The organism is Microbacterium sp. SCN 69-37 (assembly GCF_001724435.1).
GTDB lineage: Bacteria > Actinomycetota > Actinomycetes > Actinomycetales > Microbacteriaceae > Microbacterium > Microbacterium laevaniformans.
The window spans coordinates 1-111,892 of sequence record NZ_MEEL01000030.1; the positions used below are offsets into that span (position 1 = coordinate 1).

Consider the following 111,892-nt stretch of genomic DNA (forward strand, 5'->3'; position numbering starts at 1 on the left):
CTTGCGGATCACCGGGTCGTACTTCTTCAGCACGATGCGGTCGGGGTTGTTGCGGCGGTTCTTGCGCGTCACGTAGGTGTACCCCGTGCCGGCGGTCGACCGGAGCTTGATGATCGGACGAACGTCCTGAGCCTTCTTCGCCATTAGAGCTTCACACCCTTCGCGATGAGGTCCTTGACGACCGACTCGATGCCGCGGGCGTCAATGACCTTGATGCCCTTGGCCGACACGTTCAGCGTGATCTTGCGACCGAGCGAAGGAACGTAGTAGGTCTTCTTCTGCACGTTCGGGTCGAAGCGGCGCTTCGTCCGGCGGTGCGAGTGCGAGATGTTGTGACCGAAGCCGGGAACAGCTCCGGTCACCTGGCACACTGCTGCCATAGTGATTCTCCTTAGTACCGTGACACCGGACGGTGCCACCCAAGATCCCTTGTCTGCATCCCAGGTGGGATCGGACTCCTCCGCCGGTCGTTGAGCGAGCCGGAGGCGAGTCGAAACGTGGTGGGATACGAACTGCGTGCTGGAGTGCGCGCAGACAAAGAGTCAGTCTAGCACGGCCGGGCGTGTCGGCTTGACGTCGCGCCGTCGCCGATCACGCCGCGAGGCGGCGCACCATGCGAGGTGTCGCCACCGAGATCAGGACGAGCATCAAACCGGCGAAGACCCCGAGGACGACGGGTAGGGCGAGCCACGCGAGGGCGGCTCCGATCAGCAGGGTCGGCACGGCGAGTCCGACATAGGCGATCAGGAAGATCGCCGCGAGCTCCTCGCCGCGGATCACGAAAGCGGCCAGGGCGCCGAGCGCGACGGCGACACCGACGGCATAGGCGGCGAAGATGACGGTCACCACGATCGGCGAGAAGCCGTCGCGCTGCTGATAGAGCGCGCAGATCGGGGTGGGAATGGTCGAGAACGCCATCGCGATGGCGAAGGCGAGCACGGCCGTCCAGAAGCCGGCGGAGTGCGCCGCGCGGGAGCGTCGCGGTGTGCGGGCGGATGCCGAGGCGGGCGCCCCGGCGGCGGGGAGGCTGGTGGTGGTCATGACCTCAGGATGCGCGCTCGGAGGAATCGAGCTTCACGCGAGCCGCGGCTCGGCTGTACGTCGTGCAGTCGACGGTGTCGGCCGGCATCCAGACTCTCGAGCAGCGCATGGGAACCCGGCTTATCGAACGCTCCGGCCGCCGCGTCGCGCTCACCGCCGCCGGCGAGCAGCTGCTGGAGCCCGCTCGGGAGATCGTCGACGCGACGAGCCGATTGCAGAGCGCGGCGACCGGTCGCGTCGAGGGGCTGCTGCGGGTCGGCATCTTCGTCAACCTCCCGACGCTGCGCATGCCGGAGCTGTTCGCCGCCTTCCGCGCCGAGCACCCGCTCGTCCGCCTGCGCCTGATCTCCTCTCCCTCCGGCTCCACCGGCCTCGCCGACGAGCTGCGGCGGGGACGGATCGACCTCGCCTTCATGGGGCTGCCGTCCGCGGAGCTGCCCGACCTCGAGACCGTCGAGCTGGTGCGCTCCGCCTTCGTCGCACTGCTGCCAGACGACCATCCGCTCAGCGGGTCGCCGGAGATCACCCTCGAGAGCCTGGCGCCGCAGCCGTGGATCGACGCGCCGCACGGCTTCGGCCATCGCGTCCTCATCGAGCGCGCGCTCGCCCGCGCCGGGCTGGTGCGCGAGGTGGCGACCGAGGTCTCCGCCGTCGGCGACATCCCCGCGTTCGTCGCGGCCGGATGACGCGGCTCAGCCGGTCGGCCCCGCCCCGCGCCCCCAGCGAAACGCGGACACCGTCGGGTCGCCGTCCACCCAGAACCGCCAGGGGAACGCGGCCGTACCGGCGACACCCGCGACTCCGACGCGCGGACCGGTCACGACGTCCGCGCGCTTCGCCGTCGGCAGCCAGAGCCGGGCGACGGCCCCCGCGTGCGGCCGGCCGTCGATCGCGTCGATGCCGTCGTGGACGGGGTGGCGCAGGCCCACGGCATCCCCGAGCCGGCCGGGGCCGCGCGCGAGATCGCGGGCCACGCGCGCCGTGGGCCGACGCGCGAAGGCGATCTGCTCGCCGTCGATCACCTCGCCGGCGCGCAGCAGGATTCCGCCGGCCTGTCCCTGCGGCCCGCACACGACGTTGACGCAGGAATGGATGCCGTGGCTCAGGTAGACGTAGAGATGACCCGGTGGGCCCCACATCGTCGCGTTGCGGGCCGTCCGCCCCATCCGCGCGTGCGATCCGGGGTCGGCCTCCGGTCCGGTCCCGGCGCCGTGATAGGCCTCCACCTCGGTCAGACGCACCGCCACGCGTGCGTCGCCGATCGTCACCTCCAGCACACCGCCGAGCAGGCGCGGCGCCACCTCCACCGGCAGCGCCGTGAGCGCTGCCCGGGTCGCGGGAATCAGGCCCGAGCGCTCGCTCATGTGCGCGGCGGCGTCTGGCACCACGAGATGTCGAAGCCCGCGAGCGCGCCGACCTCGGTTCCCGCCTCCGGGCCGGAGAGGGCCACGACGTGGGTGCGCAGGTGCGTCGGCATCGGCAGCTTGTACCCGTCGTACGGGTTCGACACGGCATCCGGGGCCACGAGGAACGCGGCGTACCTCCCGCTCGGCGACACGCACGACTGGATGAGGATGTCCTTCGGGTCGACGGAGAAGACCGGTGTCGCCTTTCCCGCGGTGTCGACGACGTTGACGGTGGTGGAGCGCACCGTGAAGCCGTCGACGACGGCGAGCACCCGCAGCGTGTCGCCGTTGCTCATCGGCACCATCTTGTTGGTCTGCCCCAGCGCTTTGTCGGTCGGCGGCAGGTCGACCTGCTTGGCCGTGGCCAGATCGATGGCCGCGGGTCCTTCCACACGCTCGACGATCGCGGTGGTCGTGCCGCGCGCGATGCCGTCGATCGACACGGCGTTGCCGAGGGTGACCGGGTCGCCGCCGGACGGGGAGATGAGAGTGAGGGCGCCGTCGTAGGTGAGCATGAGGATGCTGTCGGTGCCGGGCACGAACCGCCAGTCGTCGACGCGGGACTCGCCGCCGCTGCGCTGGATCATCGTCGGCTGCGCATCGCTCTGCGCGGAGGCGAGCGAGGCCGTGAACAGCCGGGCTTCGCGAGCGCCCGGCATGCCGACGGTGGCATCCGTGTAGGTGTAGCCGATGAGATCGCCCCGATCGGCGCTCTGCAGGTCGGTGACCGTGCCGTCGCCGGGGAGGGCGAGCTCGCGCACGTTGCCGCCGTCGAGATCGGTGACCACGAGGTGCGACTTCTTGTCGTCGTCGAGCGTCGACATGACGAGATGGCCGGCGGTGGCACGGAAGTCTTCGATGTGCGCGTTGGTGTAGATCGGTTCGGGGTCTTGACCGGCGAGGCCGGTGCGCAGGATCCGATCGCCGCCGTCGCCGCGCTGCAGGACGAAGGCCTGCAGCGCGGGCGTGGTGAAGCTCTGCGAGACGGATGCCGTCGGGCCGCCGCCGATGCCGCTGACCCCATCGATCGTCACGGTGTACGAGGTGTCGTCCCACAGCGGCTGGGTGAAGCGGATGCCCACGCTGCGTCCGGACGTGTCCACGGTGAAAGGCGCGGCGGGCGAGACGGTGACCTGGGTCGGCGTGACCTTGGCGAGGGACTGGGTGGTCGTGATGATCAGCCGCGAGCCGGCCGCGCTGACCGCGGCATCCGGGTCGACACTCACGTTCGTGACGCGCGGCCCCTGCGCGACCGTCACCGCGGCGCCGGCGAGTCCGACGACGGCCAGCGCGGCGACGACGATCGCGAACCCCGCGAGGAAGGCGCGGGAGCGGCGGCGGCGTGTGCGCTCACGACGCGTCGCGCGCTCAGTACTCATACGGATCCTTGGGTTGATCGACCGTCTGCACGGAGGCCGGCTGGATCTGCAGTCGTCCCCCCGCATCGCGGATCGTGCCCGTCACGGTGACCCACGTGCCGGTGGCCGGGATGTCGCCGGAGGCAACCGGCACACTCGCCGGCTGCGCATCGATGACGCAGTGCGTGATGACCAGGCGCGTCAGTCCGAATCCGCCGTCGGTGGGGGTCACGAACCCGGTGAGCGTGATGGTGTCGCCGTCGAACGCCTCGGGGTTCGTCGCCGTCGCGAACACGCTCGCCCACTCCCCGACGCCGAACTTCGAGGTGTCGCCCGTGGAGGCCAGCGCCACGGTGTCGGAGCCTTGGAACAGCGGTGGGGCACCCGTGTCGCGCTGCATCGCGAGCTCGGCGGACAGCGTCGCCGGAGGCGTCAGCATGATCGCCGCGACGACGCCGACCGACAGCACACCACCGGTCACGGTCGCGGCGGTACCCCAGCCGCCGCGGCGCTCGTGGCCGTGGTCGTGATCGTGCCCGTGGTCGGATTCGGCGCCCTTCGGCAGGGCGAAGCTGATCACCGCACCGACGAGGGCGATGATCGCCATCGGCACCGCGAACCAGTTCGACGAGGGGTTGATGTACAGCGCCAGCTGGCCGTTCAGCCACAGCACCACCGTGACCGCGGCCAGGCCCGCGGCCAGTCCCACCCCGAGCAGGCGCGATCCGATCAGTTCACGCAAGGAGGTTCACCACCGATCCGACGGCCACGGCGAACAGCACGACGATCACGACGAGCCCGACCAGCACCTTCGAGCGGAAGGTGGTGCGCAGCAGCGCGAGCATCTTGACGTCGACGAGCGGACCCACGAGCAGGAACGCGACGATCGAGCCGGGCGTGAAGGTCGAGGCGAACGAGAGCGCGAAGAAGGCGTCGACGTTCGAGCAGATCGACACGATCATCGCGAGCGTGATCATGGCCACGATCGACAGCGCGGGGTTCGATCCGATCGCCAGCAGCGCCGAGCGCGGCACGAGCACCTGCACGGCGCCGGCCAGGGCAGAGCCGATCACGAGCGCGGGCATGACGGCGCGCAGTTCGACGACGAACTGGGCGAGGCTCTGCTGCGCCTTGCCCGGCCCGCGGCCGTGCGCCGCGTTCTCGAGCGAGATCTCGCAGCTGGCCCGGAAGCGGTCGGTGATGAGTCCATCGGGGTCGGGATGCCGGCTGTAGAGCCACCCGATGAGGTTCGCGACCGCATAGCCGCCGACGAGGCGCGCGATGAGGATGCCGTCGTCGAAGCCGAAGGCCTGGTGCGTGGTGATGATCACGATCGGGTTCACGATCGGCGCGGCGATCAGGAACGTGAGCGTCTCGGCGACGCCCAGTCCGCGCATCATCAGACCGCGGGCGAAGGGGACGTTGCCGCACTCGCAGACGGGGATGAGCATGCCCAGCAGCGACAGCACCGCACGCCGCGCCCACGGTGCCCGCGGCATCCATCGTTCGATCGCACCGGCCGGCACCCACACCTGCACCACGATCGACAGCAGCACGCCGAGGATCACGAAGGGGAGCGACTCGATCAGGACGCTGATGGAGAGGGTGAGACCGTCCTGCAGCCGGGTCGGCAAAGCGGGCCCCGGGGCGAGGAAAGCGACCGCGATGAGAGCGGCCACGACCAACGCGCCGATGCCGACGGCCACCAGGGGACGGGCCGGCGCGACGCGCACCTCAGTCGACACGCTCTCCGACCGGATCGGCGGCGCGCAGCGCGGAGCAGGAGGCGCAGAGACCGAAGATGTCGACGACGTGCTCGGCGGCGGTGAACCCGTGCGCGGCGGCGGTGCGCTGCGCCCACGCCTCGACCTCGTGGGCCTCGATCTCGACGGCGAGACCGCACGAGCGGCAGATCAGGTGGTGATGGTGACCGGTCGTCGAGCACGCGCGATAGATCGCCTCGCCGTCGGGGCTCTGCAGCTGATCGGCCTCGCCGCTGGCGGCGAGCGTCGCGAGCGCCCGGTAGACGGTGGCCAGTCCGATGCCCGTGTTCTCGTCGCGCAGGGTCGCGTGCAGCGCCTGGGCGCTGACGAAACCGGGAGCGTCGGTCAACGCCTCGCGCACGCGATCGCGCTGCCAGGTGTTGCGCTGGGCCATGCCGGGAGTCTACCCGCGAGGGCTAGGAGCGGGCTGGATGCCTTCGCGGGGGGATATCACGCCTCGACGGACCCGCGTCGGCGCGCCCCGTCGATGACGCGGCAGACGAGGTAGATGAGGAACGACAGCGTCGTGATGTACGGGCTCACCGGCAGCGTTCCCGCGATGGCGAGCAGAATGCCGCCCACCGCCGCGGTGACGCCGAAGCCGGCGGCCAGCAGCGGCACGGCGATGGGGCCGGTGGAGACCCGCATCGCCGCCGCCGCCGGCGTCACCAGCAGCGAGAGCACCAGGAGGGCACCGATGATGTGCACCGCCACCGCCACGACGATGCCCAACAGGATCATGAACGCGAACGAGACGACCGTCGTCGGCACGCCGCGCGCGGCGGCCGACTGCGGGTCGAGCGAGTCGAAGTTCAGCGGTCTCCAGATGAGCAGCAGTCCCACGAGCACGATCGCGCTCAAGACGATCAGCACCGTCAGCTGATCGCTCTGCACCGACACGATCTGACCGGTCAGCAGGCTGAAGCGGTTGGCGCTGCGGCCGTTGTAGAGCGAGATGCACAGGATGCCGATACCCAGCCCGAACGGCATGAGCACGCCGATGATCGAGTTGCGGTCGCGGGCGCGCGCGCCCAGCCAGCCGATGAGACCCGCCGCGATGAGCGAGCCCACGATCGACCCCGTGACGACGTCGACGCCGAGAAGGAGCGCCGCCGCCGCGCCGGCGAAGGACAGCTCGCTGATGCCGTGCACGGCGAAGGCCATGTCGCGCTGCATGACGAACACGCCGATGAGTCCGCCGACGATTCCGAGCACCGCGCCGGCCCAGACGGAGTTCTGCACCAGGGCGAGGATGTCGCCGTAGCGCGCCATCCCGCCGAACAGCGCGTTGCCGATGTCTCCCCAGCTCACGCGACACCTCCCGCGGGTGCGGCGACGGCGTCGCCGTGATGGTGGTGATCGGCATCCGAGTCGGGAGCGCCGACCACGACCAGACGCCCGCCGACACGGGCGACATGCACCGGGGTGCCGTACAGGGCGGTGAGGGTCTCGGAGGTCAGGACCTCGTCCGGGCTGCCGAGGGTGAAACGGCCGCCGGTGAGGTAGAGGATGCGATCGACCTTCTCCAGCACGGGGTTGATGTCGTGCGTGACCAGCAGCACGCCGGCGCCGCTGGCGGTGCGGTAGCGGTCGATGAGGTCGATGACGTCACGCTGATTGGCCAGGTCGAGACTGGTCAACGGCTCATCGCACAGCAGCAGACCGGGCTCGTCGGCGAGCGCCTGTCCCACGCGCAGCCGCTGCTGCTCGCCCCCGGAGAGCAGGCCCACGGGGCGATCGGCGAAGGCCGTGGCTCCGACGGCGTCGATCAGTGTCTGCACGCGCTCGCGGTCGCCGCGGCGGCGCACCGGGAAGCCGAAGCGGTGGCCGTCGACACCGAGACGGACGAGATCGCGGCCGCGCATCGCCGTGTGCCGGGGCAGCGGGCGCTGCTGCGGAATGTAGCCGATGCGACGATTCCCGGCCCGGCGCACGGGCTCTCCGAGCGCCTCGATCGAGCCCGCACTGAGGCGCTCGAGGCCGAGGACGGCGCGAAGAAGCGTGGTCTTGCCGGCACCACTGGGCCCGAGCACCGCGACCAGTTCGCCCGGCTGCAACTCGAGGTCGAGGCCGCGCCACAGCTCATGGCCGCTGCGCGAGAGCGCAGCGGCCATGATGCGAAGGGGAAGAGCGGAGGCGGGGGTCACGAACCCAGCGCGGTCTTGATCTGCGTAGCCATGTCAGTCATCCACGATACGTAGTTCTGGCCCTCCGGGAGCAGCTCCGAGGCTTTGATGACGGGCACGTTCGCCGCCGCGGCCTTCGCCTCGGCCTGCGTGGTCTCGGCACCCGCGGCCTGGCCGTTCACGAAGAGGATCTTCACCGATCCCCCACCGATGAGCGTGAGCGCGTCGAGAAGTGTCGCCGGCGGGACGTCCTGGCCCTCTTCGACGGCTTCGCTGAAGGCGGGCGGGGTCACGTTCTTCAGTCCGGCGGCCTCGGCGAGGTACAGCGGCACGGGCTCGGTGACGAAGATCTCGGCGCCGCTGTGGGCTTTGGAGATATCGCCCAGGATCGGCGTGACCTTCGCATCGATGTCGCTGCGGAACGCCGTGGCGTTGGCGGTGAACGCGCTCGCGGCGGCGGGATCGAGCGTGCCGAGCTGCTTCGCGATCTCGTCGGCGACGGCGGCGATGGTCTGCGGGTCGTAGAAGACGTGCTCGTTGAAGCCGTCGACGGCCGCGGTGGGGTCGGAGCCCGTCCACTCGGGAGAGAAGGTGACGGCGCTGATCAGCGGGGCGGTCGACTTCGCGGCATCCTTCAGAGACGCCATGAACGGGTCGTAGCCGCCGCCGTTCTCGATGAGCAGCTGCGCGTTCTGGACGTCGAGCTGATCGGCCGCGGTCGCCTCGAACTCGTGCGGATCCTTGCTCTCGTCGGCGATGAGCGAGGTGACCTCGACGTGGTCACCACCGATCGTCTTGACGATGTCGCCGTAGACGTTGGTGGAGGCGACGACCGAGATCGTGCCGCCCGCCGACGCGGAGCCGCTGGGCGACGAGGTAGCGGAGCTGGAACAGCCGGCGAGGGCGAGGGCGGATGCCGCGACGAGCGCGGACAGGAGGACGACGGGACGCTTCATGTCCTCAACTCTAGGACTACTGATAATCGTTATCAAAACCAGGGCGGCAGAAATGCTGTCAGTTCATAGCTTCCGCTTGAAGTCGAGACCGCGCCGCCGACAGGCTGTTCTTCGGTCCTCGCGTCCGACGGCGCTCGCGAACGACCGTGTCACGTTCTCTGCGACCCCTCCGCTGTCGCCTTCGCCTCTCGAGGAGCCGTCATCTCCCCCTGGACTCTGCTGCTGCTCGCGCTCGGCGTCTCCGCCGATGCCTTCGCCGTCGCCCTCGGAAAGGGCCTGCAACTGCGCGCGCACGTGCTGCGCACGGCGCTCGTGTTCGCGACCGCATTCGGGGTGTCGCAGGCGATCATGCCGCTGCTCGGCTGGCTGCTCGGTTCGACGTTCGCCGACGCGATCGCACCGTGGGACCACTGGATCTCGTTCGGCCTGCTCGCGCTGGTCGGCGGGAAGATGCTGTGGGAGGCGCTGAGCCCCGACGCCCCGGTGGACGCGGAGCACCCCGAGCACGTGCACGACATCGAGGCCTTCAGCGTGCGCGAGGTGGTGCTCCTGTCGGTCGCGACGAGCATCGACGCGCTCGCCGTCGGGGTGTCCTTCGCCTTCTTGAACGTGGACGTCGCGATCGCCGTCACCACGATCGGACTCGTCACGTTCGCACTGTCGTTTCTCGCCGTCTTCATCGGCTACCGCATCGGCACGCGCTTTCGCCGCCCGGCGGAGATCGTCGGTGGGCTGGTGCTGATCGGGATCGGTACGCAGATCCTCATCGAGCACCTCACCGCCTGACGGCCCCCTCCTTGCCCGCGACGCGGCGAGGACCTACCGTGAACAGGAGGAGGGTGTCATGACGCGACTGATCGATCGGTTCCGCACGTGGCGCGCGAACCGCAAGGCGAACCCGTACATTCCGCCGGAGGGCCGCTTCACCGGCAGTGTGCTCACGCAGCTTCCCGGTGTGCGCGGCCCGTCGCTCTGGACGGGCAAGCGCGGCGGCCTCGGCGACGTGCTGCAGCCGGCGAACCTGTCGGGAAACTTCCACCCCGTCGTCGATCCCGTCGACGACCCGCGGGCGCGCTGACCCGCGGTCGCGCGGACCAGGCGCCGTCCGCTCAGGCGAGGCCCGGCAGCGCGGCGGTCAGGCCGTGCACGAGGATCTCGGCGCCGATGGCCAGGATGAGAAACCCCATCACGCGGGTGATCGCGCCGACACCGGTCGGACCGAGCTTCTCGGCCAGCGGCGTGCCGTAGCGCAGGAGCACCGCGATCACCGCCGCGATGACGAGGACGGCGAGCACGATCCCGACGCGGTCCAGGATGCCGGGATTGCGCGCCGCGAGTCCCACGACCACGCCGATCGCGCCGGGGCCGGCGATGAGCGGCAGCGCCATCGGCGAGAAGCTGACGTCCGTCTTCGTGGCGGCATGCTCCTTCTCGGCATCCGAGGCCCCCGCGCCGAGCGCGCGCGGCACGACCATGCCGAACCCGGAGTGCATCACGACGAGGCCGCCGGCGATCTGCAGCGCGCCCAGCGAGATGCCGAAGAACTGCAGGATCAGGGTTCCGAGCAGCGCGAAGACGGTCAGGATGGCGGCGACGTAGATGCCCGTGAGCCACGACTGCCGGCGCCGGTCGGCCTCGTCGAGGTGGGCGGACAGCCCGGCGTAGGCCGCAACCGCCCCGATCGGATTCGTGATCGGGACGAGCGCCGCGAGGGCGGCGACGAAGACGGTCAGCATGCCTTCATTGTGGCGCAGCGGATGCCGGGGGTCAGTCCAGCAGCAGCGCCGGCTCCTCCAGGACCGATGCGACATCGGCGATGAAGCGACTCATCCCGTCGCCGTCGATCACGCGGTGGTCGAACGAGCCCGAGACCGTGGTGACGAAGCGGGGACGCACCTCGCCGTCGACGACCCACGGCTTCTGGCGGATCGTGCCCATCGCGACGATGCCCGACTCGCCCGGGTTGATGATCGGGGTGCCGGCATCCATCCCGAAGACGCCGATGTTCGTGATCGTGATCGTGCCGCCCTGCTGATCGGCCGGCGTGGTCTTTCCCTCTCGGGCCGTCAGTGTCAGCTTCTCGAGCGCCTTGGCGAGCTCGCGGAGGTTCAGGTCCTGGGCGTCCTTGATGTTCGGCACGAGCAGGCCCCGCGGCGTCGCGGCGGCGATGCCGAGGTTGACGTAGTTGCGCACCCGGATCTCGGCCGAGCCGTCTTCCTTGTCGATCCACGCGGCGCCGATCAACGGCGTGCGTCGCACCGCCCAGATCACCGCGCGCGCCATGATCAGCAGCGGCGAGACCTTGATGTCGGCGAAGTCGGGCGACGCCTTCAGCCGCTTGACGAGCTCCATCGTGCGCGTCGCGTCGACGTCGGTCCACACCGACACGTGCGGCGCGGTGTAGGCGGAGCGCACCATGCCCGAGGCCGTGGCCTTGCGCACGCCCTTGACCGGAATCGCCTCTTCGCGCTCGCCGACCGGCGGTGCGGGGACGGGCGCGGCGGAGACCGGGATCGTCTGCTCCCGCTCGGCGGGCGCGGTGGGCGTCGCGATGTTGCGGAAGACGCTCGCCTGCTCGGCGTGGCGCACGACGTCGTCGCGGGTGACCTCACCGGCGGGACCCGTGGGGGTGACCTCGGCGAGGGTGACGCCCAGGTCGCGCGCGAGCTTTCGCACCGGCGGCTTGGCGACGACCCCGACGGAGGCCCGCACGGTCTCGGCGCGCTCGGCCGGGCGCTTGCGGCGCGAGGTCGCTCCGGCGCCCGTGCCGTAGCCGACCAGCACGGCGCCGCCGTCGTCGGATGCCGCGGCGGCCTCGGGCTGCGCGGGTGCCGGGGTCTCGGCATCCGCCGCCGCGCCGCCGATCGTGATGATGGGGGCCCCGACCGTGACGGTCTCACCTTCGGGGGCGAGGAGCTCGCCGACGGTGCCGGAGAAGGGCGAGGGCAGCTCGACCAGCGACTTGGCCGTCTCGATCTCGACGAGCACGTCGTTGACCTCGACGGTGTCGCCGGGCGCGACGCGCCACTGGACGATCTCGGCCTCGGTGAGGCCTTCGCCGACGTCCGGCAGGTGGAAGATCTGCTCGCTCATGTCGTTCTCCTTCAGGGCGTGAGTCCGCGAGACACGTGATGCGCACCGAGACACGGGGCTACGACGCGTGTCTCGGTGCGGGGCTGGTGTCTCGCGGTCATGGGCGGGGCGGGGCGGTCAGTAGGCCAGGGCGCGGTCGACGGCCTCGAGGATGCGGTCGGCATCCGGGAGGTAGGTGCCCTCGAGCTTGGCGGGCGGGAACGGCACGTCGAAGCCCGACACGCGCAGCACCGGCGCCTCCAGGGCGAAGAACGCCCGTTCCATGACGGTCGCGGCCACCTCGGAACCCACCGACGTGAAGCCGGGCGCCTCCTGCGCGTAGACCATGCGGCCCGTGCGGCGCACCGAGTCGAGGATGGGGCCGTAGTCGATCGGCGAGAGCGAGCGCAGGTCGATCACCTCGCACGAGGTGCCCTCGCTCTCGGCGAGCGCGGCCGCCTGCAGCAGCGTCGTGACCATCGCGCCGTGGCCGACGAGCGTGACGTCGGTGCCGCGGCGCACGAGCCGCGACGCGTGGAGGGGCAGGGGGCGCTCGGCGCTGTCGACGTCGCCCTTCATCCAGTACTTGGCCTTGGGCTCGAGGAAGATCACCGGGTCGGGCGAGCGCACGGCATCCTGGATCATCCAGTACGCATCGTTCGCGGTCGAGGGAGAGACGACTCGCAACCCCGCGGTGTGGGTGAAGTACGCCTCCGGGCTCTCCTGGTGGTGCTCGACGGCCCCGATGTGGCCGCCGTACGGGATGCGGATGACGACCGGCATCTGCAGCGCACCCTCGTGCCGGTTGGTGAGCTTCGCGAGCTGCGTCGTGATCTGGTCGAAGGCGGGGAAGACGAAGCCGTCGAACTGGATCTCGACGATCGGACGGAACCCGGCCATCGCCAGACCGATCGCGGTGCCGACGATGCCCGACTCCGCGAGCGGGGTGTCGAGCACCCGCTGCTCGCCGAACTCGGCCTGCAGGCCTTCCGTCACGCGGAACACGCCGCCGAGGCGGCCGATGTCCTCGCCCATGAGCAGGACGTGGTCGTCGGCGGCCATCGCGGCGCGAAGACCCGCGTTGAGCGCCTTCGCGAGGGGCATGGACTCCACCATCAGACTCCTCCCTCCAGCGACGCTTCGTAATCGGCGAGCCAGCGACGCTGCTCCACCATCAACGGGTGGTCCTCGCTGTAGACGTGCGCGAACATCGACTCCGGCTCGATCGTGCCCAGCGCGTTGGTGCGTACGCGCACATCGTCCGCGTAGGCCTGCGCCGCGGCATCCACCTCGTCGAAGAAGGATGCCGCCGCCCCCCGCGCCTCGAGGTAAGTACGCATGCGGGCGATCGGATCGCGCCGCGCCCACGACTGCTCCTCGTCGGACGTGCGGTACTTGGTGGGGTCGTCGCTCGTCGTATGCGCGCCCATGCGATAGGTCATCGCCTCGATCGCGCGGGGCCCCTCGCCGGCGCGCGCCTCGTCGAGCGCGAGCTTGGAGACCGCGTAGCTGGCCAGCACGTCATTGCCGTCCACGAGGATCGAAGGCATGCCGTAGCCCGCCCCACGGCGGTAGAGAGGCGCCCGCGACTGCGTGGCGACCGGGACCGAGATCGCCCAGTGGTTGTTCTGCAGGAAAAAGACCTGCGGCGTCCGGTAGGTGTTGGCGAACACCATCGCCTCGTGCACGTCGCCCTGGCTGGATGCGCCGTCGCCGTAGTAGACCACGACGGCCTCGTCGCGGTTCGCATCGCCCGTGCCGCACCGCTTGTCGAAGACGAGGCCCATGCCGAAGCCGGTCGCGTGCAGGGTCTGCGAGCCGAGCACCAGCGTGTAGATGCGGACGTTGCCGTTCTTCGGGTCGGTCGGGTCCCAGCCGCCGTGCGTGAGGCCGCGCATCACGCGGATGATGTCGATCGGGTCGACACCGCGGGCGGTGGCCACGACGTGCTCGCGATAGGACGGGAACAGGTGATCCTGCGGCCGGGCGGCACGCACCGATCCGACCTGGGCGGCCTCCTGCCCGAGCGACGGCGGCCACAGCGCGAGCTGGCCCTGCCGCTGCAGGTTGGTGGCCTGCCGGTCGAAGGCGCGCACGAGAACCATGTCGCGGTAGAAGGTCTCGAGCTCGGCGTCGGAGAGCGCGTCGATGAGGGGCAGATACCGCTCGGCTTCGGGCGTGGGGGCGAACGTCCCGTCCGCCGCCAGAACGCGCACGAGGGCCGGGTCGTCAGGCGGGGTCATGTTCCCACGCTAACGCCCCGCGCATGCGTCCGACTGCATGGGATCGACAACGGGAATCGCGATCCGCCGTGCGCCGACCACAACGCGCAGGAACTATGGACGCGGAGCGACGGATGCCGCGACCCGAACGATCGGCTCGATCGCCTCGTGCTCGCCGATGGAGATACGCACACCGTCGCCGGCGAAGGGACGGATGATCAGACCGGCCTCCTCGAACGCCGCCGCGACTTCGAGCGCACGCGCGCCGGCCGGCAGCCAGACGAAGTTGCCCTGCGCTTCGGGCACATCCCACCCCGCCGCGCGCAGCCGTGCGGCCAGGTCGTCGCGGTGCGCGGCGAGGGTGCGCACGCGCTCGAGCAGCTCCTCCTCGGCATCCAAGCTGGCCAGGGCCGCTTCCTCGGCGGCGGCGGTGACCGACAGCGGGATGCCTGTGCTGCGCGCGGCCGCGAGGATGCGCGGGTCGCCGACCGCGTAGCCGACGCGCAGCCCGGCGAGCCCGTAGGCCTTCGAGAAGGTCCGCAGCACGACGACGTTCGCGTGCCCGGCGGCGATGACGTCGGCGCCGGCCACGGCATCCGGATCGGTGACGAACTCGGCGTACGCCTCGTCGAGGATGACGAGCACGTCGTTCGGGACACGGCCGAGGAACGCGTCGAAGTCCGCCTGGGTCACTACCGGGCCCGTCGGGTTGTTCGGGCTGCAGACGATGATCATGCGCGTGCGCTCGGTGACGGCAGCGGCCATCGCGTCCAGGTCGTGGCCGCCGGCCGCATCGTTCGCCACGGTGACGGCCGTCGCGCCGGCCACCGTCGCCAGGCTCGGATAGGCCTCGAACGAACGCCAGGAGAAGAGGATCTCATCGCCCGGTCCGCTCGTGGCCTGGGCGAGCTGGAAGAGGATCGACACCGAGCCGGCCGCGATGTGCACGGCGTCGTCACCGACGCCGAAGCGCTCCGCGAGGCGGGCCCGCAGACGCGGTGATGAGGCGTCGGGATAGCGGTTGACGGCGACGGCCGCCTGCACCGCGGCCACGACGCTCGGCAGCGGGGCGAAGGGGTTCTCGTTGCTGGACAGCTTGAACGCTTCGGCGCCGGCCTGCTTTCCCTGCTTGTAGGCGGGAAGGACGGCGATCTCGGGGCGGATGCGCACGGGCAGATCGGTCACGCGTCGAGTCTACGAGGGGCGCTGCGACCTGGAGTGAAGCCTTTCGAGCGCGGCGTCCGCGTGGAAGACTGTGAGGACCATGCGCTTCATCGTCCGCGTCGTCGTCAACGCCTTCGCCATCTGGGTCGTGACGCTCATCCCCGCCCTCCAGGTCGGGGTGACGCCGTTCGCGCCCGGCGAGACCCTGCAGCTCGTACTGACGCTGCTCGCCGTCGCCGCGATCTTCGCGCTGGTCAACACGATCATCGGCACCGTGATCAAGATCGTCGCGATCCCGCTGTACATCCTCACGCTCGGGCTCATCTCGTTCGTCATCAACGGGCTGCTGCTGTGGATCACGGCGTGGGTCACCAGTTCGTGGGGCTGGGGCCTGACCGTCGAGAGCTTCTGGCTTGGCGTCGTCGCCGCGATCCTCATCTCGCTCATCAACTGGGTGTTCGGCATTCTGCTGCGCCCGCAGGAGAAGAAGCGCCGCAGCTGACGGTCGCGCCTCCTCGTCAGAGCCCTCCTCCTCCCGAGCGCCGTCGTCGATCCGCCGAGCGGGCCTGCTCTCGGTGGGCGCCGTAGACCGTCGAGGTGACGACGGCCGCGCCCGCCAGAGGTGCGAGCCGCTCGCGGAGCACCGCGATGCGCGGATCGGCCGAAGCGTCGACCATCGCCGCCGTCTCGCGGTAGGCGTCGAGCTGGTGCACCGCGAACGTCGCATCGCTCCACCGCGGCATGGGATCGGCCTCGCGTTCGACGACGACACTGTCGCCAGAGCCCGAGACACCCGGAAAGCCGCCGACCGCGAGCGCCGCGACCGGATCGTCCGTGTGCCGGACGGCGACCGAGAGCACACCGTCGGCCTGTTCGGCCTGGACGGGGCTGCCGAAGCTGACCTCGGTCACGACGTCGAAGTCGCCGTCCCGCGCCAGGTAGGCCGCGATCATGCCACCCTGCGAGTGACTGAACACGTGCACGCGATCTCCCGCGACCGCCCCCGCCGCCGTCAGCGCGCGCTCCACCGCGAGGTACGACGACGACTGGGCACCGAAGTACAGCTGGAGGTTGGAGGTCATGTCCCACGGCTCGTCCGCCGCGAACGCGGCGCGGGTTCCCGCGATGTAGGCCACGAACTCGCGCTCGCCGGACGCGTAGCGGTACTCCTCCACGCGCACGCGCGCATCGTCGAGGCCGTCCTGTCCCGGCATCCGATCGATGACGTCGACCAGTCCGCGCGGCGCGGCGTCGGCACCGGTCGCGTGATGCGTGCTGATCTCCTCGACGGATGCCGTCTCTGCCCCGGGCCGCAACGGGGGCGCCGCGGCGGGCACCGTGCCCCGACCGGCGCGGCGGACGGCGGCGGTCAGCTGCGTCAGGGCGGGTCCGAGCGGGCCGTACACCCCGAGCATGAGGGCGCTGTCTCGCATCTGGTCTTCGATGTCGCGGTGACGGCCCTCGATCCACTCGGCCGCGAGCCGCTTCGCCGCCGCCGCGACATCCCCCTCGGCCTGCATCCGTGCCGCCGCGAGCTGCATGACGTCGACGTCGCGTGTGCCGTGGAGCGCGTGCAGCGCCTCCTTCTCGGCGAGGTCGTACGTCTGGGCGAGCGTGTCGAGCGTGCGCGAGAGGTCGGTGGCGATCGCGTGCGCCTCCCGCGCCCGCCCGGCGGGATCGGGAACCCAGAGCCCGGCAGCCAGCGACGCGGTCCCGGCGCCGGCGAGCGCTTCTGCGACCTCATCGAGACGAGCCGAGATCGGCCCGAGGGCGCCGGACAGCTCTCGCAGCGCATCGGTGTCGACCGCGACGAGCCCGCCGGAGCGGATGTCGACGTCGTCGCTCATCCCGCCGCCTCGATGAGCGCCCGCTCGGCAGCCTGAGCCAGGTCACGGTCCCAGGTGTCGATGTCATCGATCGCGACCGCGCTCAGGTGCGCGCAGGCGTCGAGACGCTCCCGGATGGGTTCTGCCGCCGTGGTCGCCCACTGCGCGTCGGCCCGCAGCCCGAGCATCCGCCGATTCGACTCCACGAGAGTCTCACGCGCCTGACGCAGGAGGGCCCGGGCATCGGCGATATCCGCGAGTCGGTCCACAGGACGATCGTCGGCCCGGGCTGCGCAGCGCCGTGCGACGGTCTCGACATCCGTGGACAGGCGCGGCGCGCCGCCCGCGTGGGGAGGAGGTCTTTCGTGCGGCCGTCGACCTGCACCACAATGGGGAGGTGACTGCCCACGCCGCACCGTTTCGCGTCGTGTTCGTCTGCACCGGCAATATCTGCCGCTCCCCCATGGCCGAGATCGTCTTCCGCGACATCGCCGACCGCGCCGGCCTCGGCGCTCGCGTCGTGTCGACCAGCTCAGGGACGGGCGACTGGCACGTGGGCGAACGCGCCGACAGCCGCACCCTCGATGCGCTCGCGCGACGCGGCTACGACGGCGCACGCCACCGCGCCCGTCAGTTCACGCTCGACGACTTCGAGCGCAATGACCTCGTGGTCGCCCTCGATCGCTCGCACGAGCGCATCCTCGCGAGCTGGGCGCGCGCGACGACGGATGCCGACAAGCTCGCGCTCCTGCTCTCTTTCGACCCCGAGGCGCACGGCAACCTGGACGTCCCCGACCCGTACTACGCCGGCCCGGAGATGTTCGACGACGTGCTCGGTATGATCGAGAGCGCGAGTCGGGCGCTCTTCCGGCAGCTCGAACCGGCCATCCGTCCGTTGTGAGCCTGTCGTCGTGCGCACCGGCCGCGCGTCGACAGACACCGTGATCGGAGCCCGCGTCGTGACCACCGCGAACACCCTCGCCCACCAGCCCCTCAGCCCGCTTGACGGCCGTTACCGCGGCGCCGTCGCCGACCTGTCGGCGTACCTGTCGGAGGCCGGCCTCAACCGTGCGCGCGTCGAGGTCGAGGTGGAGTGGATCATCACGCTCACCGACCGCGGCCTGTTCGGCTCGACGGCGCTCACGGCCGACCAGAAGGACGCCCTCCGCGAGCTCTACCGGGCGTTCGGCGCGGCAGAGATCGAGTGGCTCGCCTCCACCGAGTCGGTGACCCGCCACGACGTGAAGGCCGTCGAGTATCTCGTGCGCGACCGCCTGCAGACACTCGGCCTGGACGCCGTCGCCGAGCTCACGCACTTCGCGTGCACCAGCGAGGACATCAACTCGGCGTCATACGCCCTGACGGTCAAGCGTGCCGTCGAGAACGTCTGGCTGCCGAAGCTGCGCGCCGTGATCGACGCTCTGGCGGCGCTCTCGCACGAGCACCGGGATGCCGCGATGCTCTCGCGCACGCACGGTCAGCCCGCCACTCCGTCGACGATGGGCAAGGAGCTCGCCGTCTTCGCCTGGCGGCTGGAGCGCGTGGCCGCCCAGATCGCCGACGGCGAGTACCTGGCGAAGTTCTCCGGCGCCACCGGCACCTGGTCGGCCCATCTGGCCGCCGCGCCCGACGTCGACTGGCCCGAACTGTCCCGCGCGTTCATCGAGGGCCTCGGCATCGACTTCAACGTGCTGACGACGCAGATCGAGTCGCACGACTGGCAGGTGGAGCTGTACGACCGGGTGCGTCACGCCGGCGGCATCCTGCACAACCTCGCGACCGACATCTGGACCTACATCGCGATGGGCTTCTTCGCGCAGATCCCGGTCGCCGGCGCCACGGGCTCGTCGACCATGCCGCACAAGATCAACCCGATCCGTTTCGAGAACGCCGAAGCGAACTTCGAGATCTCCGGCGGTCTGTTCACGACGCTGGCGTCCACCCTCGTCACCAGCCGCATGCAGCGCGACCTCACCGACTCCACGACGCAGCGCAACATCGGCGTCGCGTTCGGCCACTCCCTGCTCGCTCTCGACAACCTGCAGCGCGGGCTCACCGAGATCTCGCTCTCCCGCGACGTGCTCCTCGCCGACCTCGACGCGAACTGGGAGGTGCTCGCCGAGGCGATCCAGACGGTGGTGCGCGCGGAGATCGTCGCGGGACGGTCGCAGATCACCGACCCCTACGCGCTGCTGAAGGAGCTCACGCGCGGACGCCGCGTCGGCGGCCCCGAGCTGGCGGAGTTCGTGCGCACCCTCGACATCGGGGATGCCGCCAAGGAGCGCCTGCTGGCTCTCACGCCGGCCGGATACACCGGCCTGGCGGACGAGCTCGTCGACCGGGTCTGAGCGGCGTCTGGGCGCGTCTCTCGACGTGCTCAGCGGCGCGGCGCGGCGCCGTCGTCCGTGGCGTCGGGGGATGCCTCGGCATCCGTGTCGTCCATGAGCACGCCGTGGTCGATCTCGCCGCCCATCTTGGCCGGATCGACCGCGAGCATGCACAGCGCGATGATGACCAGCGTCGCGATGAAGGCGACGCCGGCGACGACCAACGAGACCACGACGACGTGCACCCGCTCGTCGCCGGTGAGGTCCTGGAAGAACCCCATCGAGACGAGCGTGACGAGGCCGGAGAACAGGGCGGCGGCGAAGGCGAAGCCCAGCAGCTGCACCGGCTTGAGCAGATCACGACGGGTGGGACGCGGCTCGCTCATGCGGAACCTCCTGAACGGGTGCCGTCCTCGGCGGCGGGGCGTCGCGGCGAGAAGCCGGCGATGCCGAGGAAGACGGCGATGATGGCGGCATAGCCGCCGAAGAGGCCGACACCGATGGTGATGCCGGTCAGGGTGAAGGAACGCCCGGCCTCGGAGATGAAGTACTCCAGGCTGTACGCGGGGTTCACCAGAAGCAGACCGATGCCGAGCGCGATGGTGAGCGCACCCGCGAGCACGCCGTCGCGCCCCTCGTCGCGGCGCTCGCTGCGAAGGACGCCCTCGAGGGACGCGGCGCTGCGGCGCAGCCGCACGCCCCCGATGAGCTCGGCGACACCCGCGATGAGCGCCCACGCGATGACGACGACGAAGAACAGCGCCGTCGAACGCAGCCCCGGAATGCCGGTGGCCATCCCCGCGAGCAGGGTCAGCACCCCGAGCAGGATCGGAACAGAACGGCGCTCGCGCGGGAAGGCGAGCCACGCACCGATCAGGAGCACGAGCGCGGTGGCGATCGCCCACCCGCTGAAGACGGCGAGACCGACGGATGCCGAGTGGTCGGGCGAGAAGGTCACCATCACAGCGGCGAGGGCCGCGAGGAGGGCGCGACCGATCTGCACATGACGCACATCGAAGGTGCGGGTCGCTCCTGCGCCGTGGGTACGGGTGGGAGCGGGGGCGTCGTCGGACACGTCGGACTCATCGGATCGGGGACGGTGGAACCCCACCAGTCTAGGTCGTCGCCCGCGCCGACCCGGCGCGATCCGGCGCCGACCTTCGCCGGATGCCGGCGGTGCGCGCTCAGCCCACCGAGCGGGCGACGAGCTCCCGCAGCGTCTTTTCCACGGCCGGTGTCACGGCGACGACGGCGAAGGACGTCGCCCACATGTCCCCGTCATCCAGCAGCGCGTCCTCCTGGAAGCCCACCGTGCCGTATCGCGTGTCGAACTTCGATGCCGGCTGGTAGAAGACGACCACCTTCCCCTCGCGGGCGTAGGACGGGAAGCCGTACCAGGTCTTCGGCGCGAGCTGCGGCGCTTCCTCGGTGACGACGCGGTGCAGCAGTGTGGCCACCTCCCTGTCGGTGCCGGTCAACGCGTCGATCGCCGCGATGCACGCCTCGAGCTCCGCGGCCTGTTTGGCGGCGCCCTTCAGCCCCTTCGTGGATCGCAGCTCTTCGGCGCGCTGCGCCATCGCCGCACGCTCATCGGCGCTGAAGCCGCTCTTGGTGTCACTCATGGGTGTCTCCTCTCAGTGGGACTGCTGGATGCGCAGGAGGTTGCCGGCGGGATCGCGCACCGCGGCATCCCGCAGCCCGTAGTCCTGATCGGTCGGGTACTGCACGATGTCGGCGCCCGCCGCCGCCAGGCGGGCGATGTCGCCGTCGAGGTCGTCGGAAGCCAGGTTGACCCCGAAGTAGCTGCCCTTCGCGACGAGCTCGGCGAGCGTCCGCCGTTCGTCGTCGCTGATGTCGCGTCCCACACCGACCGGGTGCAGCACGATCGCGGTGTCGGGCTGGCCGGCGGGGCCGACCGTGATCCACCGCAGGTGCTCGTAGCCCACATCCAGGCGCACCTCGAATCCCAGCACGTCGCGGTAGAACGCGAGCGACGCCTCGGCGTCGATGTGCGGCAGGAAGGAGGAGTGGATGCTGATGCTCATGGGCCTCACGATAGGCCGGTCTCGCGCGGGAGCGCTTCTCGATTCCTGACCGGTCGGGTCAGCCGACGGGCGATGCAGGGGAGCATGCCGACGCGGAAGGGCGCGCCGCGGGTGCGATAGCGTCCCGGAGACACGCCCACCAGCTCGGTGAAGCGTGTGGTGAAGGTACCCAGAGACGGGCAGCCGACGGCGAGCGCGATGTCGGTGACGGCGAGCTGCGTCGTCCGCAGGAGGGTCATGGCGCGTTCGACACGACGCGTCATCAGGTACGAGTAGGGCGTTTCGCCGTAGGCCCGCCGGAACTGTCGCGATAGGTGACCCGGCGAGACGTGCACGGCCCGCGCAAGGGTGGGCAGGTCGAGGGGCTGGGCGAAATCGCGGTCCATCATGTCGCGCACGCGTCGCATCCGCACCAGCGTGTCGAGCTCGACCCCGGCGCTCACCGCGCGGCGCGTCCCGATCCGGCGCGCAGCTTCTCGGCACCGGCACGGATCGCCTCGACGGCGCGCAGCACCTCGAGGCTGCGCCGCTGGTCGGCAGATGCCTCGTCATCTCCACGGACGAGCTGGGCGAAGCGGGCCACCTCGAAGCGCATGTTGTTGTCGGGGCCGTCGATCTCGATCTCCTCGTGCACGCCGGAGAACAGGTCGAGCGTGATCCGGCGCGGCGCGGTGATCTCATCGATCTCGATCGTGCCGAGCTCGCCCTGGATCTCGTTCGGTCGACGCGAGGCGCCGATCTTGGAGAAGGCAATCTGCACGACGAAGCCGTCGTAGGAGAGCACGGCGGCACCCGCGCCGTCGGCACCGGTCGCGATCGTCGCCGTCGCCCCGACCACCGCACCCGGTGCGCCGAACAGCTCGATCGCGGCGCTGAGCGGATAGACACCCAGATCGAACAGCGCTCCGCCCGCGAGAGCCGGGTCGAAGATGTTCGGCGTCTCGCCGGCCAGGACGAGGTCATACCGCGCCGACCGCTGGCTCTGCCCGAACGACACCAGCCGCACCGTTCCCACCTGGGGCAGCAGGGCACGCAGACGGGTCATGCCCGGGTCGTACGCGTTGCGCATGCCCTCGAACACGACGACCCCACGGGCCCGGGCCGCCTCGACGAGGCGCGCGAACTCGTCCGCCGTCGGTGTCGCCGGCTTCTCGAGGAACACGTGCACACCCGCCGCGATGGCCGCTTCGGCCTGCGCGGCGTGGGCTCCGTTCGGCGACCCCACGTAGACGGCATCCACCTCGCCTGAGGCCAGCAGCGCCTCGAGGTCGGTGCTCACGCCGTCGATGCCGAGCCGATCGGCGAACGCGCGACCGCGCGCCGCGTCGCGGGAGAACACCACGTCGATGCGGATGCCGGGCGTCTGCGCGACGGCATCCGCGAACTTCTCGGTGATGGTGCTGGTGCCGATCGTGGCGAGTCTGATCACGCCCCCAGAATAGGCGCGGCGCCTGCCCCGAGGAATGGATGGTGTCCGCCGACGGTTGGAACTCAGCATGAAGGCACTCGTCTATTCGGATTTCGGCGGCAACGACCGCTTCGAGCTCACCGACCGTGAGGAGCCCCATATCGGCCCCGACACCCTGGTGGTGAGGGTCGTCGCCGCCGGGATCAACCCCGTCGACTACAAGATCCGCGAGGGCTACCTGCGCGGCCTCATCGACACCCGCCTTCCGGTCGTGCCCGGCTGGGACGTCGCCGGCATCGTCGAGAAGACGGGACTGGACACCCCCGAGTTCGCCGTCGGTGACGCGGTGCTCGCCTACGCCCGCGCCGACATCGTCGAGAACGGCTCGGTCGCCGAGTTCATGCCGGTGCCGGTGCGCACCGCCACCCTCAAGCCGGAAGGTCTGTCGTTCGAGGATGCCGCCGCGCTGCCGCTGGCCGGGCTGACGGCGCTGCAGACGCTGGAGCGCGCCGGTGTCGGCGCGGGTCAGACCGTGCTGATCCACGGCGCCGCCGGCGGGGTGGGCTCGTTCGGCGTGCAGCTCGCACGCCGGCTCGGGGCTCGTGTCGTCGGCACGGCGTCGGAGCGCAACCACGCGTACCTCCGCGATCTGGGCGCCGAGCCCGTCGTCTACGGCGAGGGCCTCGTCCCTGCGGCCCGCGAGATCGCCCCCGAGGGGTTCGATGTCATCATCGACTTCGTCGGCGGCTCGACGCTCGACTCGACGCCCGATCTGCTCGCCGACGGCGGCGTCGTCGCCTCGATCGCCGACGCCCGCGCACGCACCGAGTTCGGCGGCCACTACGTGTGGGTGCGCCCGAACGCGTCGCAGCTGGGCGAGCTGGCTGAACTGGTCGCGTCGGGTGAGCTGCGCGTCGAGATCGCCGCGACCTATCCGCTCGACGAGGCCGCCGCCGCGTACGCCGCTCTCGAAGAGGGCCACACCCGCGGCAAGATCGTCGTCACCGTCTGACCGCGCCCGCCCCGCGGCGGCGGTCTCACGGACGCAGCGGCAGCAGGGGTGCGAGGTCGGCCCGGGTGCCGGACGCGAGAATGCGTCCGGCACCCAGGGCATCGGCCCACGACTCGGCACCGGTCGCGAGCGCGATCCAGGTGGTCGCGTCTGTCTCGACGACATTCGGCGGGGTACCGCGGGTGTGCCGCGGGCCCTCGACCACCTGCACCGCGCCGAACGGCGGCACGCGCACCTCGACGGTGTTGCCGGGGGCCTTCTCTGCCAGCAGCTGGAGCAGGTAGCGCACGGCGGTCGCCATCGCCGTGCGCGGGGGTGTCACGTCGGCATCCCTCGCCGCGGTGACAGCGGCGAGGGCTTCACGACCGTCGGCGGTGGAGATCTTGCGGGCCATGCCTCCACGCTAGCCCGCACTCACGACGCGGCGGCCCGTCGGTAGGCTGGCCGGGTGCGCATTCTCGTCCTCGGTTCCGGTGCCCGCGAGCACGCCATCCTCCTCGCTCTGAAGGGGGAGAACGCGGGCCACGACCTGTTCGCGGCCCCCGGCAACGCCGGCATCGCCGCCGACGCCACGATCGTCGCCGCCCTCGATGCCAACAGCCCCGCCGCGGTGACCGAGTATGCCAACGACCACGACATCGACCTCGTGATCATCGGCCCCGAGGCGCCGCTGGTCGCGGGAGTCGCCGACGCCCTGCGGGAGCACGGCATCCCGGTGTTCGGCCCCGGAAAGGCCGCGGCGCAGCTGGAGGGCTCGAAGGCGTTCGCGAAGCGGATCATGGATGCCGCCCACGTGCCCACCGGTCGGGCGACGCGGGCCACGACCCGCGCCGAGGTCGAAGCCGCCCTCGACGCCTACGGCGCGCCGCACGTCGTGAAGGCCGACGGGCTGGCCGCCGGGAAGGGCGTCGTCGTCACCGACGACCGCGACGCGGCGCTCGCGCACGCCGATACGTACCTTCCCACCGGTCCCGTGCTGGTGGAGGAGTTCCTCTCCGGCCCGGAGGTGTCGCTCTTCTTCGTCAGCGACGGCGACACGGTGCGCGCGCTCAGCCCCGCGCAGGACTTCAAGCGCGCGTATGACGGTGACACGGGCCCCAACACGGGCGGCATGGGCGCGTACTCGCCGCTGCCCTGGCTGAGCGACGACTTCGGCAGCGAGGAGGCGTTCGTCGCCGAGGTGACCCGCACGGTCGCCGAGCCGGTCATCCGCACGCTGGATGCCGAGGGCACTCCTTTCATCGGTCTGCTCTACGCGGGACTCATCCTGACCGCCGACGGCATCAAGGTCATCGAGTTCAACGCCCGCTTCGGCGACCCCGAGACCCAGGTCGTGCTCGCCCGTCTGACCAGCCCTCTGTCGCGACTGCTGATGGCGGCGGCATCCGGCACGCTCGAGGACGAGCCGGCACCGGAGTTCGCCGACACCGCCGCGATCACCGTGGTGCTCGCGAGCGAGGGCTACCCCGAGGCGCCGCGTACCGGGCGGGTCATCACGGGGCTGGATGCCGCGGCATCCGTCCCGGGAGTGCACCTCGCCCACGCCGCGACGGCGGTGAGCGGCGACGAGCTGGTGGCGACGGGGGGACGCGTGCTCAATGTCGTGGCGACCGGTTCCTCGTTCGGCGCCGCGCGCGACCAGGCGTATGCCGCTCTCGAGCGGATCGGCCTGGAGGGCTCGCACTACCGGCGCGACATCGCCGCCCGGGTGGCGCTCGACTGACGAGTCGTGTCGTCGTCGGGCCTCACCGGGCGGCGATGGGCGATGCCGCGCGCGCTCAGCGCTTGACGAGGTGCGGCGGGCGCTGCATGAACAGCACGGCGACGACGCCGATCAGCAGCACGATCGCCGGCAGCAGGATCGTCTGCGCCATGGCGTTCGAGAAGCCGTCGACGACGAACGCGGGCAGCTGGCCCGCACCGAAGTCGCCGCCGGCGTTCGAGGCGCCCGGCAGGTTCGCCTCGAGACGCGACTGCATGAACGCGGCGATCGCCGCCGAGCCGAGCACCGAACCGATCGTGCGCGTCGTGTTGTAGATGCCCGCGCCGGCGCCGGCCTGGCGCGGCTCGAGGTTGCGGGTCGCCGTGGTGGCCAGCGGCCCCCACATGCCGGAGTTTCCGACGCCCATCAGGAACGAGGGCAGCAGGAACATCCAGATCGGAGTGTCGGCGTGCATCAGCGAGGAGTACCAGAAGAGCGATCCGGCGACCAGCAGCAGCCCCGGCGCCAGCAGGACGCGGGCGTCGACCCGGTCGAGCAGCCGGCCGGTCAGCGGCGAGAGCACACCCGCGGCGACGGCCATCGGCACGAGCAGGAGCGCCGATTCGGTGGGCGTGAGACCGCGCGCCAGCTGCACGAAGAACATGAGCGGCAGCGACATGCTCGTCACCGTGAAGCCGACCGTGGCGATCGTGAAGTTCGACACGGAGAAGTTGCGGTCGCGGAACAGTCCGAGCGGCACGAGCGGCTCGCTGCGGGTCTTCGCCTGCTGCCAGATGAAGAGCGCCATGACCACGACGCCGCCCGCGATCATCGTCCAGACCCAGGCGGCCCAGTCGAAGTGCTCACCCTCCTGCAGACCGAAGACGATGAGGAACAGGCCGACCGCGCTCAGGACGACCCCGACCAGATCGAAGCGGTGGGGGTGCGTCTCGAGGTTCGGGACGAGCATCCACGCGAGGACGAAGCCGATCACGCCGACGGGCAGGTTGACGAAGAAGATCCACTCCCAGCCGAGGCCGTCCACGAGCAGGCCTCCGGCGAGCGGCCCGACGAGCATGGCGACCCCGGAGGTCGCTCCCCACAGGCCCATCGCGGCGCCGCGGCGCTGGGGCGGGAAGGTGCGGGTGATGACGGCCATCGTCTGCGGGGTCATGAGTGCGGCACCCAGGCCCTGGATCGCGCGGAAGACGATCAGCATCTCGAGGGATCCCGACAGGCCACAGCCCAGGGATGCGAGCGTGAAGATCGCGAGGCCGATGAGGTAGATGCGCTTCGGTCCGAATCGATCACCCAGACGGCCGGTGATCAGCAGGGGCACGGCATACGCCAGGAGGTAGGCCGACGTGACCCACACGACATTGTCGAGGTTGTTGGTGGACGGGTCGAGGGCCGCCTTGATGGCGGGGTTGGCCACCGAGACGATGGTGGTGTCGACCAGGATCATGAAGAACCCGATGACGAGCGCCCAGAGGGCGGGCCACGGGTTGCGTTCGGGGGTGGGTGCGGGCGCGGTCACATCGCGCGTGCGTTGTTCGGTCATGAGCGTGCGGCTTCTCTCTGTGCCAGATAGCGATCGGTTTTCTCGTGTGATCCCCACACGAAGTCGGGGTGGGCGAGCCGTTCCAGCAGGTCGGCGAGCCAGTCGTGGTCGGCGGCGAGCAGGGCGCGCTCGCGATCGATCTCGATGAGGTACTGCTCGATGACGGATGCCGGCCCGGTCTTGCTCTCGCGCGCATGGGCGATGCCGTCGGCGAGCTCGTCGCGCGCACGGGCGAGATGCTCCCGACGGGTCGACAGCAACGCCACGACGTCCTCGCGGGGGAGATTGTGCGCCTCGGCCAGCGCCACGCGGAACTCGACGTGCCGGTCCAGGAGCGGAAGCTCCCGGCGCACCCAGTCCTGGACGACCTCGTGGCCGGCATCGGTGAGGGTGTACGTCGTGCGCTCCGGCCGGTTGCCGTCCCGATCGACGCCGACCTCGGCGAGCAGACCGGACTTCTCCAGACGTGCGACGGTGTGGTACATCGTGCCGTTGGTCACCGACACGATGCGATCGTCGTGACGGTGCCGCATCAGCCGGATCATCTCGTAGGGGTGCATGTCGTCCTCGCGCAGCAGCGCGAGCACCATCACTCCCAACGGTGTGAGCCGGTCCACGGCGCTCTTCACGACTGTTCTCCTCCGCCGCTTGTTATTCCATCTTGATTAGTCCACATGGACTATATGCTGATTTGTCACGGCGCGCTACGGTCTGCTCATGACGACCGAGGCGCGCGCGGCGTTCGACGACATCGCCGCCGAGTACATGGTGCTCCCGGGCGTCGACATCGGCCCGATGTTCGGCAGCGAGGGCCTGCGCATCCGCGGGAAGGTGTTCGCGTTCATGGGCTATCGGTCGGGACTGATCGCGAAGCTGCCCGAAGAGAGGGTCACCGCGCTCGAGCAGACCGGCAGGGCGGAACGGATGACCATGCGCGGCCGCGCGATGCGCGAGTGGGTCTTCGTCGGACCGGATGCCGTGGAGCTCTGGCCCGACGTCGTGGCGGAGGCCTACGCGTTCGTCGACCGCATCACCCCGCGATAATGGACGCGTGACCGACGCCTCCTCGCCTTCCGCCGCGCCCGCCGATCTGCCCGGCTGGACCCACGTCTACTCGGGCAAGGTGCGCGACCTGTACCGCCCCGCGGAGGGTGGCCCCGCGCCGGCGGAGCGCATGCTCGTCGTCGCGAGCGACCGGGTCAGCGCCTTCGATCACGTGCTGAGTCCCGGCATCCCGGGCAAGGGTGAGCTGCTCACGACTCTCAGTCTGTGGTGGTTCGATCAGCTCTCCGGCGCCGACGGCGGACGGCGCATCCCGAACCACCTCGCCGCGACCCACGCGCTCGTAGCCGAGTCGGACGATGCGGTGGATCTGGTTCCGGCCGCCGTCGTGGGGCGGGCGATGATCGTGCGCACCCTCGACATGCTGCCCATCGAGTGCGTCGTGCGCGGCTACCTCACCGGATCGGGGTGGAAGGAGTACGTCGCCGAGGGGACGGTGTGCGGCATCCCCTTGCCCGCCGGCCTGCAGGACGGCGACCGCCTGCCCGAGCCGCTGTTCACTCCGGCGTACAAGGCGCCGATGGGAGAGCACGACGAGAACATCTCGTTCGCGCGCGCCGAAGAACTGGTCGGCGCCGAGCGGGCCGCGCAGCTGCGCGACCTGTCCCTCGGGATCTACCGCCGCGCGGCGGCGACCGCGGAGGCGAAGGGCGTGATCCTCGCGGACACGAAGTTCGAGTTCGGGGTGGATGCCGACGGCGTGCTCACCCTGGCCGACGAGGTGCTCACGAGCGACTCGTCGCGGTACTGGGATGCCGCCGCCTGGGCGCGCGGGACGACCCCCGCCGAGCGGATGGCGAGCTTCGACAAGCAGATCGTCCGCGACTGGCTCGCCGCGGCTTGGAACGGGCAGGGGACGCCGCCCGAGCTGCCCGCCGAGATCGTCGAGCGCACGGCCGCCAAGTACCGCGAACTGCTCGAGAAGCTGACCGACTGACGGGGAAGCGCGTTTCGACTCGCTGCGCTCGCGGGGCGACCGGAGAGGTGAGCGCGCGGCGTAGCCGCGCGTCGAAACGCCCGGACGTGGTGGCGGCGTCGGTCGCCTCGGTGCTCGATGCCACGCGGCAGGCCGTGACACCTCAGCATCTGCCGCGGGGCGAGCGCAACTGAGACGGGAGCGCTCTTTCACGGCGCGCGTGCGCGGCTCACAGCCCGCTCCCAGGTAGCCTGACCTGGGCATCCGCCGCCCGCCCCACCGCCGACCGCACGGCCGACCGCCCCGCCGAAGAAGGAGCACGAGCATGCCCATCTGGACCACCCACGGAGACGGCCGCACCGTCGAGCCCGGCGCCGTCGTCAAGCCGCACGAGCGGCTCGGATGGCCGGCGACGATCGCCATCGGCGCCCAGCACGTGGTGGCGATGTTCGGCGCGACCTTCCTCGTGCCGCTGCTGACGGGCTTCCCCGTGTCGACGACGCTGCTGTTCTCCGGCATCGGGACGCTGCTGTTCCTGCTGCTGACCGGCAACCGTCTGCCCAGTTACCTCGGCAGCTCGTTCGCGTTCATCGCCCCGATCCTGGCGCTCGGTCCGGGCGGCGGGAAGGCGCTCGAGACCGGCGAGCAGATCAGTCAGGCCCTGCTCGGCGTGTTCGTGGCCGGCGTGCTGCTGGCCGGCATCGGTTCGCTCGTGCAGGCCACCGGCACCGGCTGGATCGAGAAGCTCATGCCGCCGGTCGTCTCGGGCGCGATCGTCGCGCTCATCGGCCTGAACCTCGCCCCCGTGGCGTGGACGAACTTCCAGCAGGACGCGCTGCTCGGCGGCATCACGCTGGCCGCGTGCATCCTCTTCGCGGTGTTCTTCCGTGGCTTCCTCGGCCGCATCTCGATCTTCCTCGGTGTCGTCGTCGGCTATGTCGTGGCCGCGCTGATGGGCCGCGTGAAATGGGACGGCGTCGCGGATGCCGCGTGGATCGGCCTTCCCCAGTTCCACCTGCCGGCGTTCGGCGACGCGCACGCGTGGGCGATGCTGCCGATGTTCCTGCCGGTGATCCTCGTGCTGATCGCCGAGAACGTGGGCCACGTGCGTGGCGTCGCCACCATGACCGGCGATCCCTCGATCAACAAGCGCACCGGTCGCGCGCTGATCGCCGACGGCCTGGCGACCACCATCGCGGGCTTGGGCGGAGGCTCGGGAACGACCACCTACGGCGAGAACATCGGCGTCATGGCCGCAACCCGTGTGTACTCGACGGCCGCCTACTGGGTCGCCGGCACCGTGGCGATCCTGCTGGCCTTCTCCCCGAAGATCGGCGCAGTGATCTTCGCGATGCCCGCGGGCGTGCTCGGCGGCGTGACGACCGCGCTCTACGGCCTCATCGGCGTCATCGGCATCAAGATCTGGGTCGACAACCAGGTGGACTTCTCCCGCCCGGTCAACCAGTACACGGTCGCCGTGGCCTTCGTCATCGCGATCGCGGGCTTCACGATGAACCTCGGAACGCTCAGCTTCGGCGCCATCGTTCTGGGCACCGTGGCCGCTCTCGTCATCTACCACCTCGGCAACGCCATCGCCCGAGCGCGCAAGACCGGCGCCGACGACGGCGGCCCCATCGTTCCCATCGGCCCGCTCGGCGGCGATCCCGAGAACGTCGGCTGACGCTCGGCGCCGGATCCACGGACGCGGGGCGGCGCCGACCGACGCGGCGCCCCGCGGATGCCGAGGTCAGGCGGAGTCGCGGACGATGAGCTCCGTGGGCAGGATCGTCACACGGTCGGGCGTGCCGCCGGAGAGGATCGACAGCAGCATGTCGGCCATGCGCTCCCCCTGCTCGTGGGAGGGCTGGCGCATCGTCGTGAGCTGCGGGTTGACCGTGCAGGCAACGGGCGAGTCGTCGAAGCCCACGATCGCGACATCCTCGGGCACGCGGATGCCCGCGCGGCCGAGCGCCGCGAGCGCACCGCGGGCCATGAGATCGCTCGCGACGAAGAGCGCGTCGAACTCGACGCCCGCATCGAGGATCCGCTGCATCGCGGCGGATCCGCCGTCGGCCGTGAAGTTGCCGTCCTCCTCGGCGACCGGCTCGAGCGCCGCGGCGGAGAGCGCATCGCGAAAGCCCACGAGACGGTCGACGCCGGCGGGCATGGTGACGGGGCCGGCGATCGTCGCGATCCGGCGGAAGCCGCGACCGATCAGATACTCCGTGGCCTCGCGTCCCCCCGCCACGTTGTCGACGTCGACGTAGTAGTCGCGTTCGCGCTCCCGCACCGGGCGACCGCCGTAGACGACGGGGACGACGTTCGCGATGCGGTCGATGAACGTGTCGCTCGTGTGGTGCGAGACGACGATGGCGCCGTCGACGGCGCCGCTGCGCACGTACGCCGAGGTCTTGTCGCCCGGATCGTCGCTCGCGATGATCAGGTTGAGCACGTACTCAGACCGGCTGAGCCGCGTGTTGATGCCCGACACCACCGATGCGAAGAACGGGTCGCCGAAGAAGCGCGTGGTGTCTTCGGGCACGACGAGGGCGATCGCCATCGTGGCACGACTCGCGAGAGAGCGCGCGGCCCGATTGGGCACGTAGTTCAGCTCCGCGATGGCGCGCCGCACCGCTTCCAGCGCCGCCGGGCTCACGGCCGTGGAGCCGTTGACGACGCGGGAGACGGTCGACCGCGACACTCCCGCGGCGGTCGCGACTTCTTCGATCGTCGGGGCGACTCGCGGAGTGTCGATGGTCACGGGCTACCTCTGAAGAGTCGAGATCGGAGCACCGGGATGCGAGACGGCCCCGGAGACCGGACCCGCCGCGTCATCGAGTGCGCGGGCGGCGATGACCCGACGATACTCCAGCGCGCTGTCTTTCGCGGTGCGCACCTGGGTGTCGTAGTCGACGTGGACGATCCCGAAGCGCTTGGCATATCCCCAGGCCCACTCGAAGTTGTCCAGCAGCGACCAGTAGAAGTAGCCCCGGACGTCCACGCCCGCATCGGCGGCGTCGAGGATCGCCTCCAGATGGGCCAGCAGGAACTGCGTGCGCGGGAGGTCGTGCACGCGCGCGACACCGTCTTCGACGACGAGCTCGTCGTCGTACGACGCGCCGTTCTCGGTGACGTACAGGGCGGTGCCGGCCGGCTGGGCGTACTCGGCCCAGACGCGCTGCAGCAGACGCGTCAGCCCCTCGGGCTGCACCTCCCAGTGCATGTTGGTGCGCGGCAGACCACGATCGTGCCAGTAGATGCCCTCGTGCGACGGGAAGGGGGATGCCGCGGGCCGGTCGGTCGGCGCATCGCCCGGCAGCGGTGGCTGCGGGTCGGGTGCGCCACCCACGAACTCGCCGTGGTAATAGTTCACCCCGAGCGCGTCCAGCGGCTGCGAGATGGTGTTCAGGTCGCCCGGCTGATTCGCCGCCTCGAGCGCGTCGATGGCCTCGGGCGCGACGGCGCGGATGTCCTCGATCACATCGGCGGGGTACGCGCCGCGGAAGATCGGGTCGAGGAACCACCGGTTGAACTGCCCGTCGATACGGCGGGCGGCATCGGCATCCGCGGCATCCGCGGGGTCGACCGCGTCGGCCACCGTGAGGTTCAGCGTGATGCCGAGGCGCAGATCGGCGTCCCGCTCGCGGAGCTCCCGCACGACCGCGCCATGGCCGAGCATGAGGTGGTGCGCGGCCAGCACGCCATCGGTCGCGCTGTAGCGACCCGGCGCGTGGATGCCGGCGGTGTAGCTGAGGAAGGACGAGCACCACGGCTCGTTGAGCGTCGTCCAGTTCTGCACCCGGTCGCCCAGCGCGTCGTGAACGCTCAGCGCGTACTCGAGGAACTGCTCGCTCGTGGAACGGACGGTCCAGCCGCCCTTCTCCTCGATCGCCTGCGGCAGGTCCCAGTGGTAGAGGGTGAGCCACGGCAGGATGTCATTCGCCCGCAGTTCGTCGACCAGGCGCTCGTAGAAGTCGAGCCCCTTGCGGTTGACGGGGCCGCCGTCGGGGCGCACGCGCGACCAGGAGACCGAGAAGCGGTAGGTGTCGAGTCCGAGGTCCTTCATCAGGGCCACATCGCCGCGGAAGCGGTGGTAGTGATCGCACGCGACGTCACCGTTGTCGGCGCCGATCACCGCGCCGGGCACGCGGCTGAAGGCGTCCCAGATGGATGCCGTGCGGCCGTCTTCGAAGGCGGCGCCTTCGATCTGGTAGGCGGCAGTGGCCGCGCCGAAGAGGAAGCCCTCCGGGAAGGAGCGGGAGAACTCTGTCATGAGTCGACCTTTCTGAAGCGGTCGGGCGCTCAGCCCTTGACCGCGCCTTGCATAATGCCACTGACCAGCTGCTTGCCGGCGAAGACGAACAGGATCAGCAGCGGAATCGTGGCCAGAAGCACGCCCGCGAGCACGATCGAGTAGTCGATGAAGTAGTTGGACTGCAGCAGCGACAGCGCCACGGGCAGCGTCGGGTTCTGCCGGTCGAGAACGATGAACGGCCAGAAGAAGTTGTTCCACGCCGACACGAAGGTGAACAGCGCAAGCATGGCAGCGGCGGGCCGCGCGGCCGGCAGGCCGACGGTGAGGAAGGTGCGGAACGAGCTCGCCCCGTCCACGCGGGCCGCCTCGATCAGCTCGTCGGGCACCGCCTGGCGCAGGTACTGCGTCATCCAGAACACGCCGAACGCGCTCACGAGGGCGGGCACGATGATCGCGCCGAGCTGACCGGTCCAGCCCATGTCGCTGAACAGGATGTACAGCGGCACGACGCCGAGCTGGGTGGGCACGGCCATCGTCGCGATGACGAAGACGAGCAGCCAGCTCGATCCCTTGAACGTGAGCTTGGCGAACGCCCAGCCCGCAAGCGTGGAGAAGAACACGACCGAGATGGCGATCAGGCCGGAGCTGATGATCGAGTTCCATAGGGCCATCCAGAAGTTCACGGCCGGATCGTTCATGACCTTCGCGGCGTTGGCGAAGAAGTTGCCGCCCGGGATCCACGACATGTTCGGGTCGCGGATCGTGTACGAGTCGCCGGAGCCGATCAGCAGCGACCAGTAGAAGGGGAAGAGGCTGCCGACGAGCACGGCGGCGAGGCAGGCGTAGACGATCCAGCCCGGGCGGGTGCCCTTGACGTGGCGCGGACGACGCTTCTTCTCGCCCCGACCCGGGGTCGGCAGCGCGTCGTCGACGACGGGGACGGCCTGTTCGTTGAGGACGCTCATCGCGTCACCTCCGCTGATTCGTTCGTGCGACGGGGTTCGGATGCCGCCGCGCGATCGGCGGCGACCGCGGCACGGGCTGCGCGTCGGGCGGCGCGCATCTGTGCCCGGGTGAGGGTGTTGCGGCTTCCTTCGTCGCGCACCAGGTTGCGGGTGATGAAGAGGTTGATGACGCCGATCACCAGGATGATGATGAAGAGGATCCAGGCCAGCGCGGCGGCGCGGCCCAGGTTCCACTGGCCCCAGCCGAGGTCGTAGAGCCAGAGCGAGATCGTCAGCCACTGGTTGTTCGCGCCGCCGGTGCCGGTCTGGTCGTACATGCGCGGCTCGTCGAAGATCTGCAGGCCACCGATGGTGGACGTGATGATCACGAAGATCAGGGTGGGGCGCAGGCTCGGCAGGGTGATCGCGAAGAACTGGCGCACCTTTCCGGCACCGTCGACCGTCGCGGCCTCGTAGTAGTCGCGCGGGATGGCCTGCATCGCCGCCAGCAGGATGAGGGTGTTGTAGCCGGTCCAGCGGAAGTTCACCATCGTGGCGATCGCGATGTGGCTGGCGAAGGTGTCGGAATGCCACATGACGGGAGGCAGCCCGATGCTGCTCAGCCAGGTGTTGATGATGCCGTACTGGTCACCGAACATGTTCGAGAAGATCAGGGCCACGGCGACCGGGGCCATGACGTAGGGGACGAGCACGCCCATGCGCCAGAAGGTCTTGGCGCGGATGTTCTGATCCAGCAACGCCGCGATGAACACGGCGGCGATGAGCTGCGGCACCGACGACAGCAGGAAGATGCTGAAGGTGTTGCGCAGCGCCGCCCAGAACTTCGGGTCGGAGATCACGGTGGCGTACTGGTCGAACCCGACGAACGTGCCGGAGTTTCGCACCAGGTCCCAGTCCATGAAGGAGATCACCGCGGTGTACCCGATCGGGAAGAGCCCGACGACGAGGAACAGGATGAAGAACGGGGAGATGTACAGGTACGGCGAGAGCTTGAGGTCCCACGAGCTCAGCCGGCTGCCGAAGCCGATCCGTTTCGGCTGACGCGCGGCGATGGCGGCGGCGCCGCGCACGCGCGTGGAGGTTCTGGTCGTGTCCACTCTTCAGTCCTTTGATCTCGTGGTTGAGGCAGGGAGCGGGCCCGGGAGGGTCCCCCGGGCCCGCTGTCACATGTCTGCCGTCGTCCTTACTTGATGGCGGCGACTTCCGTCTGCCACTGCGCCCACGAGGCGGCCTTGTCCTGCGTTCCCTCTTCGACGCGGGTCAGAGCCTTCTGCATCGCGTCGTTGATCTGGAAGTAGAACTGGCCCTTGAAGGGCGACACGGTGACCGCGTTGGCGCGGTCGGTGAGGATCTGGCCCACCGGGGCGTTGTTGAAGAACTCGTTCTTCGAGCTCAGCAGCGTGTCGGACTTCATCGCGTCGACCTGGCTCGGGAACGTGCCGGCCGCCTCGAACGCCTTGAGCTGCGTGTCGGGGCTGGTCAGCCAGTCGGCGAGCTGCTGGGCAGCCGCGACGTTCTTGCCGTTGGCGGGGACGGTCAGGTACGAACCGCCCCAGTTGCCGCCGCCGCCGGGGAAGACGTTGGCGATGTCCCAGCCCTTGACGTCCTTGGCGTTACCGGAGATGACACCGAGCATCCAGCCCGGGCAGAGCATCGTCGCGAACGAGCCGTTGGACAGGCCGGCCATCCAGTCGTCGGACCACTGGCTGAGGTGGGCGGACTGCGTCTTGGCGGCGTCGAGCACCTGGTTGTAGATCGTCTCGACCTGCGGGTCGATGGTGATCTTGCCGTCCGAGGGGTTCTCGTACGCGGCCTCGACCTGGTTGATCATGCCCTGGTAGGTGCCGCCGGCGGAGTCGAAGAACGCCTTGCCGGTCGCGGCGGTGTACTTGGCACCGGTGTCGAAGTAGGTCTTCCAGTCGCCGGTGAGCAGCTTCGCGACCGAATCGCGGTCGGTCGGCAGGCCCGCCGCGGCGAACAGGTCGGAGCGGTAGCAGACGCCCTCGGGACCGATGTCGGTGCCGTAGCCGATGAGGTTGCCCTTGGGGTCGGTGGCGGCCTTGGTCTTCCAGTCCAGCCAGCGGCTCTTCAGGTCGGCGGGGACCGGGGCGAGCAGGTCGGAGTACTTCATGACCTCGGGCAGCCAGTCGACCTCGATGGCCTCGATGTCGGCGAGACCCGTCTTGCCGAGCTTCTGGAAGTAGTTGGCGCGCGCGTCGTTGCTCGTGGCCGCCTTGTTGTGCACGATCGTGACGTTGGGGTGCTCCTTCGTGTACTCGGCGAACAGGGCGTCCGAGTATCCGAAGTCGTTGAAGGTCGCAACGGTCAGGGTGACCTTCTCGTTGGGGTCGGCCGTGGCTGCTCCGCCGCCGCCACCGGCGCAGCCGGCGAGGACGAGGGCGGAGGTGGTCGCGACGCCGGCCACGAGGCCGATGCGCCGCAGTGCGCGTGTGTTCACGTGTCACTCCTTTGTGGATGTGTTTCAGGTGCGTGGGTTGCGTTCCCGTCTCCCCGCGTTACCGCGTCGCTATCGGAATGGGAGCGCTCTCACCGGACACCGACGACGTTATGGGATCGCTCCCAGGAAGGCAAGGGAGCGCTCCCACGAGCGGATCACAGTTGCGTAACGGCGGCCGTGGCAAGTCGACGGCATCGGCTCCGCTCGGCGCCGCCGAGCCAACGGATGCCGAGGGCGGGATGCCCGTAGACTGAGGGCGACCCCTTCCCTCCCGCGGCGCACCGGCTCCGGCATCCGTCGGCGGGACGACCCCGCGGCCGTCAGGCGGCCCTCAGGAGGACCGAATGCCCACCATCGTCGTCGATGTCATGCCCAAGGCCGAGCTGCTGGACCCGCAGGGCAAGGCCGTCGCCGGCGCCCTCGGCCGCCTCGGCGTGGAGGGCTTCTCGGCCGTCCGCATCGGCAAGCGGTTCGAACTCACCGTGGACGTCGCCGACGAGAAGACGCTCGAGACGGTGCGCACTCTGGCCGACGAGGTGCTCTCGAACTCGGTGATCGAGGACGTCGTGGGCATCGAGGTCGTCGAATGACCGCACGCATCGGCGTCATCACCTTTCCGGGCTCGCTCGACGACGGCGACGCCCAGCGCGCGATCCGCCTCGCGGGCGCCGAGCCCGTGGCCCTCTGGCACGGATCGCACGATCTCGAGGATGTCGACGCGCTCGTGCTGCCGGGCGGCTTCAGCTACGGCGACTACCTGCGCGCCGGCGCGATCGCCGCGCTCGCCCCGATCATGACCGAGGTGAAGGATGCCGCCGCCAAGGGCATGCCCGTGCTCGGCATCTGCAACGGCTTCCAGATGCTCGTGGAGGCTCATCTGCTGCCGGGCGGTCTGATCCGCAACGCCCACCAGCAGTTCATCCGGCGCGACCAGCGCCTGCGCGTCGAGAACGCGTCGACCGCCTGGACGTCGGCGTTCGAGACCGGCCAGGAGATCACCATCCCCCTCAAGAACGCGGACGGCGGCTACATCTGCTCGGCCGAGACGCTGAAGCGAATCGAGGGCGACGGACTCGTCGCGTTCCGCTACCTCGGCGTGAACCCCAACGGCTCGCTGGACGACATCGCGGGTCTCACGAACGAGCACGGCAACGTCGTCGGCCTCATGCCCCACCCCGAGCACGCGGTGGAGCCGGGCTTCGGCCCGAACACCCCCGACGCGATGCGCTCGGGCGTGGACGGCCTGGGCTTCTTCACCTCGGCGATCGCCGCCGTGGTGGGCGCCGCGGCCTGAGCCGCCCTGAGCCCCCCTGACCCTCACACGGTTCCGGCCGGAGGCCACAGGCCGATGACGAGCGCCATCAGCAGCACCGAAGTCAACTCGAACCCGATGGTGAGCACCGTCAGCTGCGACGGGCGCCCCTCGAACGCGTCATGCGTGATGACCCGCGCCGCAGTGAAGCCGGCCCAGAGCGTGACCGCCGTCACGAGCGCCGACGCGAGGTAGCCGCCGCTGTAGAAGTGCCACGCGATCGCGACGGATCCGGCCAGCACCCACGCCGTGAGGAACGTCACGACTGCCGACACCATCAGCGGGATCGCGGGCGAGCCGCGACGCGCACCCCTGTCGATGCGCGCGAGGCGCGCCCACCGCTCGAGGAAGAGCGCCGGCGAGTACCAGACGGCGCCCAGCGCCATGCTGAGAACCGTGCCGATGAGCACGGCCCAGTAGTTGATCTCGGGAATCATGACGCCTCCTGGTGAGTGAGCCGGTACCGTGCCGCGAGGGTATCGCGTCGGCTTCCGCGGCGTACAGGGGCGCTGCCGACGGCGGGCGGAGGGGCGACGTCCGCGTCAGTCGGAGGTGTCGCGGTCGCGGCCGTGCCACAGGTCGGCGCACTCCACCCGTTCGGCGCCGTGCGCCCGCAGGTACGCGCCGGCGCCGCGGTCGCCCGTCAGCGCACCGGCCACCCGCGGCACGTGCGCCCGGCCGATCAGCACCGGGTGGCCCGGGCGACCCCGGTACACGGCCTGACGCAGGGTGTCCGCGTCGGCATCCCGCATCATTCGACGACACGCCGATGCCGGCAGCTCCGGCACATCCACGGGAACGAGGAGCGCAGCGACGGCACCCGACACGCCGGCCGCCTCCAGCCCGAGACGGACGGATGCCGACAACTCACGGCGCCCGTCGGCGACGCGCACCACGACGGCCCCCGCCGGCACGAGCGGCTCCGCCTCGTCGGCGCCCGCACCCAGCACGACGACGACCGGCTCGCACCCGGCGGCACGGAGGGTGCCGACGGCGAGCGCCAGCCACGGCTCGCCCGCGGCGGTGCGGGCCAGCGCCTTCGGGCCGCCGAAGCGGGTGCCGGCGCCCGCCGCGAGCACGACCCCGCAGATCGTCACGGCCGCCGAGAAGACGCCGGGCCGAGGGCGGCGACCGGCGCGCAGACAACGGCGCCTGCCGCCTCGGGTGCCGTCTGCGCGTCGCGGCGGCCGGCGGCGTGAACGGGGCCGGCCAGGACCGACAGCCGTGCACCCGACCCGCCCCGGCGATCGGCGATGATCTCGGCGAGGATCGACAGGGCGGTCTCGTCGGCGCAGACGCCGCCGAGGTCGAGGCCGATCGGCGAGCGCAGGCGTGCGAGCTCGGCGTCGCCCACGCCGGCGTCGCGGAGGCGGCGGAGGCGGTCGTCGTGGGTGCGGCGGCTGCCCATGGCCCCGACATAGTCGGCGGGCGAGCCGAGCGCGACCCGCAGCGCGGGAACGTCCAGACGCGGATCGTGACTCAGGACGCAGATCGCCGTGGCAGCGTCGAGCCGCTCGCCGGCCAGATAGCGGTCGGGCCAGTCGACCACGACCTCTGCCCCGGGAAAGCGGTCGGCGTTGGCGAAGACCTCCCGCGGATCGACCACGCTCACCCGCTGCCCCATCGCCTGACCGAGTCGGGCGAGCGCGACGGCGAACTCCACGGCGCCCACCACGATGAGCCGCGGGCGTGCGCCCACCTCGACGACGATCGCGTCGGCGTGCGGCGCGGCATCCGCCCCCGACGCGTCGGCGGTCCCGTGCTCGACGACACCCGTCCCGCGGAGAGCGCCCGACGTCACGAGACGGAAGCGGGTGGGGATGCCGGCGGCATCCCGCTCCGCCAGCAGCGCGAGCTGGGCCGCCGCGGCGCCGCCGGGCAGCACGGGGCGCACGAGCACCTCGACCGCTCCCCCGCAGGTGAGGCCCGCGGCGAGGCCCTCGCCGTCGCTGTAGCCGAAGCTGTCGACCGACACCGCTCCGCTGTCGATCGCCTCGAGACACCGCTCGTAGACGGCGCCCTCGACACACCCGCCGGACACGTTTCCGAACACTGCGGCATCCGAGACGATCATGCTCGCCCCGACCGGCCGCGGCGCGCTGCCCGAGACCGCGACGACCGTCGCGATCGCGAACGCACGCCCCTCGCGCACCCACTGGGCCGCCGGGGACAGGATCTCGCGCATGGTCGTCACCGTAATCGCCGCTCGTTGCGAGCCTGTTGCGTGCGCGTGAAACACGGGCGAAACGGCACTCTGTTTCACTCGGACTCGATCCGGTCCGCGCACCCGACGCCGCGGACGGGACGCGAAACAGATCGGAGCGGCACATGGACATCACCAGCGTGCGCTCGTTCCGGACGGCGCGCACCCGCGAGGACCTCCTGCTCGCGCCGGGTGAGACGATCATGGCGGGCGGCACGTGGCTGATGAGCGAGCCGCAGCCGGCAACGACCGGTTTCGTCGACCTCACCGGCATGGGCTGGCCCGACCTCGACGCCGATGCCGAGGGCCTGCGCATCGCCGCGACGTGCACCATCGCTCGGCTCGTCGCCTTCTCGAGGGAGGCTCCGGCGTCGTGGACCGCCGCCGCGATGATCCCCGATGCCGCGAACGCCCTCCTCGCCTCGTTCAAGATCTGGAACACCGCCACCGTCGGCGGCAACATCTGCCGCGCCTTCGCGGCGGGCGCGATGGTGGCGCTCTGCGTCGGGCTCGACGGGGTCGCCGAGATCTGGAGCGGCGAGGGCGACCGTGAGCTCCCCGTCGCCGAGCTCGTCACCGGCAACGGCACGACCTCGCTTGAGCGCGGCGAGGTGCTGCGCGCGATCCGCCTGCCGGCGAAGGCGCTGCGCTCCCGCGCCGCGCTGCGCAAGATCGCCCTCGCCGAGCACGGCCGTTCGGGAGCCGTCGTCACGGGCCGGGTCGACCCGGATGGCGCCAGCGTCTTCGGGGTGACGGCGGCGACCTGGCGGCCCACGGTGCTGCGCTTCGCTACGCTGCCGGATGCCGCGACCCTCGCCGCCGCGATCGAGGACTCCTCGGGGTATTACACCGACCCGCTCGGGTCGGCGGACTGGCGTCGCGGTGTCGCCGTCGCACTCGCGGAGGACATCCGGAGGGAGCTCGCATGAAGTGGGTCGTCGACGGCGCCGAGGTGGATGCCGAGCCGCGTCCCGGCCAGTGCCTGCGCACTCTCCTGCGCGAGACGGGCCACACCGAGGTCAAGAAGGGGTGCGACGCGGGCGACTGCGGCGCGTGCACGGTGCTGCTGGACGGCGACCCCGTGCACTCCTGCCTCATTCCTGCCGTTCGCGTCGAAGGTCGACACGTCACCACGGCGGCCGGACTCGCGCCGGGCGACGAGCTGCATCCGGTGCAGGAGGCGCTGGCGACCGGATTCGGGTTCCAGTGCGGGTTCTGCACGCCGGGCATGAGCGTGACGGCCTCGACCCTCTGCGAGAGCGACCTCGACGACCTCGACCGTCGCATGAAGGGCAACCTCTGCCGGTGCACGGGGTATCGCCCGATCCGCGAGGCGATCATGACCGCGGTGCGCGAAACGGGGCGGTCGGCACGGCGCGCGGACGCGGATGCGGAGGCATCGGCATCCGCCGTCGTCGGCCGCTCGGTCGCGCCCCCCGCCGGCCCGCGGCTGACGCAGGGGCACGAGAGCTTCACGTTCGACCTCGAGCCGGATCACCCTGCGGCCGACGCCCTCGTGCTGCGGCTGGTGACGAGCCCGCACGCACACGCGCGGATCACGGCGATCGACACCACGACCGCCCGCGCGGTGCCGGGCGTCGTCGCGATCTTCACCCACGCCGACGTTCCCGACGTCCGCTACTCCACCGGCCGTCACGAGCACCGCACCGACGATCCCGACGACACCCGCATGCTCGACGACGTGGTCCGCCACGTCGGGCAGCGGGTCGCCGCGGTGGTCGCCGAGACCGCCGAGGCGGCGGATGAGGCGTGCAGGCTCGTCCGCGTGGACTACGAGCTGCTGCCCGCCGTCTTCGATCCGGAACAGGCGCGCCGGCCGGGAGCTCCCCTGCTGCACCCCGACCGCACGCCCGCAGACCGGGTCGACGAGGCCGGGCGCAACGTCATCGCGAGCGTGCACGCCGGCCCCGACGCCGCCGAGCTCGAGGCCGCACTGTCGGCGAGCGCCGTGACGGTGACCGGAACCTGGCAGACCGCGCGGGTCACCCACGCGCAGTTGGAGACCCACGGCTCGATCGGCTGGCTCGACGACGACGGCCGCCTCGTGCTGCGATCGTCGACACAGGTGCCGTTTCTCGCCCGCGACGAGATCGCGCACATCTTCGGACTGGACCGCGACCGCGTGCGCGTGCACACCGCGCGCCTCGGCGGCGGCTTCGGGGGCAAGCAGGAGATGTTCACCGAGGATCTCGTCGCCCTCGCGGTGCTGCGCACGGGCCGTCCGGTGGCGTTCGAGTTCAGCCGCGCCGACGAGTTCCAGCGCGCCGCCGTGCGGCATCCGATGCGCGTGACGGTCACCCTCGGGGCCGACGCCGACGGACGGCTCACCGCCATGGCGATCGATCTGCTGAGCGACACCGGCGCCTACGGCAACCACTCCCGCGGCGTCATGTTCCACTCCCTCGCCGAGTCGACGACGATCTACCGGGTTCCCCTGAAGCGTCTCGACGCGGAGGTCGTGTACACGAACAACGTGCCGTCCGGCGCCTTCCGCGGATACGGGCTCGGGCAGGTGGTGCTCGGGGTGGAATCGGCGATGGACGAGTTGTCCCAGCGGTTGGGCATCGACCCGTTCGAGCTGCGGCGGCGCAACGCCGTGACGCCGCAGGACGACCCGGGGCACGACGACCTGGTGTGGAGCAGCTACGGCTTCGACCAATGCCTCGATCTCGCCGAATCGGCCCTCCGCCGCGGCAACGGCGTCGAGGCCCCCGCGGGGTGGCTCGTCGGCGAGGGCGTCGCGGCGGCGATGATCGCCACGATGGCGCCGTTCGGCCACATCGCGCACACGAGCGTCACGCTCCGCACCGACGGCACCTATCTGCTGCGCGCCGGGACGGCCGAGTTCGGCAACGGCACCACGACGGTTCTCCGCCAGATCGCGGTGACGGACCTGTGCGCCGCCCCCGACGGCATCGAGCTCTGGCACGCCGACACGGATGCGGTCGCCCACGACACGGGCGCCTTCGCATCGGCCGGCATCACCGTCGCGGGCAAGGCGCTCCACGCCGCCTGTCTCGCGCTCGCGGAGCGGCTGCGCGCCCGCGCCGCCGAACTGACCGGCACGGATGCCCCCGAGGCTCGACTTATGCCCGACGGCGTATACACGCCGGTTCGCATTGTTTCCCTTGCTGAGCTGACGGCGGACGGCGAGCTCACCGCCGACGGCAGCGAGCGGGGTGAGCACCGTTCACTGGCGTTCAACGTCCATGCCGTCCGCGTCGCCGTCGATCCCCGCACCGGTGTCGTCCGCATCCTGCAGTCGATCCAATCGGCGGATGCCGGTTTCGTGATGAACCCCGCGCAGTGTCGCGGACAGATCGAGGGCGGGGTCGCGCAGGGCATCGGCAGCGCCCTGTACGAAGAGGTGATGGTCGAGGACGGCAAGGTCACCACCCCCGTCTTCCGGCTGTACCGCGTGCCCCAGTTCGGTGACATCCCCGAGACCGAGGTCTACTTCGCCGACACCGCCGACGATCTCGGCCCGTTCGGTGCGAAGTCGATGAGCGAGTCGCCGTACAACCCCGTCGCGCCGGCGATCGGCAATGCCATCGCCCGCGCGCTGGGCGCCCGTCCCTACGAGCAGCCGTTCCGCCGCGACCGTGTCTGGCGCCTCGCGTCACACCACCGAAACACGAACGGGCAAACGCCGGAAATGTGAGGCACCTATCGTCTCCAGAATCACCGCAGCCCGTTCTGCATCCACAGCACATGACACCGCACCCGGGAGACCCGATGCCTTCACGCTCCACCCGCCGCCGCGGCGGAATCATCCTGGCGGTCGCCGCCGCAGCCGCCCTCGCTCTGTCCGCCTGCTCGTCGGCGGGAGGCGCAGCCAGCCCCTCGGCATCCGGTGAGGCCGCCAGCTACGGCGACATCAGCGTGCAGTACTCGTGGATCAAGAACGAGGAGTTCGCGGGCGAGTTCTACGCCTACGACAACGGCTACTACGACCAGGCGGGCTTCTCCAAGGTGACGGGCGTCGCGGGCCCCGACACGGGTGTCGCCAAGCTCCTGTCCGGCTCGGTGCAGGTCGCGCTGACCGATGCCGCATCCGTCGGCGCCGCCGTGTCGGAGCAGAGCGCTCCGCTGAAGATCATCGCGACGACCTTCCAGAAGAACCCGTTCACGATCCTGTCGCTGAAGGACAAGGGCAACATCGCGACCCCGAAGGACCTCATCGGCAAGAAGATCGGCGTGCAGGACTCCAACGCCTCGGTCTTCAAGGCGCTCCTCGCTGCGAACGGCATCTCGGAGAGCCAGCTGACGATCGTGCCCGTCGACTTCGATCCGACGCCGCTCATGAACGGTGACGTCGACGGCTTCATGGCCTACCTCACCAACGAGGCCATCACGGTCGAGATGGCGGGATACCCGACCACCAACCTCGCGTACGCGGAGAACGGTCTGCCCTACGTCGCCGAGTCGTACGCCGTCACCGACCAGTACCTCGCCGAGCACAAGGACCTGCTGAAGGCGTTCCTCATCGCGGAGATCAAGGGGTGGACCGACACGTTCACCAAGCCCGTCGACGACACCGTGACGGTCGTCACCAAGCACTACAACGACTCCGCCGCGGCGGGCGATCTCACCTTCGGCGAGCTGAACCCCGCCAAGGTCAAGGCCGGCATCGAGGCGCAGGCGAAGCTCATCTCCACCGACGAGACCCAGGCCAACGGCCTGTTCACGATCTCGGACGACCTGAAGGCCCAGACCCTCGCCTCCCTGAAGGCGTCGGGCTGGGAGCTGACGGCCGACCAGCTGTTCGACACGTCGATCATCGACGAGATCTACGCCGAGCACCCCGAGCTCAAGAAGTACCTCCCCTAAAGAGATGTCCGTGTCATCCACGATGGATGCCGGTGCCGGCGCATCTGCCGCCGGCACCGGCATCCAGATCTCCGGGGTCTCGAAGTCGTTCACGCTGCGCGGCGGACGCTCGCTGCAGGCACTGCAGGACACCGACCTGCACACCGACAAGGGCTCGTTCCTCGCGCTGCTGGGTCCCTCGGGCTGCGGCAAATCCACGATCCTGCGCATCCTCGCCGCCCTCGACCACCCCACGGACGGCGTCGCGCTCGTCGACGGCGAGACACCCGACCAGCTGCGCGCGAAGAGCGAGCTGGGGATCGCGTTCCAAGACCACGCACTGCTGCCGTGGCGCAGCATCCGAAAGAACATCGAGCTGCCGTTCGAGGTCGCCGGTCGCAAGGTCGACCGCGGCTACGTCGACGAGCTGATCGACCTCGTCGGCCTGCGCGACTTCGCCGACGCGAAGCCCGCCCAGCTGTCGGGCGGCATGCGCCAGCGCGCGTCGATCGCGCGCGCCCTCGTGCTGAAGCCGTCCGTCCTGCTGCTGGACGAACCGTTCGGCGCGCTCGACGACATGACCCGGCAGAACCTCAACCTCGAGCTGCTGCGCATCTGGACCGAGAAGCCGGCGACGACGCTGCTGGTGACGCACGGCATCAGCGAGGCGATCTTCCTCGCCGACCGCGTCGCGGTCATGTCACCGCGGCCCGGACGGGTCAAGGAGATCATCGAGGTCGACCTGCCGCGTCCGCGGACGCCCGAGATGATGCGCACGCCCGAGTTCCACGCGCTCGTGGACCGCGCCTCCGAACTGCTGTTCGGACACGACGGCCGCGCCGAGGCCGAGGCGTAGCCGTGGCTCGCGTGCGCGTGCCCGGCTGGGTCGCGGGACTCGTCGGCGCCGTCGTGCTGGTGGGCGTGTGGTGGCTGTTCTCGCTGACCGCCTTCCGTCCGCAAGACGGGACGAGCTACACTCCGGTCCCCTCACCGTGGGCGGTCGTGGACTGGCTGTTCGTGCAGGGCAACATCGCGGGCGCCTGGGGCGTGTTCCAGCCGACCATCACCGCGGCGGCGATCGGCTACCTCTGGGGCAACGGCATCGCCCTGCTGCTGGCGACGGTCGTGCTCGTCTTCCCGCGCACCGAGACGGTGATCACCCAGATCGCCGTCGTCACCTATTGCCTTCCGATCGTCGCGGTCGGGGGCATCTCGATCGTCGTCCTCGGTGGCGCGAAGAACCCCGGCGACCCGTCGGCGACCGCGATCTTCCTCGCCGCTCTCGTCTGCGTGTTCACGACGGTGGTCGGCGCGATCCTCGGGTTCACCTCCGCCGACAAGGCGGCGCTGGACGTCGTGCGCGTCTACGGCGGCGGCCGGTGGACCCAGCTGCGCAAGGTGCGCCTCGTCGCCGCCCTTCCGGCGATCCTCACGGCGCTGCAGATCGCCGTGCCGACCGCCTTCCTCGGCGCGGTGCTCGGCGAGTACCTCGGCGCGATCACGGCGGGCGTCGGGCCGACGCTCATCCGCCTGCAGGGCCAGCTGGACTCGGCCGGCGTCTGGTCGGTGTTCCTGCTGTGCGCCGTGTTCGCCCTCGTCGCCTACGGACTGTTCGGCCTGCTCATCAGACTCGTCACCCCGTGGGTGGCCGGAAAGGCGGTGTGAGCGTGCACGTCATCGACACGACCCCCGCAACACCCGCGGCATCCCACGTGGGCACCGCCGACCCCATCGCCGTCGCGCGCCTGCGCGCCGAGCGGCGCCGCGGGCTGCGCCGCACCCTGCTGCGCTCGCTCGGCAACGCCGGCATCACCCTTCTCGTGCTGCTGCTGCTCTGGCAGGCGATCGTGAGCCTCACCGGCATCTCGCCCTACATCGCCAAGGGCCCGCTGGATGTGTGGACGTTCCTCGTCACGGCGCCGAAGGCGGAGGCCAACCGGGCGCAGATGTTCCCGCTGGTCGGCCAGACGCTGCTCGACGCGTGGATCGGATTCGTCGTCGGCATGCTCGTCGCGATCGTCCTGGCCATCGCGTTCAGCCTGTCCAAGGCGATCGAGGCGGGCGTCATGCCGCTCGTGCTGCTGCTGCGCACCATTCCCCTGGTGTCGATCGCTCCGGTCATCATCCTCGTCACGGGACGCGGAACCCCGGCATCCGTCGCCGTCATCGGCACCGTCGTGGTTCTCTTCCCGGCCCTGGCCAACGTGCTGTTCGGGTTGAGCCGCGCCAGCCAGCAGAGCCTCGATGTCGTGCACGTCTTCGGCGGCGGCCGGTTCACGGCGCTGCGCAAGGTCAACCTGCCCGGCGCGCTGCCATCGGTGTTCGCCGCGGCGCGCGTGTCGGTGCCGGGAGCCGTGACCGGTGCACTGCTGGCGGAGTGGCTGTCGACGGGCACGGGCATCGGCGGATCGATCCTGAAGTTCAACGCGCAGGCGCAGTTCGCCCAGCTGTGGACCTCGATCGCGCTCATCACGCTGATCACGCTCGTGCTCTACAACCTCGTGCAGATCGTGGAGAACATCGTGCTGGCCCGCATGGGCATGGCTGCCGGGCGCTGAGGCCGCGCCGCGCTGACCCCGCCCTCCGAACCGAACTGCAAGGCCGGCGGGCCGACACGCCGTCGGCCACGGCGCGGATGCCGCGTGTCGCACGGCATCCCTTGCAGTTCGGCCGGGCGGGGGGCAATGCGGGCGGCGGGTCAGTGCGGGTGGCCGCGGAGCGGGATCACGGCGGCGGGCAGCTCGTGCACCTTCGCGGAGGCCTCCTCGGCGAGCGGGTTGGTCGAGACTCCGTCGGCGTTCACGAGACGACCGCCGACGTAGACGGCCTTCAGGTTGCGCGGGCTCATCGCCAGCACGTACGAGCGCACCGGGTGCCAGAGCGGCCCGACGTCGGGGCGGCGCGGATCGACCACGACGAAGTCGGCGAACTTGCCGACCTCCAGCGATCCGACGCGGTCGGCGACGCCCATGATCTCGGCCGATCCGAGGGTGTGCAGGCGCAGCATCTGCTCGGGCATCATCGACAGCGGATCCTTCGTACGCGCCCGCTGTGCGTAGATGCCGATGCGCATGTTCTGCCACGGATCGCTCACGTCGGTGCAGGCCTGGTCGTCGAGGCCGACGCCGACTTTCATCCCCATCGCGAGCATCTCGGGCACGAGCGCGGTGCCCGAGGCGAGACGGCCGTTGGATGCCGGCTGCCACGACATCGCCGCACCCCCGGCCACCGACTGCGCGATGATCTCGGGCGTGGTCTGGATGAAGTGGCCGAACACGAGCCCGAGCTCGAGGGCCCCGGCATCGCGGTAGAGCGCGAACTTCGACTGCTGGTGCTCGACGGCCTCGGGTGACTCGAGGAAGTGGGCCTGGTTGGTCACGCCGTACCGGCGCATCGCCTCGACTTCGAAGGCCGCGGCATCCGGGTGCGGAGACCACTGCACCTGGCCCATGATCGACGAGCCGAGCGCGTAGTCCGCATCGAACGTGCGGGTGTGGGCGACCTCGGCGGCGAACCGGTCGAAGACCTCGTCGGGGGTTCCGGCGGTGACGTCCATGCCGGCGGCGTCGACGAAGCGGATGCCGGAATCCCGCGTGCCCTCGGCCTGACGCCAGTGGTACTCGAGGCCCCGCAGGCCCGCGGTTCCGGTGCGCTTGCCGTCGACCATCGGCTCCCACGCCTGCAGCGGGTCGGTGAAGTTGTACGCCGTGGTGACCCCGTTCGACAGGAAGTCGAGGGAGCCGTGCAGCGTCGCCCAGTAGAGCTGATCGGCGCTCATGTGGGCGGTGGTGCCGAGCATCGCGTCGCACCAGCCGTAGAGGGTGTCGGCGACGCCGAGCCCGCGCAGGCCGCTCGTGAACAGATGCGAGTGACTCGACACGAAGCCGGGCGCGACGAAGGCGCCCGCGACGTCGAGGGTCTCCTCCGCGGTCGTGCCGACCGGCGGGGAGCCCGCGCCGAGCGCGGCGATGCGGCCGTCGTCGCCCACCAGCATCCAACCGTCCTCGATGTAGCCCGGGTCGTCGGTTCCGGCCGGAACGGTGATGAGACGGGCGTGTGTGACGAGGAGCGACATGCTCTGCACGCTAATGAGGCCATGTTTCCGACCTGTCACGGCTCGGAAACACCCGTGCACGAAGCGGAAACACGGGCGGATTAGCGTCTGGTCATGTCGCGATTCACGGTCACGGTCTTCTGCGGATCCTCCCCGGGCTTCGACCCGGTCTACGTCGAGGCGGCGCGCGCCGTCGGCACGGCGATCGGCCGCTCCGGCATGGCGCTGGTCTACGGCGGCGGCCACGTCGGCCTGATGGGCACGGTGGCGGATGCCGCCCTCGCCGCCGGGGCGGAGGTCACGGGCATCATCCCGCGGGCGCTGCAGGCGCGCGAAGCCGTCAACGAGGATCTGACCGAGCTGATCCTCGTCGACACGATGCACGAGCGGAAGATGCTCATGGCCGACCGCGCGAACGCCTTCCTGGCCCTGCCCGGTGGCCCGGGAACGCTCGAGGAGCTCACCGAGCAGTGGACGTGGGCACAGCTCGGCATCCACGACAAGCCGGTGGGACTGCTCAACGTCGACGGGTACTTCGACCCGCTGCTCGCGTTCGTCGCGAACATGCGCGACCGCGGCTTCACGCACCCCCGCTACACCGACATGCTCGTCGTCGCGACCGAGGCCACTGAGGCGCTGGCACGACTGCGCGACTACGTACCCCCCGCGCGCACCGAGGCCTCGCCGGGCGCCGAGATGACCGGCGCGATGGCGTTGCCCGTGCGCCCCTGAGCACGGTTGCGGACCGCGTCCGCGTCCGCGTCCGTGAGACACCGGTTGCGCACCGACGCACCGGTACACAGACCGTGTTTCGGTGCACAGGCGGTGTCTCGCGGTCGGAGGACGCGACGGCGGGTCAGATCCGCTCGGTGCCGCGCAGCAGCACGGCTTCGGCGAGGGCGCGGATGCCGTGGGCCACGTCGCCCGCGGAGACGGACTCGTCCGGGTGATGGCTGATGCCGTCGGGGTTGCGCAGGAACAGCATGCCGACGTCGGTCACCGCTCCCAGCGACATGCCGTCGTGGCCGGCGCGGCTGAAGATCACGGGCGGGGCGTCCGACCGCGGCGGAAGGGTCGCGCGGATGCCGCCGGCCACCACGTCCTGCAGGAGCGGCGCACAGAACACCGCCGGAGCGCTGTGCACCTCGCGCGAACGCCAACGCAGGGCTCGCCGGCCCATGATCTCGTCGAGCTCGCGTGCGAGCGCATCCCACACGCGGTCGCGCTCGCCGTCGAACTCGCCGCGCAGGTCGAGCGAGAACTGCACCTCGCCCGGGATCACGTTGACCGCGCCGGGGAACGCCTCGAAGCGCCCGACGGTGCCGACGATGTGGTGCTCGGCCGAGCAGATCCGCTCCACCGCGAGCGCGGCCTCGCTCGCGCCCAGCAGCGCGTCGCGACGCATGTCGTAGGGTGTGCCGCCGGCGTGGCGGGCCTCACCCTCCACCACCAGCTGGAACCGCCGCGCCGACGCGATCGACGAGACGACGGCGAGGGGCTCCCCGGCCCGGTCCAGCTCGGGACCCTGCTCGATGTGCGCCTCGAGGTACCCGACCAGCTCATCGGGCCGACGGGCGGCCTCGCCGACCCGCCCCGGGTCGAGCCCGAACTCGAGGAACGCCTGGCGAAGGCTCACACCGTCGGCATCCGCCAGATCCCACCACGCGTCGCTCCACGTGCCGGCGACGGCGGAGGATCCGAGCAGCGCCTTGCCGAACCGGGTGCCCTCCTCATCCGAGAACGCGACGACCTCGATCGCGAACGGCAGCGGCACGGTCCAGCCGTCACCCGTGCCCTCGCCCGCCGGCACGCGCAGCAGACGCACCACCTCCAGCGCCATCAGCACCCCGGCGATGCCGTCGTAACGCCCGGCGTCGAGCACCGTGTCCAGGTGCGAGCCCAGCATCAGCGCGGGAGCCGCCGGATCGCCGATGCGGCCGACCTGGTTGCCCGCGGCATCCTGCCACGTGCGCATGCCCAGCTCGCGCATCCATTCCGCCGCCAGCCGGTTGACACGGGCGTGCTCGGGCGAGAGGTAGACGCGCTCGATGGATGCCGCATCCGCGCTCACCCGCGCGAGCTCCTCACACCGCGCCATCACGCGGCGCGCAGCGGTCGCGATGACGTCGGGCGCGGCGCGCAGGAGGGATGCCGAGCTCACGCCGTCTCCGCCGACACGGCGACGGCCGCACCGGTGCGCGGCGCGTGCAGCGCCACGGGCGCCGCGGCGAACACGTCCGCGGCGGCCTCGACGCCGCCACCGGCCGGAACCGCGGCCCCGAACCGGCGCAACACGCTCTCGAGGGCGGTGAGGGTGGTGAGCACGGCATCCTTCCGGGCGTTGTAACCCATGGTGCCGATGCGCCACACCTTGCCGTGCAGCGGGCCGAACGAGGTGCCGATCTCGATGCCGAAGTCCTCCAGCAGGGCCGACCGCGCGGCATCGCCGGGAACGCCCTCCGGGATCTCGACCGCCACGACGTTGCTCATCTTGTGCGCGACGTCGCCGAAGACCACCAAGCCCAGCGCCTCGACGCCGGCGAGCATCGCTCGTCCCGCCAGCTCATGGCGGGCGATGACGGCATCCCGGCCTTCGATCAGCAGCAGGCGCGCGCACTCCCGGGCGCCGTAGAGCATGCTCGTCGCCTCGGTGTGGTGGTTGAGTCGGCGCGGACCCCAGTAGTCGAGGATCTGCCCCAGGTCGAAGTAGTTCGAGCGCACGAAATCGGCCGACGACTCGTCGCCGGGCTCGCGGATGCCCGCCTCGACCTTCTTCCGCGAGCGGATCACCTCCACGGCGCGTGCGCTGAGCGTGATCGGCGACGATCCGCTCGGACCGCCCAAGCACTTCTGCAGTCCGGCGGTCGCGGCATCCAACCCCCACGCTTCCGCCTCGAAGGCGTTGCCGCCGAGCGATGCGGTGGCGTCGGTGTAGAACAGCACGCCGTGGCGGCGGCAGATCTCGCCGATGTCCTCCAGCGGCTGCAGCATCGTCGTCGAGGTGTCGCCCTGCACGAGGGCGAGCAGCGTCGGCTTCACCCGCACGATCGCCTCCTCGATGACGGATGCCGGGAACACCTGACCCCAGTCGGTCTCGATCGTGTGCACCTCGGCGAGCGCCCGCTCGGCGATCTCGGCCAGCAGGTGTCCGAACCGGCCGAACACGGGGACCAGCACCCGGTCGCCCGGCTTCACGAGCGAGACGATCGCGGCCTCGATACCGGCACGGCTCGTGCCGTCGACCAGCAGGGTCGCCTCGTTGCGGGTGCTCCATACGCCGCGGTACAGCTCCTGCGTCTCGGTCATCGTCGCCGTCATGAACGGGTCGTACTGGCCGACGAGCGGCGCCGACATGGCGGTCAGGACGCTCGGGTAGGCCGAGATGGGGCCGGGGCCCATCAGCAGCCGCGCGGGCGGGGCGATCGGGCCGGGAAGGGCGGTGGTGCTCATGCGGATTCCGTTTCGGTGATGCGGGTGTGGAGGGCGCGGCCGAGGCGCACGAGGGCGATGTCGGTGCCGGCGCGCGAGACGAGGCTGACGCCGACGGGAGCGGTGCCCCGGCCGGCGGCGACGGTGAGGAGGGGCACCGACAGCGCGGGGAGGCCGCCGACGGCGGCCGGCGTCGTCAGGCGCAGGGTGTTGTGGCGCACGGCATCCACCTCGGCGCCGGTGGCCGTGCGCGACAGCGCCGGACCGGGCGCGGTCGGCAACAGCAGCACGGCGTCGCGGACGAGCGCGTGCAACGTGTCGCGGAGGGGTTCCAGGGCGGCTCGGGCGGCGGACTCGTCGGCGGCGGTGACCGCGGCAGCGGCGCGGAAGCGCGCGGCCACGGCGGGGCGGGCGCGCAGCCAGTCGCCGTTGTTGCGCCAGGCCTCCGCACCCTGCACCGTCCGGAACGGCACGAGATAGTCGTCGAGGTCGCCGAGCGAGACCTGCTCGATCGGCAGAGCGGATGCCGCGATCAGCTCCTCGAACGCCGCGCGCGTGGCCGGCTCGGCGGCGGCGAGTGCTTCGATCGGCACCCGGAACCGCCACGGGAGGTCGGCGGCGGAGGCCCCGAAGACGGAGTCGGTCGAGTCGGAGCCGTCGTAGCTCAGACACCAGTTGGCGACCGCCTGCAGCGTCGCGCCGTCGCGGGCGAGCCAGCCGACCGTGTCGAAGCTCTGCGCGAGAGGCAGCAGCCCCTGCCGCGGCACGAGATCGTGCGTCGTCCGCAGGCCCCACAGGCCCTGATACGACGCCGGGACGCGCACGGAGCCGGCGGTGTCGGTCGCGAGGGCGATGTCGGCGTGGCCGAGCGCGACGGCGGATGCCGGTCCGCTCGACGAGCCGCCCGGCAGGGCGCCCGGCACCGCGGCGTTCGGCGGGGTGCCGTAGTGCGCGTTGTCACCCGCGATCGAGTACGCGAATTCGTCGGTGCGGGCGATGCCCCGCAGCGACGCTCCGCCGCGCAGTAGGTCGCCCACCGCGGGGGCGCTGGTGGTCTCGGCGCGGGCGGAGTCGAGGTAGGTCGGGTTTCCCGCACCGATGCGATAGCCCTTGATCGCGAAGAGATCCTTCACGGCGACCGTGAGGCCGGACAGCGGCCCCTCCCATGCGCCCTGGTAGAGCGGGTCGCCGACAGTCCGCCAGATCGAACGGTCGAAGGCCGCCGAGCGGGGGGTGACGTGCGCGGCCGTGATGAGCCACCGCCCCTCGATCTGCTCCCACACCTGGGTCTGCAGGCCGGTGCCGCCCGCCGCGAACCGGGAAACGGCGACGATGAGCGCCACCCCCTCGGCGAGCGGCCGGTACTCGACGCGCTCGATGGTGCGAGCCGACACCCCGCCGCGAGCGCCGCGGAACGCGCTGATCGTGTCGTGTCCGACCAGCAGCCCCGCGCCGTCGCCGCGGAGCGTGCGGTCACCGGGAGCGAACGCGGCATCCAGGGCGTCGAGGTCATTCGTCAGGATCGCCCGCTCGTACCCCTCGAACGCCGCGCGCAGCTCGTCGGGCATGGTCTGAGCCGCCGTCACGGGCGCCCGCCCCGGTTCATGGCCCCGCGTGCACAACTCCGGAGTTGTGGTCCCGGACGGCCGAAAACAGCCCGGGATGGGCCCGTGGGCACCGAATCTCCGGAGTTGTGAACGGCGGCAGCCGGGCGGGGAACGGCGGCAGCCGGGCGGGGAACGGCGGCAGCCGGGCGGGGAGCGGCGGCAGCCGGGCGGGGAGCGGCGGCGACGCCGCGTGCACAACTCCGGAGTTGTCGTCCCGGACGGCCGAAAACAGCCCGGGACGGGCCCGTGGCCACCGAATCTCCGGAGTTGTGAACGGCGGCGCGCGGAGGCGGCGACATGCCGCGGCGGCGGACGGTCACGAGGCGTCCTCGCCGACCAACCAGGCCGGGCGGACGGCGGCGAAGTCCGCCTCGCGGATGCGGGCGTGCACACCGCAGACGATGTCGACGACCTGCGAGATGTCGAAGTCGGTCGCGGCCGACAGGTACGCGTAGGCCAGGTGCTCGGCCATGCCGTAGCGCGCCTGCAGCAGATCGAGCGCGGCCCGCACGGCCTTGCGCATCGCCTCGTCGAGATCGACGTCGAGCCCCGTGGGCACGAGGTACTCGTCGGTGCGGACGAGCGGGCCGGTCACCTCGCCGAACGACGCGAGCGCCTCCGCGCGCGGCACCACGTCGAAGCGCAGCGTGGCGCGCAGCGACGCCTCGAGCGCGGTCAGCGCGACCTCGCCGTCGCCCTGCGCGAAGTGCGGGTCGCCGACGTACGCCAAGGCGCCGGCCACCTGCACCGGCAGGTACAGGACCGCGCCCTCCACGAGCAGGTTGATGTCGATGTTGCCGCCGTGCGCGCCCGGGGGAACCGAGTGGGGGCGCTCGTCGCCCGCGACGGCGACCCCCATCGTCCCGAGGAACGGGGCGAGCGGGAACCGCACGACGCGCTCGCCCCCGTCGACCAGGGGCAGGATGCCGCGACCGTCCGACACCGGCGTGAACACGCTGACGTTCTCGGGCCCGCGCGGGAGCACCCCGACGAGGGCCCCCTTGCCGTGCCGGTTGGAGATGACGCCGTACGGCACGCGCGGGGCCAGGTCGACGACGGTGATCTTCAGCAGGTCACCGGGGTCGGCCCCCTCGACGAAGATCGGCCCGGTGACCACGTGCGGCCCGTCGAGCGCGGCGTCGCGTGCGACCGTCGCGGCGATCTCGATCGCGTCGGTGAGCACGTGTGCGGCCGGCACCCCGTGGCCGGTGAAGTACCCCAGGGGGTCCTGGCCCTGATCGGGCAGGATGCCTTCGTGGCTGACGGTGTCGATCGTCACCGTCTCGCCGGCGGCGATCCTCAGCACGGGCGCATCGGCGGCGCACGGCAGCCGTCCCCAGAGCACCGTCTCCGGGGATGCCGGGAGGTAGTGCGCGCCGGCGATTCGGCCCGATCCGGGTTGCAGGATGTCGATGGTCTCGGTCATGATGTCGCTCCTTCGCGCATCGGGTGGGCTGCCGTCGCGGGCGCTGCCCCGGCATCCGCACCGGCCAGCAGCTCGATCCCCGGCCGGGACCGCGCATCGTCGTCGCCCGCACGGTACACGACGGTGCCGCCGACCACGGTGGTCACGACGGCGCCGCGCATGGCGCGACCATCCCACGGTGACAGCTTGTGCCGGTAGAGCAGGCGGTGCGCGTCGACGGTCCACGACCGTTCCGGCGCGAAGACGGTGAGGTTCGCCCGTACGCCCGGCGCGATGACGCCGAGTCCCGGCATCCCGGCGATGCGGGCCGGTCCGGTCGTGAACAGCGGCAGCAGGCTCTCCAGCGGGATGCCGCGGCGCGCTGCCTCGGTCCAGACGCTCGCGAAGCCGGTCTGCACGCCCGCGATGCCTCCCCACGCCAGGCCGAAATCGCCGCCCCCCGCGGTCTTCAGCGCGAGAGTGGCGGGTGAGTGGTCGCTGACGATGGCGTCGATCGTGCCGTCGAGCACGCCCTCCCACAGCAGGTCCTGGTTGGCGCGACCGCGGATGGGCGGGCAGCACTTGAACGCGCTGGCCCCGTCGGGCACCTCTTCTGCGGACAGGGTGAGGTAGTGCGGGCAGGTCTCGACGGTGAGGCGGACGCCGTCGGCCTTCGCCGCACGGATGGCATCGAGCGCCTGTCCGTCGGCGACGTGCACGATGTGGGCGCGGGCGCCGGTGGCGCGGGCCGCGTCGATGACGGCGCCGATCGCCGCCTCTTCGCTCACCGGTGGGCGGCTGCGCAGAAACGTGTCGTAGTGACGTCCGAGCTCTCCCGCCGGCCCCGCGCCGACGTCGACGGCGGCCTCGTGCAGGTGCGCCTCGTCTTCGGCGTGCGCGATGAGCAGGCCGTCGAAGGCGGCGATCTCGGTGAGCGCGGCGTGCAGGCCGGCACGGTCGAGGTGGCCGAACTCGTCGATGCCGCTCGGCACGAGGAAGCACTTGAAGCCGACGACGCCGGCGCCGGCGAGGTGGCGCAGGCGGCCGAGGTTCTCGGGGACGGCGCCGCCCCAGTAGCCGACGTCGACCGCGAGCTTGCCCGCGGCCGCGGCCCGCTTGGCGGCGAGCGCCTCGGGCGTGGTCGTGACGGGCACCGAGTTCAGCGGCATGTCGAACACGGTCGTGATGCCGCCCGCCGCGGCCGCGGCGGTGCCGGTCGCGAAACCCTCCCAGTCGGTGCGCCCCGGCTCGTCGAGGTGCACGTGCGAGTCGACGAGTCCCGGCAGCAGCACCTCGTCGGCGCCGAGCACGTGGAGGTCGGCGGATGCCGCGGCATCCGCTTCCGCCGAGCGCCCGGGCCGGGTGACCCCGGCGATCACGCCGTCGACGATCCGCACCTCGGCGGGGCGGAACGCCCCGTCGATCCAGGCGCGTTCGGCGCGGATCACGCTCACATCTGCCACAGCATCGCCTCTCGTGCCCTCGGTTGCGGATGCGGCGTCATCGCGGCGTCCGAAGACACGTCCGACGCTATCGAGGCGTCGTTTCGCGGGTGTTTCCGCACGGGCGGGGGCGCGTACTCGCCCCGCCCGCCGGTGCGCACGCCCATGCGTGCCATGCCGATCGCGAGCCCCACGGCGGCGGCGACCCCGTCGATGACGGGAGCGTCGACACGCGCCGACAGCTGCGCGCAGAGATCGGCCATGCCGGCGCACCCGAGCACGATCGCATCGACCGGATCGCCGGCCGCCCCGGACGCCCCGACCGCGGGGGGATCCAGCGCGGCCCGGCATTCGCGTTCGATGCGGGCCAGGGTGTGCTCGTCGGGCTCCTCGAGGGCGAGCACGGGGATCTCCACGGCGCGGTACTGCGCGCAGGCGCGGTCCATGCCGTAGCGGGCAACGAGGTCGCGGGCCCGTCCGAGCGTGCGTCCCAGCGTCGTCACGATCGCGAAACGGCGCCCCGCGATCGCCGCAACGTGCATCGCCGCCTCCGCGATGCCGATCACCGGCACCTCGACGAGTTCGCGCGCCGCGTCGAGACCGGGGTCGCCGAAGCACGCGAGCACGTACGCGTCGCTGCCGCCGCTGGCGAGGTCCGCGCGGACGAGCTCGACGACGGCCGCGGCCGCCGCCACCTCGTCGACGTGGCTCTCCACCGCCGCCGGTCCCCGACCGGGTTCGGGGCAGACGGCGACGATCTCGGCATCCGCCCCCGCCACCTCCCGGGCGGCGGCCGCAATGGTCGCGGTCATCGCCCGGGAGGTGTTGGGGTTGATCAGGAGGATCCTCACGGGGTGCCGGGTCCCGCCGTCGTGCCGGTGATGGCGGCCACGGGGATCTCGGCCGAGATGGCGGGCGGCTCGGCGGCCGCGGTCGCCGCGGCACCGTCGAGCGTGCCGTCGGAGACGCCGTCGCTCTCGCCGTCGAACGTCGGCACCCGGGGGTCGATGCGCTCGAAGAGCACGAACGCGGCGTAGCCCAGGCCGCAGCCGATGAACCAGCTGTAGTCGCTGATCCACGAGATGTCGAACAGTCCCATGTCGGCGAACAACTTCGGGAAGACACCGAGGAAGACGGCGGGGATGCCGGCGACCAGCAGCGCCTTCATCGCGTTCGGGTTGAAGCCGCGGCGGTACCAGTAGGGGCCCGTCGGGTCCATCGTGAACATCGCATCGGTCTTGATGCGCTGGCGTCCGGCGACGTAGTAGCCGGCGATGAGGATGCCGAACAGCGGACCGATGAGCGCCCCGAGCAGGCCCAGCGTGTAGTGGATCGCGTCGTCGTTGGAATACCAGTTCCAGGGGGTCAGGAACACCGACCCGACGGCGGCGATCATCCCGCCGGCGCGCCACGAGATCTTCTTCGGGGCGACGTTGGAGAAATCGAACGCCGGCGAGATGAAGTTCGCGACGATGTTGATGCCCACCGTCGCGGTGACGAAGGTCAGGCCGCCGAGGAGGATCGCGAACCAGCCGTCGATGGCCTCGACCGTCTTGATCGGGTCGGTGATGAGCTGGCCGAAGACGGGGACGGTCGCCGACGCCGTGATCACGGTGAGCAGCGAGAAGAAGAGGAAGTTGATCGGCAGACCCCAGAAGTTGCCGCGCTTGACCGCCGCGAAGCTCTTGCCGTAGCGGGCGAAGTCGCCGAAGTTGAGCATCGGGCCGGAGAAGTACGACACGACCAGCGCGATCGCGGCGCACATCACCGGGATCGACGACCAGAAGTCCAGCTGCTTGGTCGACAGATTGAACGAGATGTTCTGCCAGCCGGCCTGCGACACGAGGTAGACGGCGAGCGCGATCATCACGACGTAGACGGCGGGGCCGGCGAAGTCGATGAAGCGGCGGATGACCTCCATGCCGTTCCAGAACAGCAGGAACTGCGCGACCCACAGGATGCCGTAGGAGATCCACCCGAGGGCCGACAGCCCCAGGAACGACACGTCCAGCAGCGCGGCCGAGCCGGGGATGAACTTGAGGAACACGATGTTCAGCGACTCTGCGGCCAGGAACGTCTGCACGCCGTACCAGGCGATGGCGATGAGTCCACGGATGATCGCGGGGATGTTGGCTCCGCGGATGCCGAAGATCGCCCGGTTGACGACGGGATACGGCACACCTGTCTTCTGGCTGGGCTTGGCGACGAGGTTGGCGAAGTACTGCACGATGACGATGCCGACCAGCAGCGCGATCAGCACCTGCCAGCTCTGCAGGCCCAGGGCGAACAGCGAGCCGGCGGTGACGTAGCCGCCGACGGAGTGCACGTCGCTCATCCAGAACGCGAAGATGTTGTACGCGCTCCACTTCTGCTTGCGCAGCGGTGCGAGGTCCTCGTTGGCGAGGCGCTCGTCGTACTGCGGCTTCATGTTGCCGGCGCCCGTGGGCATGCCGGCGGCTTCGACGATGTCGTAGACACCGGTCGACGGTGCGGTCGATGTTGGGGTCAGAGAGGTCATGGGTACCTTCCAGGGGTTCCGAGTCGGTGACGGAGGTGGGCGGACCGCGACGTGGAGTCCGTGGCCTGGGTGGTGCGTAATGTGAAGTTATTGCTTCACTCTGCCCGCGCGATTTCGCTCGTGTAACGGCTGTGTGAAGTTGGCTCTTCACATGTGACGAACACGTGAAGCCCGATCGGGACGCCGCCCGCTCGGCATCCGCGCCCGATACGATCGCGACATGAGCCGCGCCCCCGCCGTCGATCCGCCGGAGCTCGATGCCGACCGTGCCGAGAGCGCGGCCGACGGGGTCGGTGAGCGGCTGCGCGCCCTGCGGGTCGCCCGCGGCATGTCGGCGCGCGACCTCGCTCGCCGGCTCGGCATCTCGCCCAGCGCGGTGTCGCAGATCGAGCGCGGGGTGATGCAGCCGAGCGTCTCGCGCCTGATCGCCATCACCGACGAGCTCGACGTGCCGCTGACCTCGGTCTTCGACCCTTCCGGATCGCAGGCGCCGACGACACCGACGAGCTTCGGGCTGCGCCGCGCCGAGCACGACACGGCGATCGTGCTGGACGACGGCGTGACCTTCCGCCGCATCTCCCCCGTGCCGACGCCCGGCGTCGACTACTTCGAGTCGACCTACCCGCCCGGTGCGACCGCCCACAGCGACGCCGGACTCTTCCGCCATGAGGGCTACGAAGTCGGCACCGTCGTCTCGGGCGAGCTGACCGTCGACTTCGACGACGAGCGGGTGGTGCTGCGCCCGGGCGATGCGATCAGCTACCCCTGCTCGCGTCCGCACCGACTGCACAACACCTCCAGCGAGCCCGTCGTCGCCCGCTGGCTCGTCGTCCACGGAGCCCGCTGAGCATGGCCGCCGAGATGAGCATCGACGCGTTCGACGCCCTGCCCGCGGATGCCGCGGCATCCACCGTCCGCGTGTGGGCGGCGATCCCGACGTGGGTCGACGCCGTCGTCGCGGCGCGCCCCTACGGCACGCGCGACGCGCTCATCACCCGGGCGGACGAGCGTGCCCGCACCTGGACGCGCACCGAGCTCGACGCCGCCCTCGCCCACCACCCGCGCATCGGCGAGAAGCCTCAAGGCGCGGGAGCCGAGGCCGCCGCCTCACGTCGCGAACAGGCGTCGATGTCGTCCGCCGGGGCCGCGACGACGGCGGCGATCGCCGACGGCAACGCCGCCTACGAGGAGCGATTCGGCCGGGTCTTCCTCATCCGCGCCGCCGGGCGCACGCCCGAGCAGATGCGCGCCGAGCTCGAGCGGCGGCTCGGCAACGACGACGAGACCGAGGCCGCCGAGGCCCTCGATCAGCTGCGCGAGATCGCGCTGCTGAGGCTGGAGGCGACGATCGTATGACCCACCTGACCACGCACGTGCTCGACGGCTCGGCCGGAGCCCCGGCATCCGGCGTCGACGTGAGGCTCCTCGACGCCGACGGGACGACCGTGGCGAGCGGGCGGACGGATGCCGACGGGCGCCTCGCCCTCGGACCCGACGAGCTGTCCGCGGGGACCTACGCGCTGGTGTTCGCGACGGGGCCGTACTTCGCGGCGCGCGGCTCCGAGACGTTCTATCCGTCGGTCACGGTGAGCTTCGCCGTCGCCGACACCCGCCACTACCACGTGCCCCTGCTGCTCAGCCCGTTCGCCTACTCGACCTACCGCGGCACCTGACCCGCCTCACTCGCGACGTCGGGCCCTCCGCAACGTCCGCCCCTCCCCCGCGACGTCCGCCCTCCCCCGCGAGACACGGGCTGTGCACCGAGACACGTCGTGTGCAGCGGTGTCTCGGTGCGTGGACTGTGTCTCGCGGACTGCGGGGGCGGGCGGGCGGCGGGCGGGTGGGCGGGGGGCGGAGGCGGGTGCGGTTACCCCGAGGAAACGTCGCGGTGACACGGCATCCGTAGCGTGGCCGGCATGAAGGTGATCGTCGTCGGAGCGGGTGTGGGGGGAACGAGCGCGGGCATCGCGCTGCAGAAGCTGGGCCACGACGTCGTCATCTACGACCAGATGCGCGAGAACCGTCCGGTGGGAGCAGCCCTGTCGCTGTGGTCGAACGGCGTGAAGGTGCTGAACTGGCTCGGACTCGGCGCCGAGGTCGCCGCTCTCGGCGGCGACATGGCCGACATGGTCTACCTCGACGGGCACACCGGCGAGACCCTGTGCGACTTCTCCCTCGCGCCGGTCACCACCCAGACGGGGCAGAAGCCGTACCCGGTCGCCCGCGCCGACCTGCAGGCGCTGCTGATGGAGCGGTTCGGCCTCGACGGCATCCACCTCGGCAAGAAGCTCGTCGGCATCGCCGACGACGGCACGACCGTGACCGCCACGTTCGCGGACGGGACGACCGACGCCGCCGACATGCTCATCGGCGCCGACGGCGCCCGCTCGATCGTGCGCGACTACGTGCAACCCGAAGGCGCGCCGCCGATCGAGCGCGAGTACTCGGGGTACACCAACGTCAACGGGCTCGTGCCGGTCTCGGCATCCATCGGACGCCCGACGGCGTGGACGACGTACGTCGCCGACGGCAAGCGCGCCGCGGTCATGCCGATCGCCGGCGACCGCTTCTACTTCTGGTTCGACATCCCCCAGCCATCGGGTCTGCCGCATGACCCCGCGGCAGGCGTCGCACCGCTGCGCGAGGCGTTCGGCGACTGGGCACCCGGCGTGCAGGAGCTGCTCGCCGCGATCGACCCGGCCACCTCGCTCAACCGCGTGGAGATCTGGGACATCACCCCGTTCGACACCTGGACGAAGGGTCGCGTCGCGATCCTCGGGGATGCCGCGCACAACACCTCCCCCGACATCGGCCAGGGGGCGTGCTCAGCGCTCGAAGACGCCTTCGCGCTCGGCATCGCGTTCGCCACCAACACGCTGGGCGTCGCCGACACCCTCCGCCGCTACGCCGCGATGCGCGTGGAGCGGGCCGGGGAGCTCGTGCTGCGGGCGCGCAAGCGCGCCTGGGAGACGCACGCGTTCGATCCCGCCGTGACCGACGCCTGGTACGAGAGCCTCCGCGCCGCCGACGGCACCGGCATCATCCGCGGCATCGTCGGCAACATCGAAGACAGTCCGGTCAACCTCGGCGGCGGGCTGCTCGCGGGCTGAGCGCGCCGCGGCATCCGTCGCCGGGCCGCCCCGGCGTCACCCGCCGATCCGCGGGCCGAACTGCAAGGGATGCCGCGCGACACGCCGCGGCATCAGCCATCCCGCCGGCGCGTCGCCGTCAAAGCCCTTGCAGTTCGGGCAGGCGTGGTGCGGACCGCGAGGGCGCGGCGTCAGAGACGACGGGCGATGGATGCCGCGACCGTGAGCCACGCATCGCGGGTCTCGGGCGACAGCGCATCGAAATCGATGGGACCGCCGTCGACGAGCGCGGCATCGAAGGGCACGTGCACGACCTCGGCCGTGACCTGCGAGAAGTGGCGCTCGAGGCGCTCGGCGAGCTTGCGATCGGGCTTTGTCGACGGCGCCGCGAGAATCGTGACGGCCTCGTCGATCTTGTGGTCGAAGCCCTTCTCGCGCAGGCCGTCGAGCAGCCAGGCGGCACTGGCCGCGGTGTCTTCGCGCACCGTCGAGACGATGACGAGCTGGTCGGCTGCGGCGACGGCGGCGACCCAGTTCGAGGCGCGCATGTTGTTGCCGGTGTCGACGATGAGCAGGCGGTAGTAGCGCGAGAGCACGTCGTGGAGGCGGTCGAAGGCGGTCGCGTCGATGGTGGAGGATGCCGCGGCATCCTCGTCCGAGGCGAGCACGTCGAAGCGGGCGTCGACCTGCGTGCGTACGTAGGTGTCGAGCGCCGCGAGGCTCGCTCGATCGGGCGTGGCGAAGCGGTCGAGGTCTTCGAGCAGGTCGACGGCCGTGCGGTGGTGCGGCGCGTTCTGCGCGCGCCACCCGAGCGTGCCGCGGGTCTCGTTGTTGTCCCAGGCGAGCGTGGCGCCGCCGCGCTGGGTGCCGAACGTCGCGGCCAGCAGCAGCGTCGACGTGGTCTTGTGCGCCCCGCCCTTCGGGTTGAGCACCACGATCGTGCGCGGCGCGTCGAGGCGGCGCTGCACGAGACGCTCGCGATCGAGACGCGACTGCTCCGCCTTGCCCGGGCGGGGCGAGATCGCGCCGCCGGTCAGACGGCGGACCGCTCCGCGCCACCCCTCGGTCGCCCGCGGACGCGCGCGGTCGGCGCGAGAGTTGAGCAGGTCGTCGACCGTCGGCGTGGCCCGCTGGGCCGGCGTGCGCTGCGCGCCCTCGCGGCGGGTGCCGCCGCTGCGCAGCGGCCCGTCGGTCACCGCCACCGCGGTCGTCGCGGGGGCGGACTCCGCAGCCGCCGCGGCGGACGGGGCCGCCGTGACGGGCACGGCGGAGATCGGTGCGGCATCGGATTCGCCAGCCGCAGGCGACGCCGCCGCGACCGGTGCCGGCACGGCATCGGCCGCCGGCGCAGCCGCAGCGATGGGCTCCGCGACCACCTCCGTCGCCGACGCTGTGGCCTCGGTGAAGCTGCCATCGGGGCTGACGACGAGGGCCCACCGTGTGGCGCCGTCGACGACGGTCGCGGTGACCGGCTCACCCGCCGACGCGGCCATCAGCCGGATCGACTCGACGATGCGGCTGCGCAGCCCCTCCTGCGTCGAGGCGAAGACCTCGTCGACCTCACCGGCGAGGTGGATCTCGGCGGCGGTTTGCGAAGTCACGAGCACGGTGGGTTCGAAAGTCACGCCTCCGAGTATCCCATCCTGTGCTGCACGCCGCCGGGGGCGCGGGCCTCACCCGGCGGCGAGCAGGTCATCGACGGTGCGGCGCACCTCGGCATCCGTCTCGGCATCCGCGCCGGTCGCCGTCAGTGTGAAGGCGCGCGACGCGACGTCGAAGGCGACCTCCACCCGATGGGCCGCATGCACCCAGCGCAGCACCCCGGCGGTGTCGCCGAGCTCGGCGGTGAACTCGCCGTCGACGCGCACGCTGGGGTTCGTCTCCGACTCGGTGGCCTCGTCGCAACTGGCCGGAGAGATGATCCGCGGCGCGATCGAGGCGGCACGTGCCCGCGGCTATATGGTCTTCGTCGGCGAGACGGCCGGTGACGCGCATCTGGAGCGCGACCTGCTCGACGCGATGTTCGACCGGCAGGTCGACGGGGTGGTGCTGGCCACGATGATGACCTACGCGCGCGCTATCCCGGTGGAGGCGACCCGCATGCCGACCGAGCTGCTGAACATCGAGCCGACCGACGACGCCGACTACGTGCGCGTGCTTCCGGACGAGGTCGCGGCCGGTGCCGCCGCCGCGCGCCTGCTCGTGGACACCGGGCATCGGCGCATCCACCTCATCGGCGTCGGCGACGACCCGGCGAACGCGCACCCGTTCGGCCTCGCCGCCGCCCAACGCCTGCGCGGCGCCCTCGCCGTGTTCGCCGAGACGGGGCAGCAGATCGTGTCGGCTCGTCCGACGGTGCAGTGGCTGCCGCCGGAGGGCTTCCGTCTCGTGTCGGAGGTGCTCGACAGTGGCGCCGAGGTCGACGCGCTCCTGTGCTTCAACGACCGCCTGGCGATGGGCGCCTACCAGGCGCTCCAGGAGCGCGGGGTGCGTGTGCCCGACGACGTCTCGGTGCTCTCGTTCGACGACACGTCGTTCGCCCGCTGGCTGCGGCCGGGCCTGACGACCTTCGCCTTCCCGCAGCGCGCGCTCGGCCGCGCAGCCGCGGACGAACTCATCGACCTGATCGAGCGCGACGCCGCGGCAGACGGATCATCCCCTCCCCCGGTGGCGCGCCTGGTTCCGCTGCCGTTGCGGATGCGCGCGTCGGTCGCCGACCGGGCTTAGACCCGGAAGACGGAATGGACCGGGCCGCACACCGCGCGCCCCTGAAGCTCGACGAGCTCCATCAGCACCGCCGTCCCCGCCAGCTGCAGGCCGAGCTCGTCGAGCAGGTGCTGGCCCGCGCGCAGAGTGCCGCCCGTGGCGAGGATGTCGTCGACCAGCAGCACGCGCGTGCCCGCCTCGAGGTCGTCGCTCATCTCGATCTCGGCCGTGCCGTACTCGAGGGCGTAGGAGACGGATGCCGCGGGCCGCGGCAGCTTGCCCGCCTTGCGGATCGGCGCCATCCCCACACCCGCCGCGATCGCGACCGCGCCGGCCAATATGAACCCGCGCGCCTCGATGCCCGCGACGACGTCGAACTGCCCCGCGAAGGGCTCGATCACGGCATCCACGACGGTGCGCAGGGCCTGCGCGTCGGCGAGCAGCGGCGAGATGTCGCGGAACAGCACGCCCGGCTGCGGGAAGTCGGGGATGCCGGCGATGAGCGATTCGGCGTGGGCGAGGGCCTCGGAAGTCACCGGTCAAGGCTAGTCGCCGCCGGACGCGACCCGTCGCGCGAGAACCGCCACCGGGTGCGCAAGCGCTTGCGCTACGCTGATGCCATGACGTCGCAGTTGACCTTCTCCCTCCCCGACATCGGCGAGAGCCGCCCCGGCGCCGAATGGTGGCGCACCGCGGTGATCTACCAGATCTACCCGCGCTCGTTCGCCGACGCCTCCGGCGATGGCATCGGTGACCTCCCCGGCGTGACGGCGCATCTCGACGACCTGCGCGCCCTGGGCGTGGACGCCGTGTGGCTGAGCCCCTTCTACCGCTCTCCGCAGAAGGATGCCGGGTATGACGTCGCCGACTACTGCGACGTCGACCCCCTGTTCGGCACGCTCGCCGACTTCGACGAGATGCTCGCCGGCGCGCACGAGCGCGGCATCCGCGTGATCGTCGACCTCGTGCCCAATCACAGTTCCGACCGGCACGTCTGGTTCCAGGAGGCGCTGGCCGCAGCCCCCGGCAGTGCCGCGCGCGCCCGCTACCTCTTCCGCGACGGCAAGGGTGAGAACGGCGAGCTGCCGCCCAACAACTGGGAGTCGGTCTTCGGCGGCCCGGCGTGGACCCGCGTCACCGAGGCCGACGGCACGCCGGAGCAGTGGTACCTGCACCTGTTCGACACGAGCCAGCCCGACTTCGATTGGTCGAACCCCGAGGTGCAGGAGGAGTTCCGCGGCATCCTGCGGTTCTGGCTCGACCGCGGCGTCGACGGCTTCCGCGTCGATGTCGCGCACGGCCTCGTCAAGACCGACGGTCTGCCCGATCACCTTCCCGCGGTGGATGCCGACAGCATGGGCGGCTCCGACGACGACGTGCCGTACTGGGGTCAGGAGGGTGTGCACGAGATCTACCGTGACTGGCACCGTGTGCTCGCGGAGTACGACGGCGACCGTGCGCTCTGCGCCGAGGCGTGGCTGCCCACCGTCGACCGCACCGCCGAGTGGGTGCGCTCCGACGAGATGCACCAGGCGTTCAACTTCCCGTACCTCATGACCGAGTGGGATGCCGCGGCCATCCGCGAGGTCATCTCCGAGTCGCTGCGCGCGTTCCCTGCGGTCGGCGCCCCGGCTACCTGGGTGCTGTCGAACCACGACGTCGTGCGCCACGCGTCGCGGCTCGCGCTGACCGCCGAGAACCCGCAGGGCCACGGCATCGGTCCCGACTCGCCCGGCCAGCCGATTCCCGAGGTGGGCCTGCGCCGCGCCCGCGCCGCGACGACCGTGATGCTCGCCCTGCCCGGCTCCGCATACCTCTACCAGGGCGAGGAGCTCGGCCTTCCCGAGGTCATCGCGCTGCCGCCCGCGTCTCGGCAGGATCCGACCTGGTTCCGTACCGACGGCGAGCGCTACGGCCGCGACGGGTGCCGGGTGCCGATCCCGTGGACCGCGGATGCCGCCGCCTACGGCTTCAGCCCGACGGGCCAGTCGTGGCTGCCGCAGCCGGCCGAATGGGCCACGCTCGCCCGCGACGCGCAGGAGTCCGACCCCGACTCGACGCTGTGGCTGTACCGCACGCTGCTGGCGACCCGCCGCGCCGAGGGCCTCGGAGCGGCGACGCTGGAGTGGCTCGACGGCTACGGCGACGACGTGATCGCGTTCCGGTCCGGTCGGGTCACCGTGATCGCCAACGCCGGGGCCGCGCCGGTGATGCTGCCGTCGGGTACCGTGCTGGTCTCGAGCGAGCCGTTCGACGGCACGGAGCTGCCCGTCGACGTCGCGGTGTGGATGGTCGCGGACTGACGTGACCGGCATCGAGGAGGTCGCGCGCGCCGCCGGCGTCTCGACGGCGACGGTGTCGCGCGCCCTCAGCGGACGGGGACGCCTCTCCGAGGCGACGCGCGAGCGTGTGCGCGCCGCGGCCGCCGACCTCGGCTACGTCGTCTCGGCCGCGGCATCCACCCTCGCCTCGGGCCGCGCCGAGAACATCGGCGTGATCGTGCCGCTGCTGGACCGGTGGTTCTTCGCCACCGTGCTCGACGGCATCGCCGCGCAGCTCGCGCCGCGCGGCTACGACATGACGCTGTACAACCTGACCGACGATCCGGCGCAGCGGCGGAGCCTGTTCGAGGCGTCGCTGCGCCGCCGACGCGTCGACGGCCTCATCGTGCTGTCGGTCGAGCTGAGCGCCGACGAGCTGCGCCAGCTGAACGAGCTGCCCGTTCCCGTCGTGGCGCTCGGCGTTCCGCATGCCGAGCTGCGGGGGCTGCGCGTCGACGACACGGCCGTGGGCCGGCTCGCCACGCAGCACCTGCTGGAACTCGGCCACCGCGACATCGTGCACCTCGGCTGGAGTCTGCCGGACGATGCGGGCGAGACCCTCGACATCCCCACGCGTCGGCGCCGCGGATTCGCGCAGGCGATGAGGGATGCCGGTGTCGCCGCACCCCGCTTCGTCACGGCCGACTTCACCGTCGAGGGGGCGCGCCGCGTATCGCGCGAACTGCTGTCCGGCCCCGACGCGCCCACCGCGATCTTCGCCGCATCCGACGAGATGGCGTTCGGCGTGCTGGCGGCGGCGCGCGAACTCGGCGTCGAGGTGCCCGGTCGGCTGTCGGTCGTCGGCGTCGACGGGCACGAGCTGGCGGAACTGTTCGAGCTGACGACGATCGAGCAGTTCCCGCACGCACAGGGCGAGCGCGCCGGACAGACGATCCTCGCGGAGTTGGGCGTCGACGAGGCGGCGGCTGCCTCGGCATCCCTGCCGTTCGAGCTCGTGGTCCGCGGCTCCACCGCGCCGCCGCACTGACCACCGGTTCGCGCCGCCCGCCCTCCCCTGTTCCGTATTCAGTCTGCGCTTCGGGACCTCGGCGCCCGTGCCGCGGAAACACCCGGACCACACCGGATGCCGGGACCGGCCAGACTGAGTACGGAACGGGGAGATGCCGCGACGCGGAGACGCGGAGAGCCGCGACGCGGCGCGAGCAGTCCCCGCGACGCGGCGCGAGCAGTCCCCGCGACGCGGCGCGAGCAGTCCCCGCGACGCGGCGCGAGCAGTCGGGAACGGCCGCAACGCGCGCGCTCGGCGACGGCCGAGTGACCGCCGCGTACTCTCGATGGCATGAGCATCGACCTCGAAGCCCTCTACATCGACCTGCACCGCCACCCGGAACTGTCGTTCCAGGAGACCCGCACGGCGGGGGTCATCACCCGCGAGCTCGCCGCTCTCGGTCTCGAGTACGTCGAAGGCCTCGGCACCACGGGCGTCGCCACGAGCATCACCGGCACCGCCGCCGGCGACGGACCCGTCGTGTGGCTGCGCGCCGACATGGACGGCCTTCCGGTCGCCGAGCAGACCGGCCTCGCCTACGCCAGCACCGCCCACGGCATCGACCCGGCGGGCACCGACGTGCCGGTCATGCACGCCTGCGGCCACGACATGCACGTGACCGCACTGCTCGGCGCGCTGGAGCGCCTCGTCGCCACCCGCGACGAGTGGTCGGGGACGGTCGTCGCCGTCTTCCAGCCCGCCGAGGAGTACGGTGCGGGCGCGCAGGCGATGATCGCCGACGGCGTGCTCGACCGTTTCCCGAAGCCCGACATCGTGCTCGGCCAGCACCTGACCCCGCTCCCGGCGGGCACGATCGGTGTGCGCCCCGGAACGCAGATGGCGGCCTCGGACGGCCTCACCGTGCGCCTTCTCGGCCGCGGCGGCCACGGTTCGCGACCGCACGCCACCATCGACCCCGTCGTCATGGCGGCGGCGACCGTGATGCGCCTACAGACCGTCGTCTCGCGCGAGATCGACCCGCGGGAGATGGCCGTCGTCACCGTCGGCTCGATCCACGCGGGCCTCAAGAACAACATCATCCCCGCCGAGGCGAAGCTCGAGCTGAGCCTGCGCTACCCCGACGACGCGGCCCGCGCCGACGTGCTCGCACGCGTCGAACGCATCGTGCGGGCGGAGGCCGCGGCATCCGGAGCGGAAGAGCAGCCGGTCATCACGACCGACCACTCCCTGCCGCCGACGATCAACGACCACGAGGCCACCGCGCGCCTGACCGCCGCGTGGAACCGCGCCTTCGGCGAGGGGACGGTCGTCGACCCGGGTATGTTCACCGGAAGCGAAGATGTCTCGTGGTTCGCCCGCGAGGCGGGCGTGCCGCTCGTGTACTGGTTCTGGGGCGGGCTCGACCCGCAGCAGTACGCGGATGCCGTGGCCCGCGGCACCGTCAACGAGGACATCCCCACCAACCACTCGCCCTTCTTCGCCCCGATCCTGCACCCCACGATCGAGCGCGGTGTGGATGCGCTCGTCGTCGCGGCACGGGAGTTCCTCCGATGAGCCTCGAGGATCTGTTCGGCCCCCAGCCCGACGAGCCGGAGCGCCCGGCCCGAGAGCCGCGTGCGGCTCGCGAGCCCCGGGCGGAGCGCGAGCCCCGGGCGGAGCGCGAGCCCCGGGCGGAGCGCCAGCCTCGGCCTTCGCGCGAACCGCGCCCTCCGCGCGAACCGCGTGATCCGAAGCCGCCGCGCGAACCTCGCGAACCCCGCACCCCGGGAGGCGGGGGCGGCTCTCGCACGACGCTGATCCTCGGCATCGTCGCCGGCGTGCTGGCGGTGGCCGTCGTCGCCGTGGTCGGCTTCGCGCTGACCCGACCGTCCGATTCGGCGCAACCGGCCACGTCGGCGACGGCGGTGGCGACGGACGATGCGTCGGCCCCGGCATCCACCCCCTCCTCGACGCCGAGTCCCACCACGACCGCCGCGGCCACGGGCGTGGCGTTCTCGGCGACCGGCTTCACGCTCACGACCGGCTCCGGCCAGCCCTTCACCTACCGATGGGCCGACGAACCCGCCGCCGCCGTCGCGGCCCTGACCGCGGCCTTCGGGGCGCCGCCGACGCAGCGCACGCAGGCGGGCAACGGATCGACACTGCCGGATTACACCGTGTACACGTGGAACGGATTCTCGTTGTTCGAGATGGTCCCGACCGCGACGCTCACGCGAGCGGACTTCTCGCAGCCGGCGTACGCGCTGTTCACCGCGAACGAGGTGGGCGGAGTGCCGATCACGGCGGAGTTCGGCCTGAAGATCGGAATGAGCGCGGCCGAGGTGCGCGCCCTCACGCCGGCGCCCGCGAGTGAGACACCCCGCGCCTCGGGCAGCATCCGCTTCGCCTTCGACCCCCAGCGTTCCTCGTTCAAGAACGGCACGCCCTCGTACAGCGTGTTCGCCGACACCGACGGTGCCGACGGCCCGGTCGGGACGATCCTGTACTTCTACGCTCCGCAGTAACACGCAGCCGCGGATCAGACGGGCGCCCTTCCGCTCGGTTCACAACTCCGGAGATTCGACGCCGCCAACAGCCGGCGCCCGGCCGTTCACCCGTTTCGGGACGACTTCTCCGGAGTTGTGAACACCGTCCCGCCGTCATCCACCGCGGCAGCCGGCTCCCGCGCGTCGACGAGCCGCTGGCCGCTCAGCAGCCCCGGCAGTCCCCGGCCGTCGCGCGTCGTGAACACGAGCACGACGGATGCCGCGGCGAACACGAACTGCACGAAGGTCCCGGGCGCCGGCACGAGCCCCAGCAGCAGATAGCCGCCGATGCCGGCGACGAACCGCAGCGGCCGTGCCACCGGGGCCGGCAGCGGCCCGCCGCGGTAGCGCAGTTCGACGGCCAGGTCACCGGGCGTGCGGCCGGTGACGAGCACGACGACGGCCCAGATCGCGATCGGCGTCACCGTCAGGGCGAATCGGCCGGCGGCACCGTCCAGCACCGCGGCGTGGTCGCGGACGATGTACTCGAGGAACACCTGCACGGCGACGGCCGTGCCGTAGCCGACGAGCACGACGCCGAGCAGGTCGCAGAACATCGCGAGCAGGCGGCGTCCGCGGGTGACCGGGTGCGGGCGGCTCCCGGCATCCGTCGATCGACGCACCCGCCACCGTCGGGGGACGATCAGCGCGACGAGCGAGCCGAGCACCGCGCCGACGGTATTGGTGAGCATGTCATCGACGTCGAACACCCGGTACGCGCACGGATACAGTCCCCACACCCCGGTGAGCTGGGTGCTCTCGATCGTGAGCGAGACCAGCAGACCCGTCACGAACGCGACGAGGATGCCGCGACCGCCCAGCACCCGGAGGAAGAAGCCGAGCGGCAAGAACAGCAGCACGTTCAGCGCCAGTTGCAGCACGGCGAAATCGGTGAGGCTGCGGGCGCCGCGGAGGTCGTCGACGAAGGCCGAGATGTTCAGGTTCACGCCCGCACAGACGTAATTCTCGGCGTCGGGCAGGGGAAGCAGCGTGTACGTCCAGATGGCCCAGAAGTAGACGAGGGCGGCGGCCCACAACAGAAATCGGCCGACGGTGAGCCGGCCGCGGCGACGATAGCTGATCGCCACGAACGGTACGAACAGCACGATGCCGACCACGAATCCGATGGCCAGCGCGACGACGCCGGAGTAGAGCTCATTCCCCATGGGTCGATCCTGACAGTCTCGCGGCGTCATTCTCACGCTCGCCGGGATTGCGCGGCGACACGCGACCGCGTAATGTCGCCCGCCGTGACAGACGACAGTCGCGGCCCCGGCGAAGAGACGCCGATCGCCAAGCGCATCCTCATCGGCGAGCCCCTCACGAGCGAAGAGCTCGAAGGTCAGCTGCTCCCCAAGAAGATGGCGCTGCCGATCTTCGCCTCCGACGCCCTCTCCTCGGTGGCCTATGCGCCGCAGGAGCTGCTGATGATCCTGCTGATCGGCGGGACGGCCTTCCTCGCGCTCAGCCCATGGGTCGCGACGGCGGTCGTCGCCCTGCTGATCGTGGTGGTGCTGAGCTACCGCCAGCTGATCAAGGCCTACCCGTCGGGCGGTGGCGACTACGAGGTCGCCCGCACGAACCTGGGCGAGAAGGCCGGCGTCGTGGTGGCGGCGGCGCTGCTGGTCGACTACATCCTGACGGTGGCCGTGTCGGTCGCCTCGGGTGTCGACAACATCATCTCGGCACTGCCGAACCTCGACCCCTTCCGCGTGGAGCTCGCGGTGGGCTTCGTGATCCTGATCATCCTCGTGAACCTCCGCGGTGTGCGCGAAGCATCGACGGCCTTCGCGATCCCGACCTATCTGTTCATCGGCTCGGTCATGCTCATGATCGGCACCGGGCTCGTGCGCTGGATGCTGGGAGACGCGCCGATCGCCGAGAGCGCCCAGTTCGCGGTACAGGCCGAGGATCTCAGCCAGGCGGCGATGATCCTGCTGATCCTCCGCGCCTTCTCGAGCGGCTGTTCCGCCCTGACCGGCGTGGAGGCGGTCTCCAACGGCGTTCCGGCGTTCCGCCAGCCGAAGGTCCGCAACGCGCAGACGACGCTCGTGCTGATGGGTTCGATCGCCATCACGATGTTCGCCGGTCTCACGGTGCTCGCCCTCGTCGCAGGCGTCCACTACTCCGAGGACCCGTGCCGACTCGTCGGCTTCAACTGCGAGGCCCTCGTGCAGCCGAGCCTCATGGCCCAGGTCGCCGCGGCCACCTTCGGTGGCGGCAGCATCCTCTTCTTCGTCGTGCAGGCGGCGACCGCCGCCGTCCTGCTGCTGGCGGCCAACACGGCCTTCAACGGGTTCCCGCTGCTCGGGTCGGTCCTCGCCCGCGACGGCTACGCGCCGAAGGCGCTGAACACGCGCGGCGACCGGCTCGTGTACTCGAACGGCATGATCATCCTGGGCCTTGCCGCGGTGCTCGTGCTCGTGATCTTCCAGGCGAAGCTGACGACGCTGATCCAGCTGTACATCATCGGCGTGTTCGTCTCGTTCTCCCTCGGCCAGCTCGGCATGGTCAAGCACTGGCGACGCGAGCTGCGACTGCTGTCCCCGAAGGCGGCGAAGGCGCGGCGTGAGGCGATCTCCGGTCTGTTCATCAACGCGCTCGGGGCGACCTTCACGATCGTGGTGCTCGTGATCGTGACGATCACGAAGTTCACCCACGGCGCCTACCTCGTGTTCATCGCGATCCCGCTGCTGTCGTTCCTCATGGTCGGCGTCCACCGCTACTACCGCGACGTCGCGCACGAGATCGCGATGGACGACGACGTGCACTACGGCTCGACCGGCGATGTCGCACTCATCCTCGTCGGCACCCTGCAGAAGCCGACGGCCAAGGCCGTCGACTACGCCCTGTCCGCCAAGCACGAGAAGACGCTGGCCGTGCACGTCGCCGTCACGGCGGACGAGGCGCGCGACGTGCAGGACGACTGGCAGTTCCACCACATGCCGATCCCGCTGGTCGTGATCGAGTCGCCCTACCGGCAGTACGCGGCACCTCTCGCCCAGTTCATCGCCGAGTACCGCAAGAAGCACGGCCCGGCGGTCGTCACGGTCTACATGCCGCAGTACATCGTCGGTCACTGGTGGGAGACGTTCCTGCACAACCGGCGCGCACGCCGCATCGCCCAGCAGCTCATGCTCGTGCACGGCGTGCAGATCACCCTCGTGCCCTGGATGCTCGACTCGTCGGAGCTGATCTATGGTCGGCGTTCGCGTCCACTGCCGGGCGATGACCGTCGCGCCGGGCGCCTGCCGAGCTACGGATTGGTCGCGCACACCGACGACGAGTCCTGACATCGTCGCGGCATCCGTCGCACCGGAGCCGCGTCGGATGCCGGGGCGTAGCCTAGAGGGGTGACTTCCGCGACCGCGTCCCCCGCTTCCGCCGCGCCCGTAGCGGCCCTCGACGCCTCCGCGATCAAGGCCGACTTCCCGATCCTCGGCGAGCAGGTCAACGGCCATCCCCTCGCCTATCTCGACTCCGCCGCCACCAGTCAGAAGCCGCTGGCCGTGCTCGATGCGGAGCGCGACTTCCTGACGCACGCGAACGCCGCCGTGCACCGCGGCGCGCACACGCTGGCCGCCGAGGCGACGGAGCTGTTCGAAGACGCGCGAGCCACCGTCGCCGGGTTCGTCGGTGCGCAGCCCGAGCAGCTCGTCTGGACGAGCGGCGCCACGATGGGCCTCAATCTCGTCGCATACTCCATCGGGAATGCGCGCCTCGTGGGACCGGGTGACGAGATCGTCACGACGGCGATCGAGCACCATGCCAACCTCATCCCGTGGCAGGAGCTCGCGGCCCGCACCGGCGCCGTGCTGCGACACATCCCGGCGCACGACGACGGCACGCTCGACATGGATGCCGCGGCATCCCTCATCACCGAGCGCACCCGCGTCGTCGCCTTCACGCATGTCTCGAACGTTCTCGGCATCGTGAACCCGGTCGCCGAGCTCGTCGCCCTCGCGCAAGGCGTGGGCGCGATCACCGTGATGGACGCCTGCCAGTCCGCGCCGCATATCCCGCTCGACCTGCCCGCTCTCGGCGTCGATCTGGCGGTGTTCAGCGGTCACAAGATGCTCGGCCCGTACGGGGTCGGCGGTCTCTATGGGCGCACGCCGGTGCTCGAGTCGCTGCCGCCGTTCCTCACGGGCGGGTCGATGATCACCACCGTGACGCTCGACCGCGCCGAGTACCTGCCGCCGCCGCAGCGCTTCGAGGCGGGCACCCAGCCCGTCGGCCCCGCGATCGGCCTGGCGGCGGCTGTGCGCTATCTCGACGCCGTCGGGCTGGATCGCATCCATGCCCACGAGGGCATGCTGGCCGATCGGATGCGCGCGGGGCTCGTCGAGATCCCCGGCATCCGTCTGCTCGGCGACGCCGCCGGCGTCGGGCGCGTGGGGCTGTGGTCGTTCGACGTCGACGGCGTGCACGCCCATGACGCGGGCCAATTCCTCGACGCGCGGGGTATCGCCGTCCGCGTCGGCCACCACTGCGCCGCGCCCCTGCACACGCGCTACGGCGTCACGGCGAGCGTTCGCGCGAGCACCGCCCTGTACAACACCACCGACGACGTCGACCGTCTCATCGAGGCCGTCGCCGGCATCCGCCCCTACTTCGGAGTCTGACATGAGTGATCTCGACGCCCTCTACCGTGAGCTGATCCTCGATCACTCCAAGCATCCGCAGCACTTCGGTCTCACCGACGAGGGCGACGCGCCCGCAAAGGTCGGCACGATCGGCACCTCGCACCAGAAGAACCCCGTGTGCGGCGACGAGATCACGCTGCGCGCCCGCGTCGACGGGGAGACGATCGCCGACGTGCAGTGGGAGGGCCGGGGCTGCTCGATCTCGCAGGCCTCGGCATCCATGCTCGCCGACCTCGTCGCCGAGGAGGGGCTCAGCCGGGCCGAGGCCCTGCAGCTGATCGAGGGTTTCCGTGAGGCGTTGCGCTCGCGGGGCACGATCGAGCTCGACGAGGAGGTCTACGGCGACGCCGCGGCCCTGTCGGGCGTCTCGAAGTTCTCGGCGCGCGTGAAGTGCGCGATGCTCGCCTGGGTCGCCCTCGAAGACGCCATCGCGAAGGCCTGACCCCCCTCCCCCTCCCCGGGGCGGATGCCGAGCCGCTACGTTCTGCGCGAGCCGCCACGATCTGGCGTAGCGGCTCGCGCGAAACGTAGCGGCTCGGCGAAGGGGTGGGGGTTACGAACCGAGGAACTCGAGGGCGGCGCTGCGGAAGACCCGCGAACCCGGCGCGTTGAAGTGGTGGCGGTCGGGGATCTCGACGAAGCGGCCCTGGGGGCAGGCGGCGGCGAGCGCCTTCGAACCTTCGATGATGCCGTCGAGCGATCCCGTCGCGAACATCGCCGGCTGCTGCGGGGCATGCGCGGGGTCGGGATCGACGGTCTTCGACGACCGCATGCCCTCGGCGATGGCGAGGAGCGCCCGCAGGTCGTTGCCCGGCACGCGCTCGGCGAGCGCGATGTAGTTCTGCGTGACCCGGTCGGTCACGGGGGTGCCGTCTGCGATGAGCGCGCGCACCTGATCGAGGTCGAGGCGCGCGAGCGGGATGCCGTCGGGAACCCCGCCGAGAACGGCCCGCGGAATGCGGGGGGCGATGTCCTGCACGACCTCCCAGCCCACGCGGGCGCCGAGGGAGTACCCGACGTAGAACGCCTCGTCGACGAGGTAGGTGTCGAGCATCGTCTCGACGTCCCCGGCGAGCTGGCGGATATCGTACGCGCGGGGCTCGTGCGGCTTGTCGCTGGCTCCGTGGCCGCGCTGGTCGAGCGCGAGCACCCGATATCCGGCAGCGGTGAGATCGCGCACCCAGCCCGTCGCGACCCAGTTGTCCTTCGTGCTCGATGCAAACCCATGCACGACGACGACAGTCGGCGCGTCCTCGTCACCCCACGAGTACGTCGCGATGCGGTAGCCGTCCCCGACCATGAGGTACTGCGGGTCGGGCATCTGCGTGAGGTTCTGAAGCGGCGCGGTCACGGCTTCTATCCTGCCGTCGATTCGGCGGGTGTGGTCGCCGCCGCGAGTCAGTCCTCGACGCGAACTTCCTTCCAGAACGCGACGTATCCCGAGAAGTCCTTGCCGACGCGGGCGATGCCGCTCTCGTAGGGATCGGGGTACGACCAGGCACGGTCGGCCAGCAGCTCGTCACCGGAGCGCACGGAGTAGTACTGGCACTCGCCCTTCCACGGGCAGGTGTAGGGCGTGGGGCTCTCCTGCAGGAGGTCCCAGTTCGCGCTCGACGGCGGGAAGTACCAGTTGCCTTCGATGGAGATCAGGTCGTCGCGGTCGGCCTCCGCCACCGTCACATCACCCAGAACAGCTTTCATCGCGTCCTCCGCTTCGCTCGCGTCCCACCCTTCCACCGTCGCACGCGGCCCGCAACGAGGTCGGCGACCGGCTGCTGCGGAAGCGGGATGGGCTGGGTGACCACGGCATCCACCACCATCGACCCGTCCGTCGGCCCGATGACGGCGATGGGGGTGGTGAGAGTCGGCTCTGCGGGGTCGACCGGCATCCGCTCGAGCGCCCGGTGAGCGCGCAGGTACGCGGGGATGAGGATGACGCTGGCGCCGACCCAGGCGAGCGGGTTGCTCCACACGACGCCGACGAACCCGAAGATGTGGCCGAGCACGACCGCCGCGCCCACGCGCATCGCCAGCTCGACGAGCCCGGTCACCGTCGGGATGACGGTGCTGCCGAGACCCTGCAGGGTGCCGCGCAGGATGAAGAGCACGCCCAGCGCCGTGTAGCTGGCGCCGTTGATGAGCAGCATGAGCGCGGCCAGCTGTACGACCGTGTCGCTGCCGTCGCCGACGAACAGGCGCACGAGCGGGGCTCCGAACGTGATGAGCAGCGCTCCGAGCACGACGGCGGCAGCCAGCGCCATCCAGATCGCCTGTCCGACGCCGCGACGGATGCGATCCGGGCGGCGCGCCCCCAGGTTCTGGGCGGCGTACATGGATGCCGCGAGCCCGAGCGACTGCAGGAGGGCGACGGCGAGGCCGTCCACGCGCGATGCCGTCGTGTACGCGGCGACCGCGTCGGCGCCCAGGGTGTTCAGCGCGACCTGCACCGTCAGGGTGCCGATCGCGATGATCGACGCCTGGAACCCCATGGGCAGGCCGAGTCGCAGGTGCTCGACGAGATCGGCCCGCGTGATGCGCCAGTCGGCGCGCTGCACGTGGAGCACGGGCAGCCGACGGCGGACGTACACGAGGCAGAGGATCACCGAGAGGGCCTGCGAGACGACGGTCGCGAGCGCCGCGCCGGCCACGCCCAGACCGAACGGACCGACCATGAGGATGACGAGCACCACGTTGAGTCCGCAGGCGATCGTGAGGAACACCAACGGCGTGCGCGAGTCGCCGATCGCCCGGACGATCGCGGAGAGGTAGTTGAAGCCCATGATGGCGCCGGCGCCGACGAAGCTGACCTGGGCGAACACTGTCGCCTCGTCCATGAGCTCGGGCGGCGTCTGCAGCAGATGCAGGGCGGGACCGGCCAGCAGCGGCGCGCCGACCGTCAGCACGATCGTCGTGATCGCGGTGAGGATCGTTCCCGCCGCCACCGAGCGGCGCACCGCCGTGACGTCGCCGGCGCCGAAGGCTTGCGCCGTGGGGATCGCGAATCCGCTCGTCAGACCCCAGGCGAACCCGAGCAGCAGAAACAGCAGGCTGCCGGTCGCGCCGACGGCGGCGAGTGCATCGACGCCGAGATGGCGCCCGACGACGATCGCGTCGACGAACTGATACAGCTGCTGCACGACGTTGCCGATGAGCAGGGGCACCGCGAAGGCGAGGATGACGCGCCAGGGGCTACCGGTGGTGAGAGAACGTGACATACGACCGGGTTCGAGACGGGGGCGGAAACGGCGAAAGGCGCTCCTCACGGGAGCGCCGGACTCCAGGCTATCGAATCGATTCGAGGAGCGCAAGCCTCGGCATCCGTCGGTCGGGTGCGACGCGCCCGGTACTGTTGCTGGCATGTCCGTAGGTCTGCTCGCCGTCGTCGATGACATCCTCAGCGCGGCGCTGAAGGCGTCGGCGAAGTCCGCCGGCGTCGTGATCGACGATGCCGCCGTCACCCCGCAGTACGTGCAGGGGCTCTCTCCCGCACGGGAGCTTCCGGTCGTGGGTCGCATCGCCCTCGGGTCGCTCGCGAACAAGTTCCTGATCATCATCCCGATCGCGATGCTGCTCACCGCCTTCGCGCCCGGGGTGCTGCCGTGGCTGCTCATCGTCGGCGGCGGATACCTCTGCTTCGAGGGCGCCGAGAAGGTGCTCGAGTGGTTCGGCTTCCACCACGGCGGCCACGACGACGAGGGCGGGCGCGACGAGAAGCGGCTGGTCATGGGCGCGATCCGCACCGACCTGATCCTGTCGACCGAGATCATGCTGATCGGCCTGTCGAACGTCGATCCCGACCTGGACTTCTGGCTGCGCCTGGCCGTGCTCGCGGTCATCGCGCTCTCGATGACGGCGCTGGTCTACGGCGCCGTCGCCCTGCTGGTGAAGATCGATGACATCGGCCTGAAGATGGCCAAGAGCGGTTCGGTGCGCGTGCGCCACACCGGTACGCGCATCGTGCGGTCGATGCCCGCGGTCTTCCGCGTCATCTCGATCGTCGGCACCGTGGCGATGCTGTGGGTGGGCGGCCATCTCGTGCTCGCCAACCTCGGCGAGGTCGGCTGGCACGCCCCGGTCGAACTCCTGCACGCCGTCGAGCACGCACTCGAGCCCCTCGGCCCGGTCATCGTGTGGATCGGCGACACGGCCGTGTCCGCCGTCGCGGGACTGGTCGTGGGCCTCGTGATCGTCGGCATCGCACTGGCCATCGGCAAGGCCTTCGGCCGCAACCTCAGCTTCAGCGAGGGACACCGCGCCGCCCACGGCGAGACCGACTGACGGCGGCTGCCCCGCGGTCGAGAAACCACTTTCGCCCCGAGAAATCGTCGGCACCGTGGTTTCTGAAGGCGGATGTGGTTTCTCGAGGTGAATCCGGTTTCTCGCGCAGGCCGCCCGGTCAGTCGAGCGTGACGACAGCCCCGCCGTCCGCGTCCCGTGACACGTGGATGCCGCGGGCATCGGAGACCGTCCACGTCGGCCCCGCCTCGGCGGCGTGGGGGCCGACGCCGATCACGCGCATGCCGGCGGCGCGTCCGGCGGCGATGCCGTTGGCGGAGTCCTCGACCACGATGCAGCGCGCGGCATCCACCCCGAGCGCGGCGGCGCCGGCGAGGAAGCCCTCGGGATCGGGCTTGCTGCGGCTCACGTCGGCCGCCGCGATCACGACGGGAGGCATCGGCAGCCCGGCGGCCCGCATGCGCGCAGTGGCCAGCTCGGTGGTCGCCGACGTGACCAGGGCGTACGGAACGCCCTCGTGAGCCAGGGCGGCGAGCAGGTCGGCCGCGCCGGCGATCGCCACGACGCCCTCGGTCTGCGCCGTCTCGGTGGCGAGCATCGCGGCGTTCTCGGCGAGGTTGACCTCGTGCGGGCGGTCCGGCAGCAGGAGCGCCATCGAGTCCTGGCCCTGCCGACCGTGGATGATCGACAGGGTCCGTGCCGGATCGACGCCGTGATCGAGCGACCACTGCGTCCAGAGGCGTTCGACCACGGCGTGCGAGTCGACGAGGGTGCCGTCCATGTCCAGCAGCACGGCCGACGCAGAGGTCGCGATGCGGGGGACGGATGCCGGGACGCGCAGCGCCTCCCACCCGCCGCCGAGCGGCGGCAGGTGCCAGCCGGCCTGGACCGCACCGGACGCGTCACGGCGCACGATCGCGCGATGCGGAGAGGTGGTGTCGACCACGTGCACGAGCACGCTGCCATCGTCGCGGCGCTCCCCGCGGGTGGAGAGGCGCAGGTGGGTGGCATCGGGTGCACCGTCCACGGCCGGGCCCTCGACGGTGATCTCCTGCCAGAACGGGCCGACCGGCAGAGAGCCGACGCCGGGGAGGGCGAGGCGCCATCCGTCCGCCGCGTCGTCGAGGGCGAGTCCCGCGACGTCGAACGGGTCGGGACTGATCGTGAGCCGGTCACGCTCGGCCCAGCCGTCGCGCGCCGCGTCGAGGGCCGCGGTCGGCGCCGTCGGCACGGTCGGTGCGGTGTCGGCGCCCGTGGCGGCGGGGGTCGCGGCATCCGCTCCGCCTGCCGCGTCCGCGACCTCGACAGCCGCGACGAACGCCCAGAACGCGCGCAGCGTCGCCTGGGTGTCGAGGGTGGCGCCCTGGTAGGCGATGACCAGGTCGTGGTCGGGCAGCACGAGCGCGAACTGGCCGAACGCGCCGTCGAGCCGGAACCCCTCACGGCCGCGCCACACCTGGTAGCCGTAGCCGAGGCTCCAGTCGTTGACCTCGCCGTCGGCGGCGATCGGCCCCTCGAACACCGAGGTATCCGACCAGGGGCGCGACATCTCCTCGACGTACCACGCGGGCGCGACCTGCACGCCGTCGAACGCCCCGCCGGCGCTCAGCATGATGGCCGTGCGCGCGAGGTCATCGACCGTCAGGTGGAAGCCGGACGCACCGTGCTCGATGCCGCCGTAGGGCTGCATCCACCGCTCGCCGATGCCGAGCGGATCGAGCAGTCGCGGGCGCAGGTACGCGGTGAGCGGCTCGCCGGTGAGGGCGGTGACGATCGCGGACAGCGTGTGCGTGGCCGGGGAGTTGTACGCGAAGTGTGTGCCGGGAGCGAACGCGGGCTCTTCGCGCAGCAGTACGAGCGGATCGGTGCCGATGCGCTCGATCTGCTCGGCCGTGTGGCCCGTGTTCATCGTGAGCAGATGACGCACCGTGATGCCGTGCGGGTTCTCCTCCCCCACGTGCAGACCCGCTGAATCGTCGAGGCCCAGCCGCCGCTCGTCGACGAGGAAGCCGATCGCCAGCGCCGTGTACGTCTTGGATGCCGAGTACACGAGCGCCGGCCGCTCCAGCCGGTACGGGGCCCACGCGGTCTCGAAGGCCACCTCGCCGTGGCGGGCGACCAGCAGCGCGTGCGGGTCGAGACCCTGCGCAGCGAGGCGCTCGGCGAGCGCCAGCACGGCGGCTTCGCGGATGCCGAGGCGCTCCGGGGCCCGACGGGCCAGGGGGCGGGACTACAGGGGACGACGGGACTGCGGCGAGGAAGTCATCTCCTCCACTCTACGAGCGGAGCCCGTGCCGGGGCCGCCCGCCCGCCGCACCTATCCGCGGGGGCCGCCCGCCCCGGCATACCGCGGTCGCGCTCAGTCGCGGAGAGCGCCCAGCACGGCGTCGAGCGCGGCGACGAACCGGCGCGCATCGACCTCGGTGAGCACGAGGGGCGGTTTCACCTTCAACACGTTCTGCCGTTCGGAGGCGGCCTGCACGATGAACCCGTGTCCGAGCAGCAGATCGCACACGCGCGTCGCCTCTTCGCGCGCGGGCTCGAGCGTCTCGCGGTCGCGCACCAGCTCGATACCGAGATACAGACCCGTTCCGTGGACGGCGCCGATGAGCGGATGCCGAGGCATCAGCGCCCGCACCTCCTCGGCGATGATGCCGCCGACCCGCGCTGCATTCTGCTGCAGCCCTTCCGCGTCGATGATGTCGAGGATCGCCGATCCGGCGACGGCGCTCGCGGGGGTGCCGCCGGCCGAGGAGAAGAACGTTCCTTCGCGGGCGAGGGCATCGACGATCTCGCGGCGCGTGATGACGGCGCCGAGGGGGTAGGCGTTGCCCGCCGCCTTCGCCACCGAGACGATGTCGGGCACGAGCCCCTGCATCGTGCTCCCCCAGAACGAGGATCCCAGGCGTCCGTAGCCGACCTGCACCTCGTCGGCGATCACCAGGCCGCCGTGCGCGCGCACCGCGTCGGCGACGGCCGTGAGATATCCGGCCGGCGGGATGACGCCGCCGGCGTTGCCGAGCACCGGCTCGCAGATGAAGGCGCCGGCCGGGCGGCCCTCGTCGGCCAGGGAGCGCGCGAGGTCGGCGACCTCGCGCGCGTAGGCGGCCCCGGCATCCGGTCCGCGGTGACGGCCGCGGTAGGCGTTCGGGGCGTCGACGAGATGCACCCAGTCGGGGCGCGAGTCGGCGGCGTGCGGGTTGTCGAACGCCGAGGTGCTGACCGCGTCGGCCGCGCTCGTCCAGCCGTGGTAGCTCTCGCGCACCGCGATGACGTCGCGCCGACCGGTCGCGACCCGGGCGAGCGTGAGGGCGAGGTCCACGGCCTCCGACCCGCTGTTGACGGGGATGACGGTGTCGAGCGACGGGTCGGGGCTGTGCGCGACGAGCCGCGCGGTGAACTCGGCGAAGGCGTCGTAGAGGAAGCGCGAGTTGGTGTTCAGCAGGTGCAGTTGCCGGGCGATGCGGTCGGCGAAGACGGGATGAGCGTGTCCGATCGCGGTCACGTTGTTGACGAGGTCGACGTAGGCGCGTCCCTGCGTGTCGATGAGGAGCGCGCCCCAGCCGCGCTCGATCTGCGGCGGCTCCGCGTAGAAGCGTTCGGCGGCGGCGCCGATCGCCTCCTCGCGCACCCGTCGGGCGTGCCGCGTCGCCCGCACCGGATCGGCCACGCGTTCGGTGCCCAGGATCGCCGACGGATCTGCCGCGCCCGGGGTCTCGGCTTCGCCCTCGGCATCCGTGAATGCCGCGTCGGCGGCGGCCTCACGCAGACGACGGGTGATGCGCAGGCGGCCGAGTCCCGGTTCGAGCTCGGCGACGCGACCGAGCGGGGCGCCGGGGTGCACGGTGCGCTCCGGCGCCGTCTCGACGACCAGACCCTCGATCCGCATCACGACGCCGGCGTCGCGCACCTCGACCGCGCCGGTGTCGACGGTCAGGATGCCGCCGAACGGCGCGGCCACCTCGGCACCCGGACGGGTCCACAGCTCGACGCACCGCGCACGGGTGGCAGCCGGCCGCGTCGTGTCGGTCGACACGCGGCTCAGTCGGCTCTCGCCGTAGCGCAGCACCGCGATGGGGGCGGCGGCGAGCGCGTCGCGGACGAGCTCCTGCTCGATCCCGGGAACCGTCCAGCGGCCGCGATCGAGCTGCGCGCTGCGGATGCCGAGGTCCACGGCGGCCGCGGCATCCATCTGTGCCAGGACGGGACGGTAGGCGAGGCCCGCGCGGTGCGGACGGCCCGTGGCCAGGCGCAGCTGCGCCGTCACCTCGGCGGACGGTACCCGGGCCGTCCGCGCGAAGACCTGCCACTCGTGCTCGACCCGCTCGCGCGCGTAATCGTTGCCCGGGTCGATGCGCAACTGGCTCCAGCCGCTGACGGCGAGCACGGCGCCGCGGAGCACGACCAGCGGCCAGAGCGCCTCGATCTCGGCATCCGCGAGGCGCGCGCGCTGATCGAAGCCCGTGACGGCGCGGCCGACGATCGCGAGGTCGTCGGTGCGACCCATGAGGTCGGCGAGCAGCATCGCCAGCTCGGCGGCACGCCACGACGTCGCGACATCGCCGAGGTCGATCACCCAGTGCCGCCCGCGCCGGTCGCGCATGACGTTGTCGGCGGTGAGGTCGCCGTGGATCACCTGGCGCGGAAGGTGGGCCGCGACGGCGTCGAGCTCGGCGGCGGCGCGACGGGCGGCCCCCAGGCACTGCTCGCGACGGTCGTCGGGGAGGTCGTCGATGAGCTGCTCGACGACGGCGAGGGCGTTGCCGAGCTCCCACTGCAGGTTGCGGTCGGTGTCCTCGGCATCCATTCCGGCGAGAACGCCGGCGACCTCGGCGACCAGCTCGCCCAGCTCCTCGGCCTGGGCGCCGTCGACGTCGGTGATGTCGGACAGCGGCTCGCCCTCGACGATCTGGAAGCCGGCCACCCGAGAGACCTCCCCGTCGCCGCAGACGATCTGCGTCGTGCGGGCGCCGGATGCCGTCGTCAGCACCTCCGGGGTGAGCAGTCCCTCGGCGCGCAGGCGATCGGAAGCCGCGATGTGCAGGTCGACGGCGAACGCGTCGACCGTCGGGTGGAAGATCTTGACGAGAATGCCCGTTCCGTCGGCGCCGCGCACAAGGAAGTTGCGGTCCTGCTGACTGCCCAGCTCGGTGAGCTCGCCGTCGACGCCGTAGTCGCGCCGCGCGAGCGCGCGGACCTCGTCGAGGTCGACCTCGGGTCGGGCGAGCAGCCAGTTGTCGGTCATCGGGTCACGTCCTTCGGGAGAGGGCGGTCGAGCGGAGATCCCGCCGGTGCGCGCCGCACGGGCACCACGATTCTGGCGGATGCCGCGGCATCCGTGTGTCCGAATCAGCCCCGTTGACCGGTCATCTCGTCCGCCCGTCGATTCCGAGGCTGTGGGGCCTCGCCGCGACTACTGCACCGTCCACCAGGCGATGTCGACGAGACAGAGCTCGCCGTCGACCTCCCGGTAGAAGACGTCGCCCGGATACTGCGCACCCGCGATGACGCGCGACGCAGGGAGCGAGAGGTTGATGCTCCACGTCGGATCATGAGGGGCCATCTCGGGCCAGTGGGCGGCGACGAGCCGCTCGGGCTCTTGAGCGGTGGCCCCCTCCCAGTCCGCCGGGTCGCGGAGGTCGGGGTCGGAGCCCGCACAGACGAGCCCGTCAGCCTCTCGCGCCGCCGCAGCCGTGATCAGCCTCTGGGTCGTGTCGATGACGTGTGCACCGTCGGCACCCCAGATGAGCTCGTTCATCGTGCAGCCGCTGAGCACGACCGCGAGCGCTGCACTCAAGCCGACGACGACAATCCTCCGCGCCGGCGTCATGCCGCCAACTGTATCGACCACGGATGCGCACCACCACGCCCTGTCCCGCGACCCCCTCACCGCTCCCGCAGCGCGGCGACGAGCTCCTTCGCGTAGCGGGCACCCTGGGCGGTCGTGCTCCAGGCGATGCCGATCGCACGCACGCGCTGCGGCTCCAGCGGGAGATAGACGACGCCCGGGTCGTCGCGGCCCGGTGTGCGCGGCAGGATCGAGACCCCGAGGCCACCGGCGACGAGGCTGCGCATCGTGTCGATCTCGCTGCTTTCGAACGTGACGTTCACGGCGACGTCGGCCTCATCCAAGATCCCGGTGACCGCCGTCCGCAGCTCCGCGATGCGCGAGAAGCCGATGAAGTCGCGCCCTGCCAACGCCCGCACATCGACCGGGCCGGATGCCGCCGCGAGCGGATGGCCCGAGGGGACGGCGATGCACAGCGGCTCTTCGGCGAGCGGCTGCCATCCGATGTCGTCGGAGGTCGCGGAGGTCGCCAGCGGTGCCGTGCTCAAGGCGACGTCGATCGTGTCGAGGGCGAGCCAGCCGTAGAGGTCGCGGGCGAAGCCCTGACGCAGCGAGACCCGCACATCGGGTCGCAGTGCGCGGAAGCGCTGGATGACGTCGGGCACCATCCACCGCGCCACCGAGTGCAGGAACCCGACGCGCAGCAGCCGCCCCTCGTCGGCGATCAGCTCAGCGTGACGGCGGGCCGACTCGACCGCGTCGAGGACGCCAGCTGCGTCGGCGCGGAAGGCGAGACCGTTCGCGTTCAGCTCGAGCCGTTTGCCGTGTCGGGCGAACAGCACCATCCCGACCTCGTCTTCGAGTCGCGCGAGCGCGCGTGACACGTTCGACTGGTTGACGCGCAGTTCCGCGGCGGTGTCGCGCGTGTTCTGCGTCTCGGCCAACGACAGGAAGATGCGGAGGGTCTGCTCGTCCATGACACCGATTATGCGCTGAACGCATCAAAAGCGGCTTTCGTTTCATTTCCGGCCCGTCTGTGCGCGGGACGACGATGGTCCGCATGGCCGTCACCCTGCTCGATCGCACCCCCACCGGGTCGATCGCGCGCATCGCCGCAGGCACCGCCTCCTACCGACGCGTCGTGGGCCTGCTCGCCGCTGGCGGCCTCGCGAACTTCGCGATCATCTACTTCCCACAACCGCTGCTGCCGTCGATCGCGGCGTCGTTCGGGGTGGATGCCGGCGCCAGCGGACTCGCGATCTCGGCGACGACGGCGGCCATGCTCCTCGGCCTGCTGCTGTCGGCCCCGCTGTCCGACCGCATCGGGCGGGTGTCCGCGATGAGCGGATCGCTCGTGGTCGCCGGCGTTCTCTCGGTGGCGTGCGCGTTCGCACCCACGTGGGAGGCGTTCCTCGCCCTCCGCGCCGCGGGGGGCCTGGCACTGGCGGTGCTGCCGGCCGTCGCGCTCGCGTACCTGCGGGACGCCGTCCGCGACGACGCCCACGGGCGCGCCAACGCGCTGTACATCTCCGGCACGGCGCTCGGCGGTGCCGTGGGCCGCCTCGCGCCGCTGCCGCTGGCCGCCCTCGGCGGCTGGCAGCTCGTGAGCACCGTGCTCGGTGCGCTGAGCGTCATCGTCGGCGTGCTGGTCTGGTTCGCGCTCCCCCGCGACGGCGCGGCACCGCTGCCGCTGCGGATCGGCGACCTGCTCGGCGGCACGGTCGCCTCCCTTCGCGACCCCGTCATCCTCGCCGTGTGCGTGGCGGGCGCGCTCGCGATGGCCACCTTCGTCGGGTTGTACAACGCGGTGCCGTTCCGGCTGGACGGGCCCCCGTTCTCACTCGGCGCGGCAGAGGTGTTCGTCTACTTCGCCTACCCCCTCGGCATCCTCGCGCCGGGCCTGTTCCACCGGATCTCGAGACGCCTCGGCCGCGCGGTCACCTCGCTGCTGGGCGCGCTCGCGATGCTCGCCGCGATCGGCCTGGTGTTCTGGCCGAACGTCATCGCGGTGTTCGCGGGTCTCGGACTTCTGACGGCGGCCTTTCTCGGAACGCACTCGATCCTCAGCGGGTGGGTCGTCGCGCGCGCTCAGGCGGTGGGGCGCAGCACCTCGCGGGCATCGAGCGCCTACCTGCTGACCTATTACCTCGGCAGCACGGTGTCGGGCGCGGCATCCACACACCTGTTCGCGAGCGCCGGCTGGACGGCCGTCCTCCTTCTCGCGGCGGGGCTGACGACGCTGTGCGCTGCGCTCTTCCTCGCGCTGCGCGTGCGCCGCGCCGGCTGAGCAGGGCGCCGACGGGAGCTCCGCGGCACCCCGCCCTACGAGAGCACGACGAGGCGCTGGGTCGCCCGGGTCATCGCGACGTAGCGGTCGACGGCGCCCGAGACGCCATCGCCGAACCGGTCGGGGTCGACGAGCACGACCAGGTCGAACTCGAGCCCCTTCACCCGCTGCGCATCGAGCGCGGCCACGCGCGGGCGCGGCACGAAGGCGGGCGCGCCGATCACCACCGCTGTGCCGTCGGCGCTCTCGCGTTCCCAGGCGTCGACGATCGCGTCGAGGTCGCGGCGCGAGCCGTAGCTCACCGGGACTCCCGTGCTGCGGATCGACGCGGGGACGTTGGCGTCGGGCAGCGTGGCGCGGATCACCGGACCCGCGACATCCATCACCTCGCTCGGCGTGCGGTAGTTGACGGTGAGCGTCGTCACGTGCGAGCGGTCGATCCCGACGCGCGTGAGTCGATCGTCCCAGCTCTCGGCGAACCCGCGTCTCGCCTGCGCTCGATCCCCGACGATCGTCAGGCTGCGCGAGGGGCACCGCTGCAGCAGCATCCGCCATTGCGCGTCGGTGAGCTCCTGCGCCTCATCGATCACGAGATGCGCGAACGGCCCGGCGAACGGCTCGCGATCGGATGCCGTGGGCTGCGCGAGCGTGCGGCGCAGGTCCTGACCGCGCAGCATCGACATGAGGCGCAGGTCGCCATCGTCGGCGGCGATGAGGTCGCTGACGACGTCCGACATCACCCGATGCTCCTCGGCGGCCGCGCGTCGGTCTCGGCGCGCACGCACCTCGCTGTGCGGGTCGCCCACGCTGCGGCGCGCAGCGTCCAGCAGGGGCAGGTCGACGTCGGTCCATCGCGTCGGAGCGCCGCGCGTGATGAGCACGTCGACCTCGACAGCGCTCAGCCACGGCGCGCAGCGCCGCAGCATCTCTCCCGTCGTGAGCAGACCGCGCAGCAGCGCATCGGGATCCAACAGCGGCCAGGCCCGGTCGAAGAGCGCCTGCAGCTCCTCGTCGTTCTCGAGCGTCTCGCGCGTCGACTCGTCCGCGTCCCAGCCCGCCCCGTAGGCGTCGAAGTCGTCACCGGAGCGGGGCGAGGAACGGGACGCCTCTCCCCAGCCCTCGCCCCACCCGTCGCCGCCTCCTCCGCCGTCGCGCAGCTCGTCGTCGACATGGTCTTCCAGAACGTCGAGCAGACGCTCCCACGCGCGCACACGAAGCGCATTGTGCGGCAGGCCGTCGGCGTCGGCGAACACCTCCGACCACTCCGCGGGGCCCAGCACGACGGTGCCCCATGCGGTCTCGATCGGCGTGCGTCGCCGCGGCGGGCGCTGCCAGAGACGCACGGCGGCTCCGACGGCGTCCACGACACGGCCGTCGCCGAGCAGACGGCGAACCTCCGGATCGTCCTCCTCCCCCACATCGCCGCCGTCGACGAGGTCGTTCACCGCGCAGACCAGTGCGCCGTCCTCGCCGAGGCTCGGCAGCACGTCGTCGACGTAGTCGACATAGGGGCGGTGCGGTCCGACGAACAGCAGTCCGCCGCCCCCCGACTGCACACGCGCATCGGCGTACAGCAGATACGCCGCGCGGTGCAGCGCCACGACGGTCTTGCCGGTTCCGGGGCCGCCGTCGACGACGAGCGCGCCCCGGGAATCGGCGCGGATGATGGCGTCCTGATCGGACTGGATCGTCGCCAGCACGTCGCGCATCTTCGGCGACCGGCTCTCGCCGAGACTGGCGATGAAGGCGGACTGGTCGTCGAGGGCCGCGCGGTGATCGATGCCGTCGTCGGCGAAAACCTCGTCCCAGTAGTCCACGACGCGCCCCTCGCGCCACCGATACCGGCGTCGACTGGTGAGCCCGAGCGGATGCGCCGCCGTCGCGGCGAAGAACGGCGCGGATGCCGGGGCCCGCCAGTCCATCAGCAGCCGCTCCTCCGCGGCATCCGCGAGGCCGAAGCGTCCGATGTAGGTGACGATGCCCTCCTCGTCGACCATGCGACCGATGCACGCGTCGAGGCCGAACCGGCGAAGGATGCGCAACCGCGCCGACAGGCTCCGCACCTCCAGATCGCGTTCGAGTGCGCGCTGGCCTCCGCTAACGGCTTCGTGCCGGAGCGCGACCAGCCGCGTCTGGGTGCGCTCGACCTCGGCGGCCAGCACGCTCGCAATCGCCGCGAACTGTCGTTCGTCGCGGTCGATGAGCGCGGGGTCGGCCTTCCGCCGAAGCCGCGATGGAAGATCGAACACGCTTTCCTGAGACTTTTCGCTCGGCATCCCACTCCCCCTCTGGCGCCGAAAAGCCGACGCGACCTGCGATTCTGCCTCACGCAGGGGGCCTTGCGGCAAGTCCCCCTGCGCGCGGGATAATAGAAAGGGCACCCCGGATGGCGTGAAATGTACTCATGCGAGCAACCGTCATGTACGGCGCGGGAGACGTCCGCGTCGAGAACGTCCCCGATCCCGTCATCCAGCAGCCGACCGATGCCGTGGTGCGCATCGTCCGCGCGTGCGTCTGCGGCTCGGACCTGCACCCGTATCACTCGATGGCCGAGAGTTCGACGGGACGGCGGATGGGGCACGAGCTCATCGCCGTCGTCGAGGAGACCGGCGCCGACGTCACCACGGTGCGCCCCGGTGACTTCGTCGTCGTGCCCTTCGTCTACTCCGACAACACGTGCGTCTTCTGTCGCGAAGGGTTCCAGACCTCCTGCCAGCACGGCGGCTTCTACGGCAACGGGCGGGTCGGCGGCCTGCAGGCCGAGCGGGCCCTCATCCCCCAGGCTGACGGCACGCTCGTGGTCGTCCCCGACGTCGACCCCGACGCGGCATCCGATTCTCTGCTGGCGTCGCTGCTGACACTGTCGGACGTGTATCTGACGGGCTACCACGCCGCGCACCTCGCCCGTGTGCGCCCCGGCCAGACCGTCACGGTCGTCGGCGACGGCGCCGTCGGACTGTCGGCCGTACTCGCCGCCCGCACCCTCGGCGCGGAGCGCATCATCCTGATGGGCCGCCACACCGACCGCACCGACCTGGGCGTCGAGTTCGGCGCCACCGACGTCGTCGCCGAGCGCGGCGCCGAGGGTGTCGCCCGGGTGATGGATCTCACCGACGGGCTGGGCAGCCATGTGGTGATCGAGGCGGTCGGGCACATGCCCGCGTATGAGCAGTCCTACGGCGTCGTGCGCCCCGGCGGAGTCATCTCGCGGGTCGGCGTGCCCCAGTACGAGAACGCCCCCGTGGGCTTCGCCTCGCTGTTCGGCAAGAACATCACCCTGACCGGCGGCGTCGCCCCGGTGCGCGCCTACCTCGACGACGCGATCCCCCTCGTGCTCGACGGCACGATCGAGCCCGGCCGCGTGTTCGATCGCATCATGCCGCTCGCCGACGCCCCCGCCGCCTATGCGGCGATGGATTCGCGCGAGGCACTGAAGGTGATGCTGACGGTCTGAGGCGTCGGAGCGCCCGGCGGCAGGCTCACCCGTTGAGCAGCTCCCAGTGGCCCTCGGAGATCACGTCGACCACGCCGTCGACGACACGGATCGCCGTCTGGTCGTCGATCGCGTAGGCACGGCCGCGGATGCCCTCCGCCCACCGGTGGGCCGCGGCGGTCGTGTTTCCGGTCCAGCCCGGGTAGTCCAGATGCGGGAAGATCGAGAAGTCGACCAGCCCCAGCGTCTGGTCGGTGCCACCCGGATGCCGGTCCACGAACTCCGGCCCCACGCGCGGCGTCAGGGCCATGCTGCCCGCGCTGATGCCGACCCACACGGTGTCGTGCAGCTCGGGGATCAGATCGGCCAGACCCGACCGGCGGATCCACTCGGCCAGATACACCGCTTCGCCGCCGTCGACGAGAAGCGCATCGGCCTCGCGCACCCACGGCATCCATCGCTCCGGCGCGATCGTCGGCAGGGCGGTGAGCTCGAGCACCCCCACGGAGCGCCAGCCGAGCTCGACCGGACTGTGGATGCCGCCCGGCCACCGGCCCGCCGTGGAGCGCCACACCGTCTCGGGCGAGCACATCGGCTGGCCCCACTGCGCCGTCGGCACGAACAACGCAGAACTGTCCGCGATGGGTGTGCCGAGCATGTCTTCGAGCGCGGTGCGGATGCTGTCGTTGGTCACGCCGCCCGAGGTCAGCAGAAGCTTCATGTGCCCAGTCAACCGTGTGCGGCGGCGCTCGAACAGGGGCCGGGGCGCCGGAGTGTTAGCGTGCGAGGGTGACCTCGACGCCTCCGCCGATCCCCACGACCGATCCGGCTCGCTCGATCCGTGTCTCCGCCGCCGTGATCACCGACGTCGACGGACGGCTGCTGCTCGTGCGCAAGGCGGGGACGACCGCGTTCATGCAGCCCGGCGGCAAGCCGGAGGCGGGTGAGGATGCCGCACAGACGCTCCTCCGCGAGCTCGCCGAAGAGGTGGGGCTGCGCCTGCAACCGACAGACCTCACGCCGCTCGGCGAGTTCACCGCCCCCGCCGCCAACGAGCCGGGCTTCGCGGTCGTGGCGGACGTCTTCCGCGTCGACATCGGCGACCAGCAGCCGGTGACGGATGCCGAGATCGAGGAGCTGCGCTGGGTCGACCGCGCCGCGGCATCCGCTCTCGAGGTCGCACCCCTCGCGGCGGCCTACTTCCTGCCGGAGGCCTGAGCGCCTCCGACGGAAGCCGACCGGCTCACCATGAGCTCTTGCGGTAGTCCTTGAGGAAGATGCCGAAGAGGTCTTCGCCCGCCTCACCGCGGACGATCGGGTCGTACACGCGCGCGGCGCCGTCCACGAGGTCGAGCGGGGCGTGGAAGCCCTCCTCGGCGAGCCGCACCTTCGTGTAGTGCGGGCGCTCGTCGGTGATCCACCCCGTGTCGACGGCCGTCATGAGGATGCCGTCGGTCTCGAACATCTCGCGCGCGCTCGTGCGCGTGAGCATGTTGAGGGCCGCCTTCGCCATGTTGGTGTGCGGGTGACCGGGACCCTTGTAGCCGCGGCCGAACACGCCCTCCATCGCCGAGACGTTCACGACGTACTTTCGCCGCGCCGGTGACGCCGCCATCGCGGGACGCAGACGCGAGACGAGCAGGAACGGCGCGGTCATGTTCGCCAGCTGCACCTCGAGCATCTCCAGCGGCTCGACCTGCTCGACCGACTGCGTCCAGCTGTTGATGTGGTTCTCGTCGGGGATGAGGCCGCCGGCGTCGATCGCGGTGCCCGCCGCGAGACGCTCGAGCGACGACGACCCGGCGGCCATCGCCTCGGCGGTGAGCTCTTCCGCCGTGCGAGCGGCGGCGGCGAGGATGGGATGGCTCGACACCGACTGGGCCAGCGCGAGCGGGTGGGCGTCGTTGGTGTGGCCGAAGGTCAGCAATTCGGGCAGCGGTCCCTGCGGCAGCGGCGCGAGCTCGGCGTCCACGAGCGGCTTGTACGCCCCGGCGGAGCGACGCACGGTCTGCGCCGCGTTGTTGATGAGGATGTCCAGCGGCCCGTCGGCGGCGACGGCATCCGCGAGGCCGATGACCTGGGCGGGGTCGCGCAGGTCGATGCCGACGATCTTGAGTCGGTGGATCCAGTCGCCGCTGTCGGGCAGTGCCGAGAAGCGGCGGACGGCGTCGCGCGGGAAGCGGGTCGTGATGGTCGTGTGGGCGCCGTCGCGCAGCAGCCGCAGCGCGATGTACATGCCGATCTTCGCGCGGCCTCCCGTGAGCAGGGCACGACGGCCGGTGAGGTCGGTGCGGGCGTCGCGCTTGGCGTGGCTCATCGCCGCGCAGTCGGGGCACAGCTGGTGGTAGAACGCGTCGACGATCGTGTACTGCTCTTTGCAGATATAGCAGGCGCGGGGCTTGATGAGCTCGCCCGCGGTCGGGGCCGCGGTGCGGGCCGCGAGCGGGATGCCGCGGGTCTCGTCGTCGATGCGGTCCGGTGCACCCGTCGCGGTGGCGGCGACGACCGCACGGTCGGCGTCGGCGATGCGCTGACGCTTCTCCTTGCGCGACATGCGCTTGACGTCCTTGTACATCTTGCCGGTCTGGCGGCGCAGGGCGATGTAGGTGGGGTCGTCGCGATCGAGGAGGGATGCCGCGTCGATGACGCGCAGCGCGATCTCCAGCTCGTGGGGGTCGATCGCGATGGGGGCCGGAGCCAGGGCCGGGGTCGCCGCATCGTCCGGGTCGGGCGTGATCTCGGTGTCTGCAGGCGTTTCGGGCACGAGGGATTTTATCGGACGCGGCTGAGCGCGAGCCCGGCGAGCAGCGGAGCGGGCGAGGGTCGACGTCGAGGCGGGTCAGCCCGCGATGCCGAGGAGCTGCTTGGCTGCGGCGACGGCCGGGGCGCCGAAGATGCGCGGGTCTTCGTTGAGCGCGCCCGAGCTGATCGAGACCCCCACTCCCGGTACGTCGACGAGCGTGCCGTAGATGCGGAGGTCTCCCGTGGACTTCGTGCCGTAGGCGATGCCGCCCCGAGCCTCGACGGCCGCATCCGCGATGTATTCCGACCCGATGGCGGCGATGTCCTCCTTCTTGGGCACATCGCCGGCTCCGTTGTTGGTCGTCACCGTGAGCAGAACGGTGTTCACGTAGTCGCCGGTCGTCGACATCCAGTTGCACTGCACGGTGCCGTCTTCGTTGCTCTGGTCGCCGAGTTCGAGTCCGTCGATCGCCGAACCGAGCACAGAGCCCATGGCGGCGCAGTCGGGGTAGCGGTCAAGCACGTCGGCGAGCGCCATGGTGGGTGCAGACGGAGCGCTGCCGCCTCCGGCGTTCTCGCCGCCGTCGCTGCCCCCGGCACCGGGATCGGTCGCCCCGTCCGACGGCGCGCCCGTGCCGGCGCCGACGGCTCCGGACGCGGAGATCGACGGGCTCGCCGCTGAGCCGCTCCCGGCAGCGCATCCCGCGAACGCGAGGGCTCCGGCAGCGACGAGGAGGGAGAATGCGGCACGGGAAACGAGGCGGGCGGCTGTCACCCCGGCATCCTAGCCATCCGCGTGAGTCGGCCCCGGAAGTTCTCCACAGCCGCGCTGCCCCGCTAGCCTGACGCCATGTCCGAAGACCAGATCGACGACGGCGCGCGAAACGCGGTTCAGGGCGAGAAGGCCCTCGACCGACTCGTCGCATTCAGCGACGCCGTCGTCGCGATCGCGATCACTCTCGTCGTGCTGCCCCTGGTGGATAAGGCGATGGATGCCGAGTCGGCGTCGGCCTTCTTCGCCGACAACGTGACCGGGATGATCTCTGCGGCGCTGAGCTTCGTGGTGATCGCGGCCTTCTGGCGCGCGAACCACGTGATGTTCGTGCATGCGCGCGGCTACAACCGCCTGGTCGGCCGCCTGCAGACCCTCTGGCTCGCGACGATCGTCTTCCTGCCGGTCGCGACGGCGCTCGATCTCGCCGGACCGGGCACAGACCGGGTCGGGCTGGGCGCCTACGTCGGAACGATGCTGGTGGGCGGAGTGATCCTGCGCGTACAGGCGGTGGCGCTGCAGCGGGCGGGACTGAGCGACCGCGCACCCGCACCGCCGCTGACGCACTGGATCGGCACGATCTTGATGGCGCTCGCGCTCGCGCTCGTGCTGCTGTTTCCGCAGTACGGCGCTCTCTGGTTGCTCGTCCTGCTGTTGGAGATCCCCCTCGGCCCCCTGCTGAGTCGCCGACCCCGCTGACGCTTAAGATCCCATCGCCGCCTGGAAGAGTCTGAGCGCAATCAGCAGCCCCGCCACGATGCCCGCGCTGGCGGCGAGCGGAACCCAGGTGAGATCCCTCTCCGTCCGCCACGCGAAGAGAGCCGCCGCTGCGGTGCCGACAAACATCACGACGGCGACGAGGTAGTAGACGGCGCCCGCGAGGTCGGCGCCCGACCAGTCGCAGCGGGGCGCGCATGCGCCCCCGGCGAAGACCGTGCTCCCGACCCAGACCGCGGTCGTGATCGCGAAAACGACGACCTGGATGACCGCGACGGCAAGAACCGATGCGGCCGCACTCCTCCCCGCCCTGGAGTTCATCGGCTCAGTCGCCGCTCTCGGTCAACGCCACGCTCCAGTTGAACACATCGATCGGGTCGCTCGCGCCGTCCCCGCCCGAACAGCAAGGGATGCCGGGCGACACGCCGCGGCATCCCTCACCCACCCCCGCGTGTCGACGGCGATCCCTTGCAGTTCGGCACCCGCCCACACCCGCAACGCGACCGGCCGGATCAGTCCCCCGTGATCCAGACTGTCGTCTCCCCAGGCACGGTCTCGCCGTCGACCGGTGCACTCGACAGCACAACGCGCCGCAGGGCGAGGGCCCGGCGGTAGAGCGAGAGGGTGGATGCCGGGTCGCTCTCCTCCGCCTCGACCGACGCGTCCGCGAACCACGACGGCTGCGGCAGGTGCGCACCCCCCGAACCGAAACCGAACGAGGAGCCCTCGCGGGTCCACGTCAGCGGCACGCGGCATCCGTCACGTCCGTACTGCTCCTAGTGGGTGCGGAAGAAGGTCGGGTCCTGCCGCTGGTCGGCGGGGATCTCCGCCACCTCGTGCAGGCCGAGCTCCTCTCCCTGATAGAGATACGCCGATCCCGGCAGCCCCAGCAGGAAACAGCGACGCCGCCCGCCCGCGCCGACTGATCGCGCCGCTCCCCCCGCGCCCCCCGCGCGTCAGTGGAACGCCCATTCCCGACCCGAACTGCAAGGGATGCCGAGCGACACGCCGCAGCATCCGGGCCTGACCCCGCCTGTTGCGGTCGACGCCTTGCAGTTCGGTCACCGCGGAACGGAACCCCGAGCCCCCCCGGGCCAACTCATACCCGGCAGGCATATAATGGCGGGCGTGCGCCTGAGCATCCCGAGCCCCGACCTCAGCTGGTCCAGCTTTCACATCGGCCCGCTGACGATCCACGTCTACGCGCTGTGCATCATCGCGGGAATCATCGCCGCCGTCATCATCACCGAACGACGGCTGCGGGCGCGCGGAGTGCCGGCGGGAACCGTGATCGATGTCGCGCTGTGGACGGTGCCGCTGGGCATCATCGCGGCGCGGATCTACCACGTGCTCACGCACATGGGCGACTACTTCGCGCCCGGCGACAACCCGTGGGCGGTCGTCGCCATCTGGGACGGCGGCAACGCGATCTACGGCTCGATGATCGGCGGCGCGATCGGCATCTACATCGCCACGCGGCGCGCCGGCATCCGCTTCTTCGCCTTCGCCGACGCGCTCGCGCCGGCCCTGCTGGTCGCGCAGGCCATCGGACGACTCGGCAACTACTTTAATCAGGAACTGTTCGGGCTGCCGACGACCCTCCCGTGGGGCCTGGAGATCTCCCCCGACGCGCCGATGTTCCCCGCCGGCGTCGCGCCGGGCACGCTGTTCCATCCGCTGTTCCTCTACGAGATGATCTGGAACCTCGTCGGTGCCGCGCTGATCATCGTCCTCGAGCGCAGAGTGCGTCTCGGCTGGGGCCGCAGCATCGCGTCGTACTTCATCTGGTACGGGCTGGGCCGCAGCTGGCTGGAGGCGATCCGCATCGATCCCACGAGCGATGCGCCCCTCGGCATCCCGGCGAACATCTGGGCCTCGTTCGCCGTCGTGCTGCTGGGCGTCGCGATCTTCGTCGTGCAGACGGTGCGCTATCGTGGCGAGCCCGATACGTCGCCGTTCACCGCCGCGGAGCAGCAACGACAGGAGGCCGAGAAGCTTGCCGTGACCCGCGAGGACGCACCGCAGCCGTCGTGACGAGCGCCGCCCCGCCGCGGGGGTGACGTGGACGCGTCCCGCGGGAGCTCAGCTCGGTGCGTCCGCGCCGAACGCTGCTGCGCCCGGACCGTGGAGGTGCCGCTTCGCGGGATCGACCCAGTTGCCGGAGCCTGTCATGCGGTGCCAACGCTTGTGGAACGCGAGGTCGGTGTCAAGAGACCCGTCAATCTATCCGTGTACAACTCCGGAGTTTTGGCGACGGCGAGCCCCGGAGGGGCGCTGAACCGGCAGACAGCCCGAGATTTCCGGAGTTATGAACGCACGGCCGGAGTAACTCCACCCGAGAGGGCCGGCGCCAGCAGCGGCAGGATGCCGAGGCGCTCAGTCCCGCGGGGTCTTGATCATCGCGCCCGCGACGAGGAACACGATGGCGGCGGCCGGCTGCACGAGCGACCAGACCAAGCCGTCGAACCCGAACGGGATGACGGGGTTCCAGGCCACCGCGATCACGGCGAACACCGCCGCCCACACCCATTGACGCGCCTGCACGGCGAACCAGCCGACGATCAGCGCCAGGATCGCGACGACGAAGAGCACCACGATCCCCCAGCCCGCCGTCAGCAGCACGGGCGCGAGGAACAGCACGGCGGCGGCAAGCAAGGCCGGCGCCAGGGCGTTGCGCTGGAAGGTCGGCTCGGTGCGCTTCGTCCCGCTCATGCGAGAACTCCCGGATCGATCATCGTCATACCGGCAAGCGTGGCACGGTCGAAGGTGGGCAGTAGCGCCGCGGCCTCGGCGAGCGAGATCGTGCGCTCGATGAGTTCCTGCGGACGCAGGCGTCCCTCGGCGATGAGCTCGAGCATCGCCGGATAGTCGACGGCGGCCATGCCGTGGCTGCCGAGCACGTCGAGTTCCCACGCGATCACGCGGGCCATCGGCATTGCCGACAACCCCGTCTCCGACGGAAGCAGCCCGACCTGCACGTGGCGGCCGCGGCGACGCAGGCTCAGCACGGCGTCGGCCGCCGTCTGCTCCGCGCCCACCGCGTCGATCGAGACGTGCGCGCCTCCCCCGGTGATCCGGCGCACGGCGTCGGGCACCTCCGCCCCGTCGGCGACGACGACGGCATCGGCGTCGAGCGCGGATGCCGCGTCCAGCGCGGCCCGGTTGCGATCGACGGCCACCACGTGCGCACCGAGCGCGCGGGCGATCATGACGACGCTGAGTCCCACACCGCCGGCGCCGACGACCACGACCCACTCGCCCGGCTGCACGCGCGCACGTCCGGTGAGTGCGCGGAAAGCGGTGGCGAAGCGACACCCGAGGGAGGCGGCGGCGGCGAAGGAGACGTCGTCGGGAATGCGCACGAGGTTGGTGTCGGCGGCGTGCAGCGCGACGCGCTCGGCGAACGAGCCCCAGTGCGTGAAACCGGGCTGCTGCTGGTCGGGGCACACCTGCGCGTCGCCCGCGCGGCACCACTCGCAGGTGCCGCACCCGCAGACGAACGGCACGGTCACCCGGTCGCCGACGGCGAACCGCTGGACGCCCGCTCCGGTCTCGACGATCACTCCGGCGAGCTCATGCCCCGGAACATGCGGTACGGCGATGTCGTCGTGGCCCACCCACGCGTGCCAGTCGCTGCGGCACAGGCCGGTCGCCCGCACCTCCACGACCACGCCGCCGACGGGCGCGACCGGGTCGTCGACCTCGCGCACCTCCAATGGCTCGCCCACGGCATCCATCACCACTGCACGCATCCGCACCCTTTCGTCCCCTTCACGCTAGTTGGTGCACCTGCGCTCACGCGGCGGCCGGAGCCGCTGCCGCGGGAACGGGAGGTGCCGGCGCGGCGGCATCCGCGTACGCCCTCGCCTGGCGCACGAAGAGCATGAGCCACGCGAACAACAGGCCGGCGATGATGAACTCCGACCCGGTGAGGTTGTAGTAGTCGACGGGTACCCAGAGGGCGACGGCGACGAGGATGCCCGCGACCACCAGCACCGAGAAGACCGCGATGTCGCGGCCGATTCCGGGGACGAGCGTCAGCAGGCATCCGACGAGCACGCCGAAGACGACGACCATTCCGGATGCCGCGCCCACGTGCACAGGGAAAGCGACGGCGTCCGGGACGAACCCGGCCACCATCAAACACAGGCCGATCACGGCGAGCAGCCAGGCGAACAGCCGTGCACGCCGCTGCGCGGTCTCGACATGCGCGCGGAGTCCGACCTCGAGATCGTGGGCGACGAAGTTGGCGAGCGCGGTGATGACGGCGCCGGTCGTGATGAGCGAGAGGTTGAACTGGTAGCCGGCGTAGCCCGACTCGTTGCCCAGTTCGGAGAAGTGGAACCTCCACCAATCGCCCTGTGAGGCGCTGACCATGCTCGCCAGCGTGCCGATGAACAGCACGAGGGTGGCGAGCGAGGCCACGCCCGTGGAGGTGACACGTGCCCCCGAGACCGACGCGACGTAGGTCATCGTGCCGACGGCGGCGGCGACCAGCGCCGCGGCACCGAACGGGTCGATCGTGAGGCCTCGGAAACCCAGCTGGAACAGCTCCGCGACGGCCACGACGACCAACGCCGCCAGCATCATCATCGCCGCAGACAGGGCGATCAGATCGGTTGCCCGTTTGGCGCGCGGCAGGCTGTTGCGCCAGGCGAGATATCCACGGCGCCGTTCGAGCGCGAACGAGACGGCGAACGCCGGACCGGCCGCGATCGCCGCGAGCAGCGCCGCAAGGCTGCCGACGGACTCGCCGCCGCCGAGCGGCATCCGCGCCCCGCCCATGACGAGCACGGTGGTGGCGGCGGCAACGAGCGCGGATCCCAGCGACCAGCGGGTGGCGCGGGACTCGACGCTCGGTGAGAAGCGGGGCGTCTCGGATGCCGCGTGGTGTGTCCATCGCGCGGGGGACGGCCGCCATCTGCTCACGCGTCGAGCTTACTTTCGACCTGCTCGCACGCCGGCCGCCGCCGGGCCAGGACTTCGCTCGCCTGCTGCATCCCACCCATAGCCCGAACTGCAAGGCGGCCGCGGGGACACGCCGCCCGGGCGCGCGTCGCACCGGCGTGTCGCCCGGCATCCCTTGCACTTCGGATGCCGGGGGTGTGGGCGTCGCCCGGGCACGCACGCCCCCGGCGCGCCGCGCGCCGATCCGGGCCACCCCACACCGCCCCGCGGGCACCCCAGGCCATGGCTACCTCCCCCAGCACCCCGGCCCGAACTGCAAGGCGGCCGCGGGGACACGCCGCCCGGGCGCGCGTCGCACCGGCGTGTCGCCCGGCATCCCTTGCACTTCGGATGCCGCCGCCGCATGCCGCCGCTCCCGCCGGCGGTCGGCACGCCTGCAAGCCCCCGCCCACCGCACGCGCTCAGCGCGGGGGCCGCACCACGCGGTAGCGCAACGCCTGGATGCCGCGGGCCCACCGGCGGCTCGAGACGAGTTCGAGGCTCGTCGGACCGACGCCCCGCGGATAGAACGGGGTGCCCCCGCCGAGCAGGATCGGGTACACGACGCTCCGATACTCGTCCACGAGTCCGGCTGCGGCCACCGCGGCCGCCAGTGTCGCACCCCCGATCGCGATCTCCCCGACCTCGTCGTCGTCGCGCAGGCGCGCGATCTCCTCCACGAGATCGCCCTGCAGCAACGTCGTGTTCTGCCCGGGCGCGGCATCCAGCGTCGACGAGACGACGATCTTCGGCAGCTCGTTCCAGACCTCGGCGAACTCGCGCTCGAGCGGATCGAGGGTGGGTGCGACCTCCGGATCCTCCCAGTACCGCATCGTCTCGTAAAGGCGCCGGCCCAGGAAGTGGGCGCTGAGACCACGCACCTCCTCGAGGGCGGCACGGAAGATGTGCTCGTCGGGCACGCCCCAGTCGAAGCGGCCCTCGGCATCCGTGATGTAGCCGTCGAGCGAGTGCGACATGGAGAGGATGATCCGGCCCACGTTCCGCTCCTTCGCGACGGTGCTGCGCCCTCGACGCTACCCCCGCCCGCGGCGGGGCGACACCCGGTCGCTCCGCGTCAACGAGATGCCGAGGTCAGCACGCCCCCGTTCGCGGCCCGCGGCACGAGGCGCTCGAGCTGCGTCACGTGCCGCGGCTCGAGTTCGGCGAGGGTCGACACGCCCAGGAGCTTCATGGTGCGCTCGATCTCGGTGCGGAGGATCTCGATCGTGCGGTCGACGCCCTGACGTCCGCCCGCCATCAGGCCGTAGAGGTAGGCGCGGCCGATGAGCGTGAACTTCGCGCCGAGCGCGACCGCGGCGACGATGTCGGCGCCGTTCATGATGCCGGTGTCGATCATGACCGTGGCATCCTTGCCGACTTCGCGCACGACCTCCGGCAGCAGGTGGAACGGAATCGGGGCGCGGTCGAGCTGACGCCCCCCGTGGTTGGAGAGGATGATGCCGTCGACGCCGCGATCGATGAGGCGCTTGGAGTCCTCGACGTTCTGCACGCCCTTCACGACGATCTTGCCGGGCCAGAGGCTGCGGATGACGTCGAGGTCGTCGTAGCTGATCGTCGGGTCCATCGCGGAGTTCAGCAGCTCGCCCACCGTGCCGCCGGTCGTCGACAGCGACGCGAACTCGAGCTTGGGGGTGGTGAGGAAGTCGATCCACCACCAGGGCCGGGGGATCGCGTTGATGATGGTGCCGACGGTCAGCTGCGGGGGGATCGAGAAGCCGTTGCGCTTGTCGCGCAGGCGCGCGCCCGCGACGGGGGTGTCGACGGTGAACTGCAGCGTGTCGAAGCCCGCGGCCGCCGCCCGGCGGACGAGACCGTACGAGATCTCGCGGTCGCGCATGACGTACAGCTGGAACCAGTTGCGCCCGTGCGGGTTGGCGGCCTTGACGTCTTCGATCGAGGTGGTGCCGAGGGTCGAGAGGGTGAACGGGATGCCGGCGGCACCGGCGGCTCCCGCCCCCGCCGTCTCGCCCTCGGTCTGCATCAGCCGGGTGAAGCCGGTGGGCGCGATGCCGAAGGGCAGCGCCGAGGGGCCACCGAGGATCTCCGTCGACATGTCGACCTCGGCGGCGGGGCGCAGGATGTCGGGGTGGAACTCGACGTCCTGGAACGCCTGGCGGGCGCGCGCCAGCGACAGCTCGCCCTCGGCGGCGCCGTCGGTGTAGTCGAAGGCGGCCTTCGGCGTACGACGCTTGGCGATCGTGCGCAGGTCGGCGATCGTGAGGGCGCCCTCGAGACGACGCTTGCGGCCGTCGAGCTCGGGCTTCTTGAACTGCATGAGCTCCAGGAGCTCGGCGGGCTTGGGCAGCTGACGCTTCACGGGTGACATGGCGGGCCTTTCAGGTGGGGACGACGGTGTGTGTTGACGCGGGCCGGATCAGGGCAGCATCCACGAGAGGACGGAGGACTGCAGACCGACGAGCAGACACATGGCGGCGAGCATGCCGATGCTCCACCAGATGACGCGGCGGAGGATCGCCGACTCTTGGCCGACCAGGCCCACGGCGGTGGCGGCGATGGCGAGGTTCTGCGGGCTGATCATCTTGCCGATGACACCGCCGGAGGTGTTGGCCGCGACGAGCAGCGCCGGGTCGAGGCCGGCCTTGAGCGCGGCGCTCTGCTGCAGCGTGGCGAACAGCGCGTTGGCGCTCGTGTCCGAACCGGTCACCGCCGTGCCGAACCAGCCGAGGATCGGCGAGAGGAAGGCGAACAGGGCTCCGGTGCCGGCGATGAACGCGCCGATCGTCAGCGTCTGTCCGGAGATGTTCATGAGGTAGGCGAGGGCCAGCACCGATCCGACCGTGAGCAGCGAGAAGCGCAGCTTCACGAGCGTCTGCCACCACGTTCGGGCGGCGTCCTGCAGCGGCAGACGGTAGACGAGCGCCACGACGACGCCGCAGATCACGAGCAGGCTGCCTGCCGACGACAGCCACGGCAGCGTGTACACCGTCGCCCCGGATGCGGCACCGCTCGAGGTGAGGATGTGGCCGTTCAGGCCCGGCCAGGGGATCTTCACGTCGGTCGCGCCGAGGGCCGCCTTGAGGTCGGGGACGAGCTTGGCGAGCGAGAAGACGACGATGACGAGCAGGTACGGGAAGGTCGCGAGGAAGACCGTCCGCGCGTCGAGCGGGACGTCCGATACCGGGACGGCGCCGGTGGTCGCAACGGGGCCGGTGGCGGTGCGCGTCGACGCGGATGCCGAGGACGTGCCCGTGGCCGACCCGGCACGGGCCGCGCGCGACCCGGCCCGACGGGTGCGGATGCTGCCGGTGGCCGCCTTCTCGCTGGCGAGCAGGTCGACGGCGGCGTTGGTGAGCAGACGTTCACGGGCGGCCTCGGTGCCGCGCGGCTGCCAGAAGCGCAGGAGGATGACGGCGGCGAGGATGCCGGCGAGCGAGGCGACGATGTCGGTGAGCTCCACCGAGATCCACGTCGCGCTGACCCACTGGGCGATCGCGAACACGACACCGAAGACGACCGTCGCGGGCCAGGTCTCGCGGATGCCGCGCCACCCGTCGGCGAGCAGCACGATGATGAGCGGGACGAAGACCGCGATCAGGGGCGTCTGGTGGCCGACGATGGCGCCGATGTGCCGGTAGTCGATGCCCGTGAGGGCCCCGGCGGTGACGATGGGCGTGCCGACCGCGCCGAACGCGACGGGCGCGGTGTTGGCCAGCAGCACGATGACGGCCGCACGCATCGGCGAGAAGCCGGCGGCCATGAGCATGACGCCCGTGATGGCGACCGGTGCGCCGAAGCCGGCGAGCGCTTCGAGCAGTCCGCCGAAACCGAACGCGATGATGACGGCTTGGATGCGCGGGTCGTCGGAGAGGGCGTTGATCACGCGCCGGAGGTCCTCGAAGCGGCCGCTGCGCACCGTCAGCTCATAGAGCCAGATCGCATTGAGCACGATCCACATGATCGGGAACAGCCCGAAGACGAAACCCTGCGTGGACGCCAGGAGTGCGAGGTCGATCGGCATCCGGAAACCGAGCACCGCGACCAGGACGGCGACCGCGAGTCCGGTCAGTCCCGCCCAGTGCGCCTTCCAGCGCAGCACGCCGAGCGCGAGGAACACCGTGAGGAACGGGAGGCTGGCCACGAGAGCGGAGAGCGCGAGGCTCCCGCCGACCGGGGCGAGTTCGGGTGTGTACATCTCTGTCTCTTTTCGTACGCCGTTGTGCGAAGGGCCGAGTGACCGGGGTGCGGATGCGGACCTTTTAGAGGTCTGACCGCTAGCGCAATCTATGTGACTGACCGTTAGGCTGTCAAGAGATTCGAGAGAGGTGGCGCGGATCCGATGGCGGAGAACGCACCCGATTCCCTGTGGCAGCCGGTCAAGAAGGCGCGCGCCCACGAGCTCGTGATCGAGGCGATCGAGGACCGGATCCTGTCCGGTGCCCTGCAGGTCGGTGACGCGCTGCCCCCCGAGCGGGAGCTCTCGACGAGCCTGGAGGTCAGCCGGGCGGGTGTGCGCGAAGCGGTCCGTGTGCTCGAGGCGCAGGGCGTACTGCGCTCCCAGCCCGGAGCGGGCGCCACCGCCGGCACATTCGTGGCGGCCCTGCCGCGCGATGCGCTCACCCGCTTCCTCCGCCTGCACGTCGCGCTGTCGAACTTCACGATCCAGGACGTGACCGACGCGCGCGTCGTGCTCGAGCGCGCCAGCGCGGCATCGGCGTCCCGCCGGCTCGACGACACGGCGCGGTCGCGGATGATCGACGCGCTGGACCGCATGGATCAGCCGCACTCCTCCCGCGACTCGTTCAACGAGGCCGACACACAGTTCCACCTTGCGATCGCCGAGGCCTCGGGCAGTGCCCTCTCGGCCGCGCTGACCGCGGCGATCCGCAGCGCCATGAAGGTGCCGATCCTGCGCGCCGCCGAACGCACCGAGGAGTGGCCCGACGAGGCGCAGCGCCTACGCCGCGAGCACCGCGCGATCTATGCAGCCATCGACGAGGGAGATCCAGCCCGCGCCGCCGACCTCACCGAAGTGCACATCCGTCGCGCGGCATCCGTACTGTTCGACCTCGAGTCGCCGGACAGTCGCGCATAAGAGGCCGCCGCCTGCGCCTGCCACCCTGTCTCGGTGGCCGGGGCGCTCGCTGCGCAGGCGAGCATGATGGCGCCCAGAATCGTCATCACGGTGACGACGAGAACGACCACGAGCCCGAGCAGCTCCGCCACCTCCGCCTCGAGCGTCGGGGCGGCGTCGCTGACGGTCGGGAGATGACGACGGACACGGCGCAGCGGCGGGGATGACGGGTGCTTCGTCCCGGTGAGCGCTTCGATGGTGAGCAGACCGAGCGCATAGATGTCGGACGCCGGCACGGTGGGTTCACCTCGCACCTGTTCGGGGGCGGGATAGGAGGCCGTGCCGATCACGACTCCGGGCGAGGTGACGCGGGCTGCGTCGAGGAGGTGTGCGACGCCGAAGTCCACGAGAACCGGCCGGAACGGGACGACTCCGTGCCGGATCGGGCGCAGCAGCACGTTCGCAGGCTTGATATCGCGGTGGACGATGCCGGCGTGGTGGACGACCGCCAGCGCGCCGGCGAGACCGATGATGAGCGAGACGACCTCCCTACCGGTCAACGCGTTCTGCGCCAGACGGTCGTGAAGCGTCTGCCCCGGCACGAGCTCCAGTGTCGTCTTCCCTCCAATATGCGACGCATCCGACTCGCCTCACCGCGCATGCCCCCCAGAATGCGCGGTGAGACAATTCTCCTCGGCCTGCTGTACGCGGCCGGGGCGGCCTGCATCGCGGTGGGCGCCGCCCTCGTATCCGGGATGGGCGGCGAGTTGCCCGTCGACGGCCCGACCGACCAGGAACGAGCACGATGGGTGTGGGGTAACGCGCTCCCCGTGATCGGCGCCGTGCTGACGATCAGTGGCGGCGGGCTCCTCGTGGTGTTCCGCGGGCGTCTGGGACTCACGCTGAGGGCGGCTGCCGGGGCCGCGCTGGCAGCGCTGATCCTGGTCGGACTGCTCTACGTGTTCACCTGGGGCCTCTTCAAGGCGTGAGGTGAGTTCGGCAGGCCCCCTTCGTGTGCTGCGCGGATGCCGGGCTCCGACCGTACACCGACGGCGATGAGCCAGACGGCGAACCAGATCTCGAAAGCGAAGACGGGCACCGCGGCGACGCCGGCGGCGACGCCGGCGGCGACGCCGTTCAGCGGGATCGCTCCGGCGAGCTGCAGCCCGTTGCTGACGAGCACGATCACTCCGCCCGCGATTCCCAGTGCGGCGAGGGCGCGGGGCACGGCCCGCGCGTCCCACAGCAGCCAGCCGAGGATCACGGTGTTGACGCTGATGACGAGGCCTTGACCGAGCAGGAACGCGGCCGTGTGCATCGCCGTAGACTCGCCCTCGGCCGTGGCGTTCACAAGCGCCGATCCGAGCATCGGGAGCGCCCCCGCGACGATCACCGCCGCTTCGAGCGTGCGCAGCAGCGCGAAGCTCGCGGCGCGGGCAGGACCGCGCGACTGCAGCAACACCCAGAGCAGCACGCCGGTGCCGAGGCACCCGAGTGCGAGCACGAATTCCAGGGCGACACCGGCGCGGAGGAGACCTCCGCCGTAGGCGATCACGGCGGCGACCGAGGTGACATGCGTAACGAGATAGAGGACGCCGGCGAGGTGGGCCTGGCGTCGGGCGAGCTGAGACACGGGGTTCCTTTCGCGGGTGGTATACGGCGTACACCGATTCTGCAACAGACTAGGTGTACGGTGTATACGTGTCAACTGTGCGTCCGCGTCTCGACCTGGAGCGCATCGTCGACGCGGCGACCGCCATCGCCGACGAGGGCGGCCTCGACGCGGCAAGCATGCGTGCGGTCGCCGAGCGCCTGGGGGTCACGCCGATGGCGCTGTACAAGCACCTCGATGACCGCGCCGCCCTCGTGGACGCGATGCTCGACCGGGTTCTCGCCGGCGTCGCTTCACCCGCGCCGACCGCGTCATGGGACGACGCCGTGCGTTCTCGGATCATGGCCGTGCGCGCCGCACTGTCGTCGCACGCTTGGACCCGGCAGGCGATCGAGACGCGTGAGCGCGCCACGCCTCGCGTCCTCGCGCACATGGACGCGCTCATGGCGGACATGTTCGAGGGGGGACTGTCGGCGGATCTCGTGCATCACGCCATGCATGCGTTGAGCACCCGCATGTGGGGATTCACGCGCGACGTGCTGCCGACGCCGGTTCCCCCCGACGACCCGCGGGAGCGCGCCGCCACGATGGCCGCGTTCGCGACGGCCTACCCCGCGATCGTCCGCATGGCCACCACGGCGCCGCACGCCGGGGAGGCCTGCGACGACGACGCGGAGTTCGCCTTCGCCCTCGACCTGCTGCTCGACGGCATCCGCCGCCGGCACGAGCAGGCGTGGACATCGACCGGAGCTGGTGACGCGCCCCGCCGTTGACGTGGAGGGAATGCCGCAGCGGGATCGGACCCGCGGCCCTCGAGGACATGGTGGTTCTCGGGCTGTTGCGTACGGAGTGGGAGTGCGAGCGCGGCTAACACCAAGGCATGCCCCTCGCTCTCGTCACCGGCGCCGCGCTCCCGAGGAGGGGCGCTGGGTCAGCGGACAGTTGCTGCACGCCGACGGCGGCTTCTCGGCGCGCTACTGAGCGGATGCCGGCGGCACGACCGTGCCCTGATGGAAGCGCAGGCGCGGTGCGGTGCCGCCGACGTCCCACAGTGATGAGTGCCGACTGATCCGCGAGGGCGTCGTGAGCCGATAGGTGACCAGCACCAGCTCGGGCGAGAGCTGACGGAACTGCCACTCATCGGTCTGCGGCGTGACGCGCGAGTCCGCGCTCTCGGCGGCGAGCGCACCGACGATCTGCTCCCGCGTCCAGAGGGTGCCGGAGCGGCCGATCTCGACGAACGCAGGGTGCAGCAGGTCATCGACCGTCTCGGCGTCGCGGCGCACGTCGGCATCGAGCAGCGCCGTCTCGGCATCCTTCACCGCGACCCACTGCGGCACTGCGAGCCCGTCGCGGACGAAGCCGTTGCGCAGATAGAACGCTTCGGCGCGGGGGTTGTCGTCCATCATCCAGAGGTAGGCGTCGCCGGCACCGATCGCCGCGTCCAGCAGCAGCTGCCCCGCACCGGTACCGTGGTGCGCCGCCAGGACGTAGATGCCCTCCAGCTCCCGCGACGTCGGCCGATCGTCGTCGCGCCCGTCACCGGCCGTCGCCCAGCCGACGATCCGCCCGTCGACCTCGGCGACGAAGACGTCGGTGACGTCGTCTTCGATGATCGACGCCCACCGCTCGATGCGCGGCTCGACCCGCAACCCGGCGAGGACCGTCGCCGGAAGCTGGCGGACATACGCCTCGCGCCAGGCCTGGACATGAACCGCGGCGATGCCCCGGGCGTCGTCGACGGATGCCGGGCGCACGCGCACGGCCCGGGATGGCGGACTCATGGTCATACGCTCATGCTCGCAGACGGATGCCGGGCGTGCGCCTCAGGCGGTGAGGGCCGAATCGACGATCTCGAACACGGCGGGATCCCACGTGGGGGCCCGCTCCCACGGCAGGTCGAGGCCGTTCGCGAAGAAGATGCTGTGCCGCGGCGGCCAGGACCTCGGCAACGTCGGAGAAGCCCTGCCACGTCCTCTCCTCGGGCGCGTCCAGCCGAGAGCCGGACGGGCGGACGCGCCCCCGCGGCCTGCCGCGCGTGCGATCAGGGCGCGACGGCGCCCCTCAGCGGGAGTCGTGGCGCGCGACGGGCAGGGCGTCGCCCCGGGCATCCTTCCGCGTCTTCAGGAGGCTCGCGATCGTCGCGACGGCGACGGTGGCAGCGATGAACAGCAGCGACAGCCAGATGGGGATCTCGGGAATGAACGTCACATGCTCGCCGCCGTTGATGAACGGGAGCTCGTTCTTGTGGAGCGCGTGGATGAGCAGCTTCACGCCGATGAACGCGAGGATCACGGCGAGTCCCTGGGCGAGGTACACGAGGCGCTCGAGAAGACCGCCGATGAGGAAGTAGAGCTGGCGCAGACCCATCAGTGCGAAGGCGTTCGCCGTGAAGACGAGGTAGGCCTCCTCGGTGAGCCCGTAGATCGCGGGGATCGAGTCGACGGCGAAGACGAGGTCGATGAACCCGATCGCGACGATGACGAGGAGCATGGGGGTGACGAAGCGGCGACCGTCCTTCTTCACCGTGAGCCGGTCGCCGTCGTACTCGTCGCTGACCGGCAGCACGCGGCGCACGAGGCGCATGAACCAGCCGTCGGCGGGGTTGGACTCGCCGTGCGCGAACGCCTGTCGGTAGGCGAGGAACAGCAGCAGGGCGCCGAAGAGGTAGAACACCCACGAGAAGTTCTCGATCAGCGCCGCCCCGACGGCGATGAAGGCGCCGCGCATGATGAGGGCGATGACGATGCCGATCATCAGCACTTTCTGCTGGTACATCTTCGGCACTGCGAAGCCCGTCATCACGATGAGGAAGACGAACAGATTGTCGATCGACAGCGCCTTCTCGGTGAGGTAGCCGGCGAAGTACTCGCCGCCGTATCCCCACCCCGAGAAGACGCCCACGCCGACACCGAACAGAAGCGCGAGACCGATGTAGAAGGCCGACCAGCGCGCGGACTCGCCGACGGTCGGCTCGTGCGGCTTGCGCACGTGCGCGAAGAACTCCCACACGAAGAAGGCGATCGTGACGGCGATCGTGATGATCCACACGAGGGGGGTGATGTTCACAGGAGGCTCCCGAAGAATGGCGTGACGTGGTCGACGCCAGAGTCTCCCCCATCCCTTGCGGGACCGGTCGGCCCGGGCCTCGATGCGACCGTATTGACGAGCCGTCCGTATCGGAGTACTCCCCCTGGACTGCTGACACAGTAGGGCAGCGAAGTGACGCGAAGCTGGGAAGTCGCCGGATGCCGCGGCATCCGGCCGCCGCCGGCGATCAGGATGCCGTGCGGATGCGCACTTCGCGCTCCATCCGCTTCTCGTGGCGGGCGCGTCCCTTGACCGCCTCGGCCTCGCGGTTCTTGGGCGGCGCCGCGGTCACGAGCGCATCGAGGAGGCGACGCGTGGCCGCGGCGATCTCGTCGATCGCCGCCTCGAACGCCTCGGTGTTGGCGCGCGAGGGATGCGTCGAGCCGCTCACTTTGCGGACGAACTGCAGTGCCGCTTCACGGACCTCGTCATCGGTCGTGGGCGGGTCGAAGTTGTGGAGCACGCGGATGTTTCGGCACATGCGGCGAGCGTAGACCGCGGCTCGCCGCAGCGACAGAGGTGGCGTCGCGCGCGGGCAGCCCGATCAGCCCTGGGCGGCCGAGCCGTAGGCGCCGGCGCGGATCTCCTCGAGCAGCGACGGGCGGGCGGGTGTCCAGCCGAGGGAGCGCGCCTTCTCGCCGCGTCCCTGCTGGTCGAGCATGAGCGCATCGGCGAAGGGGGCGCCCAGGCGTGCGCGTGAGGCCTCGACGCCCTCCGCAGCGACCGGACCGTCGGCGAGCGCTTCGCCGAGCTCGATGACCGTCGCGTTGTGGCCGCTGAGACCCAGCACGCGTCCGACCGGCTCGGAGCGCTCGATCACCCGCACGTACAGTTCGGCGAGGTCGTCGACGTGCACGGTCGCCCAGTGCTGGGTGCCGTCGCCGATGACGGTGAGGCGGCCCTCGCCGTCACGAGGCGCGGAGGCCAGCATGGCGGGGATTCCGGCGCCGTGGCCGTGCACGATGCCGGGCTCGACGATCGTGAGGGCGAGCTCTGCCGCGGCGAGCCGGGACTCCACTCCCTCACGCCAGGCGACGATCGCGGGCGGGTGGAACGGGGTCTGCTCGGTGAGGTCGTCCGACGGGCCGTGGATCCACAGGCCGCCCGTGTGGATGTAGGGCTTGCCGGTGCCGCCGAACGCGGCAATGACGGCATCGGCGACGGCGCTGTCGAACTGGGGGGCCGTGCCGTCACCCGGTGCGGCGGTGTGGATCGCGGCATCCACTCCCTCCAGCAGCGGAGTGAGCCAGGCGGCGTCGGTGATGTCGCCGACGACCGCGGTCGCACCGGTCGCCGTGGCCTTCTGCGCGGCGTGCGCACTGCGCACCGGCGCGACGACGTCGTGACCGTGGGCGCGCAGTACGTCGAGGACGGACGAGCCGATGTAGCCGGTGGCACCGGTGAGGAGGATCTTCATTCCGTCATCGTAGGCACGCCGCCGGGCGGCGAGGGCGGTCTCGGAAAGCTCGTCAACCCCGAGATCGAATGCCGCGCCCTCCGTATGCTGGCCGCA

At 71.0% G+C, this 111,892-nt stretch carries 113 protein-coding genes and 2 pseudogenes; 42 read left to right on the plus strand and 73 right to left on the minus strand.

What is annotated here, in order from left to right; genetic code table 11:
* From rpmG to ABS64_RS08855, 3 genes are all read right to left on the minus strand, one after another.
* Positions 1-144 (minus strand): 50S ribosomal protein L33 (rpmG, locus tag ABS64_RS08845; RefSeq protein ID WP_292683163.1); only part of this gene is annotated, 144 nt, incomplete at its 3' end.
* The gene (gene rpmB, locus ABS64_RS08850; RefSeq protein WP_005051771.1) at positions 144-380 is read right to left on the minus strand and encodes a 50S ribosomal protein L28; all 237 of its coding nucleotides are present in this window, start codon (positions 378-380) and stop codon (positions 144-146) included. The genes rpmG and rpmB, both read right to left, overlap by 1 nt.
* A 211-nt stretch (positions 381-591) precedes the next feature.
* Positions 592-1,041, minus strand: coding sequence for a hypothetical protein (locus ABS64_RS08855; RefSeq protein ID WP_288118983.1), 450 nt, complete (start codon positions 1,039-1,041; stop codon positions 592-594).
* Between the two features lie 29 nt (positions 1,042-1,070).
* Between ABS64_RS08855 and ABS64_RS08860 the strand changes: the two are divergent.
* Both ABS64_RS08860 and ABS64_RS08865 read left to right on the plus strand, forming a co-directional pair.
* Positions 1,071-1,196: pseudogene (locus tag ABS64_RS08860) on the plus strand (LysR family transcriptional regulator); the annotation flags it as partial.
* A 57-nt stretch (positions 1,197-1,253) separates the two neighbouring features.
* Complete coding sequence (locus ABS64_RS08865; protein ID WP_288119037.1) at positions 1,254-1,727, plus strand: LysR substrate-binding domain-containing protein; 474 nt, start codon at positions 1,254-1,256, stop codon at positions 1,725-1,727.
* Between the two features lie 6 nt (positions 1,728-1,733).
* On the opposite strand, the gene ABS64_RS08870 is transcribed toward ABS64_RS08865, so the two are convergent.
* From ABS64_RS08870 to ABS64_RS08905, 8 genes are read right to left on the minus strand one after another with little or no spacing between them, the layout of a single operon-like run.
* Complete coding sequence (locus tag ABS64_RS08870; protein ID WP_292683169.1) at positions 1,734-2,405, minus strand: DNA-3-methyladenine glycosylase; 672 nt, start codon at positions 2,403-2,405, stop codon at positions 1,734-1,736.
* Positions 2,402-3,826, minus strand: coding sequence for an Ig-like domain-containing protein (locus ABS64_RS08875; RefSeq protein ID WP_292682924.1), 1,425 nt, complete (start codon positions 3,824-3,826; stop codon positions 2,402-2,404). Before ABS64_RS08875 ends, ABS64_RS08870 begins: the two co-directional genes overlap by 4 nt.
* Positions 3,816-4,547: a TIGR03943 family protein gene (locus ABS64_RS08880; protein ID WP_292682927.1), complete on the minus strand. Its 732-nt coding sequence runs from the start codon at positions 4,545-4,547 to the stop codon at positions 3,816-3,818. Before ABS64_RS08880 ends, ABS64_RS08875 begins: the two co-directional genes overlap by 11 nt.
* Complete coding sequence (locus ABS64_RS08885) at positions 4,540-5,550, minus strand: permease (RefSeq protein ID WP_292682929.1); 1,011 nt, start codon at positions 5,548-5,550, stop codon at positions 4,540-4,542. The genes ABS64_RS08880 and ABS64_RS08885 overlap by 8 nt, the downstream gene beginning before the upstream one ends.
* Positions 5,540-5,962, minus strand: coding sequence for a transcriptional repressor (locus tag ABS64_RS08890; RefSeq protein ID WP_036321364.1), 423 nt, complete (start codon positions 5,960-5,962; stop codon positions 5,540-5,542). The genes ABS64_RS08885 and ABS64_RS08890 overlap by 11 nt, the downstream gene beginning before the upstream one ends.
* A gap of 56 nt (positions 5,963-6,018) precedes the next feature.
* Positions 6,019-6,879 carry a metal ABC transporter permease gene (locus ABS64_RS08895; protein WP_112932043.1) on the minus strand — a complete coding sequence of 287 codons (861 nt, stop codon included), beginning with the start codon at positions 6,877-6,879 and terminating at the stop codon, positions 6,019-6,021.
* Positions 6,876-7,682, minus strand: coding sequence for a metal ABC transporter ATP-binding protein (locus ABS64_RS08900; RefSeq protein ID WP_288118998.1), 807 nt, complete (start codon positions 7,680-7,682; stop codon positions 6,876-6,878). The genes ABS64_RS08895 and ABS64_RS08900 overlap by 4 nt, the downstream gene beginning before the upstream one ends.
* A gap of 29 nt (positions 7,683-7,711) precedes the next feature.
* Positions 7,712-8,650, minus strand: a complete 939-nt coding sequence (locus tag ABS64_RS08905; RefSeq protein ID WP_061681303.1) for a zinc ABC transporter substrate-binding protein — start codon at positions 8,648-8,650, stop codon at positions 7,712-7,714.
* A gap of 294 nt (positions 8,651-8,944) precedes the next feature.
* Between ABS64_RS08905 and ABS64_RS08910 the strand changes: the two genes are divergently transcribed.
* Together ABS64_RS08910 and ABS64_RS08915 are read left to right on the plus strand one after the other, a co-directional pair.
* Positions 8,945-9,436, plus strand: a complete 492-nt coding sequence (locus ABS64_RS08910) for a manganese efflux pump MntP family protein (RefSeq protein ID WP_231477160.1) — start codon at positions 8,945-8,947, stop codon at positions 9,434-9,436.
* Between the two features lie 58 nt (positions 9,437-9,494).
* The gene (locus ABS64_RS08915; RefSeq protein WP_036287816.1) at positions 9,495-9,728 is read left to right on the plus strand and encodes a hypothetical protein; all 234 of its coding nucleotides are present in this window, start codon (positions 9,495-9,497) and stop codon (positions 9,726-9,728) included.
* Between the two features lie 31 nt (positions 9,729-9,759).
* Here the strand turns inward: ABS64_RS08915 and ABS64_RS08920 are convergent, their stop codons facing one another.
* The 5 genes from ABS64_RS08920 to ABS64_RS08940 form a co-directional block, all read right to left on the minus strand.
* Positions 9,760-10,386, minus strand: a complete 627-nt coding sequence (locus tag ABS64_RS08920; RefSeq protein WP_292682941.1) for a MarC family protein — start codon at positions 10,384-10,386, stop codon at positions 9,760-9,762.
* A gap of 31 nt (positions 10,387-10,417) precedes the next feature.
* Entirely contained in the window at positions 10,418-11,743 is a 1,326-nt protein-coding gene (locus tag ABS64_RS08925) for a dihydrolipoamide acetyltransferase family protein (protein ID WP_292682943.1), read from the minus strand.
* Between the two features lie 117 nt (positions 11,744-11,860).
* Positions 11,861-12,838 carry an alpha-ketoacid dehydrogenase subunit beta gene (locus ABS64_RS08930; protein WP_292682945.1) on the minus strand — a complete coding sequence of 326 codons (978 nt, stop codon included), beginning with the start codon at positions 12,836-12,838 and terminating at the stop codon, positions 11,861-11,863.
* Positions 12,838-13,965, minus strand: a complete 1,128-nt coding sequence (locus ABS64_RS08935) for a thiamine pyrophosphate-dependent enzyme (protein WP_292682947.1) — start codon at positions 13,963-13,965, stop codon at positions 12,838-12,840. The genes ABS64_RS08930 and ABS64_RS08935 overlap by 1 nt, the downstream gene beginning before the upstream one ends.
* Positions 13,966-14,058: 93 nt before the next feature.
* On the minus strand, positions 14,059-15,129 hold the full coding sequence (locus ABS64_RS08940; protein ID WP_292682950.1) for a histidinol-phosphate transaminase: 1,071 nt from the start codon (positions 15,127-15,129) through the stop codon (positions 14,059-14,061).
* Between the two features lie 79 nt (positions 15,130-15,208).
* Between ABS64_RS08940 and ABS64_RS08945 the strand changes: the two genes are divergently transcribed.
* Positions 15,209-15,610, plus strand: coding sequence for a phage holin family protein (locus ABS64_RS08945; protein ID WP_016463997.1), 402 nt, complete (start codon positions 15,209-15,211; stop codon positions 15,608-15,610).
* A gap of 16 nt (positions 15,611-15,626) precedes the next feature.
* On the opposite strand, the gene ABS64_RS08950 is transcribed toward ABS64_RS08945, so the two are convergent.
* Together ABS64_RS08950 and ABS64_RS08955 are read right to left on the minus strand one after the other, a co-directional pair.
* Entirely contained in the window at positions 15,627-16,955 is a 1,329-nt protein-coding gene (locus tag ABS64_RS08950; protein WP_292682954.1) for a hypothetical protein, read from the minus strand.
* Positions 16,952-17,203 carry a hypothetical protein gene (locus tag ABS64_RS08955; RefSeq protein ID WP_016463995.1) on the minus strand — a complete coding sequence of 84 codons (252 nt, stop codon included), beginning with the start codon at positions 17,201-17,203 and terminating at the stop codon, positions 16,952-16,954. The genes ABS64_RS08950 and ABS64_RS08955 overlap by 4 nt, the downstream gene beginning before the upstream one ends.
* Positions 17,204-17,331: 128 nt before the next feature.
* Between ABS64_RS08955 and ABS64_RS08960 the strand changes: the two genes are divergently transcribed.
* Both ABS64_RS08960 and purB read left to right on the plus strand, forming a co-directional pair.
* The gene (locus ABS64_RS08960) at positions 17,332-17,835 is read left to right on the plus strand and encodes a low molecular weight protein-tyrosine-phosphatase (RefSeq protein WP_292682960.1); all 504 of its coding nucleotides are present in this window, start codon (positions 17,332-17,334) and stop codon (positions 17,833-17,835) included.
* Positions 17,836-17,893: 58 nt separating this feature from the next.
* On the plus strand, positions 17,894-19,282 hold the full coding sequence (gene purB, locus ABS64_RS08965) for an adenylosuccinate lyase (protein ID WP_288119040.1): 1,389 nt from the start codon (positions 17,894-17,896) through the stop codon (positions 19,280-19,282).
* A 29-nt stretch (positions 19,283-19,311) separates the two neighbouring features.
* Here purB and ABS64_RS08970 read toward each other — a convergent pair whose 3' ends face one another.
* From ABS64_RS08970 to ABS64_RS08995, 6 genes are all read right to left on the minus strand, one after another.
* Positions 19,312-19,647, minus strand: coding sequence for an amino acid transporter (locus tag ABS64_RS08970; protein ID WP_288119024.1), 336 nt, complete (start codon positions 19,645-19,647; stop codon positions 19,312-19,314).
* Positions 19,644-20,336 (minus strand): acyl-CoA synthetase, encoded by a 693-nt coding sequence (locus ABS64_RS08975; RefSeq protein ID WP_292682965.1) that lies wholly within the window; start codon positions 20,334-20,336, stop codon positions 19,644-19,646. Before ABS64_RS08975 ends, ABS64_RS08970 begins: the two co-directional genes overlap by 4 nt.
* Before the next feature lie 109 nt (positions 20,337-20,445).
* Complete coding sequence (locus tag ABS64_RS08980) at positions 20,446-20,883, minus strand: hypothetical protein (RefSeq protein ID WP_036289101.1); 438 nt, start codon at positions 20,881-20,883, stop codon at positions 20,446-20,448.
* Between the two features lie 12 nt (positions 20,884-20,895).
* A complete protein-coding gene (locus ABS64_RS08985; RefSeq protein WP_112932054.1) occupies positions 20,896-21,306 on the minus strand; it encodes a VOC family protein in 411 nt (136 codons plus the stop codon).
* A 5-nt stretch (positions 21,307-21,311) separates the two neighbouring features.
* Positions 21,312-21,713, minus strand: coding sequence for a helix-turn-helix transcriptional regulator (locus ABS64_RS08990; protein WP_061681359.1), 402 nt, complete (start codon positions 21,711-21,713; stop codon positions 21,312-21,314).
* A gap of 32 nt (positions 21,714-21,745) precedes the next feature.
* Positions 21,746-22,735, minus strand: coding sequence for a Gfo/Idh/MocA family oxidoreductase (locus tag ABS64_RS08995; RefSeq protein ID WP_288119029.1), 990 nt, complete (start codon positions 22,733-22,735; stop codon positions 21,746-21,748).
* Between the two features lie 67 nt (positions 22,736-22,802).
* Here ABS64_RS08995 and ABS64_RS09000 point away from each other — a divergent pair, with 67 nt between their 5' ends.
* Positions 22,803-23,726: an NADP-dependent oxidoreductase gene (locus tag ABS64_RS09000; RefSeq protein WP_292682969.1), complete on the plus strand. Its 924-nt coding sequence runs from the start codon at positions 22,803-22,805 to the stop codon at positions 23,724-23,726.
* Positions 23,727-23,751: 25 nt separating this feature from the next.
* Here the strand turns inward: ABS64_RS09000 and ABS64_RS09005 are convergent, their stop codons facing one another.
* Positions 23,752-24,120 (minus strand): sterol carrier family protein, encoded by a 369-nt coding sequence (locus ABS64_RS09005; RefSeq protein WP_288119033.1) that lies wholly within the window; start codon positions 24,118-24,120, stop codon positions 23,752-23,754.
* A 54-nt stretch (positions 24,121-24,174) separates the two neighbouring features.
* Here ABS64_RS09005 and purD point away from each other — a divergent pair, with 54 nt between their 5' ends.
* The gene (purD, locus tag ABS64_RS09010; protein WP_292682972.1) at positions 24,175-25,449 is read left to right on the plus strand and encodes a phosphoribosylamine--glycine ligase; all 1,275 of its coding nucleotides are present in this window, start codon (positions 24,175-24,177) and stop codon (positions 25,447-25,449) included.
* Between the two features lie 55 nt (positions 25,450-25,504).
* On the opposite strand, the gene ABS64_RS09015 is transcribed toward purD, so the two are convergent.
* Entirely contained in the window at positions 25,505-26,989 is a 1,485-nt protein-coding gene (locus ABS64_RS09015; RefSeq protein WP_036289105.1) for an MFS transporter, read from the minus strand.
* Positions 26,986-27,618 (minus strand): PadR family transcriptional regulator, encoded by a 633-nt coding sequence (locus ABS64_RS09020; protein WP_036289107.1) that lies wholly within the window; start codon positions 27,616-27,618, stop codon positions 26,986-26,988. The genes ABS64_RS09015 and ABS64_RS09020 overlap by 4 nt, the downstream gene beginning before the upstream one ends.
* A gap of 88 nt (positions 27,619-27,706) precedes the next feature.
* On the opposite strand from ABS64_RS09020, the gene ABS64_RS09025 reads away from it, so the two are divergent.
* From ABS64_RS09025 to ABS64_RS09035, 3 genes are all read left to right on the plus strand, one after another.
* The gene (locus ABS64_RS09025; protein WP_036289108.1) at positions 27,707-28,033 is read left to right on the plus strand and encodes a hypothetical protein; all 327 of its coding nucleotides are present in this window, start codon (positions 27,707-27,709) and stop codon (positions 28,031-28,033) included.
* Positions 28,034-28,040: 7 nt separating this feature from the next.
* On the plus strand, positions 28,041-28,988 hold the full coding sequence (locus ABS64_RS09030; RefSeq protein ID WP_292682979.1) for a phosphoribosylaminoimidazolesuccinocarboxamide synthase: 948 nt from the start codon (positions 28,041-28,043) through the stop codon (positions 28,986-28,988).
* A gap of 304 nt (positions 28,989-29,292) precedes the next feature.
* Positions 29,293-30,648 carry a solute carrier family 23 protein gene (locus ABS64_RS09035; protein ID WP_292682982.1) on the plus strand — a complete coding sequence of 452 codons (1,356 nt, stop codon included), beginning with the start codon at positions 29,293-29,295 and terminating at the stop codon, positions 30,646-30,648.
* A 66-nt stretch (positions 30,649-30,714) separates the two neighbouring features.
* Here ABS64_RS09035 and ABS64_RS09040 read toward each other — a convergent pair whose 3' ends face one another.
* The 5 genes from ABS64_RS09040 to ABS64_RS09060 all read right to left on the minus strand — a co-directional run bounded on the left by ABS64_RS09040 (position 30,715) and on the right by ABS64_RS09060 (position 36,645).
* A complete protein-coding gene (locus ABS64_RS09040) occupies positions 30,715-31,728 on the minus strand; it encodes a LacI family DNA-binding transcriptional regulator (RefSeq protein WP_292682985.1) in 1,014 nt (337 codons plus the stop codon).
* A 3-nt stretch (positions 31,729-31,731) separates the two neighbouring features.
* Positions 31,732-33,240 carry a GH1 family beta-glucosidase gene (locus ABS64_RS09045; protein WP_292682988.1) on the minus strand — a complete coding sequence of 503 codons (1,509 nt, stop codon included), beginning with the start codon at positions 33,238-33,240 and terminating at the stop codon, positions 31,732-31,734.
* 29 nt (positions 33,241-33,269) lie between these two features.
* Positions 33,270-34,187 carry a carbohydrate ABC transporter permease gene (locus ABS64_RS09050; RefSeq protein WP_288121428.1) on the minus strand — a complete coding sequence of 306 codons (918 nt, stop codon included), beginning with the start codon at positions 34,185-34,187 and terminating at the stop codon, positions 33,270-33,272.
* Positions 34,184-35,284, minus strand: coding sequence for a sugar ABC transporter permease (locus tag ABS64_RS09055; protein WP_292682992.1), 1,101 nt, complete (start codon positions 35,282-35,284; stop codon positions 34,184-34,186). Before ABS64_RS09055 ends, ABS64_RS09050 begins: the two co-directional genes overlap by 4 nt.
* Positions 35,285-35,370: 86 nt before the next feature.
* Entirely contained in the window at positions 35,371-36,645 is a 1,275-nt protein-coding gene (locus ABS64_RS09060) for an extracellular solute-binding protein (RefSeq protein ID WP_292682995.1), read from the minus strand.
* Positions 36,646-36,989: 344 nt separating this feature from the next.
* On the opposite strand from ABS64_RS09060, the gene purS reads away from it, so the two are divergent.
* Positions 36,990-37,235: a phosphoribosylformylglycinamidine synthase subunit PurS gene (gene purS, locus ABS64_RS09065; RefSeq protein ID WP_121190787.1), complete on the plus strand. Its 246-nt coding sequence runs from the start codon at positions 36,990-36,992 to the stop codon at positions 37,233-37,235.
* Positions 37,232-37,939 (plus strand): phosphoribosylformylglycinamidine synthase subunit PurQ, encoded by a 708-nt coding sequence (gene purQ, locus ABS64_RS09070; protein ID WP_061681349.1) that lies wholly within the window; start codon positions 37,232-37,234, stop codon positions 37,937-37,939. Before purS ends, purQ begins: the two co-directional genes overlap by 4 nt.
* A gap of 23 nt (positions 37,940-37,962) precedes the next feature.
* On the opposite strand, the gene ABS64_RS09075 is transcribed toward purQ, so the two are convergent.
* From ABS64_RS09075 to ABS64_RS09085, 3 genes are all read right to left on the minus strand, one after another.
* Positions 37,963-38,394 carry a DUF1761 domain-containing protein gene (locus ABS64_RS09075; protein ID WP_005051697.1) on the minus strand — a complete coding sequence of 144 codons (432 nt, stop codon included), beginning with the start codon at positions 38,392-38,394 and terminating at the stop codon, positions 37,963-37,965.
* Between the two features lie 105 nt (positions 38,395-38,499).
* Entirely contained in the window at positions 38,500-39,054 is a 555-nt protein-coding gene (locus tag ABS64_RS09080; RefSeq protein ID WP_005051696.1) for a nucleotidyltransferase family protein, read from the minus strand.
* Positions 39,051-40,142 carry an XdhC/CoxI family protein gene (locus tag ABS64_RS09085; RefSeq protein ID WP_292683003.1) on the minus strand — a complete coding sequence of 364 codons (1,092 nt, stop codon included), beginning with the start codon at positions 40,140-40,142 and terminating at the stop codon, positions 39,051-39,053. Before ABS64_RS09085 ends, ABS64_RS09080 begins: the two co-directional genes overlap by 4 nt.
* Before the next feature lie 143 nt (positions 40,143-40,285).
* Here ABS64_RS09085 and ABS64_RS09090 point away from each other — a divergent pair, with 143 nt between their 5' ends.
* The 6 genes from ABS64_RS09090 (at position 40,286) to ABS64_RS09115 (ending at position 47,548) form a co-directional block, all read left to right on the plus strand.
* Positions 40,286-41,089 carry an FAD binding domain-containing protein gene (locus ABS64_RS09090; RefSeq protein WP_288121430.1) on the plus strand — a complete coding sequence of 268 codons (804 nt, stop codon included), beginning with the start codon at positions 40,286-40,288 and terminating at the stop codon, positions 41,087-41,089.
* Positions 41,086-43,842, plus strand: a complete 2,757-nt coding sequence (locus ABS64_RS09095; RefSeq protein WP_292683006.1) for a molybdopterin cofactor-binding domain-containing protein — start codon at positions 41,086-41,088, stop codon at positions 43,840-43,842. The genes ABS64_RS09090 and ABS64_RS09095 overlap by 4 nt, the downstream gene beginning before the upstream one ends.
* A gap of 74 nt (positions 43,843-43,916) precedes the next feature.
* Positions 43,917-45,011 carry an ABC transporter substrate-binding protein gene (locus tag ABS64_RS09100; RefSeq protein WP_005051690.1) on the plus strand — a complete coding sequence of 365 codons (1,095 nt, stop codon included), beginning with the start codon at positions 43,917-43,919 and terminating at the stop codon, positions 45,009-45,011.
* Between the two features lie 22 nt (positions 45,012-45,033).
* Positions 45,034-45,846, plus strand: coding sequence for an ABC transporter ATP-binding protein (locus ABS64_RS09105; RefSeq protein ID WP_005051688.1), 813 nt, complete (start codon positions 45,034-45,036; stop codon positions 45,844-45,846).
* A gap of 2 nt (positions 45,847-45,848) precedes the next feature.
* Positions 45,849-46,655, plus strand: a complete 807-nt coding sequence (locus tag ABS64_RS09110) for an ABC transporter permease subunit (protein ID WP_005051686.1) — start codon at positions 45,849-45,851, stop codon at positions 46,653-46,655.
* 2 nt (positions 46,656-46,657) lie between these two features.
* Positions 46,658-47,548, plus strand: coding sequence for an ABC transporter permease subunit (locus ABS64_RS09115; protein WP_016463970.1), 891 nt, complete (start codon positions 46,658-46,660; stop codon positions 47,546-47,548).
* A 140-nt stretch (positions 47,549-47,688) separates the two neighbouring features.
* Here the strand turns inward: ABS64_RS09115 and ABS64_RS09120 are convergent, their stop codons facing one another.
* Positions 47,689-49,065 carry an amidohydrolase family protein gene (locus ABS64_RS09120; RefSeq protein WP_288121433.1) on the minus strand — a complete coding sequence of 459 codons (1,377 nt, stop codon included), beginning with the start codon at positions 49,063-49,065 and terminating at the stop codon, positions 47,689-47,691.
* A gap of 93 nt (positions 49,066-49,158) precedes the next feature.
* Between ABS64_RS09120 and ABS64_RS09125 the strand changes: the two genes are divergently transcribed.
* Complete coding sequence (locus ABS64_RS09125) at positions 49,159-49,776, plus strand: TIGR00730 family Rossman fold protein (RefSeq protein WP_005051679.1); 618 nt, start codon at positions 49,159-49,161, stop codon at positions 49,774-49,776.
* Positions 49,777-49,900: 124 nt separating this feature from the next.
* Here ABS64_RS09125 and ABS64_RS09130 read toward each other — a convergent pair whose 3' ends face one another.
* From ABS64_RS09130 to ABS64_RS09160, 7 genes are all read right to left on the minus strand, one after another.
* On the minus strand, positions 49,901-51,205 hold the full coding sequence (locus ABS64_RS09130; RefSeq protein ID WP_288121434.1) for a Zn-dependent hydrolase: 1,305 nt from the start codon (positions 51,203-51,205) through the stop codon (positions 49,901-49,903).
* Positions 51,202-52,494 (minus strand): alanine--glyoxylate aminotransferase family protein, encoded by a 1,293-nt coding sequence (locus ABS64_RS09135; protein ID WP_292683013.1) that lies wholly within the window; start codon positions 52,492-52,494, stop codon positions 51,202-51,204. The genes ABS64_RS09130 and ABS64_RS09135 overlap by 4 nt, the downstream gene beginning before the upstream one ends.
* Positions 52,491-54,041, minus strand: a complete 1,551-nt coding sequence (locus ABS64_RS09140; RefSeq protein WP_292683015.1) for an AtzH-like domain-containing protein — start codon at positions 54,039-54,041, stop codon at positions 52,491-52,493. The genes ABS64_RS09135 and ABS64_RS09140 overlap by 4 nt, the downstream gene beginning before the upstream one ends.
* Positions 54,042-54,396: 355 nt before the next feature.
* Entirely contained in the window at positions 54,397-55,506 is a 1,110-nt protein-coding gene (locus tag ABS64_RS09145; protein ID WP_005051673.1) for an acetamidase/formamidase family protein, read from the minus strand.
* Positions 55,503-56,948 carry an allantoinase AllB gene (gene allB / locus ABS64_RS09150; protein WP_288121471.1) on the minus strand — a complete coding sequence of 482 codons (1,446 nt, stop codon included), beginning with the start codon at positions 56,946-56,948 and terminating at the stop codon, positions 55,503-55,505. The genes ABS64_RS09145 and allB overlap by 4 nt, the downstream gene beginning before the upstream one ends.
* On the minus strand, positions 56,936-57,778 hold the full coding sequence (locus ABS64_RS09155) for an aspartate/glutamate racemase family protein (protein WP_005051671.1): 843 nt from the start codon (positions 57,776-57,778) through the stop codon (positions 56,936-56,938). Before ABS64_RS09155 ends, allB begins: the two co-directional genes overlap by 13 nt.
* Positions 57,775-59,445 (minus strand): NCS1 family nucleobase:cation symporter-1, encoded by a 1,671-nt coding sequence (locus ABS64_RS09160; RefSeq protein ID WP_292683019.1) that lies wholly within the window; start codon positions 59,443-59,445, stop codon positions 57,775-57,777. The genes ABS64_RS09155 and ABS64_RS09160 overlap by 4 nt, the downstream gene beginning before the upstream one ends.
* 220 nt (positions 59,446-59,665) lie before the next feature.
* On the opposite strand from ABS64_RS09160, the gene ABS64_RS09165 reads away from it, so the two are divergent.
* The 4 genes from ABS64_RS09165 to hpxO all read left to right on the plus strand — a co-directional run bounded on the left by ABS64_RS09165 (position 59,666) and on the right by hpxO (position 62,555).
* Entirely contained in the window at positions 59,666-60,292 is a 627-nt protein-coding gene (locus tag ABS64_RS09165) for an XRE family transcriptional regulator (RefSeq protein WP_005051662.1), read from the plus strand.
* 2 nt (positions 60,293-60,294) lie between these two features.
* Complete coding sequence (gene uraD, locus ABS64_RS09170; protein WP_005051660.1) at positions 60,295-60,801, plus strand: 2-oxo-4-hydroxy-4-carboxy-5-ureidoimidazoline decarboxylase; 507 nt, start codon at positions 60,295-60,297, stop codon at positions 60,799-60,801.
* Positions 60,798-61,118: a hydroxyisourate hydrolase gene (uraH, locus tag ABS64_RS09175; protein ID WP_005051657.1), complete on the plus strand. Its 321-nt coding sequence runs from the start codon at positions 60,798-60,800 to the stop codon at positions 61,116-61,118. The genes uraD and uraH overlap by 4 nt, the downstream gene beginning before the upstream one ends.
* A 243-nt stretch (positions 61,119-61,361) precedes the next feature.
* On the plus strand, positions 61,362-62,555 hold the full coding sequence (gene hpxO / locus ABS64_RS09180) for an FAD-dependent urate hydroxylase HpxO (protein ID WP_292683024.1): 1,194 nt from the start codon (positions 61,362-61,364) through the stop codon (positions 62,553-62,555).
* 170 nt (positions 62,556-62,725) lie between these two features.
* Here hpxO and ABS64_RS09185 read toward each other — a convergent pair whose 3' ends face one another.
* On the minus strand, positions 62,726-64,159 hold the full coding sequence (locus tag ABS64_RS09185) for a chromosome partitioning protein (RefSeq protein ID WP_292683026.1): 1,434 nt from the start codon (positions 64,157-64,159) through the stop codon (positions 62,726-62,728).
* Between the two features lie 48 nt (positions 64,160-64,207).
* Positions 64,208-64,402, minus strand: a complete 195-nt coding sequence (locus ABS64_RS09190) for a hypothetical protein (protein ID WP_292683029.1) — start codon at positions 64,400-64,402, stop codon at positions 64,208-64,210.
* A 22-nt stretch (positions 64,403-64,424) separates the two neighbouring features.
* Between ABS64_RS09190 and ABS64_RS09195 the strand changes: the two genes are divergently transcribed.
* Positions 64,425-65,261: a substrate-binding domain-containing protein gene (locus ABS64_RS09195; RefSeq protein WP_292683031.1), complete on the plus strand. Its 837-nt coding sequence runs from the start codon at positions 64,425-64,427 to the stop codon at positions 65,259-65,261.
* Here the strand turns inward: ABS64_RS09195 and ABS64_RS09200 are convergent.
* Positions 65,258-65,776 (minus strand): adenine phosphoribosyltransferase, encoded by a 519-nt coding sequence (locus tag ABS64_RS09200; RefSeq protein ID WP_036290523.1) that lies wholly within the window; start codon positions 65,774-65,776, stop codon positions 65,258-65,260. The two genes, ABS64_RS09195 and ABS64_RS09200, sit on opposite strands and share 4 nt — an antisense overlap.
* Before the next feature lie 84 nt (positions 65,777-65,860).
* On the opposite strand from ABS64_RS09200, the gene ABS64_RS09205 reads away from it, so the two are divergent.
* From ABS64_RS09205 to ABS64_RS09220, 4 genes are all read left to right on the plus strand, one after another.
* On the plus strand, positions 65,861-67,543 hold the full coding sequence (locus ABS64_RS09205; RefSeq protein WP_036290524.1) for an alpha-amylase family glycosyl hydrolase: 1,683 nt from the start codon (positions 65,861-65,863) through the stop codon (positions 67,541-67,543).
* A 1-nt stretch (position 67,544) separates the two neighbouring features.
* Entirely contained in the window at positions 67,545-68,549 is a 1,005-nt protein-coding gene (locus ABS64_RS09210; RefSeq protein WP_292683035.1) for a LacI family DNA-binding transcriptional regulator, read from the plus strand.
* A 312-nt stretch (positions 68,550-68,861) separates the two neighbouring features.
* Positions 68,862-70,085, plus strand: a complete 1,224-nt coding sequence (locus ABS64_RS09215) for an amidohydrolase (RefSeq protein ID WP_292683038.1) — start codon at positions 68,862-68,864, stop codon at positions 70,083-70,085.
* Positions 70,082-71,035: a hypothetical protein gene (locus ABS64_RS09220; protein WP_292683042.1), complete on the plus strand. Its 954-nt coding sequence runs from the start codon at positions 70,082-70,084 to the stop codon at positions 71,033-71,035. Before ABS64_RS09215 ends, ABS64_RS09220 begins: the two co-directional genes overlap by 4 nt.
* Before the next feature lie 86 nt (positions 71,036-71,121).
* Here the strand turns inward: ABS64_RS09220 and ABS64_RS09225 are convergent, their stop codons facing one another.
* On the minus strand, positions 71,122-72,222 hold the full coding sequence (locus ABS64_RS09225) for a VanZ family protein (RefSeq protein WP_292683045.1): 1,101 nt from the start codon (positions 72,220-72,222) through the stop codon (positions 71,122-71,124).
* Between the two features lie 72 nt (positions 72,223-72,294).
* Here ABS64_RS09225 and ABS64_RS09230 point away from each other — a divergent pair, with 72 nt between their 5' ends.
* Genes ABS64_RS09230 through sufU form a run of 3 tightly spaced genes read left to right on the plus strand, consistent with a single transcriptional unit; the run spans position 72,295 to position 76,144 of the window.
* Positions 72,295-74,349, plus strand: a complete 2,055-nt coding sequence (locus tag ABS64_RS09230; RefSeq protein ID WP_292683048.1) for an APC family permease — start codon at positions 72,295-72,297, stop codon at positions 74,347-74,349.
* A 60-nt stretch (positions 74,350-74,409) separates the two neighbouring features.
* Complete coding sequence (locus tag ABS64_RS09235) at positions 74,410-75,681, plus strand: SufS family cysteine desulfurase (protein WP_016463943.1); 1,272 nt, start codon at positions 74,410-74,412, stop codon at positions 75,679-75,681.
* Between the two features lies 1 nt (position 75,682).
* Positions 75,683-76,144 (plus strand): Fe-S cluster assembly sulfur transfer protein SufU, encoded by a 462-nt coding sequence (sufU, locus tag ABS64_RS09240; RefSeq protein WP_005051616.1) that lies wholly within the window; start codon positions 75,683-75,685, stop codon positions 76,142-76,144.
* Between the two features lie 111 nt (positions 76,145-76,255).
* On the opposite strand, the gene ABS64_RS09245 is transcribed toward sufU, so the two are convergent.
* Genes ABS64_RS09245 through ABS64_RS09255 form a run of 3 tightly spaced genes read right to left on the minus strand, consistent with a single transcriptional unit; the run spans position 76,256 to position 78,917 of the window.
* Positions 76,256-77,053: an alpha/beta fold hydrolase gene (locus tag ABS64_RS09245; RefSeq protein ID WP_036290530.1), complete on the minus strand. Its 798-nt coding sequence runs from the start codon at positions 77,051-77,053 to the stop codon at positions 76,256-76,258.
* A 47-nt stretch (positions 77,054-77,100) separates the two neighbouring features.
* Entirely contained in the window at positions 77,101-77,403 is a 303-nt protein-coding gene (locus ABS64_RS09250; RefSeq protein WP_292683055.1) for a DUF427 domain-containing protein, read from the minus strand.
* Positions 77,400-78,917, minus strand: a complete 1,518-nt coding sequence (locus tag ABS64_RS09255; RefSeq protein ID WP_292683057.1) for an MATE family efflux transporter — start codon at positions 78,915-78,917, stop codon at positions 77,400-77,402. Before ABS64_RS09255 ends, ABS64_RS09250 begins: the two co-directional genes overlap by 4 nt.
* Positions 78,918-79,059: 142 nt before the next feature.
* On the opposite strand from ABS64_RS09255, the gene ABS64_RS09260 reads away from it, so the two are divergent.
* Positions 79,060-79,980, plus strand: coding sequence for a DUF808 domain-containing protein (locus ABS64_RS09260; protein ID WP_036290533.1), 921 nt, complete (start codon positions 79,060-79,062; stop codon positions 79,978-79,980).
* A gap of 118 nt (positions 79,981-80,098) precedes the next feature.
* On the opposite strand, the gene ABS64_RS09265 is transcribed toward ABS64_RS09260, so the two are convergent.
* The 4 genes from ABS64_RS09265 to ABS64_RS09280 form a co-directional block, all read right to left on the minus strand.
* On the minus strand, positions 80,099-82,114 hold the full coding sequence (locus ABS64_RS09265; RefSeq protein ID WP_292683062.1) for an HAD-IA family hydrolase: 2,016 nt from the start codon (positions 82,112-82,114) through the stop codon (positions 80,099-80,101).
* A 183-nt stretch (positions 82,115-82,297) separates the two neighbouring features.
* A complete protein-coding gene (locus tag ABS64_RS09270; RefSeq protein WP_292683065.1) occupies positions 82,298-85,183 on the minus strand; it encodes an aminotransferase class III-fold pyridoxal phosphate-dependent enzyme in 2,886 nt (961 codons plus the stop codon).
* Positions 85,184-85,351: 168 nt separating this feature from the next.
* Entirely contained in the window at positions 85,352-85,768 is a 417-nt protein-coding gene (locus ABS64_RS09275) for a hypothetical protein (protein WP_292683067.1), read from the minus strand.
* 56 nt (positions 85,769-85,824) lie between these two features.
* Positions 85,825-86,703, minus strand: a complete 879-nt coding sequence (locus ABS64_RS09280; RefSeq protein ID WP_292683070.1) for a LysR family transcriptional regulator — start codon at positions 86,701-86,703, stop codon at positions 85,825-85,827.
* 83 nt (positions 86,704-86,786) lie between these two features.
* Here ABS64_RS09280 and ABS64_RS09285 point away from each other — a divergent pair, with 83 nt between their 5' ends.
* Positions 86,787-88,013: an MFS transporter gene (locus tag ABS64_RS09285; protein WP_292683072.1), complete on the plus strand. Its 1,227-nt coding sequence runs from the start codon at positions 86,787-86,789 to the stop codon at positions 88,011-88,013.
* A 35-nt stretch (positions 88,014-88,048) separates the two neighbouring features.
* On the opposite strand, the gene helR is transcribed toward ABS64_RS09285, so the two are convergent.
* The gene (gene helR / locus ABS64_RS09290; RefSeq protein ID WP_363331277.1) at positions 88,049-90,262 is read right to left on the minus strand and encodes an RNA polymerase recycling motor ATPase HelR; all 2,214 of its coding nucleotides are present in this window, start codon (positions 90,260-90,262) and stop codon (positions 88,049-88,051) included.
* 155 nt (positions 90,263-90,417) lie between these two features.
* On the opposite strand from helR, the gene ABS64_RS09295 reads away from it, so the two are divergent.
* Entirely contained in the window at positions 90,418-91,467 is a 1,050-nt protein-coding gene (locus tag ABS64_RS09295; protein WP_292683078.1) for an alcohol dehydrogenase catalytic domain-containing protein, read from the plus strand.
* Positions 91,468-91,492: 25 nt separating this feature from the next.
* Here the strand turns inward: ABS64_RS09295 and ABS64_RS09300 are convergent, their stop codons facing one another.
* Entirely contained in the window at positions 91,493-92,167 is a 675-nt protein-coding gene (locus ABS64_RS09300) for a Type 1 glutamine amidotransferase-like domain-containing protein (RefSeq protein WP_292683081.1), read from the minus strand.
* A gap of 68 nt (positions 92,168-92,235) precedes the next feature.
* Between ABS64_RS09300 and ABS64_RS09305 the strand changes: the two genes are divergently transcribed.
* Positions 92,236-92,664: an NUDIX domain-containing protein gene (locus tag ABS64_RS09305; RefSeq protein ID WP_197017311.1), complete on the plus strand. Its 429-nt coding sequence runs from the start codon at positions 92,236-92,238 to the stop codon at positions 92,662-92,664.
* 25 nt (positions 92,665-92,689) lie between these two features.
* Here ABS64_RS09305 and ABS64_RS09310 read toward each other — a convergent pair whose 3' ends face one another.
* Both ABS64_RS09310 and ABS64_RS09315 read right to left on the minus strand, forming a co-directional pair.
* Entirely contained in the window at positions 92,690-94,183 is a 1,494-nt protein-coding gene (locus tag ABS64_RS09310) for an SDR family oxidoreductase (protein WP_292683173.1), read from the minus strand.
* Between the two features lie 102 nt (positions 94,184-94,285).
* The gene (locus ABS64_RS09315; protein ID WP_036290538.1) at positions 94,286-94,963 is read right to left on the minus strand and encodes a hypothetical protein; all 678 of its coding nucleotides are present in this window, start codon (positions 94,961-94,963) and stop codon (positions 94,286-94,288) included.
* A gap of 75 nt (positions 94,964-95,038) precedes the next feature.
* On the opposite strand from ABS64_RS09315, the gene ABS64_RS09320 reads away from it, so the two are divergent.
* The gene (locus ABS64_RS09320; protein ID WP_036290539.1) at positions 95,039-95,659 is read left to right on the plus strand and encodes a TMEM175 family protein; all 621 of its coding nucleotides are present in this window, start codon (positions 95,039-95,041) and stop codon (positions 95,657-95,659) included.
* A 3-nt stretch (positions 95,660-95,662) separates the two neighbouring features.
* Here the strand turns inward: ABS64_RS09320 and ABS64_RS09325 are convergent, their stop codons facing one another.
* Positions 95,663-95,998 carry a hypothetical protein gene (locus ABS64_RS09325; protein WP_005051574.1) on the minus strand — a complete coding sequence of 112 codons (336 nt, stop codon included), beginning with the start codon at positions 95,996-95,998 and terminating at the stop codon, positions 95,663-95,665.
* 191 nt (positions 95,999-96,189) lie between these two features.
* Positions 96,190-96,570, minus strand: a pseudogene (locus ABS64_RS09330) (alpha-amylase); the annotation flags it as partial.
* A gap of 226 nt (positions 96,571-96,796) precedes the next feature.
* On the opposite strand from ABS64_RS09330, the gene lgt reads away from it, so the two are divergent.
* A complete protein-coding gene (gene lgt, locus ABS64_RS09335) occupies positions 96,797-97,711 on the plus strand; it encodes a prolipoprotein diacylglyceryl transferase (RefSeq protein WP_292683089.1) in 915 nt (304 codons plus the stop codon).
* Positions 97,712-98,053: 342 nt separating this feature from the next.
* Here the strand turns inward: lgt and ABS64_RS09340 are convergent, their stop codons facing one another.
* The 6 genes from ABS64_RS09340 to ABS64_RS09365 all read right to left on the minus strand — a co-directional run bounded on the left by ABS64_RS09340 (position 98,054) and on the right by ABS64_RS09365 (position 104,798).
* On the minus strand, positions 98,054-98,389 hold the full coding sequence (locus ABS64_RS09340; RefSeq protein WP_016463927.1) for a DUF6804 family protein: 336 nt from the start codon (positions 98,387-98,389) through the stop codon (positions 98,054-98,056).
* Positions 98,386-99,429, minus strand: coding sequence for an alcohol dehydrogenase catalytic domain-containing protein (locus ABS64_RS09345; RefSeq protein WP_292683093.1), 1,044 nt, complete (start codon positions 99,427-99,429; stop codon positions 98,386-98,388). Before ABS64_RS09345 ends, ABS64_RS09340 begins: the two co-directional genes overlap by 4 nt.
* 43 nt (positions 99,430-99,472) lie before the next feature.
* Positions 99,473-100,606, minus strand: coding sequence for a DUF998 domain-containing protein (locus ABS64_RS09350; protein WP_036291171.1), 1,134 nt, complete (start codon positions 100,604-100,606; stop codon positions 99,473-99,475).
* Between the two features lie 440 nt (positions 100,607-101,046).
* A complete protein-coding gene (locus ABS64_RS09355) occupies positions 101,047-101,622 on the minus strand; it encodes a dihydrofolate reductase family protein (protein ID WP_036291033.1) in 576 nt (191 codons plus the stop codon).
* 77 nt (positions 101,623-101,699) lie between these two features.
* Entirely contained in the window at positions 101,700-102,971 is a 1,272-nt protein-coding gene (locus ABS64_RS09360) for an alpha-hydroxy acid oxidase (RefSeq protein WP_292683099.1), read from the minus strand.
* 48 nt (positions 102,972-103,019) lie between these two features.
* Entirely contained in the window at positions 103,020-104,798 is a 1,779-nt protein-coding gene (locus ABS64_RS09365; protein ID WP_292683103.1) for an L-lactate permease, read from the minus strand.
* A 144-nt stretch (positions 104,799-104,942) separates the two neighbouring features.
* Between ABS64_RS09365 and ABS64_RS09370 the strand changes: the two genes are divergently transcribed.
* Entirely contained in the window at positions 104,943-105,698 is a 756-nt protein-coding gene (locus ABS64_RS09370; RefSeq protein ID WP_292683106.1) for an FCD domain-containing protein, read from the plus strand.
* On the opposite strand, the gene ABS64_RS09375 is transcribed toward ABS64_RS09370, so the two are convergent.
* Positions 105,584-106,279, minus strand: coding sequence for a protein kinase (locus ABS64_RS09375; RefSeq protein WP_292683109.1), 696 nt, complete (start codon positions 106,277-106,279; stop codon positions 105,584-105,586). The two genes, ABS64_RS09370 and ABS64_RS09375, sit on opposite strands and share 115 nt — an antisense overlap.
* Before the next feature lie 57 nt (positions 106,280-106,336).
* On the opposite strand from ABS64_RS09375, the gene ABS64_RS09380 reads away from it, so the two are divergent.
* On the plus strand, positions 106,337-106,666 hold the full coding sequence (locus ABS64_RS09380) for a hypothetical protein (protein ID WP_036291038.1): 330 nt from the start codon (positions 106,337-106,339) through the stop codon (positions 106,664-106,666).
* Here the strand turns inward: ABS64_RS09380 and ABS64_RS09385 are convergent.
* Entirely contained in the window at positions 106,633-107,310 is a 678-nt protein-coding gene (locus ABS64_RS09385; RefSeq protein ID WP_292683114.1) for a DUF4386 domain-containing protein, read from the minus strand. The genes ABS64_RS09380 and ABS64_RS09385 overlap by 34 nt on opposite strands.
* A 68-nt stretch (positions 107,311-107,378) precedes the next feature.
* Here ABS64_RS09385 and ABS64_RS09390 point away from each other — a divergent pair, with 68 nt between their 5' ends.
* Positions 107,379-108,062, plus strand: a complete 684-nt coding sequence (locus tag ABS64_RS09390; protein ID WP_292683116.1) for a TetR/AcrR family transcriptional regulator C-terminal domain-containing protein — start codon at positions 107,379-107,381, stop codon at positions 108,060-108,062.
* 201 nt (positions 108,063-108,263) lie between these two features.
* On the opposite strand, the gene ABS64_RS09395 is transcribed toward ABS64_RS09390, so the two are convergent.
* The 5 genes from ABS64_RS09395 to ABS64_RS09415 all read right to left on the minus strand — a co-directional run bounded on the left by ABS64_RS09395 (position 108,264) and on the right by ABS64_RS09415 (position 111,796).
* Complete coding sequence (locus ABS64_RS09395; RefSeq protein ID WP_292683118.1) at positions 108,264-109,073, minus strand: GNAT family N-acetyltransferase; 810 nt, start codon at positions 109,071-109,073, stop codon at positions 108,264-108,266.
* Between the two features lie 42 nt (positions 109,074-109,115).
* Entirely contained in the window at positions 109,116-109,241 is a 126-nt protein-coding gene (locus ABS64_RS09400) for a hypothetical protein (RefSeq protein WP_255314009.1), read from the minus strand.
* Positions 109,242-109,353: 112 nt separating this feature from the next.
* Positions 109,354-110,358: a TerC family protein gene (locus ABS64_RS09405; protein ID WP_016463894.1), complete on the minus strand. Its 1,005-nt coding sequence runs from the start codon at positions 110,356-110,358 to the stop codon at positions 109,354-109,356.
* A 208-nt stretch (positions 110,359-110,566) separates the two neighbouring features.
* Positions 110,567-110,860: a DUF2277 domain-containing protein gene (locus ABS64_RS09410; protein ID WP_141379705.1), complete on the minus strand. Its 294-nt coding sequence runs from the start codon at positions 110,858-110,860 to the stop codon at positions 110,567-110,569.
* A gap of 63 nt (positions 110,861-110,923) precedes the next feature.
* Positions 110,924-111,796, minus strand: a complete 873-nt coding sequence (locus ABS64_RS09415; RefSeq protein WP_288120585.1) for an NAD-dependent epimerase/dehydratase family protein — start codon at positions 111,794-111,796, stop codon at positions 110,924-110,926.
* Between the last annotated feature and the right edge of the window lie 96 nt (positions 111,797-111,892).

Excerpts from the sequence above, each read along its gene's own strand:
- ABS64_RS09135 (WP_292683013.1), bottom strand. The coding sequence starts at position 52,494 with ATGAGCACCACCGCCCTTCCCGGCCCGATCGCCCCGCCCGCGCGGCTG.
- ABS64_RS09370 (WP_292683106.1), top strand. The coding sequence starts at position 104,943 with ATGGCGGAGAACGCACCCGATTCCCTGTGGCAGCCGGTCAAGAAGGCG.
- ABS64_RS09300 (WP_292683081.1), bottom strand. The coding sequence starts at position 92,167 with ATGAAGCTTCTGCTGACCTCGGGCGGCGTGACCAACGACAGCATCCGC.
- ABS64_RS09275 (WP_292683067.1), bottom strand. The coding sequence starts at position 85,768 with ATGACGCCGGCGCGGAGGATTGTCGTCGTCGGCTTGAGTGCAGCGCTC.
- ABS64_RS09285 (WP_292683072.1), top strand. The coding sequence starts at position 86,787 with ATGGCCGTCACCCTGCTCGATCGCACCCCCACCGGGTCGATCGCGCGC.
- ABS64_RS08920 (WP_292682941.1), bottom strand. The coding sequence starts at position 10,386 with ATGCTGACCGTCTTCGTCGCCGCCCTCGCGGCGCTCGTCCCGATCACG.
- ABS64_RS08980 (WP_036289101.1), bottom strand. The coding sequence starts at position 20,883 with ATGAGTGACACCAAGAGCGGCTTCAGCGCCGATGAGCGTGCGGCGATG.
- ABS64_RS08890 (WP_036321364.1), bottom strand. The coding sequence starts at position 5,962 with ATGGCCCAGCGCAACACCTGGCAGCGCGATCGCGTGCGCGAGGCGTTG.
- ABS64_RS08875 (WP_292682924.1), bottom strand. The coding sequence starts at position 3,826 with ATGAGTACTGAGCGCGCGACGCGTCGTGAGCGCACACGCCGCCGCCGC.
- ABS64_RS09410 (WP_141379705.1), bottom strand. The coding sequence starts at position 110,860 with ATGTGCCGAAACATCCGCGTGCTCCACAACTTCGACCCGCCCACGACC.
- sufU (WP_005051616.1), top strand. The coding sequence starts at position 75,683 with ATGAGTGATCTCGACGCCCTCTACCGTGAGCTGATCCTCGATCACTCC.
- ABS64_RS09015 (WP_036289105.1), bottom strand. The coding sequence starts at position 26,989 with ATGACCGAACAACGCACGCGCGATGTGACCGCGCCCGCACCCACCCCC.
- ABS64_RS09360 (WP_292683099.1), bottom strand. The coding sequence starts at position 102,971 with ATGTCACCCGTGAAGCGTCAGCTGCCCAAGCCCGCCGAGCTCCTGGAG.
- ABS64_RS09260 (WP_036290533.1), top strand. The coding sequence starts at position 79,060 with ATGTCCGTAGGTCTGCTCGCCGTCGTCGATGACATCCTCAGCGCGGCG.
- ABS64_RS09395 (WP_292683118.1), bottom strand. The coding sequence starts at position 109,073 with ATGAGTCCGCCATCCCGGGCCGTGCGCGTGCGCCCGGCATCCGTCGAC.
- ABS64_RS09035 (WP_292682982.1), top strand. The coding sequence starts at position 29,293 with ATGCCCATCTGGACCACCCACGGAGACGGCCGCACCGTCGAGCCCGGC.
- uraH (WP_005051657.1), top strand. The coding sequence starts at position 60,798 with ATGACCCACCTGACCACGCACGTGCTCGACGGCTCGGCCGGAGCCCCG.
- ABS64_RS09025 (WP_036289108.1), top strand. The coding sequence starts at position 27,707 with ATGACGACCGAGGCGCGCGCGGCGTTCGACGACATCGCCGCCGAGTAC.
- ABS64_RS09340 (WP_016463927.1), bottom strand. The coding sequence starts at position 98,389 with ATGAGCGGGACGAAGCGCACCGAGCCGACCTTCCAGCGCAACGCCCTG.
- ABS64_RS09415 (WP_288120585.1), bottom strand. The coding sequence starts at position 111,796 with ATGAAGATCCTCCTCACCGGTGCCACCGGCTACATCGGCTCGTCCGTC.
- ABS64_RS09280 (WP_292683070.1), bottom strand. The coding sequence starts at position 86,703 with ATGGACGAGCAGACCCTCCGCATCTTCCTGTCGTTGGCCGAGACGCAG.
- ABS64_RS08990 (WP_061681359.1), bottom strand. The coding sequence starts at position 21,713 with ATGCGACGCGTGCGCGACATGATGGACCGCGATTTCGCCCAGCCCCTC.
- ABS64_RS09255 (WP_292683057.1), bottom strand. The coding sequence starts at position 78,917 with ATGTCACGTTCTCTCACCACCGGTAGCCCCTGGCGCGTCATCCTCGCC.
- ABS64_RS08985 (WP_112932054.1), bottom strand. The coding sequence starts at position 21,306 with ATGAGCATCAGCATCCACTCCTCCTTCCTGCCGCACATCGACGCCGAG.
- ABS64_RS09090 (WP_288121430.1), top strand. The coding sequence starts at position 40,286 with ATGGACATCACCAGCGTGCGCTCGTTCCGGACGGCGCGCACCCGCGAG.
- ABS64_RS08935 (WP_292682947.1), bottom strand. The coding sequence starts at position 13,965 with ATGACCCCGCCTGACGACCCGGCCCTCGTGCGCGTTCTGGCGGCGGAC.
- ABS64_RS08855 (WP_288118983.1), bottom strand. The coding sequence starts at position 1,041 with ATGACCACCACCAGCCTCCCCGCCGCCGGGGCGCCCGCCTCGGCATCC.
- ABS64_RS08915 (WP_036287816.1), top strand. The coding sequence starts at position 9,495 with ATGACGCGACTGATCGATCGGTTCCGCACGTGGCGCGCGAACCGCAAG.
- ABS64_RS09295 (WP_292683078.1), top strand. The coding sequence starts at position 90,418 with ATGCGAGCAACCGTCATGTACGGCGCGGGAGACGTCCGCGTCGAGAAC.
- ABS64_RS08950 (WP_292682954.1), bottom strand. The coding sequence starts at position 16,955 with ATGAGCGACGACGTCGACATCCGCTCCGGCGGGCTCGTCGCGGTCGAC.
- ABS64_RS08930 (WP_292682945.1), bottom strand. The coding sequence starts at position 12,838 with ATGGTGGAGTCCATGCCCCTCGCGAAGGCGCTCAACGCGGGTCTTCGC.
- lgt (WP_292683089.1), top strand. The coding sequence starts at position 96,797 with ATGGCGGGCGTGCGCCTGAGCATCCCGAGCCCCGACCTCAGCTGGTCC.
- ABS64_RS09120 (WP_288121433.1), bottom strand. The coding sequence starts at position 49,065 with ATGTCGCTCCTCGTCACACACGCCCGTCTCATCACCGTTCCGGCCGGA.
- ABS64_RS09215 (WP_292683038.1), top strand. The coding sequence starts at position 68,862 with ATGAGCATCGACCTCGAAGCCCTCTACATCGACCTGCACCGCCACCCG.
- ABS64_RS09140 (WP_292683015.1), bottom strand. The coding sequence starts at position 54,041 with ATGCCCGACGAGCTGCGCGCGGCGTTCGAGGGGTACGAGCGGGCGATC.
- ABS64_RS09005 (WP_288119033.1), bottom strand. The coding sequence starts at position 24,120 with ATGGCCCGCAAGATCTCCACCGCCGACGGTCGTGAAGCCCTCGCCGCT.
- ABS64_RS09380 (WP_036291038.1), top strand. The coding sequence starts at position 106,337 with ATGCCCCCCAGAATGCGCGGTGAGACAATTCTCCTCGGCCTGCTGTAC.
- rpmB (WP_005051771.1), bottom strand. The coding sequence starts at position 380 with ATGGCAGCAGTGTGCCAGGTGACCGGAGCTGTTCCCGGCTTCGGTCAC.
- ABS64_RS09345 (WP_292683093.1), bottom strand. The coding sequence starts at position 99,429 with ATGCGTGCAGTGGTGATGGATGCCGTGGGCGAGCCATTGGAGGTGCGC.
- ABS64_RS09045 (WP_292682988.1), bottom strand. The coding sequence starts at position 33,240 with ATGACAGAGTTCTCCCGCTCCTTCCCGGAGGGCTTCCTCTTCGGCGCG.
- ABS64_RS09050 (WP_288121428.1), bottom strand. The coding sequence starts at position 34,187 with ATGAGCGTCCTCAACGAACAGGCCGTCCCCGTCGTCGACGACGCGCTG.
- ABS64_RS09125 (WP_005051679.1), top strand. The coding sequence starts at position 49,159 with ATGTCGCGATTCACGGTCACGGTCTTCTGCGGATCCTCCCCGGGCTTC.
- ABS64_RS09160 (WP_292683019.1), bottom strand. The coding sequence starts at position 59,445 with ATGACCTCTCTGACCCCAACATCGACCGCACCGTCGACCGGTGTCTAC.
- ABS64_RS09230 (WP_292683048.1), top strand. The coding sequence starts at position 72,295 with ATGTCGCCCGCCGTGACAGACGACAGTCGCGGCCCCGGCGAAGAGACG.
- ABS64_RS09075 (WP_005051697.1), bottom strand. The coding sequence starts at position 38,394 with ATGATTCCCGAGATCAACTACTGGGCCGTGCTCATCGGCACGGTTCTC.
- hpxO (WP_292683024.1), top strand. The coding sequence starts at position 61,362 with ATGAAGGTGATCGTCGTCGGAGCGGGTGTGGGGGGAACGAGCGCGGGC.
- ABS64_RS09325 (WP_005051574.1), bottom strand. The coding sequence starts at position 95,998 with ATGAACTCCAGGGCGGGGAGGAGTGCGGCCGCATCGGTTCTTGCCGTC.
- ABS64_RS08905 (WP_061681303.1), bottom strand. The coding sequence starts at position 8,650 with ATGAAGCGTCCCGTCGTCCTCCTGTCCGCGCTCGTCGCGGCATCCGCC.
- purQ (WP_061681349.1), top strand. The coding sequence starts at position 37,232 with ATGACCGCACGCATCGGCGTCATCACCTTTCCGGGCTCGCTCGACGAC.
- ABS64_RS09095 (WP_292683006.1), top strand. The coding sequence starts at position 41,086 with ATGAAGTGGGTCGTCGACGGCGCCGAGGTGGATGCCGAGCCGCGTCCC.
- ABS64_RS09000 (WP_292682969.1), top strand. The coding sequence starts at position 22,803 with ATGAAGGCACTCGTCTATTCGGATTTCGGCGGCAACGACCGCTTCGAG.
- ABS64_RS08900 (WP_288118998.1), bottom strand. The coding sequence starts at position 7,682 with ATGGCCGCTGCGCTCTCGCGCAGCGGCCATGAGCTGTGGCGCGGCCTC.
- ABS64_RS08925 (WP_292682943.1), bottom strand. The coding sequence starts at position 11,743 with ATGAGCGAGCAGATCTTCCACCTGCCGGACGTCGGCGAAGGCCTCACC.
- ABS64_RS09225 (WP_292683045.1), bottom strand. The coding sequence starts at position 72,222 with ATGGGGAATGAGCTCTACTCCGGCGTCGTCGCGCTGGCCATCGGATTC.
- ABS64_RS09320 (WP_036290539.1), top strand. The coding sequence starts at position 95,039 with ATGTCCGAAGACCAGATCGACGACGGCGCGCGAAACGCGGTTCAGGGC.
- ABS64_RS09250 (WP_292683055.1), bottom strand. The coding sequence starts at position 77,403 with ATGAAAGCTGTTCTGGGTGATGTGACGGTGGCGGAGGCCGACCGCGAC.
- ABS64_RS09270 (WP_292683065.1), bottom strand. The coding sequence starts at position 85,183 with ATGACCGACAACTGGCTGCTCGCCCGACCCGAGGTCGACCTCGACGAG.
- ABS64_RS08945 (WP_016463997.1), top strand. The coding sequence starts at position 15,209 with ATGCGCTTCATCGTCCGCGTCGTCGTCAACGCCTTCGCCATCTGGGTC.
- ABS64_RS09145 (WP_005051673.1), bottom strand. The coding sequence starts at position 55,506 with ATGACCGAGACCATCGACATCCTGCAACCCGGATCGGGCCGAATCGCC.
- ABS64_RS08870 (WP_292683169.1), bottom strand. The coding sequence starts at position 2,405 with ATGAGCGAGCGCTCGGGCCTGATTCCCGCGACCCGGGCAGCGCTCACG.
- ABS64_RS09085 (WP_292683003.1), bottom strand. The coding sequence starts at position 40,142 with ATGCGCGAGATCCTGTCCCCGGCGGCCCAGTGGGTGCGCGAGGGGCGT.
- ABS64_RS09105 (WP_005051688.1), top strand. The coding sequence starts at position 45,034 with ATGGATGCCGGTGCCGGCGCATCTGCCGCCGGCACCGGCATCCAGATC.
- ABS64_RS09205 (WP_036290524.1), top strand. The coding sequence starts at position 65,861 with ATGACGTCGCAGTTGACCTTCTCCCTCCCCGACATCGGCGAGAGCCGC.
- ABS64_RS09165 (WP_005051662.1), top strand. The coding sequence starts at position 59,666 with ATGAGCCGCGCCCCCGCCGTCGATCCGCCGGAGCTCGATGCCGACCGT.
- ABS64_RS09365 (WP_292683103.1), bottom strand. The coding sequence starts at position 104,798 with ATGTACACACCCGAACTCGCCCCGGTCGGCGGGAGCCTCGCGCTCTCC.
- purS (WP_121190787.1), top strand. The coding sequence starts at position 36,990 with ATGCCCACCATCGTCGTCGATGTCATGCCCAAGGCCGAGCTGCTGGAC.
- uraD (WP_005051660.1), top strand. The coding sequence starts at position 60,295 with ATGGCCGCCGAGATGAGCATCGACGCGTTCGACGCCCTGCCCGCGGAT.
- ABS64_RS09220 (WP_292683042.1), top strand. The coding sequence starts at position 70,082 with ATGAGCCTCGAGGATCTGTTCGGCCCCCAGCCCGACGAGCCGGAGCGC.
- ABS64_RS09100 (WP_005051690.1), top strand. The coding sequence starts at position 43,917 with ATGCCTTCACGCTCCACCCGCCGCCGCGGCGGAATCATCCTGGCGGTC.
- ABS64_RS08970 (WP_288119024.1), bottom strand. The coding sequence starts at position 19,647 with ATGAGCGAGCCGCGTCCCACCCGTCGTGATCTGCTCAAGCCGGTGCAG.